Source organism: Pseudomonas sp. LBUM1670 (assembly GCF_059695695.1).
In genome coordinates, this window is the sequence record NZ_CP166783.1 from 1 (window position 1) to 114,261 (window position 114,261).

General features: G+C 57.5%; 103 protein-coding genes and 4 pseudogenes (1 of these 107 only partly in view). 54 read left to right on the forward strand and 53 right to left on the reverse strand.

Annotation, left to right across the window (positions count from 1 at the left end; genetic code table 11):
* From dnaA to ACA073_RS00060, 12 genes are all read left to right on the forward strand, one after another.
* Nucleotides 1-1,521 (forward strand): chromosomal replication initiator protein DnaA, encoded by a 1,521-nt coding sequence (gene dnaA / locus ACA073_RS00005; protein WP_497400665.1) that lies wholly within the window; start codon nt 1-3, stop codon nt 1,519-1,521.
* Nucleotides 1,522-1,560: 39 nt separating this feature from the next.
* A complete protein-coding gene (dnaN, locus tag ACA073_RS00010) occupies nt 1,561-2,664 on the forward strand; it encodes a DNA polymerase III subunit beta (RefSeq protein WP_017341709.1) in 1,104 nt (367 codons plus the stop codon).
* A gap of 20 nt (nt 2,665-2,684) precedes the next feature.
* Nucleotides 2,685-3,788 carry a DNA replication/repair protein RecF gene (recF, locus tag ACA073_RS00015; protein WP_497400666.1) on the forward strand — a complete coding sequence of 368 codons (1,104 nt, stop codon included), beginning with the start codon at nt 2,685-2,687 and terminating at the stop codon, nt 3,786-3,788.
* Nucleotides 3,789-3,793: 5 nt separating this feature from the next.
* Entirely contained in the window at nt 3,794-6,211 is a 2,418-nt protein-coding gene (gene gyrB / locus ACA073_RS00020) for a DNA topoisomerase (ATP-hydrolyzing) subunit B (RefSeq protein WP_497400668.1), read from the forward strand.
* A gap of 888 nt (nt 6,212-7,099) precedes the next feature.
* Nucleotides 7,100-7,678: a TnsA endonuclease N-terminal domain-containing protein gene (locus tag ACA073_RS00025; protein ID WP_497400670.1), complete on the forward strand. Its 579-nt coding sequence runs from the start codon at nt 7,100-7,102 to the stop codon at nt 7,676-7,678.
* Entirely contained in the window at nt 7,659-9,620 is a 1,962-nt protein-coding gene (locus ACA073_RS00030) for a TnsB C-terminal domain-containing protein (protein WP_497400672.1), read from the forward strand. Before ACA073_RS00025 ends, ACA073_RS00030 begins: the two co-directional genes overlap by 20 nt.
* On the forward strand, nt 9,617-10,558 hold the full coding sequence (locus tag ACA073_RS00035; protein ID WP_497400674.1) for a TniB family NTP-binding protein: 942 nt from the start codon (nt 9,617-9,619) through the stop codon (nt 10,556-10,558). The genes ACA073_RS00030 and ACA073_RS00035 overlap by 4 nt, the downstream gene beginning before the upstream one ends.
* A gap of 81 nt (nt 10,559-10,639) precedes the next feature.
* Nucleotides 10,640-12,472 (forward strand): TniQ family protein, encoded by a 1,833-nt coding sequence (locus ACA073_RS00040; protein WP_497400676.1) that lies wholly within the window; start codon nt 10,640-10,642, stop codon nt 12,470-12,472.
* A gap of 264 nt (nt 12,473-12,736) precedes the next feature.
* Nucleotides 12,737-15,100, forward strand: coding sequence for an EcoAI/FtnUII family type I restriction enzme subunit R (gene hsdR, locus ACA073_RS00045; RefSeq protein ID WP_497400678.1), 2,364 nt, complete (start codon nt 12,737-12,739; stop codon nt 15,098-15,100).
* 87 nt (nt 15,101-15,187) lie between these two features.
* Nucleotides 15,188-16,657 carry an N-6 DNA methylase gene (locus ACA073_RS00050; RefSeq protein WP_497400680.1) on the forward strand — a complete coding sequence of 490 codons (1,470 nt, stop codon included), beginning with the start codon at nt 15,188-15,190 and terminating at the stop codon, nt 16,655-16,657.
* Nucleotides 16,654-18,327: a restriction endonuclease subunit S gene (locus ACA073_RS00055; protein WP_497400682.1), complete on the forward strand. Its 1,674-nt coding sequence runs from the start codon at nt 16,654-16,656 to the stop codon at nt 18,325-18,327. Before ACA073_RS00050 ends, ACA073_RS00055 begins: the two co-directional genes overlap by 4 nt.
* 36 nt (nt 18,328-18,363) lie before the next feature.
* Nucleotides 18,364-19,452, forward strand: coding sequence for a DUF8606 domain-containing protein (locus ACA073_RS00060; RefSeq protein ID WP_497400683.1), 1,089 nt, complete (start codon nt 18,364-18,366; stop codon nt 19,450-19,452).
* Nucleotides 19,453-19,509: 57 nt separating this feature from the next.
* Here the strand turns inward: ACA073_RS00060 and ACA073_RS00065 are convergent, their stop codons facing one another.
* Nucleotides 19,510-20,346 (reverse strand): hypothetical protein, encoded by an 837-nt coding sequence (locus tag ACA073_RS00065; RefSeq protein ID WP_497400685.1) that lies wholly within the window; start codon nt 20,344-20,346, stop codon nt 19,510-19,512.
* On the reverse strand, nt 20,343-22,052 hold the full coding sequence (locus tag ACA073_RS00070) for a P-loop NTPase fold protein (RefSeq protein WP_497400687.1): 1,710 nt from the start codon (nt 22,050-22,052) through the stop codon (nt 20,343-20,345). The genes ACA073_RS00065 and ACA073_RS00070 overlap by 4 nt, the downstream gene beginning before the upstream one ends.
* Nucleotides 22,053-22,611: 559 nt before the next feature.
* Here ACA073_RS00070 and ACA073_RS00075 point away from each other — a divergent pair.
* Nucleotides 22,612-23,748, forward strand: coding sequence for a hypothetical protein (locus tag ACA073_RS00075; protein WP_497400689.1), 1,137 nt, complete (start codon nt 22,612-22,614; stop codon nt 23,746-23,748).
* Nucleotides 23,749-23,919: 171 nt separating this feature from the next.
* Here the strand turns inward: ACA073_RS00075 and ACA073_RS00080 are convergent, their stop codons facing one another.
* The gene (locus ACA073_RS00080; protein ID WP_442096450.1) at nt 23,920-24,318 is read right to left on the reverse strand and encodes a hypothetical protein; all 399 of its coding nucleotides are present in this window, start codon (nt 24,316-24,318) and stop codon (nt 23,920-23,922) included.
* A gap of 215 nt (nt 24,319-24,533) precedes the next feature.
* Between ACA073_RS00080 and ACA073_RS00085 the strand changes: the two genes are divergently transcribed.
* The 4 genes from ACA073_RS00085 to ACA073_RS00100 are packed head-to-tail and all read left to right on the forward strand — an operon-like array spanning nt 24,534 to nt 27,346.
* A complete protein-coding gene (locus ACA073_RS00085; protein WP_497400691.1) occupies nt 24,534-24,854 on the forward strand; it encodes a hypothetical protein in 321 nt (106 codons plus the stop codon).
* Nucleotides 24,855-24,874: 20 nt separating this feature from the next.
* Nucleotides 24,875-26,086, forward strand: coding sequence for a PfkB family carbohydrate kinase (locus tag ACA073_RS00090; protein WP_497400693.1), 1,212 nt, complete (start codon nt 24,875-24,877; stop codon nt 26,084-26,086).
* A complete protein-coding gene (locus ACA073_RS00095; protein ID WP_497400695.1) occupies nt 26,083-26,688 on the forward strand; it encodes a 7-cyano-7-deazaguanine synthase in 606 nt (201 codons plus the stop codon). The genes ACA073_RS00090 and ACA073_RS00095 overlap by 4 nt, the downstream gene beginning before the upstream one ends.
* Complete coding sequence (locus tag ACA073_RS00100) at nt 26,666-27,346, forward strand: nitroreductase family protein (protein ID WP_497400697.1); 681 nt, start codon at nt 26,666-26,668, stop codon at nt 27,344-27,346. The genes ACA073_RS00095 and ACA073_RS00100 overlap by 23 nt, the downstream gene beginning before the upstream one ends.
* Here ACA073_RS00100 and ACA073_RS00105 read toward each other — a convergent pair.
* Together ACA073_RS00105 and ACA073_RS00110 are read right to left on the reverse strand one after the other, a co-directional pair.
* Nucleotides 27,281-28,114 (reverse strand): 8-oxoguanine DNA glycosylase, encoded by an 834-nt coding sequence (locus tag ACA073_RS00105; RefSeq protein ID WP_497400699.1) that lies wholly within the window; start codon nt 28,112-28,114, stop codon nt 27,281-27,283. The genes ACA073_RS00100 and ACA073_RS00105 overlap by 66 nt on opposite strands.
* A complete protein-coding gene (locus tag ACA073_RS00110; RefSeq protein ID WP_461952536.1) occupies nt 28,114-28,791 on the reverse strand; it encodes a DNA adenine methylase in 678 nt (225 codons plus the stop codon). The genes ACA073_RS00105 and ACA073_RS00110 overlap by 1 nt, the downstream gene beginning before the upstream one ends.
* 490 nt (nt 28,792-29,281) lie before the next feature.
* On the opposite strand from ACA073_RS00110, the pseudogene ACA073_RS00115 reads away from it, so the two are divergent.
* Nucleotides 29,282-29,500: pseudogene (locus ACA073_RS00115) on the forward strand (DUF8606 domain-containing protein); the annotation flags it as partial.
* Here the strand turns inward: ACA073_RS00115 and ACA073_RS00120 are convergent.
* The 7 genes from ACA073_RS00120 to ACA073_RS00150 form a co-directional block, all read right to left on the reverse strand.
* Nucleotides 29,460-29,783: a hypothetical protein gene (locus ACA073_RS00120; protein ID WP_461952535.1), complete on the reverse strand. Its 324-nt coding sequence runs from the start codon at nt 29,781-29,783 to the stop codon at nt 29,460-29,462. The pseudogene ACA073_RS00115 and the gene ACA073_RS00120 overlap by 41 nt on opposite strands.
* A gap of 44 nt (nt 29,784-29,827) precedes the next feature.
* On the reverse strand, nt 29,828-30,163 hold the full coding sequence (locus ACA073_RS00125; protein WP_497400701.1) for a ubiquitination-like system serine protease family protein: 336 nt from the start codon (nt 30,161-30,163) through the stop codon (nt 29,828-29,830).
* A 2-nt stretch (nt 30,164-30,165) separates the two neighbouring features.
* A complete protein-coding gene (locus ACA073_RS00130; RefSeq protein WP_497400703.1) occupies nt 30,166-31,545 on the reverse strand; it encodes a ThiF family adenylyltransferase in 1,380 nt (459 codons plus the stop codon).
* Nucleotides 31,542-32,639, reverse strand: a complete 1,098-nt coding sequence (locus ACA073_RS00135) for a multiubiquitin domain-containing protein (RefSeq protein WP_497400704.1) — start codon at nt 32,637-32,639, stop codon at nt 31,542-31,544. The genes ACA073_RS00130 and ACA073_RS00135 overlap by 4 nt, the downstream gene beginning before the upstream one ends.
* Nucleotides 32,640-32,899: 260 nt before the next feature.
* The gene (locus tag ACA073_RS00140; RefSeq protein ID WP_461952532.1) at nt 32,900-33,235 is read right to left on the reverse strand and encodes a YegP family protein; all 336 of its coding nucleotides are present in this window, start codon (nt 33,233-33,235) and stop codon (nt 32,900-32,902) included.
* 118 nt (nt 33,236-33,353) lie between these two features.
* Entirely contained in the window at nt 33,354-33,914 is a 561-nt protein-coding gene (locus ACA073_RS00145; RefSeq protein WP_461952531.1) for a winged helix-turn-helix transcriptional regulator, read from the reverse strand.
* On the reverse strand, nt 33,911-35,035 hold the full coding sequence (locus tag ACA073_RS00150; RefSeq protein WP_461952530.1) for an ATPase: 1,125 nt from the start codon (nt 35,033-35,035) through the stop codon (nt 33,911-33,913). The genes ACA073_RS00145 and ACA073_RS00150 overlap by 4 nt, the downstream gene beginning before the upstream one ends.
* Before the next feature lie 496 nt (nt 35,036-35,531).
* Between ACA073_RS00150 and ACA073_RS00155 the strand changes: the two genes are divergently transcribed.
* The 3 genes and pseudogenes from ACA073_RS00155 to ACA073_RS00165 all read left to right on the forward strand — a co-directional run.
* Complete coding sequence (locus ACA073_RS00155) at nt 35,532-36,362, forward strand: hypothetical protein (RefSeq protein ID WP_461952529.1); 831 nt, start codon at nt 35,532-35,534, stop codon at nt 36,360-36,362.
* Nucleotides 36,363-36,886: 524 nt separating this feature from the next.
* The gene (gene tnpA, locus ACA073_RS00160) at nt 36,887-37,192 is read left to right on the forward strand and encodes an IS66-like element accessory protein TnpA (protein ID WP_461952528.1); all 306 of its coding nucleotides are present in this window, start codon (nt 36,887-36,889) and stop codon (nt 37,190-37,192) included.
* Nucleotides 37,083-37,343, forward strand: a pseudogene (locus ACA073_RS00165) (integrase core domain-containing protein); the annotation flags it as partial. The gene tnpA and the pseudogene ACA073_RS00165, both read left to right, overlap by 110 nt.
* A gap of 1,491 nt (nt 37,344-38,834) precedes the next feature.
* Here ACA073_RS00165 and ACA073_RS00170 read toward each other — a convergent pair.
* From ACA073_RS00170 to glyQ, 4 genes are all read right to left on the reverse strand, one after another.
* Complete coding sequence (locus tag ACA073_RS00170; RefSeq protein ID WP_497400707.1) at nt 38,835-39,614, reverse strand: lysophospholipid acyltransferase family protein; 780 nt, start codon at nt 39,612-39,614, stop codon at nt 38,835-38,837.
* A gap of 80 nt (nt 39,615-39,694) precedes the next feature.
* Nucleotides 39,695-40,234 (reverse strand): D-glycero-beta-D-manno-heptose 1,7-bisphosphate 7-phosphatase, encoded by a 540-nt coding sequence (gmhB, locus tag ACA073_RS00175; RefSeq protein WP_497404240.1) that lies wholly within the window; start codon nt 40,232-40,234, stop codon nt 39,695-39,697.
* A gap of 4 nt (nt 40,235-40,238) precedes the next feature.
* The gene (glyS, locus tag ACA073_RS00180; RefSeq protein WP_497400709.1) at nt 40,239-42,293 is read right to left on the reverse strand and encodes a glycine--tRNA ligase subunit beta; all 2,055 of its coding nucleotides are present in this window, start codon (nt 42,291-42,293) and stop codon (nt 40,239-40,241) included.
* Nucleotides 42,290-43,243, reverse strand: coding sequence for a glycine--tRNA ligase subunit alpha (gene glyQ / locus ACA073_RS00185; protein ID WP_008155694.1), 954 nt, complete (start codon nt 43,241-43,243; stop codon nt 42,290-42,292). The genes glyS and glyQ overlap by 4 nt, the downstream gene beginning before the upstream one ends.
* Nucleotides 43,244-43,324: 81 nt before the next feature.
* Here glyQ and tag point away from each other — a divergent pair, with 81 nt between their 5' ends.
* From tag to ACA073_RS00200, 3 genes are all read left to right on the forward strand, one after another.
* Nucleotides 43,325-43,882 carry a DNA-3-methyladenine glycosylase I gene (tag, locus tag ACA073_RS00190; protein ID WP_497400711.1) on the forward strand — a complete coding sequence of 186 codons (558 nt, stop codon included), beginning with the start codon at nt 43,325-43,327 and terminating at the stop codon, nt 43,880-43,882.
* Between the two features lie 40 nt (nt 43,883-43,922).
* Nucleotides 43,923-44,810 (forward strand): lysophospholipid acyltransferase, encoded by an 888-nt coding sequence (locus tag ACA073_RS00195; RefSeq protein WP_497400713.1) that lies wholly within the window; start codon nt 43,923-43,925, stop codon nt 44,808-44,810.
* A gap of 160 nt (nt 44,811-44,970) precedes the next feature.
* Entirely contained in the window at nt 44,971-45,210 is a 240-nt protein-coding gene (locus tag ACA073_RS00200; protein ID WP_497400715.1) for a PilZ domain-containing protein, read from the forward strand.
* Here ACA073_RS00200 and ACA073_RS00205 read toward each other — a convergent pair whose 3' ends face one another.
* From ACA073_RS00205 to def, 5 genes are all read right to left on the reverse strand, one after another.
* Nucleotides 45,211-45,525 carry a tetratricopeptide repeat protein gene (locus tag ACA073_RS00205; RefSeq protein WP_461952520.1) on the reverse strand — a complete coding sequence of 105 codons (315 nt, stop codon included), beginning with the start codon at nt 45,523-45,525 and terminating at the stop codon, nt 45,211-45,213.
* A 177-nt stretch (nt 45,526-45,702) separates the two neighbouring features.
* Nucleotides 45,703-47,076, reverse strand: a complete 1,374-nt coding sequence (gene trkA / locus ACA073_RS00210; protein ID WP_497400717.1) for a Trk system potassium transporter TrkA — start codon at nt 47,074-47,076, stop codon at nt 45,703-45,705.
* Nucleotides 47,077-47,099: 23 nt separating this feature from the next.
* Nucleotides 47,100-48,410 carry a 16S rRNA (cytosine(967)-C(5))-methyltransferase RsmB gene (gene rsmB, locus ACA073_RS00215; protein ID WP_497400719.1) on the reverse strand — a complete coding sequence of 437 codons (1,311 nt, stop codon included), beginning with the start codon at nt 48,408-48,410 and terminating at the stop codon, nt 47,100-47,102.
* A complete protein-coding gene (gene fmt / locus ACA073_RS00220) occupies nt 48,407-49,366 on the reverse strand; it encodes a methionyl-tRNA formyltransferase (protein WP_497400721.1) in 960 nt (319 codons plus the stop codon). The genes rsmB and fmt overlap by 4 nt, the downstream gene beginning before the upstream one ends.
* Nucleotides 49,367-49,423: 57 nt before the next feature.
* On the reverse strand, nt 49,424-49,930 hold the full coding sequence (gene def / locus ACA073_RS00225) for a peptide deformylase (protein WP_497400723.1): 507 nt from the start codon (nt 49,928-49,930) through the stop codon (nt 49,424-49,426).
* Between the two features lie 169 nt (nt 49,931-50,099).
* On the opposite strand from def, the gene ACA073_RS00230 reads away from it, so the two are divergent.
* The 3 genes from ACA073_RS00230 (at nt 50,100) to tsaC (ending at nt 52,918) form a co-directional block, all read left to right on the forward strand.
* On the forward strand, nt 50,100-51,125 hold the full coding sequence (locus ACA073_RS00230) for a LysM peptidoglycan-binding domain-containing protein (RefSeq protein WP_497400725.1): 1,026 nt from the start codon (nt 50,100-50,102) through the stop codon (nt 51,123-51,125).
* Nucleotides 51,126-51,204: 79 nt separating this feature from the next.
* Nucleotides 51,205-52,305, forward strand: coding sequence for a DNA-processing protein DprA (gene dprA / locus ACA073_RS00235; RefSeq protein WP_497400726.1), 1,101 nt, complete (start codon nt 51,205-51,207; stop codon nt 52,303-52,305).
* A gap of 55 nt (nt 52,306-52,360) precedes the next feature.
* Nucleotides 52,361-52,918, forward strand: a complete 558-nt coding sequence (gene tsaC / locus ACA073_RS00240; protein ID WP_497400728.1) for an L-threonylcarbamoyladenylate synthase type 1 TsaC — start codon at nt 52,361-52,363, stop codon at nt 52,916-52,918.
* An 88-nt stretch (nt 52,919-53,006) separates the two neighbouring features.
* Here the strand turns inward: tsaC and ACA073_RS00245 are convergent, their stop codons facing one another.
* Nucleotides 53,007-53,984: an NADPH:quinone reductase gene (locus ACA073_RS00245; protein WP_497400729.1), complete on the reverse strand. Its 978-nt coding sequence runs from the start codon at nt 53,982-53,984 to the stop codon at nt 53,007-53,009.
* 180 nt (nt 53,985-54,164) lie between these two features.
* Here ACA073_RS00245 and hemF point away from each other — a divergent pair, with 180 nt between their 5' ends.
* Together hemF and aroE are read left to right on the forward strand one after the other, a co-directional pair.
* Nucleotides 54,165-55,079 (forward strand): oxygen-dependent coproporphyrinogen oxidase, encoded by a 915-nt coding sequence (gene hemF, locus ACA073_RS00250; RefSeq protein WP_497400731.1) that lies wholly within the window; start codon nt 54,165-54,167, stop codon nt 55,077-55,079.
* A 13-nt stretch (nt 55,080-55,092) separates the two neighbouring features.
* Complete coding sequence (gene aroE, locus ACA073_RS00255) at nt 55,093-55,914, forward strand: shikimate dehydrogenase (protein WP_497400732.1); 822 nt, start codon at nt 55,093-55,095, stop codon at nt 55,912-55,914.
* A gap of 114 nt (nt 55,915-56,028) precedes the next feature.
* Here aroE and ACA073_RS00260 read toward each other — a convergent pair whose 3' ends face one another.
* The 3 genes from ACA073_RS00260 to betC form a co-directional block, all read right to left on the reverse strand.
* Nucleotides 56,029-57,597: a SulP family inorganic anion transporter gene (locus ACA073_RS00260; protein WP_497400734.1), complete on the reverse strand. Its 1,569-nt coding sequence runs from the start codon at nt 57,595-57,597 to the stop codon at nt 56,029-56,031.
* Between the two features lie 185 nt (nt 57,598-57,782).
* Nucleotides 57,783-58,703 (reverse strand): choline ABC transporter substrate-binding protein, encoded by a 921-nt coding sequence (choX, locus tag ACA073_RS00265; RefSeq protein WP_497400736.1) that lies wholly within the window; start codon nt 58,701-58,703, stop codon nt 57,783-57,785.
* Nucleotides 58,704-58,719: 16 nt separating this feature from the next.
* Nucleotides 58,720-60,234: a choline-sulfatase gene (betC, locus tag ACA073_RS00270; RefSeq protein WP_497400737.1), complete on the reverse strand. Its 1,515-nt coding sequence runs from the start codon at nt 60,232-60,234 to the stop codon at nt 58,720-58,722.
* A gap of 114 nt (nt 60,235-60,348) precedes the next feature.
* On the opposite strand from betC, the gene ACA073_RS00275 reads away from it, so the two are divergent.
* Nucleotides 60,349-61,299 (forward strand): choline sulfate utilization transcriptional regulator, encoded by a 951-nt coding sequence (locus ACA073_RS00275; RefSeq protein WP_497400739.1) that lies wholly within the window; start codon nt 60,349-60,351, stop codon nt 61,297-61,299.
* 75 nt (nt 61,300-61,374) lie between these two features.
* Here the strand turns inward: ACA073_RS00275 and ACA073_RS00280 are convergent, their stop codons facing one another.
* On the reverse strand, nt 61,375-62,040 hold the full coding sequence (locus tag ACA073_RS00280; protein ID WP_497400741.1) for an NAD(P)-dependent oxidoreductase: 666 nt from the start codon (nt 62,038-62,040) through the stop codon (nt 61,375-61,377).
* 85 nt (nt 62,041-62,125) lie between these two features.
* Between ACA073_RS00280 and ACA073_RS00285 the strand changes: the two genes are divergently transcribed.
* Nucleotides 62,126-62,452, forward strand: coding sequence for a DOPA 4,5-dioxygenase family protein (locus tag ACA073_RS00285; protein WP_497400743.1), 327 nt, complete (start codon nt 62,126-62,128; stop codon nt 62,450-62,452).
* Here ACA073_RS00285 and ACA073_RS00290 read toward each other — a convergent pair whose 3' ends face one another.
* A complete protein-coding gene (locus tag ACA073_RS00290) occupies nt 62,453-62,854 on the reverse strand; it encodes a GFA family protein (protein ID WP_497400745.1) in 402 nt (133 codons plus the stop codon).
* 407 nt (nt 62,855-63,261) lie between these two features.
* On the opposite strand from ACA073_RS00290, the gene ACA073_RS00295 reads away from it, so the two are divergent.
* From ACA073_RS00295 to ACA073_RS00335, 9 genes are all read left to right on the forward strand, one after another.
* Nucleotides 63,262-64,569, forward strand: a complete 1,308-nt coding sequence (locus tag ACA073_RS00295; RefSeq protein WP_497400747.1) for a CitMHS family transporter — start codon at nt 63,262-63,264, stop codon at nt 64,567-64,569.
* A gap of 85 nt (nt 64,570-64,654) precedes the next feature.
* Entirely contained in the window at nt 64,655-65,422 is a 768-nt protein-coding gene (locus ACA073_RS00300; RefSeq protein WP_497400749.1) for a TerC family protein, read from the forward strand.
* Between the two features lie 300 nt (nt 65,423-65,722).
* Nucleotides 65,723-67,381, forward strand: coding sequence for a Na/Pi cotransporter family protein (locus tag ACA073_RS00305; protein ID WP_497400750.1), 1,659 nt, complete (start codon nt 65,723-65,725; stop codon nt 67,379-67,381).
* Nucleotides 67,382-67,547: 166 nt separating this feature from the next.
* A complete protein-coding gene (locus tag ACA073_RS00310; protein ID WP_497400752.1) occupies nt 67,548-68,924 on the forward strand; it encodes a M16 family metallopeptidase in 1,377 nt (458 codons plus the stop codon).
* 323 nt (nt 68,925-69,247) lie between these two features.
* On the forward strand, nt 69,248-70,276 hold the full coding sequence (locus tag ACA073_RS00315) for a DUF5924 family protein (protein ID WP_497400754.1): 1,029 nt from the start codon (nt 69,248-69,250) through the stop codon (nt 70,274-70,276).
* 54 nt (nt 70,277-70,330) lie between these two features.
* Nucleotides 70,331-71,479, forward strand: coding sequence for an ABC transporter permease (locus ACA073_RS00320; RefSeq protein WP_497400755.1), 1,149 nt, complete (start codon nt 70,331-70,333; stop codon nt 71,477-71,479).
* Entirely contained in the window at nt 71,476-72,279 is an 804-nt protein-coding gene (locus ACA073_RS00325; protein ID WP_017341742.1) for an ABC transporter ATP-binding protein, read from the forward strand. The genes ACA073_RS00320 and ACA073_RS00325 overlap by 4 nt, the downstream gene beginning before the upstream one ends.
* A 1-nt stretch (nt 72,280) precedes the next feature.
* Nucleotides 72,281-73,219 (forward strand): MlaD family protein, encoded by a 939-nt coding sequence (locus ACA073_RS00330; RefSeq protein ID WP_497400756.1) that lies wholly within the window; start codon nt 72,281-72,283, stop codon nt 73,217-73,219.
* Complete coding sequence (locus ACA073_RS00335; protein ID WP_497400757.1) at nt 73,216-73,839, forward strand: ABC-type transport auxiliary lipoprotein family protein; 624 nt, start codon at nt 73,216-73,218, stop codon at nt 73,837-73,839. Before ACA073_RS00330 ends, ACA073_RS00335 begins: the two co-directional genes overlap by 4 nt.
* A gap of 10 nt (nt 73,840-73,849) precedes the next feature.
* Here ACA073_RS00335 and ACA073_RS00340 read toward each other — a convergent pair.
* The 6 genes and pseudogenes from ACA073_RS00340 to ACA073_RS00365 form a co-directional block, all read right to left on the reverse strand.
* A pseudogene (locus ACA073_RS00340) lies at nt 73,850-73,933 on the reverse strand (outer membrane lipoprotein carrier protein LolA); the annotation flags it as partial.
* Nucleotides 73,934-73,966: 33 nt separating this feature from the next.
* Nucleotides 73,967-75,196, reverse strand: coding sequence for a nucleoside recognition domain-containing protein (locus ACA073_RS00345; RefSeq protein ID WP_497400759.1), 1,230 nt, complete (start codon nt 75,194-75,196; stop codon nt 73,967-73,969).
* Nucleotides 75,197-75,396: 200 nt separating this feature from the next.
* Nucleotides 75,397-76,728 (reverse strand): glutamate/aspartate:proton symporter GltP, encoded by a 1,332-nt coding sequence (gene gltP / locus ACA073_RS00350; protein WP_497400760.1) that lies wholly within the window; start codon nt 76,726-76,728, stop codon nt 75,397-75,399.
* A gap of 717 nt (nt 76,729-77,445) precedes the next feature.
* Nucleotides 77,446-77,910, reverse strand: a complete 465-nt coding sequence (locus ACA073_RS00355; protein WP_497400762.1) for an inhibitor of vertebrate lysozyme family protein — start codon at nt 77,908-77,910, stop codon at nt 77,446-77,448.
* Between the two features lie 2 nt (nt 77,911-77,912).
* Nucleotides 77,913-78,077, reverse strand: coding sequence for a DUF1328 domain-containing protein (locus ACA073_RS00360; RefSeq protein ID WP_003177151.1), 165 nt, complete (start codon nt 78,075-78,077; stop codon nt 77,913-77,915).
* 79 nt (nt 78,078-78,156) lie between these two features.
* The gene (locus ACA073_RS00365) at nt 78,157-78,444 is read right to left on the reverse strand and encodes a hypothetical protein (RefSeq protein WP_497400764.1); all 288 of its coding nucleotides are present in this window, start codon (nt 78,442-78,444) and stop codon (nt 78,157-78,159) included.
* 437 nt (nt 78,445-78,881) lie between these two features.
* Here ACA073_RS00365 and algB point away from each other — a divergent pair, with 437 nt between their 5' ends.
* A complete protein-coding gene (gene algB / locus ACA073_RS00370) occupies nt 78,882-80,228 on the forward strand; it encodes a sigma-54-dependent response regulator transcription factor AlgB (protein WP_497400766.1) in 1,347 nt (448 codons plus the stop codon).
* 10 nt (nt 80,229-80,238) lie between these two features.
* Nucleotides 80,239-82,029, forward strand: a complete 1,791-nt coding sequence (locus ACA073_RS00375; protein WP_497400768.1) for a KinB sensor domain-containing domain — start codon at nt 80,239-80,241, stop codon at nt 82,027-82,029.
* A 7-nt stretch (nt 82,030-82,036) separates the two neighbouring features.
* Here ACA073_RS00375 and ACA073_RS00380 read toward each other — a convergent pair whose 3' ends face one another.
* The 7 genes from ACA073_RS00380 to ACA073_RS00410 all read right to left on the reverse strand — a co-directional run bounded on the left by ACA073_RS00380 (nt 82,037) and on the right by ACA073_RS00410 (nt 89,353).
* Nucleotides 82,037-83,650, reverse strand: a complete 1,614-nt coding sequence (locus ACA073_RS00380) for an EAL domain-containing protein (protein WP_497400770.1) — start codon at nt 83,648-83,650, stop codon at nt 82,037-82,039.
* A gap of 75 nt (nt 83,651-83,725) precedes the next feature.
* On the reverse strand, nt 83,726-84,505 hold the full coding sequence (locus tag ACA073_RS00385) for an N-acetylmuramoyl-L-alanine amidase (protein WP_497400772.1): 780 nt from the start codon (nt 84,503-84,505) through the stop codon (nt 83,726-83,728).
* Between the two features lie 103 nt (nt 84,506-84,608).
* The gene (locus ACA073_RS00390) at nt 84,609-86,675 is read right to left on the reverse strand and encodes a GGDEF domain-containing protein (RefSeq protein WP_497400774.1); all 2,067 of its coding nucleotides are present in this window, start codon (nt 86,673-86,675) and stop codon (nt 84,609-84,611) included.
* Entirely contained in the window at nt 86,672-87,550 is an 879-nt protein-coding gene (locus ACA073_RS00395; RefSeq protein ID WP_461952486.1) for an endonuclease/exonuclease/phosphatase family protein, read from the reverse strand. Before ACA073_RS00395 ends, ACA073_RS00390 begins: the two co-directional genes overlap by 4 nt.
* A 14-nt stretch (nt 87,551-87,564) precedes the next feature.
* Entirely contained in the window at nt 87,565-88,206 is a 642-nt protein-coding gene (locus ACA073_RS00400; protein ID WP_497400776.1) for a thiol:disulfide interchange protein DsbA/DsbL, read from the reverse strand.
* Between the two features lie 198 nt (nt 88,207-88,404).
* A complete protein-coding gene (locus ACA073_RS00405; protein ID WP_497400778.1) occupies nt 88,405-89,016 on the reverse strand; it encodes a c-type cytochrome in 612 nt (203 codons plus the stop codon).
* 46 nt (nt 89,017-89,062) lie between these two features.
* Nucleotides 89,063-89,353, reverse strand: a complete 291-nt coding sequence (locus ACA073_RS00410; protein WP_392893014.1) for a c-type cytochrome — start codon at nt 89,351-89,353, stop codon at nt 89,063-89,065.
* 191 nt (nt 89,354-89,544) lie between these two features.
* Between ACA073_RS00410 and yihA the strand changes: the two genes are divergently transcribed.
* Nucleotides 89,545-90,186 carry a ribosome biogenesis GTP-binding protein YihA/YsxC gene (gene yihA / locus ACA073_RS00415; RefSeq protein ID WP_497400780.1) on the forward strand — a complete coding sequence of 214 codons (642 nt, stop codon included), beginning with the start codon at nt 89,545-89,547 and terminating at the stop codon, nt 90,184-90,186.
* Between the two features lie 376 nt (nt 90,187-90,562).
* Here yihA and polA read toward each other — a convergent pair whose 3' ends face one another.
* Nucleotides 90,563-93,331, reverse strand: a complete 2,769-nt coding sequence (gene polA, locus ACA073_RS00420; protein ID WP_497400782.1) for a DNA polymerase I — start codon at nt 93,329-93,331, stop codon at nt 90,563-90,565.
* A 74-nt stretch (nt 93,332-93,405) separates the two neighbouring features.
* Here polA and ACA073_RS00425 point away from each other — a divergent pair, with 74 nt between their 5' ends.
* Together ACA073_RS00425 and ACA073_RS00430 are read left to right on the forward strand one after the other, a co-directional pair.
* Nucleotides 93,406-93,696, forward strand: a complete 291-nt coding sequence (locus ACA073_RS00425; RefSeq protein ID WP_034149452.1) for a DUF2782 domain-containing protein — start codon at nt 93,406-93,408, stop codon at nt 93,694-93,696.
* Nucleotides 93,697-93,754: 58 nt separating this feature from the next.
* Nucleotides 93,755-94,705 (forward strand): homoserine kinase, encoded by a 951-nt coding sequence (locus tag ACA073_RS00430; RefSeq protein WP_497400784.1) that lies wholly within the window; start codon nt 93,755-93,757, stop codon nt 94,703-94,705.
* A gap of 108 nt (nt 94,706-94,813) precedes the next feature.
* Here ACA073_RS00430 and ACA073_RS00435 read toward each other — a convergent pair whose 3' ends face one another.
* Complete coding sequence (locus tag ACA073_RS00435) at nt 94,814-95,734, reverse strand: zinc ABC transporter substrate-binding protein (protein ID WP_497400786.1); 921 nt, start codon at nt 95,732-95,734, stop codon at nt 94,814-94,816.
* 66 nt (nt 95,735-95,800) lie between these two features.
* Between ACA073_RS00435 and zur the strand changes: the two genes are divergently transcribed.
* From zur to ACA073_RS00455, 4 genes are read left to right on the forward strand one after another with little or no spacing between them, the layout of a single operon-like run.
* Entirely contained in the window at nt 95,801-96,283 is a 483-nt protein-coding gene (zur, locus tag ACA073_RS00440; protein ID WP_497400788.1) for a zinc uptake transcriptional repressor Zur, read from the forward strand.
* Nucleotides 96,283-97,068: a zinc ABC transporter ATP-binding protein ZnuC gene (gene znuC / locus ACA073_RS00445; protein WP_497400790.1), complete on the forward strand. Its 786-nt coding sequence runs from the start codon at nt 96,283-96,285 to the stop codon at nt 97,066-97,068. The genes zur and znuC overlap by 1 nt, the downstream gene beginning before the upstream one ends.
* Nucleotides 97,061-97,849, forward strand: coding sequence for a zinc ABC transporter permease subunit ZnuB (gene znuB, locus ACA073_RS00450; RefSeq protein ID WP_192417853.1), 789 nt, complete (start codon nt 97,061-97,063; stop codon nt 97,847-97,849). The genes znuC and znuB overlap by 8 nt, the downstream gene beginning before the upstream one ends.
* A 37-nt stretch (nt 97,850-97,886) precedes the next feature.
* On the forward strand, nt 97,887-98,603 hold the full coding sequence (locus ACA073_RS00455) for a PA5502 family lipoprotein (protein WP_497400792.1): 717 nt from the start codon (nt 97,887-97,889) through the stop codon (nt 98,601-98,603).
* Nucleotides 98,604-98,716: 113 nt separating this feature from the next.
* On the opposite strand, the pseudogene katE reads toward ACA073_RS00455, so the two are convergent.
* A pseudogene (gene katE / locus ACA073_RS00460) lies at nt 98,717-100,882 on the reverse strand (catalase HPII); the annotation flags it as partial.
* A gap of 235 nt (nt 100,883-101,117) precedes the next feature.
* On the opposite strand from katE, the gene ACA073_RS00465 reads away from it, so the two are divergent.
* From ACA073_RS00465 to ACA073_RS00475, 3 genes are all read left to right on the forward strand, one after another.
* Entirely contained in the window at nt 101,118-102,125 is a 1,008-nt protein-coding gene (locus tag ACA073_RS00465; RefSeq protein ID WP_497400794.1) for a methionine ABC transporter ATP-binding protein, read from the forward strand.
* Complete coding sequence (locus ACA073_RS00470) at nt 102,125-102,799, forward strand: methionine ABC transporter permease (RefSeq protein WP_497400796.1); 675 nt, start codon at nt 102,125-102,127, stop codon at nt 102,797-102,799. The genes ACA073_RS00465 and ACA073_RS00470 overlap by 1 nt, the downstream gene beginning before the upstream one ends.
* Before the next feature lie 84 nt (nt 102,800-102,883).
* Nucleotides 102,884-103,654, forward strand: a complete 771-nt coding sequence (locus ACA073_RS00475) for a MetQ/NlpA family ABC transporter substrate-binding protein (RefSeq protein WP_497400798.1) — start codon at nt 102,884-102,886, stop codon at nt 103,652-103,654.
* A gap of 179 nt (nt 103,655-103,833) precedes the next feature.
* Here ACA073_RS00475 and ACA073_RS00480 read toward each other — a convergent pair whose 3' ends face one another.
* Genes ACA073_RS00480 through ACA073_RS00500 form a run of 5 tightly spaced genes read right to left on the reverse strand, consistent with a single transcriptional unit; the run spans nt 103,834 to nt 107,736 of the window.
* Nucleotides 103,834-104,469 (reverse strand): SCO family protein, encoded by a 636-nt coding sequence (locus ACA073_RS00480; protein WP_497400800.1) that lies wholly within the window; start codon nt 104,467-104,469, stop codon nt 103,834-103,836.
* Nucleotides 104,466-105,365, reverse strand: a complete 900-nt coding sequence (cyoE, locus tag ACA073_RS00485) for a heme o synthase (protein WP_497400801.1) — start codon at nt 105,363-105,365, stop codon at nt 104,466-104,468. The genes ACA073_RS00480 and cyoE overlap by 4 nt, the downstream gene beginning before the upstream one ends.
* Nucleotides 105,353-106,426 (reverse strand): COX15/CtaA family protein, encoded by a 1,074-nt coding sequence (locus ACA073_RS00490; protein ID WP_497400803.1) that lies wholly within the window; start codon nt 106,424-106,426, stop codon nt 105,353-105,355. The genes cyoE and ACA073_RS00490 overlap by 13 nt, the downstream gene beginning before the upstream one ends.
* Nucleotides 106,427-106,436: 10 nt before the next feature.
* Nucleotides 106,437-107,030 (reverse strand): PA_0111/PP_0108 family redox-active disulfide protein, encoded by a 594-nt coding sequence (locus tag ACA073_RS00495; protein WP_497400804.1) that lies wholly within the window; start codon nt 107,028-107,030, stop codon nt 106,437-106,439.
* Nucleotides 106,996-107,736 (reverse strand): SURF1 family protein, encoded by a 741-nt coding sequence (locus ACA073_RS00500; RefSeq protein WP_497400805.1) that lies wholly within the window; start codon nt 107,734-107,736, stop codon nt 106,996-106,998. Before ACA073_RS00500 ends, ACA073_RS00495 begins: the two co-directional genes overlap by 35 nt.
* Before the next feature lie 70 nt (nt 107,737-107,806).
* Between ACA073_RS00500 and ACA073_RS00505 the strand changes: the two genes are divergently transcribed.
* Nucleotides 107,807-108,010, forward strand: a complete 204-nt coding sequence (locus ACA073_RS00505) for a twin transmembrane helix small protein (RefSeq protein WP_075947087.1) — start codon at nt 107,807-107,809, stop codon at nt 108,008-108,010.
* Nucleotides 108,011-108,014: 4 nt separating this feature from the next.
* Here the strand turns inward: ACA073_RS00505 and ACA073_RS00510 are convergent, their stop codons facing one another.
* The 4 genes from ACA073_RS00510 to coxB all read right to left on the reverse strand — a co-directional run bounded on the left by ACA073_RS00510 (nt 108,015) and on the right by coxB (nt 112,408).
* Complete coding sequence (locus ACA073_RS00510) at nt 108,015-108,902, reverse strand: cytochrome c oxidase subunit 3 (protein WP_497400807.1); 888 nt, start codon at nt 108,900-108,902, stop codon at nt 108,015-108,017.
* Nucleotides 108,903-108,927: 25 nt separating this feature from the next.
* On the reverse strand, nt 108,928-109,479 hold the full coding sequence (locus ACA073_RS00515) for a cytochrome c oxidase assembly protein (protein ID WP_497400809.1): 552 nt from the start codon (nt 109,477-109,479) through the stop codon (nt 108,928-108,930).
* 126 nt (nt 109,480-109,605) lie between these two features.
* The gene (ctaD, locus tag ACA073_RS00520; protein WP_497400810.1) at nt 109,606-111,198 is read right to left on the reverse strand and encodes a cytochrome c oxidase subunit I; all 1,593 of its coding nucleotides are present in this window, start codon (nt 111,196-111,198) and stop codon (nt 109,606-109,608) included.
* A gap of 82 nt (nt 111,199-111,280) precedes the next feature.
* Nucleotides 111,281-112,408 carry a cytochrome c oxidase subunit II gene (coxB, locus tag ACA073_RS00525; RefSeq protein WP_497400812.1) on the reverse strand — a complete coding sequence of 376 codons (1,128 nt, stop codon included), beginning with the start codon at nt 112,406-112,408 and terminating at the stop codon, nt 111,281-111,283.
* 370 nt (nt 112,409-112,778) lie between these two features.
* On the opposite strand from coxB, the gene ACA073_RS00530 reads away from it, so the two are divergent.
* Entirely contained in the window at nt 112,779-113,429 is a 651-nt protein-coding gene (locus ACA073_RS00530) for a hypothetical protein (protein ID WP_497400814.1), read from the forward strand.
* Between the two features lie 112 nt (nt 113,430-113,541).
* Here ACA073_RS00530 and ACA073_RS00535 read toward each other — a convergent pair whose 3' ends face one another.
* Nucleotides 113,542-114,261, reverse strand: the 3' portion of a protein-coding gene (locus ACA073_RS00535) for a SulP family inorganic anion transporter (RefSeq protein ID WP_497400816.1). 807 nt of this gene lie beyond the right edge of the window; 720 of the gene's 1,527 nt are visible here — the last part of the coding sequence; its start codon lies off the right edge, out of view; its stop codon occupies nt 113,542-113,544.

A 114,261-nucleotide genomic window follows, 5' to 3' on the forward strand; every position in this document is an offset into this window, starting at 1 on the left:
GTGTCAGTGGAACTTTGGCAGCAGTGCGTGGAGCTTTTGCGCGATGAGCTGCCTGCCCAACAATTCAACACTTGGATCCGTCCACTACAGGTCGAAGCCGAAGGCGACGAGTTGCGTGTCTACGCGCCGAATCGTTTTGTTCTCGACTGGGTCAATGAAAAGTACCTGGGCCGCGTCCTTGAACTGCTTGATGAGCACGGCAACGGCATGGCGCCCGCGCTCTCCTTATTAATAGGCAGCAAACGCAGTTCGGCGCCGCGTGCCGCTCCGAATGCCCCACTGGCTGCAGCCGCGTCCCAGGCACAGGCGGCTCAAGCGCCTGTCAGTGCTTCGGTGCCCGCCCCGATGGCCACGCCGACCAAGCGTTCGACACAGAAAGTTGCTGAAGTCAGTGAAGAGCCGTCGCGCGACAGTTTCGACCCGATGGCAGGTGCGAGTTCTCAACAGGCCCCGGTGCGTTCCGAGCAGCGCACGGTGCAGGTCGAAGGTGCGCTCAAGCACACCAGCTACCTGAACCGCACTTTCACCTTCGAGAACTTCGTCGAAGGTAAGTCCAACCAACTGGCCCGCGCAGCCGCCTGGCAGGTAGCGGACAATCCCAAGCACGGTTACAACCCGCTCTTCCTTTATGGCGGCGTTGGCTTGGGTAAAACCCACTTGATGCACGCTGTGGGTAACCATCTATTAAAGAAGAACCCGAATGCCAAGGTCGTGTACCTGCATTCGGAGCGTTTCGTGGCCGACATGGTCAAAGCGCTGCAACTGAATGCGATCAACGAGTTCAAGCGCTTCTACCGTTCGGTGGATGCGTTGCTGATCGATGACATTCAGTTCTTCGCCCGCAAGGAACGTTCACAGGAAGAGTTTTTCCACACTTTCAACGCCCTGCTCGAAGGTGGCCAGCAGGTCATTCTCACCAGTGACCGCTATCCGAAAGAAATCGAAGGGCTTGAAGAGCGCCTCAAATCCCGCTTCGGCTGGGGCCTGACGGTAGCCGTCGAGCCGCCGGAGCTGGAAACCCGCGTGGCGATCCTGATGAAAAAGGCCGACCAGGCCAAAGTCGATCTGCCCCACGATGCGGCATTCTTCATCGCCCAGCGTATTCGCTCCAACGTCCGTGAGCTGGAAGGCGCGCTCAAACGCGTGATCGCCCACTCACACTTCATGGGCCGCGATATCACCATCGAGCTGATCCGCGAATCCTTGAAAGACCTGCTGGCGTTGCAGGACAAACTGGTCTCTGTGGATAACATTCAGCGCACTGTCGCCGAATACTACAAGATCAAGATTTCCGACCTGCTGTCCAAGCGTCGTTCGCGCTCGGTCGCTCGTCCGCGTCAGGTTGCCATGGCGTTGTCCAAAGAGTTGACTAACCACAGCCTGCCGGAAATCGGCGATGTGTTTGGCGGCCGCGACCATACGACCGTTTTGCACGCCTGCCGCAAGATCAACGAACTTAAGGAATCCGACGCGGACATCCGCGAGGACTACAAGAACCTGCTGCGTACACTGACCACTTGATGCATACCAGCGCAGCTTATTAAGGCAAGGGACTAGACCATGCATTTCACCATTCAACGCGAAGCCCTGTTGAAACCCCTGCAACTGGTCGCAGGTGTCGTCGAGCGCCGACAGACCTTGCCGGTGCTCTCCAACGTGCTGCTGGTTGTCGAAGGCCAGCAACTGTCGCTGACCGGTACTGACCTGGAAGTCGAGCTGGTCGGTCGTGTACAACTCGAAGAGCCTGCTGATCCGGGTTCCATCACTGTGCCTGCGCGCAAACTGATGGACATCTGCAAGAGCCTGCCGAACGACGCGCTGATCGACATCAAGGTCGACGAGCAGAAGCTGGTGGTGAAGGCTGGCCGTAGCCGCTTCACCCTGTCGACCCTGCCGGCCAACGATTTCCCGACTGTTGAAGAAGGCCCAGGTTCGCTGACGTGCAGCCTGGAGCAGAGCAAACTGCGTCGTCTGATCGAACGCACCAGCTTCGCCATGGCCCAGCAGGACGTGCGTTACTACCTCAATGGCATGCTGCTGGAAGTCTCGGCCGGTATCATCCGCGCCGTGGCCACCGACGGTCACCGTCTGGCCATGTGCTCGATGCAGGCCGACATCGGTCAGCCGGATCGCCACCAGGTCATCGTGCCGCGCAAGGGTATCCTTGAGTTGGCGCGCTTGCTGACCGAGCCGGACGGCATCGTCAGCATCGTTTTGGGTCAACATCACATCCGCGCTACCACTGGCGAGTTCACCTTCACCTCGAAACTGGTCGACGGTAAATTCCCGGACTACGAGCGTGTTCTGCCCAAGGGCGGCGACAAGCTGGTACTCGGCGACCGTCAGGCGCTGCGTGAAGCGTTCAGCCGTACGGCGATTCTGTCCAACGAGAAGTACCGTGGTATTCGTCTGCAATTGGCCAATGGTCAGTTGAAAATTCAGGCCAACAACCCGGAGCAGGAAGAAGCGGAAGAAGAAGTCGGCGTTGAATACAACGGCGGTAATCTGGAAATCGGTTTCAACGTGAGCTACTTGCTCGACGTGCTGGGCGTGATGACCACTGAGCAGGTTCGCCTGATCTTGTCCGACTCCAACAGCAGTGCGCTGGTGCAAGAGTCCGACAACGACGACTCGGCCTACGTTGTCATGCCGATGCGTCTGTAATCATGCTTAGCAGAAGCTAGATGTCTTTAAGTCGCGTCTCGGTCACCGCGGTGCGCAATCTGCACCCGGTGACCTTCTCCCCCTCTCCCCGCATCAACATTCTTTACGGCGCCAACGGCAGCGGCAAAACCAGTGTTCTGGAAGCCATTCACCTGCTGGGGCTTGCCCGTTCGTTTCGTAGCGCCCGCCTGCTGCCGGTCATTCAGTACGAGCAACTGGCGTGCACGGTGTTTGGTCAAGTCGAGTTGGCTGAGGGCGGGCATAGTGCATTGGGAATATCGCGCGACCGCCAAGGTGAGTTCCAGATTCGCATCGACGGGCAAAACGCCCGTAGCGCCGCGCAACTGGCTGAAATCCTGCCGCTACAACTGATTAACCCTGACAGCTTCCGCCTGCTTGAAGGCGCCCCGAAGATTCGCCGGCAGTTTCTCGACTGGGGCGTGTTCCACGTGGAACCGCGATTCATGTCAACCTGGCAGCGCTTGCAGAAGGCCCTGCGCCAGAGAAACTCTTGGCTGCGGCATGGTACACTTGACGCCGTTTCGCAAGCGGTTTGGGACAGAGAACTGTGCCAGGCCAGCGCTGAAATTGATGAATACCGCCGTGCTTATATCAAAGCCTTGAAACCAGTCTTTGAACAAACCTTGAGCGAACTGGTTGAGCTTGAGGGTTTGACGCTCAGCTATTACCGAGGCTGGGACAAGGACCGCGAGTTGAGTGCAGTGCTCGCCGGGTCCCTTCAACGGGATCAGCAATTGGGTCATACCCAGGCCGGACCACAACGCGCTGATTTGCGTCTCAGATTGGGCGCGCATAACGCCGCAGACATCTTGTCCCGCGGACAGCAGAAGTTGGTGGTCTGTGCATTGCGGATTGCTCAAGGGCACCTGGTCAGCCAGGCCCGACGCGGCCAGTGTATTTATCTGGTGGATGACTTGCCGTCCGAACTGGACGAGCAGCACCGCCGCGCGCTTTGCCGCTTGCTGGAAGACTTACGCTGCCAGGTGTTTATCACCTGTGTAGATCACGAATTATTGAGGGAAGGCTGGCAGACGGAAACGCCAGTCGCCCTGTTCCACGTGGAACAGGGCCGTATCACCCAGACCCACGACCATCGGGAGTGAAGGCATTGAGCGAAGAAAATACGTACGACTCAACGAGCATTAAAGTGCTGAAAGGCCTGGATGCCGTACGCAAACGTCCCGGTATGTACATTGGTGACACCGACGATGGCAGCGGTCTGCACCACATGGTGTTCGAGGTGGTCGATAACTCGATCGACGAAGCTTTGGCCGGCCACTGCGACGACATCAGCATCATCATCCACCCGGACGAATCCATCACCGTTCGCGACAACGGCCGTGGCATCCCGGTAGACGTGCACAAAGAAGAAGGCGTCTCGGCAGCCGAGGTCATCATGACCGTGCTGCACGCCGGCGGTAAGTTCGACGACAACTCCTACAAAGTATCCGGCGGTCTGCACGGTGTAGGTGTGTCGGTTGTGAACGCACTGTCCAAAGAACTGATCCTGACCGTGCGCCGTAGCGGCAAGATCTGGGAACAGACTTACGTCCACGGTGTTCCGCAAGAGCCAATGAAGATCGTTGGCGAGAGCGAAACCACCGGCACCCAGATTCACTTCAAGCCTTCGGCTGAAACCTTCAAGAACATCCACTTCAGCTGGGACATCCTGGCCAAGCGGATTCGTGAACTGTCTTTCCTCAACTCCGGTGTCGGTATCGTCCTCAAGGACGAGCGCAGCGGCAAGGAAGAGCTGTTCAAGTACGAAGGTGGCCTGCGTGCGTTCGTTGAATACCTGAACACCAACAAGACCCCGGTCAACCAGGTGTTCCACTTCAACATCCAGCGTGAAGACGGCATCGGCGTTGAAATCGCCCTGCAGTGGAACGACAGCTTCAACGAGAACCTGTTGTGCTTCACCAATAACATTCCGCAGCGCGATGGTGGTACTCACCTGGTAGGTTTCCGTTCCGCACTGACGCGTAACCTGAACACCTACATCGAAGCTGAAGGCCTGGCCAAGAAGCACAAGGTCGCCACCACCGGTGATGACGCCCGTGAAGGCTTGACCGCGATTATCTCGGTGAAGGTGCCGGATCCGAAGTTCAGCTCCCAGACCAAAGACAAGCTGGTTTCTTCCGAAGTGAAGACCGCGGTCGAACAGGAAATGGGCAAGTACTTCTCCGACTTCCTGCTGGAAAACCCGAACGAAGCCAAACTGGTCGTCGGCAAGATGATCGACGCGGCACGCGCGCGTGAAGCGGCGCGTAAAGCCCGTGAGATGACCCGTCGTAAAGGCGCGCTGGACATCGCTGGCCTGCCGGGCAAACTGGCTGACTGCCAGGAAAAAGACCCTGCCCTCTCCGAACTGTACCTCGTGGAAGGTGACTCTGCTGGCGGTTCCGCCAAGCAGGGACGTAACCGTCGGACCCAAGCCATCCTGCCGCTGAAAGGCAAGATCCTGAACGTCGAGAAGGCGCGCTTCGACAAGATGATCTCTTCGCAAGAAGTGGGCACCTTGATCACCGCGCTGGGCTGCGGCATCGGCCGCGACGAGTACAACATCGACAAGCTGCGCTACCACAACATCATCATCATGACCGATGCTGACGTCGACGGTTCGCACATCCGTACCCTGCTGCTGACGTTCTTCTTCCGTCAGTTGCCAGAGCTGATCGAGCGTGGCTACATCTATATCGCTCAGCCACCGCTATACAAAGTCAAGAAAGGCAAGCAAGAGCAATACATCAAAGACGACGACGCCATGGAAGAGTACATGACGCAGTCGGCCCTGGAAGACGCGAGCCTGCACCTGAACGAGGAAGCCCCGGGTATCTCCGGCGAAGCCCTTGAGCGCCTGGTGAACGACTTCCGTCTGGTGATGAAGACCCTCAAGCGTCTGTCGCGCCTGTACCCACAGGAATTGACCGAGCACTTCATCTACCTGCCAGCGGTGAGCATGGAGCAGCTGTCCGATCACGCAGCGATGCAGGATTGGCTGGCCAAGTATGAAGTTCGCCTGCGCACCGTCGAGAAGTCGGGTCTGGTCTACAAGGCCAGCTTGCGTGAAGACCGTGAACGTAACGTCTGGCTGCCAGAGGTCGAACTGATCTCCCACGGCCTGTCGAACTACGTGACGTTCAACCGCGACTTCTTCGGCAGCAACGATTACAAGACCGTTGTCTCCCTGGGCGCTCAACTGAGCTCCTTGCTGGACGACGGCGCGTATATCCAGCGTGGCGAGCGCAAGAAGCCGGTCACCGAGTTCAAGGAAGCCCTTGAATGGCTGATGGCCGAAAGCACCAAGCGTCACACCATCCAGCGATACAAAGGTCTGGGTGAGATGAACCCGGATCAGCTGTGGGAAACCACCATGGACCCAAGCCAGCGCCGGATGCTCAAAGTGACCATCGAAGACGCCATTGGCGCGGACCAGATCTTCAACACCCTGATGGGTGATGCGGTCGAACCACGTCGTGACTTCATCGAAAGTAATGCCTTGGCGGTTTCCAACCTGGATTTCTGATCCCGTGTCGGTTCACAGAATACCTGACCGTTTTCACAAATAGATGACCGGCCGGGCCCGATGCTTGGTTTCCGCCGGTCACCGTTAAGCCCGCACTCGCGGGCTTTTTTGTGCCTGCTAGGTGCTCAGTTCCATGCCCTCCAGTTGATACGTGGGAGCAAAGAAAGGGGACGCTAACTCATAGGCATTCCAAGGAAAGCGTGCTCTAGCAAGGAATAAGGGTCTGGGCGCTATAGCGAGCAGGAGTAGAGCGAGTGGTCGGGCCGAATTATGAAGCGGAAATGGGAAAAGTTTGCGCGCAAGCTAATACTGAAAGTATCGAAATCAAATCCGATAACACGAACACATAAGGAGAAAGTCAAGTCTTATCGAGGAAATATTCGTAGAGAAAGACGAATGGTAGGAGTAAAATCTGGCACGCTCTTACGTCGTAAGAGCGCACCAACAAAATCAGCCGTTTACGTAAACTTGTTGGAGCAAGTTCCTAACGGCCACCGGTAACAGCTTCTGCTGTGGACATCTATCTGGAAAATAGAGGTTCAAGAGCATGGCTGCTTTCGTCAACGATCCCATAAGGAGGCATCGAGAAATGTAGATACTGCCAAACCAGAGGTTTTGACAGCGCCACAACCAGGTACTTCTTGCGTCAGATCTCGCGCAATTTCTGCCTTTTTTCGGCGCTTGTCAATCCTCTCCCAAAAAATCGACTTCAGCGAGGGCGCTCGACGGGGAAGTGTTGCCTGTCGAAAAACCTCTCAGAGCTCCGCTCTGCACCTGAATTTTTAGGTGTAGCGACGGCGTTCGTCTTTGGATTGTTGGAGGTGTTCGATGTCAGTGCGAAAGGTTATCACCAGGCGTTCTTGCCATTTCAGAGGCTACTTTCCTTCCTTGAAAAACGGCAAGCCTATGGCTTGGGAATCTCAGCTAGAGGGTTGTTTTTTTCGGCTTCTGGAGCTATCGCCACAGGTCCGTAGTTACGGCATACAGCCTAGCCAGGAGACCTTAACGGTTGGGCTGGTATCCATGAAATATTTTCCAGACCTTCGTGTTTTTCTCATGGATGGCAGGGAATGGTGGTTCGAAGTGAAGCCACAAAAGAAGCTTTTGATTGCCAGCATCAAGCAAAAGATGGTCGCCGCGAAGGACCATTTCGCCGCCAGTAAGCGCAATTTTTCTGTCGTTAAGAATGATCTCATTCACCGCGAACCGTTGGCTAAGAATCTTCAGCAACTGATGTATCACCGTCGGGGACCCATGCTTTCGAATTCTCAGATCGATGAAGTAGGCGAACTTCTAGATCTGCACGACCCGAAGACTTTTGGAGAACTTACTGCGATTTTTGGTGATATGGAGGCTTGGCGTCTACTGGGGTTAGGTATTGTCGGAGTTGATCTTGAAAAGACTATCAGCATCTGCTCAGAAATATTCTTAACTGGAGGTCATCGTCATGCAGATATTTTCAATTAAAGCAAAGTTAGCCATATCGATACAGGGCGTTTATATGGTTCTACAAAGGCGATTAGTTGATCGTCGACTGCTATTTTTTGATGAATTAGGTGAACCGACGAAGTTAACAGACGCCGAGTTCTACCGTGGTTACGAAAAGCGTGAAATTGAAATTTGCGCGGACCAGCCATTTCTTGGAGAGGTGCCATTCGTACGGAACGTAGCGCCTGATCTTACGTGCTTTCCACCTGCTCAAAGTCAAGAAGCCTTGCGTCGTCGCCAGTATCTTGAGGGTGTCATGGGGAAAGACAAATCGAAATTGCCGAGTGATGAAATCATGTTGGAAGAATTGAAAAAAATAGCAACAAAAATAGGCGATTCATTCGCTCCTTCAATATCTACCGTCAGGCGGTGGGCATCAAGATACATTGGAAAAAATGTTATAAAGTTGATACCCCAGCATAACAAAAAAGGCCGTTCAGCCGCCATTACAGGTGAGCTTGAAGGCATACTGGAGAGTGTCATTGATGAACATTATCTAAAAGACACTCGGCCAAAAGTTTCAAAGGTCATAGGTGAATACCATCTCAGACTTGAGGCCCTTAATCGGGAACGGTTGCCCTCTGAACAGTTCATTCTCCCCAGCGACATGACCGTCCGCAGATACATTGCCAAGCTAGATCCCTACTTGGTGGATGTTGCTCGACTCGGTAAGCATGCCGCTAATAAAAAGCACCGTGTGGCAGCGGGTGTGCTCCAGGTAAATCAGATCCTCGAGAGGTGGGAGATTGATCACACCCTATTGGATGTCCTGCTCGTGGACGAGGAGACCGGTTTGGTTATCGGACGACCGTACCTAACGATAGTGTTAGATAGGTACTCTCGAATGATCATGGGGTACCTCCTCCACCTGTCTGCGCCAAACACAGAATCTGTTCTACGAGTCATTGAGCGTTCGATCCGCCCCAAAGCAGAACTGTTGCAACGCTTTCCGAAAGTGAAGAATGAGTGGCGAGCCCATGGTATGCCGGCTCGGATCGTTCCGGACAATGCTGCCGAATTTCACGCTGATGATTTGATTTTGGGGTTCAACGATCTAGGCATCGAGATAATGTATCCCGCCTCCAGGGCTCCTGAAATGAAGGGCGCGGTCGAGCGCTTTTTTAGCACTCAGAATCTGGGACTTATCCACAACCTCCCGGGTACAACATTCTCCAATATCCAGGAGAGAGGAGATTATAAGTCCGAAAAACACGCCTGCTTCACCTTATCGCAGCTGGAAGCCGTAGTCGTTAAATGGATCGTTGATGGTTACCACCAAACGCCGCACCGAGGCCTTAAAAAGAGGACTCCCGCCCAAGTCTGGGCAACTGATGAGGCTCAGACGCTGGTCAGACTACCTGTGGATCTCGACGCCCTTGAATGCATTCTTGCTCGACGAACCCCCGTTAAGGTTCATCACTATGGAATTGAAGTTGACAGCATCGGTTACCACTCGGCTGAGCTCGCTCAGTTGAGAATGCTCTTAACGCCTGATGAGAAGGTAAATGTTCGTTATCGAGACGAAGCTGGGCATGTTTGGGTTCATGACCGGTTTAGAAACGTATTTCTCCAGGTCCCGGTGAAGGACAAGCGGTTGATTGGTAAGAGCCGAGAAATGTGGAAAGCGGCCCAGAAAGCGCTTAGAGATGCCGGAGGAGAGCAACCAAGCTTTGACGAACTTCATCGTTGCTACCAAGAGCTGCGCGAAGACATTGACGAAGCTCGCCGTTCTCAGAAACTGCGAGTGCGTCGGGAAGCAGCGCGGGTCAAGTTGGACAGAGAGGGCCGTAAGGCCGACGCGGACACCCCTCCGGTTGTCGTTGCTGAGATGGAGTGGGTTGATAGGTCATTCACGCCGCCAGAGGCACCCTCCTCCTTCAAGGTTTCCTACCGTCCACCATCAGGAGGTGATCGACCATGAACGCTATAGAACAAAGTATCCCTCCCTTCTCTCTGCGTCACCATTTCATTCACAGCCCCCAAGCCGAGCGAGCCTTGACGCGCTTGAGTGAGGTTCACGGTGATACTCGACGTACCGGGGCGAGCAAGGGCTTAGTCATCCAAGGTCCGAGCGGGGTGGGGAAAAGCACCTTGATCAAGGAGTACGTCAGGGAATTGAAAGCGGCGGAACCTCCGGAGTCCGGGAAGCGGACGGTCTTGGTGGTTGAGATTCCCTCGTCACCCACCAAGAAAAACTTGGCGACAGCGATGCTGACAGCACTAAAGGATCCGTACGCGGATGCTCGCGGTCATTCCGCGGAGGTCAAGTTCGCTCGCATTATTCTACTCATGACCAATCTTGGGGTTGAAGTCGTGGTGCTCGACGAAGCCCAACATTTGGTGGATTACCGACGCAACGATGCGCATGAAGCCGCGGATTGGATCAAGAGCCTGATGAACGAAACCAGCATCACCTTCGTACTCGTCGGGTTGAAGCGAACCGAGGGCCTGCTATGGGCGAACGAGCAACTGCGACGAAGGTTTTCTGCGACGGTTGATTACAACCGGTTCAGCTATGCCGAATGCACATCGGCGCAGTTTTCAATGCTTCTCGAGGTGATCGCTAGCCTATTGCCGGTTAAGGCCATCAGTTTTACGGAGCCTCAGTTGTTAAGGCGCTTTCACATGGCTTCATTTGGCTTGATTGACTACTTGATCAAAATTCTGGATCGAGCTGTTTGGCTCGTCCAGCATCGAGAGCTCGAAGGCATAAATCTGTATGTCCTAGCCGAAGCGTTTTTGGATGAGGTGTGGAGCAAAGCAACAGACCAGCGAAATCCATTCAGTATCAGCTTTAACTTCAAGCCTCTGATTGGATTTCATGAGCCGTTCGAAAAATTCGACTTGATCGCGGCCTAAAGAGAAGGCCGGGGAGATACCCCGGCCTCCCTCCTCTACAGAAACCCTTCGGTACCTCACTGTTCTCACGGATATACAGGAATGTTTGGTCTTTTAATCAACCCACAGCCTCAGAGCGATGAGAGCTTGTTAGGGTATTTACAGCGATTGGCGGGTGCCAATGGCTTAATGGGAAACGAGCTGATCAAAGCCTTTGAGCAGGCAAAGGAGGACGACATCGAAGACTGGTTCCGCAGCTTTGAGCTGCCGATGAGCTGGCCAGCGGTGTCCGAAGAGCTCCGGCATCCAAAAACCAAGGCGTTAAAGGTCTGGTCATTGCGTCACAAGAGGTATTGCGCCTGCTGCTTGGCTGAGAGCGCCTACTGGAAAGAAACCTGGGATTTGACGTTGGTGACGACATGTTCGTTGCATGGCGTTCAGTTACAGGACAGATGCCCTGGCTGTTCTGTGAAGATCAATCATGGCGCTATGTTGGCAAATAGCTGTAAGTCTTGTGGCTATCTCCTCTCTGAAAAGATTGTGGTGATCCCCGCTGCTGATAGCCATTCCGCTTGGATGACCTCTGCACTTGAAACAAGTTTGCACGATAACTTCAAGCTCGGAAGCTCTGGCTTGGATGCCCTTACCTATGAACAGCTACATGTTTTGTCGTCCCGCCTCGCCGTGAGAAGCGTGCGATCGGACTGCACAAAGCCACTGAAAGTGGCAGGCTCTGGGTCGCTTGAGGTTTCTCGACATTTAGCGCAGGCAGCCGGCCAAATTCTCGAGAATTGGCCGCGGGCATTTCGGGATTTGCTCAGCGATCTCAGGGATACAAGATCCAATGAAAAGGATTGGAAGCTTGCATCAGCATTTGGACCAATCTACGGAGACATTCATCATGATCTAGTGGCCCCCTGCTTCAACTTTGTTCGTACCGAATTTGAGTCTTACGTTAAGGATGAATGGCAGGCACCAATATCCAGGAGAAATCGTTACCTCAGCGAAAAAACGATCCAGGATCATCGCTGGGTTTCCATCGACGAGGCTGCAAGATTGACGGGCTTGCTAAGATCTTTTGTCAAGCGATTGCATGATCATGGAGAACTCGATTCTAGGGAGATTGTTCACTCATGCGGCCGTAAATTGAAGGTCATTGATGTAGTCCAGCTTCGAGAGCTTTCTTTACGCATGCAGGGCTCAGTCAACATGAGGCAAGCGGCAAAGCTGCTACATATCAATCTGGATAGAGTTCGACAGTTGATTCGCTCGGGGATGCTCCGGTTCTATGGCGGCAGGCCAAAGCATGGCGAAAACTGGCTGATAGATGTCGATTCTATTAACACTTTGAGACTAGAAAGTATTGAGCCTGCAACGGGAAGTGGTTTTGTTACGGTCAACTACCTCGCTAAGCACCACCTTCCAGCGGGTGGAGGCTTGGTAGAGCTGATCAAAGCGATTCAGGCCGGCCAGCTTCAAGCTTTTTCAGATGGTGATGGCAAGGTTATGTTGGGGCATTGGTTAATCAATACCCAGGCTCTGAAGAAGTGGATGTGGAATGTCTTTCAGAAACCCTCGGATTTCCCCGGGATTACCGTCTGCAAAGCGGCGATCCTTTTAGGGGTAAAGCAGGAGGTCGCCTACGCGTTGGTCCGGCAGGGGATCATTTGGAGTACCCCTATCAAAAGCGGTAGGAGTACTTTGCAAATGGTTCTCCCGAAAGCGATTGAGAGATTCAGACGCAGATACATACTTGGCCCCGAGCTGTCAGTCTTTTTGGGCCTACCGCCAAAACACGTCATGCCTCACCTTTGGGAGAATGGATTCAGGCCAGTTGCAGGGCCGTCCATTGTGAAGTCCCCCTGTCGACAATATGTGTGGCCCAGGAGCAAAAAATTAGTCGACTATTTGTCTTGGAAGGCTGCGCATTATTGAAATTCGAGGTTTGAATTTTAAACCTACGCGGCTCTCCCTTTCGGCCCCGTGGCTGGCGATTCAGACATCCGGTGATATGCAGACTACTGCTTATACATGATTGAATAGTTTTCAAGGAGATCCCCCGACGCCTTAAAGCACCATGAGAGGGGAGCAGGCTGCACTTCACCCAAGCAGTACAATTCAAGGTACATTTACGCCTATCAAATAAGGTCAGCACTGCTGGGATCGAGCGATCATGCCGGCTTGAAAGGGAATTGGGGTATGGACAAAAAGTCGCTTACCGAGCGGGACATTTGCACCAAGTTCATCGCGCCTGCGATCCAGTTAGCCGGCTGGGATATCCAGATGCAAGTACGCGAAGAAGTCAGCTTTACCAAAGGACGCATCATCGTCCGTGGCAAATTGCACAGCCGTGGCGAATCCCGCCGTGCCGACTTTATTCTCTATCACCAGGCCAACCTGCCGATCGCTGTCATAGAAGCGAAAGACAACAAACACGATATCGGCTCTGGCATGCAGCAAGCCCTCGGTTATGCCGAGTCACTGGACGTACCGTTCGTGTTCTCCAGTAACGGCGATGGCTTTCTATTCCACGACCGTACCGGCACCGGTACACAGGTCGAAACTGAGCTGAGCCTTGACCAGTTCCCCTCCCCTGACGAGCTGTGGCAGCGCTATTGCCAATGGAAAGGTTTGAACGGTGATGCCCGTAAAAAGGTCGAGTCGCCCTACTACGATGACGGCTCTGGACGCATGCCGCGTTATTACCAAACCAACGCGATCAACCGTACCGTCGAGGCCGTGGCCAAGGGGCAGTCACGCATCCTCTTGGTCATGGCCACCGGCACCGGCAAGACCTACACCGCCTTCCAGATCATCTGGCGGCTGTGGAAGTCCAAGCAGAAAAAACGAATCCTCTTCCTGGCCGACCGCAACATCCTGGTCGACCAGACCAAGAACAACGACTTCAAACCCTTCGGCCAGGCGATGACCAAGATCGTCAAACGCCAGATCGACACCTCTTACGAGATTTACCTGTCGCTCTATCAGGCCGTGACGGGCACTGAAGAAGAAATGAACGTCTACAAGCAGTTCTCGCGCGACTTCTTCGACCTGATCGTGATCGACGAATGCCACCGTGGCAGCGCCGCCGAGGATTCCGCCTGGCGCGAAATTCTCGACTACTTTTCCAGCGCCACCCATGTCGGTCTCACCGCGACGCCGAAGGAAACCAAAGAGGTGTCCAGCATCACCTACTTCGGTGAACCGGTGTACAGCTACACCCTCAAGCAGGGCATCGAAGACGGTTTCCTCGCCCCCTATAAAGTGGTGCGCATCGACTTCGACAAAGATCTACAAGGCTGGCGGCCGCCCAAGGGCATGCTCGACAAAAATGGCGAGCTGATCGAAGATCGCATCTACAACCTCAAGGACATGGACCGCACTCTGGTCATCGAGGCGCGCACCCAACTGGTAGCGCAAAAGGTTACTGAGTTTCTCAAGGCGACCGATCCATTCCAGAAAACCATCATCTTTTGCGACGACATCAACCACGCCGAGCGCATGCGCCAGGCGCTGGTCAACCTCAACCCGGAGCGCATTGCCGAGAACCGCAAGTACGTCATGCGCATTACCGGGGATGAACAGGAAGGCAAAGCCGAGCTGGACAACTTCATCAACCCAGAAGAGCGTTACCCAGTCATTGCCACCACCAGCAAGTTGATGACCACTGGCGTTGATGCCCAGACCTGCAAGCTGATCGTGCTCGACCAGCACATCAAGTCGATGACCGAGTTCAAGCAGATCATCGGGCGTGGCACCCGCATCAACGAAGACTTCGGCAAGTACTGGTTCACCATCATGGACTTCAAGAAGGCCACCGAACTGTTTGCCGATCCGGCTTTCGATGGTGACCCCGTGGTGATCTATGCCCCGGAAGGTGAAGAGTCTCCCGTGCCTCCCGATGACCTGGTGACGGATGAAGATGGCGTCACCGCTGGCACCGCGGCAGAAATCGACGACCTTGAGTTCACCGGTGATGATGACAAAAAACGCATCAAATACATCATCGACAGCGTCCCGATCTACGTCATCGCCGAACGTGTGCAGTACTACGGTCCGGATGGCCGGCTGATCACTGAATCCCTGCACGACTACACCCGTGTCTGCGTGCAAAAGCAGTTCGCCTCGCTGGACGACTTTCTGCGTCGCTGGAGCGATGCCGATCAGAAGAAGGTGATCATCGAGGAGATGGCCACCCAGGGTGTGATGTGGGAAGCCCTGGCCGAGGAAGTGGAAAAGAAACAGGGAAAGGCCCTCGACCCGTTCGACCTCGTCTGCCATGTGGCCTTCGACCAGCCGGCGCTTTCTCGCAGGGAGCGCGCCGAGCAGGTAAAAAAACGCAACTACTTCGGCAAATATTCAGGCGCAGCGCGCCAAGTGCTGGAGGCATTGCTCGATAAGTACGCCGACACCGGCATCGAGCATATCGAAGACATCAAAATCCTCCAGCTCGACCCGTTCAGCCAGATCGGTGCGCCCATCGAGTTGGTCAAGGCATTTGGCGGCAAAGCCGGTTACAACAAAGCCATCCATGAACTGGAAGATGAGCTCTACGCCAGTTAAGCTCCCGCCCCCGTATTTTCGGCGCCGGCAGAACCTAGCTGCCGGCGCCCTGAACCCTCTGTTTTGCAGTAAGCCAGCGAGATTCCCATGTCCATCAGCAGCACTATCAAATCCATCCAGGACATCATGCGCAAAGACGTGGGTGTGGATGGCGACGCCCAGCGGATCGGCCAATTGGTCTGGCTGTTGTTTTTGAAGATCTTTGATGACCGCGAGATGGAATGGGAATTGATGGATGACCACTACCGCTCGCCGATCCCCGACAGCTGCCGCTGGCGCACCTGGGCCGCCGACCCGGAAGGCATGACCGGCGACACCCTGAAGGATTTCATCGACAACAACCTGTTCCCGCAGCTGCAAAGCCTCCACGAATACAGCACCACCCCCTCCGCCTTCGTAGTGCGTAGTGTGTTCGAAGACGCCTACAACTACATGAAGTCGGGCCAGCTGCTGCGCCAGGTGATTAACAAGATTCAGGAAGGCGTCGACTTTAACAAGGCTCAGGAGCGCCACGAGTTCGGCAACCTCTACGAGCAACTGCTGCGTGACCTGCAGAACGCGGGTAACGCCGGTGAGTTCTACACCCCGCGTCCTGTAACTGAATTCATGGTGCGAATGGTCGATCCCAAGCTGGACGAAAAGGTCATGGACCCGGCCTGTGGCACCGGTGGCTTTCTCACCTGTGCCATCGAGCACAAGCGCAGCCGCTATGTAAAAACCGCTGAAGATGAGCGCACCTTGCAGGCCAGCATCTTTGGCGTAGAAAAAAAACCACTGCCGCACCTGTTGGCCACCACCAACATGATCCTCCATGGCATCGAGGTGCCCAGCCAGATCCGCCACGACAACACCCTGAGCAAGCCGTTGATCAGCTGGGGACCGAGTGAGCGCGTGCATTGCATCGTCGCCAACCCGCCGTTTGGTGGCACGGAAGAAGACGGCATCGAAACCAACTTCCCCGCTGCCTTCCGTACCCGCGAAACCGCCGACCTGTTCCTGGTGCTGATCATGCAACTGCTCAAGGACGGTGGTCGCGCCGCTGTAGTATTGCCTGATGGATTCCTGTTCGGTGAAGGCATCAAGAGTCGTATCAAGGAAAAGCTGCTGACCGAGTGCAACCTGCACACCATCGTTCGACTGCCCAATGGTGTATTTAATCCGTACACCGGCATTAAAACCAACCTGCTGTTCTTCACCAAAGGCCTACCGACTAAGCACGTGTGGTTTTACGAACACCAGTACCCGGCAGGGGTGAAGAACTACTCCAAGACACGCCCAATGCGCATCGAAGAGTTTGCCGTGGAAGAGGCTTGGTGGGGTAGCGAGGCCGATGGCTTTGCCGCGCGAGTGGAAAATGAATTCGCCTGGAAAGTCAGCGTCGAAGAGTTGCAGGCCCGCAATTGGAGTCTGGACTGCAAGAACCCGCATATCGGTGAGCTGATCAACCACGACCCGGATGAGCTGCTGCGTGAACACGCCCAGTTGCAAGGCGAAATTACAGAACTGCGTGACCAGCTCAAAGCTGTACTGGCCGAAGCCCTGGAGCGCCAGGTATGACGGCGTTGCTGACCGAAAATCTCCCGCTGCTGGCCGGCGCGCCCAATGGCATCAAAAAGCTGCGCGAGCTGATTTTGGAGTTGGCGGTGCGTGGCAAGTTGGTGCCGCAAGATCCGAGTGATGAGCCGGCCAGTGAGTTGCTAAAGCGGATTGCCGAGGAAAAGGCGCGATTGGTGGCTGAGGGGAAGCTCAAGAAGCAGAAGCCGCTGGCTAAAATTGCTGAAGGGGAAAAACCATTTGCTACGCCCGCCAATTGGGAGTGGGTACGACTTGATGCTCTGCTTAAGAAAATTGGGGCCGGAAGCACTCCATTGGGCGGGAAACAGGCTTACGTAGCAGATGGGGTCAAATTTCTTCGGTCTCAGAACGTTTGGAATGAAGGGCTTCGCCTCAATGAAGTTGCTTTCATACCTGAAGAAACCCACCAAAAAATGTCGGGAACCCATGTTGAAGCAGGTGATTTACTTTTCAACATAACCGGGGCGTCTATTGGTCGGTGCGCCGCAGTTCCAACTGACTTCGATACGGGTAACGTAAGTCAGCACGTAACTATCATTCGGCCAGTTTCAGGCGAGACCCAACCGTTCCTTCATGTGGTGCTGGTCTCGCAACTGGTTCAGCAGACAGTGATGGATGTGCAGGTAGGGGTTTCGCGTGAAGGACTCAGCATTGGGAAGCTGGCTCAATTCCTTATACCTTTCCCACCCGAGGCCGAACAACACCGTATCGTCGCCAAAGTTGATGAACTTATGGCCCTGTGTGACCGGCTGGAAGCCCAACAGGCCGGCGCCGAAAGCGCACACGTCCGACTGGTGCAGGCATTGCTCGATAGCCTGACCCAGGCCAGTGACGCCATCGACTTCGCCACCAGCTGGCAGCGCTTGGTAGAGCACTTCCACACCCTGTTCATTACCGAATCCAGCATCGACACCCTCAAACAAACTCTGCTGCAATTGGCCGTGATGGGCAAGCTTGCACCGCAAGATCTCAGTGAAGAATCACTAAACTTTCATAGCTTTGGGACTAAAACACCAAAATTAGTCGATGAAAAAATCGCGCTATATTCAGTTCCATCTCAATGGCACTGGATAAAACTCTGTGATCTTCTCGAAGAGGGACGTGATATCTCATACGGGATTATTAAGCTTGGAACTGAGCCGAAGCAAGGCGGAGTACCTACTCTTAGGTGCAGCGACGTCAAGCCTGGATATATTGATTTACGAGGTTTAAGAAGAGTGGCGCATGATATCGAGCAAGATTATGTTCGGACACGCCTCCGGGGCGGAGAAATACTTATTAATATCCGAGGAACATTGGGCGGTGTGGCGGTCGTGGACAAAAAGCTTGCGGGCTACAACGTTGCAAGAGAGGTTGCTGTTGTTCCACTTAATCCAGAATTGAATGCCCAGTACCTGTCGATAGCAATGCAGTCGAGTTATTTTTGGCGAAGAATAAATCAGCAGCTTCGAGGAATTGCCTATAAGGGCCTTAACCTAGGCGCTTTACGGCTGTTCCCCATTCCTATTCCGCCTGTGGCTGAGCAACACCGCATCGTCGCCAAAGTAGATCAGTTAATGACCCTCTGCGATCAACTGAAAACCCGTCTAACCCAAGCCCGTCAACTCAACGAACAGTTGGCCAGCACCTTGGTTGAGCAATCTGCTGCCTAAGCGTGGTCATTAAGGATTTCAGGTAAGGACACCCTCATGCCCATCAAGACGCAAATCTGGACGATTAACGGCCAACCCCACCAGCTCAAAGAGTGCATTCTGCCCAGCGAGCAGTTGCTGGAGGACATGATCGTCACTGCGCCACGTGTACTGTCGGATGAGTGGATGCTGATCGGCCGCCAGGAAAGCACCGGGCTGGGTGGACGGATCGACCTGCTGGCCATCGCGCCAGATGCCTCGCTGGTGCTGATCGAACTCAAGCGCGACCGCACACCTCGTGATGTGGTGGCGCAGGCACTGGACTATGCCTCCTGGGTAGAACGCCTAGAGGCTGAGGACATTGCTGCTATCTACCAGCGCTTCAAGATAGGAGCGGATCTGGCTACCGATTTTCGCATGCGCTTCGGCATGCCACTGGATGAGGATGCGCTCAACCAGAGCCACCAGATCATCATCGTTGCTTCTGGGCTGGACGCCAGTACCGAGCGTATCGTGGCCTATCTCAGCGAGCGGGATATCGCGATCAACGTGCTGTGCTTTCAGGTGTTTCAGCTTGGCGAGCAGCAACTGATCAGTCGTTCTTGGTTGATCGACCCGGCGGAAACTCAGGTCAACGCCAGCAGTGGAAGTGCGGGCGGGCAAAGCGAACCCTGGAATGGCGAGTACTACTGCTCTTTCGGCCACAGCGCCACGCGTGCTTGGCAGGATGCCCAGGCGTTTGGTTTTATCTGTGGCGGCGGTGGCACTTGGTACAGCAAAAGCTTGAAGATGCTCGCACCAGGCGACCGAGTATGGGTGAACATCCCGCAGCAAGGCTATGTGGGTGTTGGCCGAGTCACCGGTCTGGCCACCGCTGCGGCGGACTTCACAGTGAAACAGAACGGCATCGATATACCGGTTATGCAAGCGGCCCTGCACGGCTCCTACCATGCCGAGCACATCAATGACCCTGATCTATCAGAATACTTCGTGCCGGTAGAATGGCTGCATACAGTGCCGATCGAACAAGCCATCAAAGAGGTTGGTATGTTCGGTAACCAGAACACCGTCTGTCGTCCGACGACCCCTAAATGGCGCTGGACGATCGAGCGGTTGAAAGAGCGTTTCCAGATTTCACTAGAGTAACGATCTAAGGAAGTGATCAATAAAATATGTTTTATGTATGAGGTGGTACAAACAAAACTATAAATCAAACTCTTCTTTGACTGACGCAAGGAAAGTCGGAAAGTTTTGGGGGCTTGGTATCGTTTTGTTTTCTCTATCTCTTTTCGATAGGAATGCGAGGTAAACGCTCTTTATTAGAGCTTCACTATCCTCAGGATTCCACGAAGAAAATGCTCTCCACTCATTAACCCAGCGTCGTACGAGAGCCTGAAATAACTCGTTATTGGCAGCTTGAACTAATGCTGTGCAAACTCTACCGGCAGATTGCATTAATCCATAGTTAAGTTCGAACTTCATAACTTTGCGACTTGGCTTAAGTCTAAGTTTTACGGCGTTTTTTCCTGCGATGATGCTCCCAGAATGGACCACAGAGTGTCTAAACTCGCACAGTTTATCATATTCCTGTAGCATCGAATTCCATGAGCTGCCCTGTTTGATGACATGATTAGTGAAGTTATTAAACGTGTCTTTTATGTTTTTGCTATTAGAGAAAGCCATGAACTCAAATGCAGAGCGGTTATGCAGCTCTCTCGGTCCCCACAGCAATGAGCCGAGCTGAATTTTTTCATCTGCAGAGTGAATCTGGGAAATCGGACATACCGAAAGAATGACGCCAAGTATGTCGCGAAAATAGTTTTCTGTAGCAGAAATCAGCCCGACAAACATAAGACCTGCAAAGTTAGCTCCGTAGACTTCGAAGAAGTCCGGAGTTACCTTTGACATTATTTCCGAGGTAGATGTGTAAAATGTATCTATGGGAGAGCTTTTAGTCTTTTCGAATTGGACAATAAACTCATCAACATTTGGGCATTCATATCTTCCAATTGACATGCATGCGGCGTCCTTCCAGCTCATTCGACGAACTCCTCGGCAAGTCTCACAATCTTGGCAGCCCAAATTTTTCCGATACGGTCAACTTCTAAAAGTTGCCGATGTTCGTGATCCATTAAGATATCTTTGATCTTTCTAATAGCGGATTGCTCTTTGATCTTTGCTACTCTGCCTGGTGTTAGTGGCAGTTCATCAATGTCGCTTGTAATGAGATTTAGATAAGTTGAAGGCACAGTTAGCGGGCTACCGCACTTTGCACAAAATTGCGAATCTTCAAAAAGGCGAGGTGTCTTGCACACTGAACATGGAGGCAGCGAAAGCGAAAATGCGTCCTCGGATTTTGTGCCTTTCAAAAGAGCATTTGGTCGTGTCCTAGTGAACTCATGTGCGTCTCGCTCAATGAACGCTGTCACATATGAATGTACATTGATTGCTTTGGCTACTATCATTGCGTTTGAATCAACAATTCCCGCGTAATGAAGGGTAAATAATCTAAAGCGTCCTTTTTCTCCTCTGCTTATCAGTTGCTCTTTAGGTATACAGAGTCCGGCATATTGGAATAAGGCAAAAATTCTGCTCAGTTCGTGCGACATTTCATCATCGGGAATAGCAATGGAAACGCTCTGTTTTTCTAGAGGTTTTCCTTTGTTGTAAATTTTTAGCATGGCAAAAGAATTTGAAAGAATTACTTCGCCAGTCTCTATCAATTTTTTATATATAGGAAGTTTTTTTGTCAGTGAAGTAAATAACTTCAATGTTGCGGCGTAATGCTGCTTCACTGATCTTATGGTTGCAGTTCGGCTAAGATCTATGCTTAAAATGTTATCGTTGTTTTCACTTATTAAGCTTTGAATCATGTTAAGTAGTGCGCGAGGTACACCGAATGAGGCATAGCATAATAGGTCAATATTGTTGAGGTTTCCCGCTGAGTTTGATGCAATGTCATCAACGGACTTTTCAAAACGAGCAGCAATTATTTTTCGCATAAACGATAAATACTCATCTCGATCTGGTTTGATCCATATGTCGACCTGCTCTGCATCGTGCCCAACATGAAAAGATGACGAGTAATTTGTTACGCCTGGATATATTGCGGCCTTCGGAGATATGTACTGTGATTTTATTTGCCTGAAAAAATCAAAAAAGTCGCGTTGCTGATCTTGCGAAAATGCATGGGCGGCATCATCAAGCAGCAAAACACATCTTGAACGACCAGTTTTTTCCACTGCTCGAAGGATATCTGATTCTAGTCGCGCAACAGAAACTGATTCTGTGGTGACCATTGACGAATTGGACATTTCCAAGAGCTCTGCTGCTTCAATAGCTTGAGCTTTTGTTATTGATAGTTCTATAGTTGAATTAGGCTGTATTTTTTCAAGGGTTTCATAAACCCCTTGGTATACCTTAAGTATCAGCCATTGATAAAACCAGTAACTTCCATCTTTTCCTGATTTGTATGTTGGCTCAATTGATAATGATCTTTTATAGTTTACGTATATGGGAAGCGATGAGTCTTTCTCAGACAGCAAAAGCCGAAATGCCTTTTTTAGTAGCGTAGTTTTCCCGCTTCCTCTTGGTCCAGATATTAGCTTTGCACCTCCTCTTGTCAATTTTTTAATAATCGATGACTCATCAGGATGGGATGCGTTCCATCTTTCAAAAACATCATCTTCCAAATACTCGGCCTGCTCAACGAATAATTGTTCAAGGGAGATTTCTTCAGCGTTCATTTTTTGTCCAAAGATTGGTGTGTGGACTGATTCTTCCGTATTCCTAGATTTAGTTTTTATCAGCATTGGAATACGAGCTGGATTAATGCCATCGGGTAATATTGATGAGCGCAGGGGAGCAAAAGAAGTCCCTTGTTTGAGCTTGGCGCCTTATCAACCGAACAGACCATCAGATCATCCATCACAATTGGTAACTTTGCTCGGATTCTAGCCGATAGACGAACCCCCATGGAATGCTTTGCTACCTAGCGACGTATTTTTGATCACATGGATTTACCTAGTTTGTGGTTCGTAGTTTTGGCGTCGACGCCGAATTGATCCAGTTGCCGAGATATCACCGACCCGGCTGATTCCTCACGAACCACTACCTTTGGTGGTTTTGTGTCGATTTGAAGGTGGGTTAGTCTTGTTTCAGCACGTGGGCCAATTCGGTATGGGCGTCAACAGCCTGGGAGATGGCACGTGATTCGAGGGTAGCTGACCCCTATCCCCGGTGTGCCGCTGTGCGCGGGGGCAGGCGGATTCGAACTGCGCTGCGCATAATCGGAGGATGAGTTAAATGGTGGAACTCTATGACCGGGCAAAGCTGCTGGAGGAAGTCTGGTCGGGGCCGGTGCAGGCGGTCGCGCCGCGATACGGCCTGTCCGACGTCGGGCTGAAAAAGCTCTGCTCACGCCTGCAAATCCCCACGCCGCCACGGGGTCATTGGGCCAAGGTCAAGGCGGGTAAGCGCGTGTCCCCGCGCCCCAAGCTGCGCGAATACACTGGCCATCCCGGTTATTTGTATCGCCCCGTCGGGCAGCCCTCTCCTCAGGCTCAGGCCACTGAAGTTGTGGATAGCCGTCTTCAGCAAGTACTGACCTTTGAGCAGCAGCCCGAAAACCAGATTGTGGTACCGGAGCGCATCAAGGTGTGGCATCCCGTTGTCGCGGCTGCTCGCGAAGCTTTAGTTCGACCGATTATTGATAAGCGTGGAATGCCTCAGACGCACGGTAACGGGCTGAATATTTCGGTATCTGGCGCGCTGCAAAGTCGCGCATTGAGGGTGGCGGACACGCTCCTGAAGGCGCTGGAGAAACGTGGGTATATCGTTCAGCAAGGGAAACACCAGGTCGAGGTCGTGATGTTTGGCGACGCTCTGCGTTTACGCCTGTATGAACCGTCCTTGCGTTCAGATTACGTGCCATCAGCTGCTCAGTTAGTCGAAAAAGCCAAGGGCGGCTGGAGCTACTGGCCGAAATGGCAATTCACGCCGTCCGGTCGACTTCAGGTGATGGCCGATGATGGTTATGGCGGAAAAATCACCGACTCGGATCGTCACTCGGTTGAGCAACAGCTCAACAAACTCGTTGGCCTGATGGCTACCAGAGCGGTCGGGTTTCTGGTTCGCAATGAACGTCAGGTGATTGAAGACGCGGAGCGTCAGCGAGTTCGCGACACGGTGCTGGAGCGAAAGCGTCGACAAGACGTGGAAAATCAGCGGCTGGCGAAGCTTGAAGTCGATGCGCAGAACTGGCGGCGTGCTCAAGCCATTCGTGAGTATCTCAATGCGCTGGAGCGGACCGCCGAAGGTCATGAACTTTCCGCGGAGCAACTCGAGCTGCTCCGTTGGGGACGCGCCAAAGCGGACTGGATCGATCCCCTTAAACCGGGTGTGGCGGACGTGTTAGATGAAGAGATTGTGATTCCTCGATAGGCAAGGTGTGTTTCTGCAAGGCACGTTAGTCGCTCCGATGTGCGCCTAGCGTGCCTCGAGGAGAAAGAGTTCGCCTATAAGCTGCGCCCCTTTCTCTTTGTCGCTATTGACTAGAAAGTTACCAGACCGTCAGCGACTCTCGTCAGTGAAACTGGGGAGTTCTCAGTCGACTTAACGGATGATCCGCTGGAGTTCATAGGGAGGATTCTGGATCTCACATTCACCGGTCCCATTCTTAAAGCCCTCAAAGTAAACAGTTGTACCGACGTAGTCCGGCTGCATCAGTTTCCCTGTACCACATGGACCAAAATCAGCTGAGACCTCGTAAAGCCGCTTGGAGAAGTCAGCACCCTGTTCGGGCGAAACCGTCCCTTTAGCAATACGACGGTGGCCGTTGGCCTCGATAGTTACGAGCTCGATCCATTTGGTCCCACCGCTCTCATAGGCCTGAACGTAATTCCCTTGATTCGATGGAAACTCAACACGTGCGATTTCGCTCGCTTCACTGGTGCCAGCGAGCATAGCCAGGGGAACAGCCAACGAAAACACAGCCTGAAGCATCAAACGCATAGATCTTTCCTCACTGTGGGTGACAGCGGTGCGCTGGCCCTTCAACACAAGATGGGGGCTATCTGTATATTTAACCAGTTGTTGAGGGGTTTTTTGAAGGGGCTGGCCATGCTGGTGGATGTGCCCAGAAAAACGAGGGGCGACTCAGCATGGCCTTTTGCCTTTCGGATGTGATATTGCTTTGCTCTCAATTTGACTAGCGAAAGGAAATGCGAATGTCTGGTTCTGGCGGTAGCTATCTGGGTCCATCCACACCCACCACTTCCTGCGCGGGCCTTCAGTTTGATACCCAGCTTGCTTCACCAAAAGCGCAGGTGGTTGGACAGTTGAGCGTCAACGACATCCTCGACATTGTCTTTTCGCAGTCTGGCAATCAGCAGGTCGTCTCCGCACTGTGGAACGGCGCTGAGGCAGGAGGGATTGTCGATCCACATCTGAACCAATTGCGAAGCTGCATGAGCCAGGGCGAACAGTACCAGGCACGTGTGCTGCACGTTGGTGGCGGACAAGTACGCCTTCGGGTTTACCACATTTAATTGCGAGCAAGGAGAGCTCTATGATCACCATCGTAGGAGGCGTCTACCGAGAGCGGTGTATGCGCCCGGCGTGGGACGATATTTATGGGTCCGCAGGGAGGGCAGCAACGGCGATTGCCCGTTTCGGTGGACAGGCGGAATTACACGCCTGTGTAGATAGCAGCACCCGGATTGTCGTTGATGCTCGCGCAGCCGCGGAAGGTTTCCAGTTCAATGCTACAGCTGCGCAGGCAGGGGTGACTTTCGAGTACATCCATGGCCTCGCCAATCCAGATATTCGACGTGATACTCACGTTAAATCGGAGCTGCAGGTTAGCGCCGAGAAGGTGCTTCGATTCGGTATGATCGATGGAACGGCAGTGGTTGATGCCGAGTACGCGGTATTTGACCCACAGAATGTCGACGGTACAGAGTCCTTCAGGGCCAATGGCTCTGAAGCAAAGCACCTGGCTTTGGTCTTGAACCGCCACGAGGCCAATCTGTTGGTGCCCTCTTCCAGTGGATTGACCGCACAAGAACTCGCAGTCGTGCTTGCCGAGCAGGAGCGCGCGGAGGTGGTTGTTATCAAAATGGGGCCGCTGGGTGCCTTGGTGTATGACAACGGCGCAATCTCGACGGTACCTGCATACCGCACTGAGCGGGTATGGAAGATCGGCTCGGGAGATACCTTCGCCGCCCACTTCGCGCTGGGCTGGATGGACAAAGGTCTTTCGGCTCACGATGCAGCCTCGGTTGCCTCCATTGCGACGGCCTTTTATTGCGAAAATCAAGGCTTCCCCGACCAGGCTTTGCTTGCTGGCTTCAAGCCGTACCCACTGCAACCGTCAGCTCGGTATCGCGATGGCTACGCCCCTAAGGTGTACCTCGCAGGGCCATTCTTCACCCTCGCAGAGCTGTGGATGGTCGGGCAGGCTCGCAGAGACCTGCTGGCAATGGGGCTGGATGTATTTTCCCCATACCATGACGTCGGTCTTGGCTCTGCTGAGGACGTGGTCGAAAAGGACCTTGAAGGGGTGCGTGATTGCGACGTTCTCTTTGCGATTGGTGATGGGCTCGACTCGGGCACAATCTACGAGATTGGCTACGCTCGGGCATTGAACAAACCTGTCGTTTTCTACGCGGAAAATGAGTCCGAACAGGACAAGAAAATGATGGAAGGCTCCGACTGCCGCATCACCGATGACTACGTCAGTGCGATCTATCAGACGGTTTGGGAAGCGGTGGTGCTATGAAGACGGGATTATTGTTGTCCGGCGGGATGGATTCCTTGACGATTGCCTGGTGGAAACGGCCGGACATCGCGTTCACCCTGAACTACGGTCAGCTCGCGGCGCAGGCCGAAATCGAGGCTTCAAGGACGATCTGCCACCAGTTGGAAATCCCTCATCATGTGATTGAGATTGACTGCCGCCAGCTGGGCTCGGGAGATATGGCAGGTAGCCAAGCCGATAGCCTGGCGCCAGCTTCGGATTGGTGGCCGTACCGGAACCAGATGCTGGTTACGCTGGCGGCGATGAAGGCAATCTCGTTCGGTGTGACGCACCTGTGGTTGGGTACCGTGAAATCGGATGGCTTCCATAGGGATGGCTCCCCAGAGTTCATGTCGGCGATCAGCCAACTGCTTTCCCTGCAGGAGGGCGGCATGGTAGTGGAGGCTCCTGCAATTGAGCTTTCTACTGCTGAGCTTGTCCGCAAATCGGGCATCCCTGCGAGTCTCCTGGCCTGGGCGCACAGCTGCCACAAGTCGCATGTTGCATGTGGCAACTGCCGCGGCTGCAACAAGTACATGGAAGTGTTCCAAGAGGTGGGGTATGACTTGGATCGACTTGGGTGACCCTATTCCAAGGCAGGCTCCTGAGCGGTATGAGCCTCTAGAGTGGGAAACGGGTGATGTCTGTCCGCTCCCTGCTTCCTCGGAGGCATTAGCCCGGCCGTTCGGCGAGGTTTTGGATGTGCGTGCGTCGCATCGCGAGTTCGGCGTCGTCCATGACCAGCAGCTCGGAGCCTTCCTCTGGCACGCCTGCAGAACTCGAGGTTCCGGTCCGTCAAACCTGGGTTTTGATCTGGAGCATCGAGCTGCCCCCTCGGCCGGCGCTATCCATCCTATACACATCGTCGTTAAGCGGCTCGATGATGATCGATGGTGGATGTATGAGCCCAGGGCCCACCAACTGATGGAGCTCCGACATGCGACCGGCAAGCTTGCAGGCCTTTATGAACTCAGTCTGCAGGTTCTGGACGGTGATGAGGCAACACGCATTCTATTTCTGGCCGAGCCCGGAAAAACATTGGGCAAATACCAAGATGGTTGCAGCCTTGTTTGGCGTGACGCAGGGGCGCTGCTCGCAGTCATGGCATTGACTGCGACAGCCCAGGGACTCAACTTCTGTCCGCTGGGTATTACCGGTGAGCCGTGGGCTAGTGCCCTAGCCGATCAGGGAAAGCTGGCCGGGGTTGGCCTTGCTCTTCTTGGCTCGGCTGCGAGAGCCTGAATCAGGTGAGTGGTGCCCCATGCCCATGATGCTGTGCACGGTGGCGGGCGATGACATCATCTCCAACCACATCAGGGCATCGAGCTCCGATGCTCTGACGCCAAGACCTTTGCTGAAGCGGATGAACTGCTCTTCGAGCTCCAGGTAGTGGCGCTCAACGGTCAAGTTGCTTTCGAAGAACTTACCCAGTAGCCCCGCGCGAAGAATGTGGATGTCCAGGATGGCCACATCGTCCGCATCCAGCCAGTTACGGGCAACCCACGATGCGGTCTTGTAACCAATGCCTGGAATATCCAGCAGCCAGTCGCGCAACGCTTTGCCGGAGCCTAGCGGAGGCTTTTCAGCAGACAGCTTCTGAAGGGCCGCGCAGAGGTAGCGAGCCTTCTGTGTGACGAAGCGGTACCGCACTTGGCGACCATCGATAGTCAGGGGCTCTTTCAGCCACTCGAGCAGGCTTTCTTCTGAAGGTGGTTGATCGCCAAAGGCACCCCGCTCCTTGACGTGCTGAAAGGCGGCGAGCCCGACGCTAGCGGGGATGCCATGTCCACCCAACAAGCACGCGCCAACTTCTTCTTTCAGTGTCGCGCCGAGCTTGTAGTTGATCCGATCGCCAGTAAGACGGCGTGCGTACACTTGGTAGGCCCAGTAGGCAGGAGTCGGGAACGCCTCCATGGCTCCCCACGGGACGCCCGGAATAACTTCTGCGTCTGCTGTGGGCAGCTCGACACTGAAGACCGCTTGGTCCATGAAAATAGCGCCTAATTGCATCAGGCTACCTCCTCGGCAATGCCGTAGTGTTCCTGCATCCATTGCAGTAACTCGTGTCGCTCAATGGGATCTAGACTCTCGATACGAGTACGGAGCCTGGTTTGGCGACGCTGAATGGTTTGGCGGTCTCGGAATGTTTCGCCCATGTATCGGCTGTCGTGCAAACGGCTGGGAGGTTCGAAGTTCATCCACACCGTTTCCTCGCGCAGCTCTGCATGGGTCTTAGCCGGAAAACTCACCTTGCGCCACCCGATGAGCTCGCGGTTGTAGAGATCACAGTCATAGCCCGAAAGCATCACTTTGCAAGGTAATGCGACCAAGCACCGCAGCAAGCGGATGTGGTCTTCTTCCGAGTAATCGCAGCGATAGACCTTCGCTCGACGGCGGGTTACCGGAACGTAGGGCGGATCGACATAGACCAGCTCTTGGCCTTCGAACGAATACCCTTCAAGGAACGCAACCGCGTCGACTTGGTAGAGTTCGCAGGTATCTGGCAGCTCCGTTTGCCAAAGCTCAATGACTTTGGCGTCAAGGTCCAGGCCAATGTTGCGCTGCGCAGCCTTTTTGTTGCGCATGACGGCGCCGCCACCAAGGTGGGATTCGATGTACGTCTGATGCGGTGGCATCAGGTTGATCAAGCGCTGGTAGCACTTGCCTTTTCCGCCTGGATATTTCATGCGCCAAGCATCGTCAGAAATGACGATGACGTCAAGGCGAAGCGCCGAACGGCCAGCATGCGTGGAGTTCGGTTAAGGTGTAGTCACGAAATGTAGATGGACTCCGCAGGCCTGCCCCAGCTTTTCAACGGATCATACTCAGCTTTTGAGCGGGAGAACGTAGGCTGATCAGATACGGAGTCAGTAACTTGCCTTGGGTCGAATATCAATCGGCAGAGTGGGGGGCAATTTCCGATCAGCTCCAACAGAGGTGTCTACCTAACCCGTGGCGATTTAATTCAGTTGGGTGCCATTGTGTTGGCGCTGATACGATTTTGACCCAAGCTACCGGAATTCATTGACCCACCCGAAGGTTCAGCAACGATGACCTTGCGCGGGATTTCTGAGGCTATATATGGGTTAGTCAAAATCAGCAGCTTGGGTCAAACGTGTCAGCACCAACAGTGCTGGCGGACAAAGTGAGCCTTGGAATGGCGAGTACTACTGCTCTTTTGGCCACAGCGCCACGCGTCCCTGGCAGGATGCCCAATCACTTGGTTTTATCTGTGGCGTCGGCGGCACTTGGTACAGCAAAAGCCTGAAGATGCTCGCACCAGACGACCGAGTATGGGTGAACATCCCGCAGCAAGGCTATGTGGGTGTCGGCCGAGTCACCGGTTTGTCGCAGCCTAACTGGTCATTGCATGCGAAACCAAATTCACGCCTATAGCGGCAAAAACAAAGGGGGCTAAATATTTTGTCAAGTCGGCTATTTCACTTATCCCAATCCACAAATATGAAGCTTCCGGAAGAGATAATTGATATTCCATTATGGATGCGCCAAGAAAACCAGAAACGCCAACTATAAGAACCGAATAAATTATTAATGCGAATCCATTTTTGTAATTTTCATGTCTGTCTATTTGTTCCGATTTATATGTTCTGTGAATTCTGCCAGCACCGTAGAAAATGCAAGCTATTAGCGATGCAAGCCAAAAAAATACGATTAACATCTTACAAGTTCCTGTGAGGATTTATTAGAAATGGAAACTAAGCCCTAAACCCAATGGATTCTTCCGTGCTTTAGCCAGAAGTGGGATTCGCAGCCGCTTTTTAACCAAACCGATGGGTGCAGCGATGGATGCCCGTGTTTGTCGAGTTTGCAATCCCAGCGGGGACTTGCCTCCTCGATTAGCAAAAGTTCGATCGTGTGCCCGCAACCGCATGGACATTTGAAACCGACACACCAGTCCTCTTGGCCATCCCTGGCCAGGAGTAGTGACCGCATCGGCATCTTGGCTGGCAACGAATCCCCTTGGATGACCATCAGCTTTCGTGCTGGCAGTAGCGGGTCGAGCTTGCACAGAAGGCGCTGATACAGTTGTTTTAACATGCTTACCTCACGCCCAGATCAGGAAGGCCAAGAAGGGGTTCTTTGCAGCCTTCGGCAAGCCGTGGCTTGGGGATGGCTGGGAAGGACTTCTCGGTGTAGTAGTCTTCTTCGCAGCCCGACAATGTGAAGACTGTGCGTGCGTACCGACTGTTCTCCTCCTCGCGAAACGGGAAGGCGCGGGCGATGAACTCAGATACACAGGCTGATGCCGCGCGCATGTTGAGCGTGATTACCGAAGGTGCCTCTTCCTGCATCCCCGTGATGTAACCGCGTTCAACCTGGTCTCGGTGAGCGTGTGGATCCGCCAGGTAAAGGTATTCCGCCTGCAACGTCTCAGGTGTGTAGACGCCGCGGTCCCCCAAAGACGATCCACCTGGTTTTACGTAATCAATGCGTCCGACCACGTCCGCGATTGCCCGACCACCATGACCATCGCTACGTGTAGGAATCTTGACCCCGACATCAATGAGCGGAATCAAAAAGGTGGTTGAAATGAGATCTGCCACCATCCGTGCCTGGTGGGTGTCGACGCAGGAGAAAATAACGTCGGCACCGGCCGCTGACAGAACCGCCTCGCGAGTCAGGATCGACGCATTGATCGGCTTGGCAAACGGGGTATCGCGGATGCGGTTGATGGCGTCGGCAAACATCTCCACTTTTGGTCGTCCCATCTTCGTATCGACCAAAGTGGAGTTCAGGATCCTGTTGAGGTTTTTTAGCTCGACATGATCGTGGTCGATCAAAATTACTTCGCCGAACCCAAGCCGGGAGAGCCCTTCAGCCACGATGGAGCCGGTTCCTGAAACGCCAATCACAACTGCGCTCAACCGATTCAAGGTCGCCGTCATACCCGACGTAAATGCAATTGGAGGCCGTTCAGGTTGGGGCGCTGAGTCCCACCAGTATTTTATGTCGTCGCCCGATACCGTAACCAACGCCACAGGTGTGCAGGTCATATCATGTTCATAGAGCCGCGCTCGGATCTCCCCGCCCGGAATCATGATGGCAGACCCGTGGACTGCATCTACACCTTGAAACAACGACGGAATCGACTTGGCGTCGCTTTGGTCGTCGACCTCAGAGAAGGCAAAGTATCCGCCTGGATGCGAGTGCACCAGGATGATCGACAGCGACTCATCATCGGCTATGTCGATCCCCTGTTCCAGGTAGCTGCCGGGCCAGGTGATGTAGTTTGCATCACGGTCCGCGCACTCATCGTAAGGAACGACGATCAGATGCTTTGCGAACAGCTTTAAATGTTCGCCGGCGTAGCGCGTGCAAATGAGTATGGCGGCGGCTTCCAGGCCGTCGCCCGGGAACAGATGTTCCCGAAGCGAGGCGTGAATCTCCTCCGTCAGAACAAGACGAGAGTCGATGCTCATTCACCGATCTCCTTGTGAATGCAGCCTTCGACCAGGGCAAGTTGAGTGATCACATTGTCCGTCGCGGGATTCCACGGAGTCGTCGTACGGTGCCGCGACCAGCCCTGAAAGGAATCCCCGTCAACGACAGCAGTGATCTGCACGCAGGGAATCACAACGCGGCTGGTAAGGCTCACGGCCGGGTTAAAGTAAAACATGTCGATTTGAGAGGTGGGATAACCAGGCGGAACCTCGAGTGCGAGGCGGACAATCTGAGGGGTGTAACCTACGGGCAAGTGATAGTTGTGGATCACCAGCCACCGGCGATTTTCGCTCAGGCAGGTCTCCCAACGAAGGCCCATCTGATCAAGATGCTGCTCATCGACTGGCAACAGACTGAAAAGCCGGCGGGGCGGCAATGCCGCCTCACCGTTGGCCACGTCCTTAGGCGTGAGGCGCAGCTTCTCGATGCCCTGTGTCGTCAGATCAATGACGTCATCAAGGGTTTTTTCCTGCTTCGGCTGACCCTCGACCTTGAGGTAGATATGCCAGCTTTCGTTCGGGTTCAGCCCTGCCCGAACCACAGCGTCACGCACCTTGATCGTCGGCGTATCGATCTCGAGCACGACGCCTTGGACATTAAGCTTCCAAACCGCCTTGCGGGTGATGAAGCGTTCGATACCCGCTTCGTCCAGATTAACGATGGCGGTGTCCTGGATTTCAAGATCGGCTTCTTCCTCGCGCTCCAGCAGCAGACGCTTGTTTTCGCCAACCTCTGCAAGCGTGCGGATCTGGTGCCCGGTAATGTGCTGATAAGGCCAGTCCTTGCGAGCGCCATCAACGGTAAGGAAGTAGCTGCGGTCGGTCTCGACCACGATGAAGCGGGCCGGCTCAAATTCAAGCGTCACGAATTCATCTGGGCGGATGTCTTCCATAGCGCCGGAGGCAAGCAACTGAATGACAGTCGCCAGCTGGTCAGGCTTGAAGCCGACCGCCGCCGCGATCTGGGCGCCGGTGGGTGTTTTGTCCTCGATAGTTACCTGGCGGAAAACGAGGTTCTTGTCGGCCACTTCGATCACGAAGCCGTTGTGGTGGTTCTGATGAATAACTTCCATGGTGTATCTCCTAACGGTTGCCCTTTTTGGGCGGGTTATGGCCTCGAATGAAGCCAGTTTGTTTTCGTAGGAGAGGGAACACGATCAGCGCTTGACTGACCGGCAACGCACGAAGATACTCATCCAGCACAGACGTATTCGTGTTTGAGTTAAGGCGCAACTGCAATTGCGCTTTGACTTTCCTTCCTTCGATGTCCTCTTTCAAATTCCCTTTCGTGTCGCTTCCTAATTTTGTTGTGTGGCGCGTTTCGCCGTGCGCCTCATTTCGTGAGGTCGATTACATCTGCTTGCGGCGCGTACCGTTTGATCGCTTCAATCGCGGCATCACGGGCTTGCACCGATTCGTATAATTCGCTTTGCCCGATGACTCGGTTATTGGCCGCCCTCAAATGAAAGTGCGCCTTGCCCCCTTGTGTCACAGCCCTCGCGTAAAACCGGTCATACGGCGCGTGCTCCCGACATGAGCCAATGCCGTTTTCACACCCGGCGAGTGTCTTGTAGCCCTCGCTGGACATTATGATTTCTCCGTTTGGCGCCTTCAGGTGGAAGTACCTTTCCTCGTCCGTGCCCCTTTTGATTTCAAATCGTGCCTTCATCCTTTAGCTCCTCGGACGTTCCTTTTCAGCGTCTCGATAAATGAATCTGTTTAACTGCAAGCATAAAAAAAGGGACTGAGCGGAAGCTTAGACCCTTTTTCTGATTAATGGAAGCCATTTAAGCGGACTGTCCAATCACCTGATATACAAATTCCTTGCCCCCTGTCTCAGCGGCTTCCTCGGTCCTCATCAAAAAACCTTCTTCTGACAGTCGCTTGAGGCGGGTGCTAGCGTTCTGGACGCTGATGTTCAGCTCCTCAGCCACCTTGGAGGTAGTGGTAGCGCGATGACTCACCACCATATCCAGGAGCGCTTTGCTCGAGGCGGTAGGTTCTGGACCCACAAATTTGCATTCATGGCCAAACCAGCACGTTAAGCGCTGATCACCAGACAGCGCTGCACCATGCAAATTTGCAAAGATGTCTTCGTCATGGACGTCGAACGCAAAAAAGGTAAATTCCTTGCTGTATCGCTTGACTGTATAAATTAATGACTCACGAAGAAAGGAAACATCTGCGCCTTCTAGACCTGAAAGCGATACGCCAATTACGGTTTTGCCGCGAAGTTTATCGATGCAATCCAATAACTTGGCATGAGTTTTCCTACCCCTTGAAGTGCCATAGGGGTTACTTTCTTCCGTGAAGCCCCGCAGATTTATGATATATATTTTCTCGTTCATGGCTCGAGTTTAAGCAGAGATTGATTTTTTGTCAAGATGAATTCAAACACGATGTGTGTGCCTATTAGCTTAGGCAAGTTCAATATCCAGCTGGCACTTTCAATAACGCCAGATTGATACTCTAACGTGACAGAGAAGTTTTCCTGTCTGATTTTAATTTTTGTATTCAGTAACTTTTCTGCTTCTTCGTGACTGGTATGTAATCCGGCTCCACCACGCCCGGCACCACGCCGACTTAGCCCGCCTTTAAGTACGGTATGTATGATTAGCTTCGGATCTGAAGCCTGTAATGCTTTATCAAATTTCTTAGCAATATCTGGAAACTGCTCTTCAAGTACAGGGCGCAAAGTCTGGCAAATGCCTTTTCCAGAGTCAGATACCACAGTAGTAATCCGCGCTTTGTTGGTATCGGGGCCGCGATAACACTGTAGCCCCGCTATGCCAGGGATTTTAGTATCGGAATGTTCTTCAACATTGCCTACATACTCGGCGACTACTGTAAAAAGCTTATTTGCATGGTCACCACCGAATGCCTCGATAAAACTTTGTTTGATACGCGCCGGTACATTCTCGGAACCTTTAATTTCCAGTAGCTCAACGAGTCCGACATTGTTTGCATTGTATTGCTGAGCAGCAGAGCTCGCGGGGCGTTTTGGCAGCACTTTAACCGCCGGATCTAGTCTGTCAATGAACCCTGAACGGTTCAAATAACTAAGAGTTTTTTTGTTGTCTGTAAAATCAATTTCTACTTTTTTCTTGGCTGCTACAAGCTGGTTGGCCAGAGCGAGTATCTTCACCGCTGCGCAGAGTAAAACGCTGCGTTCCGGTGCGACCTTGATAATAATGTGACCGTGATCTGCATCCAGTGGAGACCCTGCTTTCGCCAAAGCCCTTTCGAAATGCGCTTCCGATAGCCATGCACCGGCACATGTCAACTCCAAAATGAAGCTGGCACTTTTTATGACCGACCATCCAAACGTGTCAGGATTTTGAACGAAAATATCCCGATGTTCATGAAGATGGTGGGATATCGCTTTTCGCTCAAGTTCTAGCTGGCTTGCAATTTCTCGCGCCTTCAGTCCTGAGGTTTTATTGAGAAGCTGAATAATCCTTTTCTGCATACCTTGCTCGAGATAGTGCGTGAGTGACGGTGGCAAACTTTAAGTCGCAAAAAACGATATCTTAGAATGTTCGTATCACAAGTGTTGGAAGTATTTGCTGGAATTGCTCACACGGAGAAACGTTTCAGTAGATCGGGACTCTGCGATGATACACCGGCACTCGTGCTCGATGAAGTCAAAAAGCCATACTAACACTTGCCCCAACGCTGTATGCGGCGTCTTTTCTGCTAGGCGCTCATGTACTTTGAATTTCAAGCCAACCACCTAGCGCACGATGATGAGTCAAGTGACCGCCACGAGACCCCAACGCTTCACCATCCTGGACCTGAAGAGTTTTGGGGGCCGATTAATTTATCTACAACGATTATGGATTTGAGGTCTGAGCTGCATGTTGACGCGGAGGCTGAGTTGGACCATTCACTGAGATGTCGTTGACCCAGTCTGATTTCTTGTGGACCATTGCCTGCGATTTGGAGGTAAGAGCATAGGAGAAAAAATGACTACGTTGATTTCATGGCTTGGAGTTGATCAACGAGGACCATCGTCAATTTACTTGGCAAGTGATAGTCGGATTTCATGGGGGGCAGCTGATGCTTGGAATTACGGAGGGAAACTTTTTATCGCAAAGTCTTCGCCTGAGGCTTTTGGATTTTGTGGAGATGTGCTCTTTCCGCTGTTAGTGATCGGTCCTATATGCGAAAGGATAGATGCTGGTGGGATGTTCTTTGGTTGCCGTAATTTTTACGAAAAGCTGGAGCGAGTTCGAAAAAGTGTGGAGGTAAGCTTTAGTGATTATCCTACGTCACAAAGAAGACCTTTTCAGATTTTTTATATTTCTCGGACAGGGCAAGGGATAGCATGTGAATTTCATGCTGGGCGTGTATATAGTTCTGGTTCTAGAGTCGTGAGTTCTGAGGTAATGGAGTTTCCTGGTGGTCCTGTTTCAGGTTTTCGCTCTGGACTGATAAGAGGGGCAGGATCTGGAAGCGGCTCGATCAAGAATTGGGAATACCGTTGGCAGCAAACAGATGTACAAAACACAAGTCGAAGCGTCTTCGGTGCTTTTTGTTCGTCGCTAAAAAGCGGAGATGATTCGTTGACAGGAGGTGCACCACAACTTGTTGGAATCTACCGGGCCGGCTTGGCTAAGCCACTGGGGGTAATATGGGAGGGTAAAAGATACTTATCGGGTGTAGAGCTGGAAGATATTTCAGCTTGTGAAGAGTTAGACTGGCGGAATGAAAAATTTGAAGTGTGTGACCCTCAAACGTTAGAAGTTCGAAAAGGGGCCCAAAAACAGCCGATACCGCGTAAACTAATAACTTAACTGAAATCACCTGTAAAAAGCTCTGAATCAAAGCTTTTTACCAGGTGGGATTCGCGCCCACGACCTCTTACATGTATCTGTAAGCGCTCTAACTAACTGAGCTACTGGTTCGCGCCGGAATCTAAGTTGTTTTGCCTGAATGTGTCAAGGGCTTTTTGCTTCGATGGGATTCTTGGAACTATATTTTTATGCCGATTTTTCTAACTAAACGAACTACGCACTGCGGCAGGTGGAAAAACCCTAAAACTGATCTATTCGATGTTATGGAATCCAATAACAAAGCCACCAAACCTAGACAGCGTCAAATTGATAGTCTATTGCATTAACGTCATGGGATTAAAACCGTCCGAAAAGGATGAAGGATACGGCTCGGCCTAGAGCGATTTGCATGTTGATTTCATCGTTTGGGTTAAGCGGGTTATTGGTAAGCGTCCGGCGAAGTGACCTACCCGATCCCAGCGACAAGGGCGATGTTGTCCACTTAAAAATACGTGGACACTATCGCCCCTATCATCAGGATTGCCATGCGCCAAAGAACCTCTTATCCCAAACCCTTTAAAGCCCAGATCGTCCAAGAATGCCTGCAACCTGGCGTGTCGATGGCCAGCGTGGCCCTGCGTCACGGCATTAACGCCAACCTGGTTCGAAAGTGGATACCTGCTTATCGTGATCATCAGGCGCCGGCTTTGCCTGCTTTTGTTCCGATGAAGCTTGCGCCCGCAGACACGCCTGTTTGCTCGACAGATCGGCTTGCAGCCGGTGACCACACCAGTGCGCAGCCCGCAGAGCAACGGCATGGCCGAGAGCTTCGTGAAGACGATCAAGCGTGATTACGTGGCGCACATGCCTAAGCCGGATTGCGAAACGGCACTGCGCATCTTGGCAATTGCCTTCGAGCATTACAACGAGCAGCATCCGCACAGCGCCTTGAACTATCGCTCACCGAAGGAATTCAGGCGCTTGGCAGCGGCATCAATTTAACAGAGAGGTGGTGTCCGGTTTAGTAGGGGCAAGTCCAGGGATCGCCTTGAGCGTTTACGAACGGTGAAACTTCACATGCACTGCACGGTGTGGCCGCATTTACCCAGAAAACCGGTCAAGCCGCGGGTCGTCTGTAACTGATGTAGAGCCCTCAAAGCTCCTTGAAAAACCATCTAAAAGGATGCTAGACATAACGAACACGTGCCATTGAGTTTGCGACCATGAAGTCCACGTTAGCCGAAGAACTGCTCCTGATCGTGAAGAACGCTCCGCGACTATATTTCGCTCCGTTGATCGGTGCCATAAAAGAGGTCCGCTCTGAGCTGCGTAAAATATCCGGGGGAGATTCAAAAAATGAAACGCCGCTTTGAGCGCTTTTGATCTGTTCTAGGTATTGGATAAGCGGAGCAGGTCACTGCCTGAACCGGTGATACGCTCACCGCTCACCACTCTCCACTCAGCAACAGAATGTTGATTGAACATTGAGCGCTTGGGTAGGCAGTCATTACCCTTAACTTGAGTTGCACCACTATGCCGGCGAGCTGACATTCGAGGAACCCTTTAGAGTGCCGTCACTCACTCGCCCTTTGATGAAATATGAACAAAACCAGTGTCGGTAATGAGGCTAAAAAAGAGTTCCATATGAGGCATTTCGACAACCCTCGCCCGGCCAAACCCCCTAAGCCGAAGCCCCGCGTCAGGAAAGGTAGCCGCGATACAGTCACGATAGTGGATGAAGCCGCCCGCGTTGGCGACGAGGATTTCGCTTACTTTATTGCGACCGGTACGCTCCGGTCGACTAAGTGAGGATAAGTGGCATCGACGAAGCACGTGGGCGCTTCAGCCACTAAGACGCGCAGGTTCGTTGACCTCGCCATCCTTCGCGGCAGTCAGACGGGCTGCATACTGATGAGGACAATGAGATCGTCCCCTTGCCGCTGGTGATTCAGTCAACCAACAACCAGACATCATCCGCGCTTGCGCTCATCAGTACGTATAAACCTCCATCACTGTCGCTCCCCATACAAACACCTTAGATCGCCGGTTGAGCGGCTGAAGGTTGAAGTGGGAACAGTTTTACTCGAAAGCATCTATTCTGTGACGCGGGTAGGTTTTTCTCATTTATTTTGTGAATTCCAACCGGAGGACTCACAAAAAAAATGATTTTCTGCCAGCGTTTGCTGGGGCTCCCGAATCATCTATTTTGTGAACCTACATCCCGGCAGACCCGCCAGACAAAAAAGGCCAGCGCATTGCGCTGGCCTTTTTTATAACACCAAATTCCGCATAAGCTGAGTAACGGCTAAGCATCGCTGCTCAAATTTCACGCACAAAAAACCGGCTATATCAGCCGGTTTTTTTACGCCAGAAAAAAACTTATGCACGTTTTTCGTCATTTTATGAGCTTAGGAAATATGTATATAAATCATAAGCCTACAGACAAAATCCGCCACTTTTCAGCGAAACGGTGCACAGGTTATCCACAGAATCTCAGACAGCCATCTGATCACTGGGAGTCGGCGATTGCGGAGCAGGTGGAAGCGAGCCCATTTCCCGCTGCATCTGTTCGTTCCAGGCCTGAACCCGATCATTGAGCGCGGCAATGGCTCGCGGCCCGCTGCCCTCGGCGTACATGGGTTCGCCGATAATCACGGTGATGACGCCCTGCTTCTTCGCCCAGCCGGTTTTAGGCCAGAACTTGCCGGCATTGTGCGCAATCGGCAGCACGGGAAGCGCGGCGTTGACCGCCAAAGCGGTGCCTCCGCGTGAGAATTTTCCGACAGTACCATAAGGAACTCGCGTCCCTTCAGGAAAGATCAGCACCCAGACGCCATCCTTCAGCAATTCATCGCCTTTCTTCGCCACATGCTTGAGCGCGGCCTTCGGGTTGTCGCGGTCGATGGCGATCGGTCGCAACATGGCCATGGCCCAACCGAAGAACGGCACAAACAGCAATGAGCGCTTCAATACCTGGCTCAACGGCTCGAAGTAGGCCGAGAGGAAGAACGTCTCCCACGTGCTCTGGTGGTTCGACTGAATCACGCAGGGCTGGTCAGGCACGTTCTCGGCGCCCTTCACTTCGTAGCTGATGCCCAGAAAGACTTTGCTCAGCCACAAGGCGCAGCGGCACCAGTACACGTTGATGAAGCGATAGCGTGCCTTGAATGGCAGAAATGGCGCGATAAAAAAGCTCAGGCTGCACCAAAGCAAAGAGCTGGTGCCCAGCAACAGATAAAAGAGGAACGTTCTGAAGGCCTGCAGTATCGACATGGTGACGGTTACCGTGCGGGCTCTGCCCGTCTATATAAAGCGCACTTCCGATCAGTCCTAATCGGAACAATCGAAGCACTCTAATTGTGGATAAGTTCTGCGGCAATCGCCGCGAGATCGTCAAAAATCAAGGTGCCTACCGGTAGGGTCTTGCCCAAAGTCTTTTCGCCTTTCCCGGTCTTTACCAAAACTGGCTGAGAATCGACGGCTTTGGCGGCTTCCAGGTCACCAAGACTGTCGCCGACGAACCATAGATCAGTCAGCGACACGTTGTAATGCGCGGCGATGGTTTTCAGCATCCCGGGTTTTGGCTTGCGGCAATCGCAGCCTTCGTCCGGCCCGTGCGGGCAATAGACGATCAGCCCGACTTCACCGCCCTGCTCCGCCACCAGCGAGCGCAAGCGCTCATGCATGGCGTCCAGGGTGGCGAGGTCGTAATAGCCGCGAGCGATGCCGGACTGGTTGGTAGCGACGGCTACCGTCCAGCCGGCCTTGCTCAACTGCGCGATGGCTTCGATCGAACCGGGGAGCGGAATCCACTCCTCCACTGACTTGATGTAAGCGTCGGAGTCGTAGTTGATCACCCCGTCCCGATCGAGAATCAGCAGTTTCAACAGCAGCCCCTTAGCCCAGCAGCGAAATGTCGGCGACGCCGAGGAACAGCCCGCGCAGACGCGACAGCAGCGCATACCGGTTGGCGCGCACGTTGGCGTCATCCGCGTTGACCATCACGGCTTCGAAGAACGCATCCACCGGCTCGCGCAAGGCCGCCAGGCGCGCCAGAGATTCGCTGTACTGACGCGCAGCGGCCATTGGCTGAACAGCCTGGTCTGCCTGTTGAATCGCCGAGTACAGGGAGAACTCGTTGGCATTGTCGAAATACTTGGCTTCAACGACCGACGGAACAGAGCCTTCCACCTTGCTCAGCAAGTTGGACACGCGCTTGTTCACCGCGGCGAGGGCAGCGGCTTCCGGCAGTTTTCGGAAAGCTTCTACCGCTTGTACGCGCTGATCGAAGTCCAGCGCCGAACCCGGTTTGAGGGCACGCACCGAGAGGTAAGTCCCGACATCGACGCCTTCGTCTTCGTAACGGGCACGCAGACGGTCAAATACAAACTCGAGAACCGAGTCAGCCAGGCCAGCAGCTTTGACCTTGGCACCGAACGCATTCACAGCGAACGCCACGGCATCGTTCAGATCAAGGTCGAGCTTCTTGTCGATCAGGATCCGCAACACACCCAGCGCTGCACGGCGCAGGGCATACGGGTCTTTGCTACCGGTCGGCAGCATGCCGATACCGAAAATGCCGACCAGGGTGTCGAGCTTGTCGGCGATGGCCACGGCCGCACCGGTCAGGGTGGTCGGCAGTTCAGCGCCGGCGCCGCGCGGCATGTACTGCTCGTTCAGCGCCAGAGCAACTTCTTCCGGCTCGCCGTCGTTGAGGGCGTAGTAGTAGCCAGCGACGCCTTGCATCTCCGGGAACTCACCGACCATCTCGGTCGCCAGGTCGCACTTGGACAGCAAGCCGGCACGGGAAGCCCATGCAGCGTTGCCGCCAATGCGTTGCGCGATGAACGCAGCCAGTTTGGAAACGCGCTCGGCCTTGTCGTAGACGCTGCCGAGTTTTTCCTGGAACACCACGTTTTGCAGACGCAGGTTGAAGTCTTCGAGTTTCTGCTTCTTGTCTTGCTTGAAGAAGAACTCGGCGTCGGTCAGGCGTGGGCGAACCACTTTCTCGTTACCGGCGATGATCTGCTGCGGGTCTTTGCTTTCGATGTTGGCCACGGTAATGAAACGCGGCAACAACTTGCCATCGGCATCCAGCAGGCAGAAATACTTCTGGTTGTCCTGCATGGTGGTGATCAGCGCTTCTTGCGGCACGTCGAGGAAACGCTCTTCGAACGAGCACACCAGCGGCACTGGCCATTCAACCAACGCGGTCACTTCGTCGAGCAGGGCTGGCGGAACGATCGCCGTGCCTTCCTGCATCGTCGCCAGCTCTTCGGTGCGCTTGCTGATAATTGCGCGACGCTCGTTGGCGTCGGCCAGAACGTAAGCGGCACGCAAGTCGGTCAGGTAGTTGGTCGGCGAGGTGATACGCACGTTTTCCGGGTGATGGAAACGGTGTCCACGGGAATCGCGACCGGCCTTCTGGGCGAGGATGGTGCAATCGATGACCTGGTCACCGAGCAACATCACCAGCCATTGGGTTGGACGAACGAATTCTTCCTTGCGAGCGCCCCAGCGCATGCGCTTCGGGATCGGCAGGTCGTTCAGGGAATCTTCGACGATGGTCGGCAGCAGGCTCGCCGTTGGCTTGCCGGCGATGTTTTGGCTGTAACGCAGTTTCGGCCCGCTCTGATCGATTTCGCTCAGCTCTACGCCGCACTTCTTGGCAAAACCCAGTGCCGCTTGCGTCGGGTTGCCTTCGGCATCGAAGGCGGCCTGACGTGGTGGGCCGTCGAGGTTGATGCTGCGATCCGGTTGCTGAGTCGACAGTTCGGTGATCAGCACCGCCAGGCGACGTGGCGCAGCGTAGACGGTTTTGGTCTCGTAATTCAGGCCAGCGGCTTGCAAGCCCTTGTCGATACCGGCCAGGAAGGCCTCGGCCAGGGTGTTCAGGGCTTTGGGTGGCAGTTCTTCGGTGCCCAGTTCAACCAGAAAATCTTGAGCACTCATTGTGCAGCCTCCAGCTTGGCCAGTACTTCATCACGCAGGTCCGGGGTCGCCATTGGGAAGCCCAGCTTGGCGCGAGCCAGCAGATAGGCTTGCGCAACGGAACGCGCCAGGGTGCGCACACGCAGAATGTATTGCTGACGCGCGGTCACCGAGATCGCCCGGCGCGCATCCAGCAGGTTGAAGGTGTGGGACGCCTTCAACACCATTTCGTAGCTCGGCAATGGCAGCGGCTGGTCGAGTTCGATCAGGCGCTTGGCTTCGCTTTCGTAGAAATCGAACAGTTCGAACAGCTTCTCGACGTTGGCGTGTTCGAAGTTGTAGGTCGACTGCTCTACTTCGTTCTGGTGGAACACGTCGCCGTAAGTCACTTTGCCCATCGGGCCGTCAGCCCAGACCAGGTCGTAGACCGAGTCCACGCCCTGCAGGTACATGGCCAGACGCTCGAGGCCGTAAGTGATCTCGCCGGTTACCGGGTAGCACTCGATGCCGCCCGCTTGCTGGAAGTAAGTGAACTGCGTCACTTCCATGCCGTTCAACCAGACTTCCCAGCCCAGACCCCAGGCGCCCAGCGTCGGCGACTCCCAGTTGTCTTCGACGAAGCGAATGTCGTGGACCAGCGGGTCCAGGCCGACATGCTTGAGGGAGCCCAGGTACAGTTCCTGAAAGTTGTCCGGGTTTGGCTTCAGAACCACCTGGAACTGGTAGTAGTGCTGGAGGCGATTCGGGTTTTCGCCGTAGCGGCCGTCAGTCGGGCGACGACTGGGCTGCACATAAGCGGCGTTCCAGGTTTCCGGGCCGATGGCGCGCAGAAACGTGGCAGTGTGGAAAGTCCCGGCGCCTACTTCCATATCGTAGGGCTGAAGTACCACGCAACCTTGTTCGGCCCAGTATTGCTGAAGGGCGAGGATCAAGTCTTGGAAGGTACGCACGGCTGGCGTAGGCTGGCTCACGAAATTCACCTGTTTCTTGGGCTGCGATTTAAAGAGCGGGAGTATACCCGATTCGTTGCTGCGCACGCCCCCTGGAGCCTTATGCCACGCTGCTTTTGGTGTTCCGAAGATCCGTTGTACATGGCTTATCACGACCAGGAGTGGGGCACGCCGCTACGCGATGCGCAGGGATTGTTCGAGTTGCTTTTGCTCGAAGGGTTCCAGGCCGGTCTCTCCTGGATCACGGTGTTGCGTAAACGTGAACGATATCGCGAGGTGCTGTTCGGCTTCGACGTACAGCGCGTGGCGCAGATGAGCGACGCCGAAATCGATGAATTGATGCTCGATCCCGGCATTATTCGCAATCGCCTCAAACTCAACGCGGCCAGGCGCAATGCCCAGGCCTGGCTGGCGCTGGAGGACCCGGTGGAGTTTCTCTGGTCCTTCGTGGGTGGCCAACCGGTTATCAATCATTTCAAGGATCGCACCGAAGTGCCGGCGGTCACGCCGGTCGCTGTGGAAATGAGCATAGGCCTGAAAAAGGCGGGTTTCACCTTCGTCGGTCCAACTATTTGCTACGCGTTGATGCAGGCCTCGGGGATGGTCATGGACCACACCCGCGATTGTGATCGCTACGCGGCCCTTGCAAACGGCGGTTAGAATAGCCGCCTCGCGCACAGCACAAGATCAGGAGTGACCTGTGGATAAGTTAAAAGGCGCCTTGCTGGTAGGCGCTCTGCGGCTGTTTGCCCTGCTACCGTGGCGGGCAGTGCAGGCGGTGGGCTCGGCCATCGGCTGGATGATGTGGAAAACCCCTAACCGTTCCCGCGACGTGGTGCGGATCAATCTGGCCAAGTGCTTTCCCGAGATGGACCCTGCCGAGCGCGAGCGTCTGGTGGGCCAGAGCCTGAAAGACATCGGCAAGTCCCTGACCGAAAGTGCGTGCGCGTGGATCTGGCCGGCGCAGCGTTCCATCGATTTGGTGCGCGAAGTCGAAGGGCTCGACGTATTAAAGGACGCCCTGGCCTCTGGCAAAGGTGTCGTCGGCATCACCAGCCACCTCGGTAACTGGGAGGTGTTGAACCACTTCTATTGCAGCCAGTGCAAACCGATCATTTTCTATCGCCCGCCCAAGTTGAAGGCGGTAGATGAATTGCTGCGCAAACAACGGGTGCAACTGGGTAACAAGGTCGCCGCCTCCACCAAGGAAGGCATCCTCAGTGTCATCAAGGAAGTGCGCAAAGGTGGTGCAGTGGGCATTCCCGCTGACCCGGAACCGTCCGAATCCGCCGGGATCTTCGTGCCGTTCTTCGCCACTCAGGCGCTGACGAGCAAGTTCGTACCGAATATGCTCGCCGGCGGTAAAGCGGTCGGCGTGTTCCTGCACGCCCTGCGCCTGCCGGACGGTTCGGGCTACAAAGTGATTCTCGAAGCTGCGCCAGAGGCCATGTACAGCACCGATACCGAGACGTCGTGCGCGGCCATGAGCAAGGTGGTCGAGCGCTACGTGCAGGCGTATCCGAGCCAGTACATGTGGAGCATGAAACGCTTCAAGAAGCGCCCACCGGGTGAAGAACGCTGGTATTGAGTGGATTGGCATGATCTGTGGATAACTGTAGGAGCGAGCTTGCTCGCGATGGACTCAAGAGCGCCGCGTTTAGCCAGTAAACACGCGTTTTTGTTAAAGACCATCGCGAGCAAGCTCGCTCCTACAGTTACCCACAACGGTTCAGCAAAGGGCGCAGTAGATGTCCGAACACCGCCAATCGTTTCGCATCAAGATCAGTCATGAAAGCTTTGGCGAATGCCTTGGCCAGACCCGCAATCTTTCGACCACGGGTGTCTACGTCAAGCATCCGGGCTTGTCTGCGTTGCCTGAAGGCGCGGTGGTGGTTGGTCAGGTGCAGGATTTACCCACAGGCGCGCCGCGTGTGCGCATGGAAGTGGTGCTGGTGGACGCCGAAGGCATTGGCTTGCGCTACCTTTGATCAGTGCGCCTGACGCTCAAGTTTCTTCAAAAAGACCGTCATCTCCTTTTCCGCCTGCTTGTCGCCGTGAACACGGGCGGCTTCCAGACCCTGTTCCCACGCCTGACGCGCGGCCGGATAGTCAGCCAGTGCCAGATGCGCCTTGCCCAGCAGTTTCCAGGCCGCCGAATACTTCGGATCGAACTCGACGCAACGCTGGAAATGCTCGGCGGCCTTGGTGTTATCCCCAAGATCCAGATAACCCTTGCCCAGGCCGAAGCGCAGCAATGAGTTATCCACACCCTTGGCGAGCATTTTTTCCAGGGATTCGATCATTGGTGGGATTTCCTTTTCAAAGTTATTCAGGGACAGCTCTGTTTTCTTGAGATTGCTTTCGCGGGCAAGCCCGCTCCCACAGTGATTGCAGTGAACACATATTTTGTGTCCGGCCTGGAATCCTGTGGGAGCGGGCTTGCCCGCGAAGAGGCCCGCCCAAACAACGCAAAATCCGGATCAGAAAAAGCTCAATCCCACATGAAATAGCTTTTCCACATCCCGGATATGCTTCTTATCCACAAGGAACAGAATCACATGGTCGCCCGCCTCGATCACCGTGTCGTCGTGGGCAATGATCACTTCTTCATCACGAATGATCGCGCCAATCGTGGTGCCCGGCGGCAAACCGATATTCTCGATGGCCTTGCCAATCACCTTGCTCGACTTCGCATCGCCATGGGCAATCGCCTCGATGGCCTCCGCCGCGCCACGGCGCAATGAGTGCACGCTGACGATATCGCCGCGCCGTACGTGGGCCAGCAAGGTGCCGATGGTCGCCAGTTGCGGGCTGATGGCGATGTCGATGTCGCCGCCCTGGATCAAATCGACGTACGCCGGGTTGTTGATGATGGTCATCACCTTCTTCGCACCCAGGCGCTTGGCCAGCAGCGATGACATGATGTTAGCTTCGTCGTCGTTGGTCAGGGCCAGGAAGAGATCGGCGTCGGCGATGTTCTCTTCCAGCAGCAAGTCGCGGTCCGAGGCGCTGCCCTGCAACACCACGGTGCTGTCGAGGGTGTCCGAGAGATGGCGGCAGCGGGCCGGGTTCATCTCGATGATCTTCACCTGATAACGGCTTTCGATGGCTTCGGCCAGACGCTCGCCGATCTGCCCGCCACCGGCAATGACGATGCGCTTGTAGCTCTCATCGAGGCGGCGCATTTCGCTCATCACGGCGCGAATATTCGCCTTGGCGGCGATGAAAAAGACTTCGTCGTCCGCCTCGATCACCGTGTCGCCCTGAGGCAGAATCGGCCGATCACGTCGGAAAATCGCCGCAACGCGGGTTTCGACATTCGGCATGTGTTCGCGCAACTGGCGCAGTTGCTGACCCACCAGAGGCCCGCCGTAGTACGCCTTCACCGCGACCAGTTGCGCTTTGCCTTCGGCGAAGTCGATCACCTGCAACGCGCCAGGATGCTGGATCAGGCGCTTGATGTAGTTGGTGACCACCTGTTCCGGGCTGATCAGCACGTCCACCGGAATTGCTTCGTTATCGAACAGCTCGGAGCGCGTCAGGTACGCCGCTTCGCGGACTCGGGCGATTTTAGTCGGTGTGTGGAACAGGGTGTGGGCGACCTGGCAGGCGACCATGTTGGTTTCGTCACTGTTGGTCACCGCCACCAGCATGTCGGCATCGTCCGCGCCGGCCTGACGCAGCACCGTCGGCAGCGAGCCGCGGCCCTGCACGGTGCGGATGTCCAGCCGATCGCCGAGGTCGCGCAGGCGTTCGCCGTCGGTGTCGACTATGGTGATGTCGTTGGCCTCGCTGGCCAAGTGTTCCGCCAGCGAACCGCCGACCTGCCCTGCGCCGAGGATGATGATTTTCATCCAGTCACTCCCTTGAAATCCGGTTAACCGCGCGCGGCGGCGATCTTGATCAGCTTGGCGTAGTAGAACCCGTCGTGGCCGCCTTCCTGGGCCAGCAACTGGCGACCGTGGGGCTGCTTGATGCCGGCTGCGGTGGCGAGGTCCAGTTCACGGGCGCCCGGCGTGCGGGCGAGGAAGGCTTCGATGACTTCGGTGTTCTCGGTCGGCAGTGTGGAGCAGGTGGCGTATAGCAGGATTCCGCCGACTTCCAGAGTTATCCACATGGCGTCGAGCAATTCGCCCTGAAGGACCGCCAGCGCAGCGATGTCATCCGGTTGGCGAGTCAGCTTGATGTCCGGGTGACGACGAATCACACCAGTGGCCGAGCACGGCGCGTCGAGCAAGATGCGTTGAAACGGCTTTCCATCCCACCAGGCGGCAGTGTCACGGCCGTCGGCGGCGATCAGTTCGGCGCTCAGGCCCAGGCGTGCGAGGTTTTCCCGAACGCGCACCAGACGCTTGGCTTCCAGATCCACGGCGACGACGCCGTCCAGTGCAGGTTCGGCTTCAAGGATGTGGCAAGTCTTGCCGCCCGGCGCGCAGCACGCGTCGAGCACCCGCTGGCCCGGCGCCAGATCGAGCAGATCGGCGGCCAGTTGCGCCGCTTCGTCCTGCACGCTGATCCAGCCTTCAGCGAAGCCCGGCAAGCTGCGCACGTCGGCGGCGGCGTCGAGAATGATGCCGTCCTGGCTGTAAACGCACGGCGTGGCGGCGATGCCCGCCTCGGTCAGCAGCCCCAAGTAGGCATCGCGGCTGTGATGGCGACGGTTGACCCGCAGAATCATCGGCGGATGTGCATTGTTCGCCGCGCAAATGGCTTCCCACTGCTCCGGCCAAAAGGCTTTCAGGGATTTTTGTAGCCAGCGCGGATGCGCCGTGCGCACCACCGGGTCATGTTCCAGCTCGGCCAGGAGCGCTTCGCTTTCACGCTGGGCGCGGCGCAACACGGCGTTGAGCAAGGCTTTCGCCCAAGGCTTCTTCAGTTTGTCGGCGCAACCGACGGTTTCACCGATGGCAGCGTGGGCCGGGACGCGGGTGTAAAGCAATTGGTAGAGGCCGACCAGCAACAGCGCCTCGACATCGGCGTCGGCAGCCTTAAAGGGCTTCTGCAGCAACTTGGCCGCCAGCGCCGACAAACGCGGTTGCCAGCGAGCGGTGCCGAACGCCAGGTCCTGGGTGAAGCCGCGATCGCGGTCTTCGACCTTGTCCATTTGTGTCGGCAGCGAACTGTTGAGTGAGGCTTTTCCGTTAAGAACTGCAGCAAGTGCCTTGGCGGCGGCCAGACGTGGATTCATTGAGCGTCCGCCGTTTGACCGAGGACGGTGCCGACGGCAAATTTCTCACGACGGCTGTTGTACAAATCGCTGAAGTTCAGCGCCTTGCCGCCGGGCAACTGCAGACGAGTCAGACACAGCGCTTGCTCACCGCAGGCGACCATCAAGCCGTCCTTGCTGGCGCTGAGGATTTCCCCCGGTGCGCCTTTCCCTTCAGTGAGGCTCGCGGCCAGCACTTTCAGCGCTTCGCTGTTCAGTGTGCTGTGCGTAATCGGCCATGGGTTGAAGGCGCGAACCAGACGTTCCAGCTCAATGGCCGGGCGGTTCCAGTCGATGCGCGCTTCGTCCTTGTTCAGTTTGTGTGCGTAGGTGGCGAGGCTATCGTCCTGCACTTCACCTTCCAGCGTGCCGGCGGCGAGGCCGGCGATGGCTTGAATCACGGCGGGTGGACCGATTTCCGCCAGACGGTCATGGAGACTGCCGCCGGTGTCTTCAGCGCTGATCGGTGTGGTGACTTTCAGCAGCATCGGCCCGGTGTCGAGGCCCAGTTCCATGCGCATCACGGTGACACCGCTTTCGCTGTCGCCCGCTTCGACGGCGCGCTGGATCGGCGCCGCACCGCGCCAGCGTGGCAGCAACGACGCGTGGCTGTTGATGCAACCCAGGCGCGGGATATCCAGCACCACTTGCGGCAGGATCAGGCCGTAGGCGACCACCACCAGCAAGTCCGGTTTCAGAGCGGCCAGTTCAGCCTGAGCGTCTTCGTTGCGCAGGGTTGGCGGTTGCAGTACCGGGATGTTGTTTTCCAGCGCCAACTGCTTGACCGGGCTCGGCATCAACTTTTGCCCGCGACCCGCCGGACGGTCCGGTTGGGTGTAGACCGCGACAATCTCGTAAGGGCTGTCGAGCAGGGCCTTGAGGTGTTCGGCGGCGAATTCCGGGGTGCCGGCAAAGACGATGCGCAGTGGCTCAGTCATGGGAGCAATCTCTGAAAAGAAAAAGGCTTGCCGCAGCAAGCCTTTGAAAGGAGGGCATCAAGCGTTCTGGCGATGGAGCTTTTCCAGTTTCTTCTTGATTCGGTCGCGTTTGAGACTGGACAGGTAATCGACGAACAATTTGCCGTTAAGGTGGTCGCATTCGTGCTGGATGCACACGGCGAGCAGGCCTTCGGCGATCAGTTCGTAGGGCTGGCCGTCGCGGTCCAGGGCCTTGACCTTGACCTTCTGCGGGCGATCGACGTTTTCGTAGAAGCCCGGCACCGAGAGGCAGCCTTCCTGGTATTGCTCCATCTCGTCGGTCAGGGACTCGAACTCGGGGTTGATGAACACCCGCGGTTCGCTGCGGTCTTCGGAGAGGTCCATCACGACGATACGTTTGTGCACGTTGACCTGGGTCGCGGCGAGGCCGATGCCTGGCGCTTCATACATTGTTTCAAACATATCATCGACCAACTGGCGCACTTCGTCGTCCACTACGGCCACTGGTTTGGCGATAGTGCGCAGGCGCGAGTCGGGAAATTCGAGGATGTCTAAAATGGCCATAAGCTTATTTGCTGCACGTGTGAGGTAAAGTCGGGTCGATGGCCTGGCAGGTCCGGAGATGCAGGCTACCGTTGTGAAGCGTAGCTTCCTTTTCTTTTCAAAGAATCGGGAGCGAGCCACGAGGGCTCTGGCGTTTCACGCGAACGCACATAATAAAGGGATTCACCGCATGAGGAAATCACTACTCGCCCTGCTCCTTCTGGCTTCGGCCGGTTTCGCGCATGGGCAAGTCCAACTCAGGGAAGGTTTTCCACAGCAATACACGGTTGTCGCAGGTGACACACTCTGGGACATCTCCGGAAAATTCCTCCGTGAACCGTGGAAATGGCCTGAGCTCTGGCAAGCCAATCCGCAGATCCAGAACCCCAATCTCATCTACCCCGGCGATGTGCTGTCGCTGGTCTACGTCAATGGCCAGCCGCGTCTGACCCTCAATCGCGGCGCCTCCCGGGGCACTATCAAGCTCTCGCCACGGGTGCGCAGCTCGCCGGTGGCGGATGCCATCCCGAGTATTCCGCTGCAAGCGATCAACAGCTTCCTGCTGAGCAACCGCATCGTCGACAAGGTCGAGGATTTCGACCAGGCGCCTTACATCGTCGCCGGCGATGCCGAACGGGTGCTCAGCGGCACCGGTGACCGCATCTTCGCCCGTGGCCAATTCGACGCCAACCAGCCGGTTTACGGCATCTTCCGCCAGGGCAAGGTCTACACCGACCCCTACAGCAAAGAGTTTCTGGGGATCAACGCGGACGACGTCGGCGGCGGCGAAATTGTCGCCACTGAAGGCGATGTCGCCACCCTCGCCCTGCAGCGCACGACTCAGGAAGTACGTCTTGGCGACCGTTTGTTCAGCAGTGAAGAGCGATCGATCAACTCGACCTTCATGCCCAGTGCGCCAACAACCGACATCAACGGGCTGATCATCGACGTGCCGCGCGGGGTTACCCAAATTGGCGCGATGGACGTCGTCACGCTGAACAAGGGACAACGTGATGGTCTGGCCGAAGGCAACGTGCTGGTGGTGATGAAAACCGGCGAAACCGTGCGTGACCGGATCACCGGCCAACCGCTGAAGATTCCGGATGAACGCGCTGGTTTGCTGATGGTTTTTCGCACTTACGACAAGCTCAGTTATGGACTGGTACTCAACGCGTCGCGCTCGTTGGCGGTGCTGGACAAGGTGCGAAATCCTTAGCCTGCTCCACAAGTTACCAACAGAGTTATCCACAGCTTATTCCCGTTTGAACGGGGCTTATAACGATCAAGGATGATCCATGTCGCTGTCTGCTGTTACACCCGTTTCGCCTGCGGAACTGGAAGCCCGTCTACGCCTGCATCGTTTACCGGAGCTCGGCCCTGCCCGTTTCAAAAAGTTGCTTGAGGCCTTCGGCTCGGCGTCCAAAGCCATCAGCGCGCCGGCCAGTGCCTGGCGTGCATTGGGCCTGCCGCTCACCTGCTCGGAGGCCAGGCGCTCAAGTGAAATCCGCGATGGCGCCAGCCACGCATTGGCCTGGCTAGAGCGTCCGGGCCAGCATTTACTGATGTGGGACCAGCCTGAGTATCCGGCATTGCTGGCGGAAATCAGTGATGCACCACCGCTGTTATTCGCGGCCGGCGATCCGGGCATTCTGGAAAAACCGCAGCTGGCGATGGTCGGCAGTCGTCGCGCCTCGCGACCGGGCATGGACACCGCTGCCGCGTTTTCCCGGAGTCTGGCCAGCGCCGGTTTTGTCATCACCAGCGGTCTGGCGCTGGGCATCGATGCCGCCGCGCATCAAGCCGCTTTGGACGTGGGCGGGCGAACGGTCGGTGTACTTGGCACGGGACTTGAAAAGTTTTATCCACAGCGTAACCGGAGGCTGGCGGACGCCATGATTGCGTCGGGCAGTGTGGTGCTTTCGGAGTTTCCGTTGGACGCGGGGCCCACCGCCAGCAACTTTCCCCGGCGCAACCGGATCATCAGCGGTTTGTCCCTTGGCGTGCTGGTGGTCGAGGCCAGTGTCGCCAGTGGCTCATTGATCACCGCGAGGCTGGCTGCGGAGCAAGGTCGCGAGGTGTATGCGATTCCGGGGTCGATTCATCATCCCGGCGCCAAGGGTTGTCATCAGCTGATTCGCGACGGCGCGATGCTGGTAGAAACTATTGAACATATCCTCGAAGCCTTGCGCGGTTGGCAACAGTTGCCGTTGTCGATGGAGACGCCAGCCGTGACTCATCCGCTGCTCATGCTGCTGCATGCGGCCCCGCACACCAGTGAAACGTTGTCCGTCTCCAGCGGCTGGGCTCTGCCCAAAGTGCTGGCGGCATTGACGGAGCTGGAAATGGAGGGCCGGGCGGTCTGCGAAAGCGGGCGCTGGTTTGCCCGGGTGAGCTAGGTTTTATAAGGAAGATCGGTAAACTGCGCAGAGCCTTATTCCGGAGAGTTTTTTCATGGTTAACAGTTGGCGTGTGCAACAAGCCGCGCAAGCCATTCGCGCAGGGGCGGTGATTGCCTATCCAACCGAGGCGGTCTGGGGCCTGGGTTGCGACCCATGGGACGAAGAAGCGGTAGAACGTCTGCTGATGCTCAAGGGTCGGTCGGTGGACAAGGGCCTGATTCTGGTCGCCGACAACATTCGTCAGTTCGATTTTCTCTTCGAAGACTTCCCTGAACTGTGGATGGATCGCATGGCCAGCACCTGGCCGGGGCCGAATACCTGGCTGGTGCCGCATCAGAATCTGCTGCCGCAGTGGATCACGGGTGTGCACGAGACGGTGGCGTTGCGGGTCAGCGATCACCCGTTGGTGCGGGATTTGTGCGCGGTGGTCGGGCCGCTGGTTTCGACGTCGGCCAACCCGCAGGGTCGGCCAGCGGCGCGGACGCGGATTCGCGTGGAGCAGTATTTCCGTGGGCAGGTTGATTTGATCCTGGGCGGGAATCTGGGCGGGCGCAAGAATCCGAGTGTGATTCGGGATCTGGCGACCGGTAATGTCATCCGCCCGGATTGAGACCGAGTCATCGTTCTTCGCGGGCAAGCCCGCTCCCACATTGGAATGCATTTCAAAAGTGGGAGCGGGCTTGCTCGCGAAGAGGCCCTCAAGGCAACAGAACAGTCGAGCCGGTGGTGCGCCGCGCCGACAACTCGGTCTGCGCCTTCGCCGCTTCAGCCAGTGGATACTTCTGGCTGATCTCCACCTTCAACTTACCGCTGATGATCATCTCAAACAGCTCATCCGCCATCCGCTGCAGGTTCTCGGCGTTGTTGGCGTAAGTCGCCAGCGTCGGCCGGGTCACGTACAGCGAGCCTTTCCCCGCCAAAATCCCCAGGTTCACCCCGTCCACTGCACCCGACGCATTGCCGAAACTCACCACCAGGCCACGAGGTGCCGCGCTGTCCAGCGACGTCAGCCAGGTATCCTTGCCAACGCCGTCGTACACCACCGGGACTTTCTTCCCGTCAGTCAATTCCAGTACCCGTTGTGCGACGTTTTCATGGCTGTAGTCGATGGTCGCCCACGCACCGTTGGCCTTTGCCAGCGCGGCTTTCTCCGGCGAGCTGACCGTGCCGATCAACTTCACGCCCAACGCCTTGGCCCATTGGCAGGCCAGGGAACCGACACCGCCGGCAGCGGCGTGAAACAGAATGGTTTCGCCACCCTTGAGTTCATAGGTCTGACGCAGCAGGTACTGCACGGTCAGGCCCTTGAGCATCACTCCGGCCGCTTGTTCGAAGCTGATGGCGTCCGGCAGGTGCACCAGATTGGCCTCCGGCAACACGTGAACTTCGCTGTAGGCGCCCAACGGACCGCTGCCGTAAGCCACGCGGTCGCCGACCTTGAAGCGGGTGACTTCACTGCCCACCACCTCGACGATGCCCGCACCTTCAGCGCCCAGGCCCGAGGGCAAGGCTGGCGGCGGATAGAGGCCGCTGCGGAAATAGGTGTCAATGAAGTTCAGGCCAATGGCCTTGTTGGTGACGCGGACTTGCTGCGGGCCGGGCTCGGCGGGCTGGTAATCCACATACTCGAGCACTTCGGGGCCGCCATGGGCGCGGAACTGGATACGCTTTGCCATCAGAACTCTCCTTAGGTCTTAGCTACTGGAGTTGTAGCGCCAAGCTCGCTATCGGACTCCTAAGCTTGATCTTCGTCAACTGCGGGAGGCCCACCTGCGATGTTATGCTACGCGCCCATTTGCGCCGGCCCCCTGCTCCAATGGAGCGCCGCGTAGTTTTGCCCGATTCAAGGTGATGACATGACGACCCGCACCGAGGCCGTAAAAGCCTACCTGCTCGACCTGCAAGACCGCATTTGCGCCGCCCTGGAAGCCGAAGACGGCGGCACGCAGTTCGTCGAGGACGCCTGGACCCGGCCTGCCGGCGGTGGCGGTCGCACCCGGGTAATCGAGAACGGTGCTGTCATCGAAAAGGGCGGCGTCAACTTTTCCCACGTCTTCGGCAGCGGTCTCCCACCGTCCGCCAGCGCCCATCGGCCGGAACTGGCCGGGCGTGGCTTCGAAGCCTTGGGCGTGTCGTTGGTGATTCACCCGCACAACCCGCATGTGCCGACTTCCCACGCCAACGTGCGCTTTTTCATCGCTGAGAAAGAAGGTGAGGAGCCGGTCTGGTGGTTCGGCGGCGGCTTCGACCTGACCCCGTATTACGGCAATGAAGACGACTGCGTGCACTGGCACCGCGTCGCCGAGCAGGCCTGCGCGCCGTTCGGTCCGGACGTCTACTCGCGTTACAAAGCCTGGTGCGACAGCTACTTCCACATCAAGCATCGTCACGAACCGCGCGGCATCGGCGGGCTGTTCTTCGATGATTTGAACGAGTGGGATTTCGACACCAGTTTTGCCTTCATGCGCGCCATCGGTGACGCCTACATCGACGCTTACTTGCCGATCGTGCAGCGTCGCAAGAACGATGCGTTCACCGCCAAACAGCGCGAATTCCAGGAGTTCCGCCGTGGCCGTTACGTCGAATTCAACCTGGTGTATGACCGTGGCACGCTGTTCGGCCTGCAGTCGGGCGGGCGTACCGAGTCGATCCTCATGTCGCTGCCACCGCAAGTTCGCTGGAGCTATGACTGGAAAGCCGAACCCGGCAGCGAAGAAGCGCGCCTGACCGAGTACTTCCTGCAAGATCGAGATTGGTTGGCCAAGGCCTGAACGAGGAATCCTGATGGACCGTTACGTCGTATTCGGTAATCCGATTGGCCACAGCAAGTCGCCACTGATCCATCGTCTGTTCGCCGAGCAGACCGCTCAGCAACTGGACTACAGCACTTCGCTGGCACCGCTCGATGATTTTTCCGACTTCGCTCGGGCGTTTTTCCTTGAAGGTCGCGGGGCGAATGTGACGGTGCCGTTCAAGGAAGAGGCGTTCCGTCTGGCGCACAGTTTGACGGCGCGAGCGCAGCGAGCTGGCGCGGTGAATACCCTGAGCAAACTCGCCGATGGCACGTTGCTGGGCGACAACACCGATGGCGCCGGGCTGGTGCGTGACCTGATGGTCAACGCCGGTTTCAGCCTCAAGGGCAAACGCATCCTGCTGCTGGGTGCCGGCGGTGCAGTGCGCGGAGCGCTGGAGCCACTGCTGGCCGAGCAGCCGGTCTCGGTGATCATCGCCAATCGCACGGTGGAAAAAGCCGAGTTGCTGGCGGAGTTGTTCGCTGATCTGGGGCCGGTGTCGGCCAGTGCTTTCGATTGGCTGCAGGAGCCGGTGGACCTTATCATCAACGCAACGTCCGCCAGCCTGACAGGCGATGTACCGCCGATTGCCGGCAGCCTGATCGAACCGGGCAATACCGTTTGCTACGACATGATGTACGGCAAGGAGCCGACCTCGTTCTGCCGCTGGGCTACGGAGCATGGCGCGGCAGTGTCGATGGATGGCCTGGGGATGCTCGCTGAACAAGCGGCAGAAGCCTTCTTCCTGTGGCGCGGCGTGCGCCCGGACACCGCGCCGGTGCTGGCCGAACTCCGCCGCCAACTGGCCGCGTAACCTCCTGTAGGAGCGAGCTCGCTCGCGAAAAACCCAAGAACGCCGCTGGGCATCTGGTTTTACGCAGTATCGTTCACGTCCATCGCGAGCAAGCTCGCTCCTACAGGGGTGGTGTCAATCTTCGAAATGGATCGGGCATTTCTCTGCGCCTTCGAGCTTCCTCAATTCCTCCACCACCGGCGGCCGTGCGCCGCGCAAGGTCAGGCTGCGATCCTGCTTGCGCAGCCGTCGCGCTTCCTGGTGCAGCATTTCCACACCCGAATAGTCGATGAAGTTGATGTGCTGCGCCTCGATCACCACGCGCGCGCCGTGCATGCGTTGCAGGCGCACTTGCAGGTAATGGCTGGCGCCGAAGAAGATCGAACCACCGACCCGGAGGATGTCTTCATCGCCGTCGCGCCAATGCTGCACCCGCGGTTGCGACGTGCGTTTCAAGTAGAAGAACAGTGAAGCCAGCACCCCGGCATAAATCGCCGTTTGCAGTTCCAGCAACAGCGTGGCGACGCAGGTCAGTGCCATCACCACGAACTCGGCGCGGCTGACCCGCAGCAACGCGCGAATGCCGCGATGGTCCACCAATCCCCAGGCGATCAACAGAATACTGCCGGCCATGGCAGGGATCGGAATATGCGCAATCAGATGGGCACCGAAGATCGCGAACAGTGCCACCCACAACGCCGAAAAAACGCCCGCCAGCGGCGAGCAGGCACCCGCTTCGTAGCTCAGTCCCGAGCGTGTGAAGGATCCGGCTGACAGCGAACCGGAAAAAAACGCACCGACAATGTTCGAAAAGCCCTGGGCGCGAACTTCCAGATTCGCATCGAGCAACTGCTGCGAGCGCGCCGACAAGGAACGGGCAATCGACAGACTCGTCACCAGCCCGAGCATCCCGACCGCCACGGCGCTGGGCAGCAGGCGCAAAATCATGTCCAGATCCAGCGGCAACGGACTGAAGGGCGGCAGGCGCCCGACAAATGCGCTGACCAACTGCACGTGACCAAACATCGATGGCCAAAGCCACACGAGCAATCCGCTCAGGACCAGGGTGATCAACAGCGTTGGCCAGCGCGGCAGCAGCAGTTTCAGCACGATTCCGACCGCGACAGTCGCCAGGCCCAGCGCCAGAGAGGGTTGGTCTACCTCGCCGAGATGTTGGAACAAGCTCGTAAAGCTGCCCAGCGCTGTCGCCTGATTGGGCAAGTCCAGCCCCAGCAGGTTGGGCATTTGACCGATGGCAATCACCACCGCGGCGCCAAGAGTGAACCCGAGCACCACCGAGTGAGAGACAAAATTCACCAGGGCGCCGAATCGCAGCAAACCCAGCAGCCACTGGAAAATGCCGGCGAGGAGCGTCAGAAGCAGGATCAGCGTGATGTAGTCCTTGGACGCGGGAACGGCCAGAGGGCTGACGCTGGCGTACAGGACAATCGAAATGGCCGCCGTAGGACCGCAGATCAGATGCCACGACGAACCCCAGAGGCAGGCGATCAGCACCGGGATGATCGCGGCGTACAAGCCGTATTCCGGTGGGAGACCGGCGATCAGCGCGTAGGCAATGGATTGCGGCAACGCGAGAATGGCGCCGCTGAGACCGACAATCAAATCACGACCGACGCTGGCGCGGGTCTGCCGGGGCAACCAACGCAGGAAAGGGAAGAGTGAATGGCGGCTGGGGAAGGCCATGGGTCCTCTCGGATGGGATTTTTGCGCAAGGGTATCAGTACATCGCGATCATTGTGGCGAGGGGATTTATCCCCGTTGGGCTGCGAAGCGGCCCGAAACACCAATCGATAATCGACTGCTGCGCAGCCGAACGGGGATAAATCCCCTCGCCACAAGTTGGTGAACTGTATTGAAGGTCCGGGAAATTAGAGTTTGGCTTTCACGGCCGGCAACGCATCCTTCCCGTCTGCGGTCTTCACACCCTCCAGCCATTTATCCAGCACCGCCGGATTTGCCTTGATCCACGCCTTGGCCGCATCCGCATTGCTGACCTTCTTGTTCACCACATCCGCCATGATGCTGTTCTCCATCTCCTGGGTGAAACTCAGGTTGGTAAGCAGCTTGCCAACGTTCGGGCAGGTCTCGGCATAACCCTTGCGGGTCAGGGTATGAACGCTGCCGGTGTCGCCGAAGTATTTTTCGCCACCTTTCAGGTAATGCATTTTCAGCTGCACGTTCATCGGGTGCGGCGTCCAGCCGAGGAAGGTCACGAACTTCTGCTTCTTCACGGCGCGAGACACTTCGGCCAGCATCGCTTGCTCGCTGGACTCGACCAGTTTCCACTGGCCCATGTCGAAATCGTTCTTCTTGATGATCTCTTGCAGCGAAATGTTCGCCGGCGCACCGGAGCCGATGCCGTAGATCTTCTTCTCGAACTTGTCGGCGAATTTGTTCAGGTCGGCGAAGTTATGCACACCCGCGTCCCACACGTAATCCGGAACGGCCAGGGTGAATTCGGTGCCATCGAGGTTCTTCGCCAGTTGCGTGACGTCGCCGGTGGCCACGAATTTGTCATAAAAACCCTGTTGCGCCGGCATCCAGTTACCCAGGAATACGTCGACCTGGCCATCCTTCAAACCGCCAAAGGTAATCGGCACCGCGAGGGTGTCGACCTTGGCCTTGTAGCCCATGCCGTCCAGCAGAAACCCGGTGATGGCGTTGGTCGCGGCGATGTCGCTCCAGCCAGGGTCGGCCATTTTCACCGTCTCGCAGCTCTGATCGGCATACGCCGATGCACTGCCCAGGGCCAGCAGCCCGATCGTCAGTACTGTGGATAACTTTTGCATGGGCTTCCCCTTCACATTATTGGTTTTGGCAGGGTTGTGGATAACGTGCTTTGCGCTCCAGGTCGTCGAGGTCGATGTGGTTGCGCATATATTGCTGACTGGCGTCCACCAGCGGCTGGTGATCCCAGCTCTTCAGCTTGCCGATGGTCAGCGCGTCGGCGACAAATCGCCGACGACGCTGGCTCGCGAGCACCTGGTGGTGTATCGCCGGGATGTTCCATTTGGCCCGGGCTTCAGCCAGAAATTCCTCGAACATGGCCCGATGTTGTGGTGAATGGCTGAGTTCTTCCTGCTCACGCGGGTCGTTGTGTACGTCGAAGAGTAGGCACGGGTCGTCTTCGCTGTAGATGAATTTGTACGCGCCGCGACGAATCATCATCAACGGGCCGATGGTGCCTTCGGCCATGTATTCACCGAAGACCTCGTCGTGACCGCCCTGCCCTTGCAGGTGCGAAACCAGCGAGCGGCCGTCCAGTGGCAGGCCCGGTTCCAGCGAGCCGCCGGCCAACTCGACAAACGTCGGCAGCAGGTCGGCGGTGGAAACCGCTGCGCTGACTCGTCCTGCGCCGAACTGCCCCGGAGCACTTATCAACAGGGGGACTCGCGCGGCCATTTCGAACCAGTGCATTTTGTACCAGAGCCCACGCTCGCCGAGCATGTCGCCGTGGTCGCCGGAGAAGACGATGATGGTGTCTTCGATCAGACCAGTTTCTTCGAGTGTTTGCAGGAGTTTGCCGACGTTACTATCGATATAGCTGCACGCTCCGAAATACGCACGGCGCGCGTCACGGATCTTATCCACAGGCAGTGGCTTGTCCCACAGGTCGTAAACTTTGAGCAGACGCTGTGAGTGCGGATCAAGGTCGGTTTGCGCCGGGGTATCAGGCAAAGGGATTTCCGCATCGTCGTACATATCCCAAAAAGCCTTGGGAATCGTGTACGGATCGTGTGGGTGAGTCATCGACACCGTCAGGCAGAACGGCTGGTCGCCCTCCTCACGGATGTGGTCGAACAGATATTGCTGGGCCTTGAACACCACCTCTTCGTCGAAATCCAGTTGATTGGTGCGCACGCACGGCCCGGCTTGAAGCACCGACGACATGTTGTGATACCAGGTCGGACGGACATCCGGTTCGTCCCAGTTCACCGCCCAACCATAATCGGCCGGGTAAATGTCACTGGTCAGGCGTTCTTCGTAACCGTGGAGCTGGTCCGGGCCGCAGAAGTGCATCTTGCCGGACAGTGCGGTGCGGTAGCCGAGACGACGCAGATAGTGGGCGTAGGTCGGCACATCGGCAGGGAAATCGGCCGCGTTGTCATAGGCGCCGATCTTGCTCGGCAACTGACCGCTGACCAGGGTAAAACGCGACGGCGCGCAGAGTGGGCTGTTGCAATAAGCGGCGTCGAACACCACGCCTTCGGCGGCGAGGCGGCTGAGATTTGGTAATTGGATAGGCGAAGGGCCGTAGAACGGCAACATTGGCGCGGCCATCTGATCGGCCATGATGAAAAGAATATTCTTGCGCTTCATGTGATCGCGGCATTCCATAGTGAATATTTATGCGAGAGTGCTGCGATCGAGCATGGAGTCCTTGCACTTTGTGGTAAAGCCCATGCCAGGTAATGACTAGGATAAGCACAGCTTATGTATGACGCTCTGGGTGATTTGTCCCTTGATCTGCTCCGTGCCTTCGAAGCGGCGGCGCGCCAGCGCAGCTTCACTGCGGCGGCGGTTGAGCTCGGCACTACGCAACCGGCGATCAGTCAGCAGATCAAACGGCTGGAAGATCAGCTCGCCACACGGCTGTTCGATCGCATTTATCGCGGCATTGAATTGACTGAGGCGGGGACGATTCTTTACGAGCAAGTTCAACTCGGTTTGCAGAATATCGACGCAGGATTGAGCGCGATCAGTGCACAGCATCAGCATGAAGTGTTGCAAGTTGCCACCGACTTCGCCTTCGCCGCCTATTGGCTGATGCCTCGTCTACACCGTTTTCACGCCGCCAATCCGCAAGTGGACGTCAGCCTGGTCACCAGCGAGCGCAGCCTCAACATGCTGCGTACCGACATTGATGTGGCGGTGCTGTTTGGTGATGGGCGTTTTAAACAGGGCGAAAGCCATTGGCTGTTCAGCGAAGAAGTGTTTCCGGTGTGCAGTCCGCTGCTGTTGAAGGACCGCACCCTGCCGTTGCCTGCACAGTCGCTGCTGGAATTTCCGCTGCTGCACCTGCGCGGCGAAAACAGCAGCAACTGGTTCGACTGGAGTGGCGTGTTTCGCGAGTTGGGGATCATGTCGGCGCCCGTGCCCGGGCAATTGCGTTTCGACAATTACACCTTGTTGATTCAAGCAGCGATTGGCGGTCAGGGTGTGGCGATTGGCTGGCGGCACCTTGTGGATAACTTGCTCGCGCAAGGTTTGTTGTGTCGACCGATTGCGGAGACGGTGATGTCCCGGCTGGGTTATTACGTGGTCTTGCCCCAACGCAAGCGGCGCGGGGTATTGATTCAACAGTTTGTGGACTGGTTGATGGAGGAACAGGCTAGCAGTGCGCAATCGCTGAATGGCGTGTCTTTACCTTCGATTGCGGTGTGAAAATTAAAAGATCGCAGCCTTCGGCAGCTCCTACGATGCGTTCCCATGTAGGAGCTGCCGAAGGCTGCGATCTTTTTACTGCTCTGAAGTCGCGACAAAATTCACGTGCTCGCCAACGTGAAGGTTCAGCTGCAGTTCATCGGCAATCCCCGTCGCGACGCGGCTCAACCGCTGAAGCGGTTCGGCCAGCCCCGGTTCCAGGCTGCTGCTGACCTGACTGAAATGCTCGATCGTCAGCCCCGCGACGCTGCGTGGCGCATTGACCAGCGTCCAGTGCAACGCGCTGCTTTGCAGAGCTTCGCGGATTTCTTCGGCGGCGTGGCGTTCCAGTTGATCTTCAATCTCCGGATCGTCCAACACCTCGAAATCGCCCACCAGAAACAGTCTGGCAATGCCCGCAGCCTGCATGCCATCGATCAGCGCATCGACCGCCAGTACTTGTTCGACCGGGCCCGGCACGATGGTTTTTTCCACGTGCTCGCTGTTGAACGGCAACCCCGGAGCGTCCAATAGACAGATGACGGCCGAGCAACCCGCCACGCTTTGCTTGACCCGCTCGGCGTCAAACAGATCACCGGTCTTGGCGCGCAAACCGGGGCGCGGCGCCAGCGCCGTCAGGTCGTCGAGAATCGCGATCACTTCATGTTGGCGCCGCAGCATTTCAGCCATCAGCGCACTGCCCAGGCTACTCATGGCACCATACAGCACCACTTTTACCACCGGAGTTTCGGCATTTTTCATAAGCTGAGCTCCACACTTTCCTACCTATATGGTGTGTGACCTGTGGGAAACGGTGAGGGTTCGACCGGGTTTTAGAGGGATTCAGATGCAGCAGATCAAGGGCTATCACGCCCACGTGTATTTCGACGCCGCCCGCATTGATCAGGCGCGCACGTTGTGTGAGCAAGCGGCGCACCTGTTCCCGTTAAAGATGGGTCGAGTGCACGAACGTCCGGTCGGCCCGCACCCGGACTGGAGCTGTCAGTTGGCGTTCGGCCCCGAACTCATCGGCGACGTGTTGCCGTGGCTGGCACTCAACCGCAAGGGTTTGGTGGTGTTCCTGCACCCGGATACAGGCAACGATTTGCTCGACCACACGGAACATGCGATCTGGATGGGCGCGATTCGGCCGCTGGACCTGTCTGTTTTTTGATCATAGGGTTTCTTCGGCTTCACCCGGCAGGTGCTCGTCCAGGTGCAGCCACGGCAAACGGTTGTCGGTCCAGATGTGCCGCTCGGCCGGGGCCTGCTCGGGATGATCGAGGGTGGCGATAGTCAGGTCGATGCTCTCGGGGCTGAGGCGTGTCACCAGCGCGAGTTGCGCCCCACAGTTCGAGCAGAAATATCGTACGCAACTGGATGACGACGCGTACTGCGCCGGTGTGCCTTTCAGCCATTCGAAAGTCGACGCGGGCACGGTGATCCAGGTGGTCACGATCCCGCCGCTGACTCGCCGGCAAATCGAGCAGTGACAGTGGGCGATGTCGTGTAACGGGCCACTGAATTGATAGCGAAGATGTCCGCAGTGGCAGCCGCCTGTGTGAATGTTGGTCATGCTGTTTCCTCCTGATGCGTTCTTACTGACGCCTTCGCGAGCAAGCCCGCTCCCACAGGTGAGCGCATTTCAATGTGGGAGCGGGCTTGCTCGCGAAGGCCGCAACTCGGTTTCCCCGCCCTGCCCCAGTCCGACGACCGGTCACACATCCGGTCAATGCTTTCCCCAGCGAAAGCTGGCTGAAAGCTTCCCCGATTAGGATCGCCCCACTGCCGGCAACAGACCGGTCGGCCAATGCCAGTGTTTTATCGCTCGCACAGCCCATTTAACAACAACAATGGTGACCCTGATGTCCTTTGCTACCCGCCGCTTCGCTGCAACTCCGCCCGTACGCCTCGTGCTTCCCGTTCTGCGCTGACCCACCCGGTTCGCCCATTCCCTAGCCGCGCTACGCCTGGAGTATTCCCATGCTGACTTTCCTTGGCTTTGCCATGGTCATCACGTTCATGTTCCTGATCATGACCAAGCGCCTTTCCGCGCTGATCGCCCTGATCATCATCCCGATCGTCTTCGCCCTGTTCGGCGGTTTTGCGCCGAAGATCGGCCCGATGATGCTCGAAGGCATCACCAAGCTTGCGCCGACCGGCGTGATGCTGATGTTCGCCATTCTCTATTTCGCCCTGATGATCGATTCCGGCCTGTTCGACCCGGCCGTGCGCAAGATTCTCAAACTGGTCAAGGGCGACCCGTTGAAAGTGTCGGTCGGCACCGCCGTACTGGCGCTCGTCGTTTCCCTCGATGGTGATGGTGCGACCACTTACATGATCTGTGTGGCCGCCATGCTGCCGCTCTACAGCCGCATCGGCATGAGCCCGCGGATCATGGCCGGCCTGATCATCCTTGCCGGCGGCGTGATGAACATGACTCCGTGGGGTGGTCCGACCGCTCGTGCGGCCAGTGCGCTGCACGTGGACCCTTCGGCGATCTTCGTACCGATGATTCCGGCGATGGCTGCCGGTGTCCTGGCCATCCTGGCCATCGCTTACTTCTACGGCAAACGTGAACGTGCGCGTCTGGGTGAACTGCACCTGGTGGGTGACGAAATCGACCACAGCGAAATCAGCGTTTCGCAGTTCCCGGATGCCCGTCGCCCGAATCTGATCTGGTTCAACGGCGCCCTGACGTTCGCCCTGATGTGCACCCTGATCGCCGGCCTGTTGCCGCTGCCGGTGCTGTTCATGGTGGCGTTCAGTATTGCAATGATCGTCAACTATCCTTGCCTGCAACAGCAGAAGGATCGCGTCGCGGCTCACGCCGGTAGCGTGCTGGCGGTGGTCGGTCTGATCTTTGCCGCGGGCATCTTCACCGGTATCCTGTCGGGCACTGGCATGGTCGATGCGATGTCGAAAAGCCTGTTGGCGGTCATCCCGGATTTCCTCGGCCCGTACCTGGCCGTGATCACTGCGCTGGTGAGCATGCCGTTCACGTTTTTCATGTCGAACGACGCATTTTATTACGGCGTGTTACCAGTACTTGCCGAAGCGGCCAGTCATTACGGTATAACCGCGGTTGAAATGGCACGTGCCTCGATCGTCGGTCAGCCCGTCCACTTGCTGAGCCCGCTGGTACCATCGACTTATTTGTTGGTGGCCCTGGCGGGTATCGACTTCGGTGACCATCAGCGCTTTACCCTGAAGTGGGCAGTGCTGGTGTGTATGTGCATACTGGTCGCCGCGTTGCTGATGGGGATTTTTCCGCTGTTCAGCACTCTATAAGCCCAAGACTCACCACAACGGGTCCAGGCTTTGCTGTTTGAAGCCCGGGCCCGTTCTGGTTTAACACTCGCTCAAAGGAATACACATGGAATGGCTGACCAACCCTGAAATCTGGGTTGCCTTCTTTACCCTGACCGCCCTGGAAATCGTCCTCGGTATCGATAACATCATCATGATTTCGATCCTGGTCAGCCGCATGCCCAAGCACATGCAGGCGCGCACCCGAATCTTCGGTCTGGCGTTGGCCATGATCACGCGGATCCTGTTGCTGCTGTCGATCACCTGGGTCATGCGCCTCACGGCAGACCTGTTCGAAGTGTTCGGCCAGGGTATTTCCGGGCGCGACCTGATCCTGTTCTTCGGTGGTCTGTTCCTGCTGTGGAAGAGCTCGCAAGAGATGTACCACGCGCTGGAAGGTGAAGACGAAAGCAATGAGGAGCCGGGCGGCAAGGGCGGCAACTTCATTTACACCATCATCCAGATCGCGATCATCGACATCGTGTTCTCGCTGGACTCGGTAATCACCGCAGTCGGCATGGTCTCCCACGTACCGGTCATGGTCGCGGCGATCATCGTGGCCGTACTGGTGATGATGTGGGCTTCCGGCACCATCAGCGAGTTCATCGACAAGCACCCGTCGCTGAAGATGCTGGCGCTGTCGTTCCTGCTGTTGGTCGGTACCGTGCTGATTGCTGAATCCTTCGATGCGCACATACCGAAAGGCTACGTCTACTTCGCCATGGCGTTCTCCCTGGCGGTGGAAGCGATCAACATCAAGATGCGTACCGCGATGCTGAAAAAGAAGAAGCAGCAAGATCCGGTGAAACTGCGTAAGGACATTCCGGGGCAGTAAGCCCGGTGTCTCTCAGTTAGTACGCAAAACCTGTGGGAGCGGGCTTGCTCGCGAAGACGGAGTATCAGTCGACATCAATGTTGCCTGATACGACGCTTTCGCGAGCAAGCCCGCTCCCACATTGTTTTTGCGCGACTGATAGGCCCTGTTTTCATGACAGTTTTGTTTCAATCACTTCTTTAGCTATGCGATGCTGGCGCCCGGACCGTTAGCCAACTACAGCTTAAAGTACACAACGTAGAAAGTCGCGCGGCACCGTCAACTTGCCCCTCTGGGGCGCTGCCACCCCAGGGGGCCCGTATGCTCACCCTGCTCAATTTGCTATCTGCCGTGGCCTTGTTGATCTGGGGCACGCACATCGTCCGAACCGGCATCCTGCGGGTCTACGGTTCCAACCTGCGCCATGTGATCGGCCAGAACATGTCCAAGCGCGGGCTGGCGTTTGTCGCCGGGATCGTCGTGACCGCCATGGTCCAGAGCAGCAACGCCACTGCCATGCTCGTCACGTCCTTTGTCGGTCAGGGCCTGATGGCGCTGACGCCGGCGCTGGCGACCATGCTCGGCGCCGACGTGGGTACGGCGCTGATGGCGCGGGTCCTGACGTTCGATTTGTCATGGCTGTCGCCGCTGCTGATTTTCATTGGGGTCATTTTTTTCCTGTCGCGCAAACAGACGCGGCTCGGGCAGATGGGCCGCGTCAGCATCGGCCTGGGGCTGATCATTCTGGCGCTGCAACTGATTGTCGAAGCGGCTGCGCCGATCACCCACGCCCAGGGGGTCAAAGTGATTTTCGCCTCGCTGACCGGCGACATCCTGCTTGACGCCCTGGTCGGCGCGCTGTTCGCGATGATTTCCTACTCCAGCCTGGCCGCCGTCCTGCTCACCGCGACGCTGGCCGGTGCCAGCGTGATCAGCTTGCCCGTGGCCATCGGCCTGGTGATCGGTGCCAACATCGGCAGCGGCATTCTGGCGTTCATGAGCACCAGCATGCAGAACGCCGCGGGTCGTCAGGTGGCGCTCGGGAGCCTGCTGTACAAGCTGATCGGCCTGTTGCTGATCATTCCAGTGCTCGACCCGCTCGTGCACTGGATCGACAGCCTGGATTTCAGCCCACAGGAAATGGTCATCGGCTTCCACCTGCTCTACAACACCACGCGTTGTCTGATTCTGCTGCCAAGCGTCGGGCCGATGGCCAGGCTTTGTGCGTGGCTGCTGCCGGAGCGGCCGGAAACCAACGGCACCGCCAAACCGCGGCACCTTGATCCGACGGCGCTGGTGACCCCCAGCCTGGCGCTGGCCAACGCCGTCCGGGAAACCCTGCGCATCGGCGATCTGATCGACAACATGCTCGTAGCCATGCTCGACGTGCTGCAAGGCAAGCAAACCGCCGTCACCCAGGAAATGCGCCGCCTGACCGATGATGTGGAAGCGCTCTACAGTTCGATCAAGCTCTATCTGGCGCAGATGCCCCGCGAAGACCTCAGCGAGCACGACAGTCGGCGCTGGGCGGAAATCATCGAATTGGCGATCAACCTCAAACTGGCCAGCGACCTGATTGAACGCATGCTGCGCAAGGTTCAACAGCAGAAAACCTCGCAGCGCCGGTCTTTTTCCGAGGTCGGTCTGGACGAATTGGCGGGGTTGCACAGTCAGCTGATCTCCAATTTGCGCCTGGGATTGTCGGTGTTCCTCAGCGCCGACAAGGAAAGTGCCCGCCAGTTGTTGCGTGAGAAACGTCGCTTTCGCGCGCAGGAACGCCGCTTGGCCCATGCTCATGTCAGCCGGTTGCAACGTAAGATCGTGCAAAGCATCGAGACCAGTTCGCTGCACCTGGAGCTGATCGCCGACATGAAGCGTCTGAATTCGTTGTTCTGCAGCAGTGCGTATGTGGTGCTGGAAACGTCTGACACCGGTGCATTGGCCACCGATGATTTGGCTGACATCACGCATTCGCCTTGAACGTCTGGCAGTGTGGTCAGTCAGTAACAATGGTTCAGCCTGAAGGCCTCTTCGCGAGCAAGCCCGTTCCCACAGTGGAATGCATTTCAAATGTGGGAGCGGGCTTGCTCGCGAAGAGGCCCTGACTGACGACACGGATCTCCAATTAGTCGTACGGAAACTCGTTATGCGTTGTCTGTTGTTTGCCTGCCTGTTGCTGGGATCACTTCCTTCGTTTGCCCTGGACCGTTTCCAGGTCGAGGGCTATACGCTGCCCAACGGCCTGCAAATGCTGCTCAAACCCGGCACCGAACGCGGACACGTGGCGATTCGGCTGGTGGTTGGCGTCGGTATTGATGATTTCAGCTGCGCCGACAAGGAGCTGCCGCACCTGCTCGAACACCTGCTGTTCAGCGGCATCGACGCCACCGGCGAAGGCGGCCTGGAAGAACGCATGCAGGCGCTCGGCGGTGAGTGGAACGCTTACACCAGCAACGCCGACACCACGTTCGTCATCGAAGCGCCGGCGAAAAACCAGCGCAAGGTCCTTGACCTGCTGCTGGCGCTGCTGACCCAGACCCGAATCGACGACAACGCGATCAACGCCGCCAAGCAAGTGGTCGAGCGCGAGGACGGCGGCCATTACTCACACTTGCAACGCTGGCTCGATCGTCAGGACCTGGGCCACACGGCGAGCAACCAACTGGCCGTGGAATTGGGACTCAAGTGCCCGGAGCGGGCCGAGGTCGATCACCTGACCCGCGAACAACTCGAGACGGCACGCAAGGCCTGGTACGCGCCGAACAACATGACACTGATCATGGTCGGCGACCTCGACCGTTTGCTGCCGGCCTATCTGGAACGGGCCTGGGGCGCACTCGAGGCGGTTGACCCGAGCGATCACCCACCACTGCCGCAAATCCAGGCCAGCGCAGCCCATGAGCGCACGTTGGGTCACGGCTTCGTCGGCGGTGGAGCGAAATTGCACTGGCTGGTGCCGGAGCCGGTGCTGGAAGACCAGCACGACGAAACCTTCGACTTGCTCAAGGACTATCTGGACTGGGCGCTCTATCGCCAGCTGCGCCTGGCGCACAGTCTGTCCTACGGCCCCTCGGCCGAACGCGAGGTGTTTGGTGGTGTGGGTTTCATGAGCCTCAACGCCGACCTAGAGCGCGACGATGTGGCCGAGGCCGAGCAAGTATTGGATGAGTTGAAGGCCGGGCTGCTCAAGGTCGGCCTGAATGCCGACACCTTCAACCGCCTCAAGCAGGCCGCCATTGCCCGTCAGGCCTGGGCCGTGCAAGGCAACAGCGCGCTGGCCGATTACTACTGGAGCGCGCTGGGGGACTACGAGGATGGTCGTTTCGCTGACCCGGCCAGGGAACTGCACGGCGTGACGCTGGCAGAAGCCAACAAGGCCATGCGTGAGTTGCTGTTGCAACCCGGTTATCTGCGGATCGAGAAGCCGTTGATGAGTTATGACCAGGTGATGTGGGCGATTGGCGGGGTGTTTGGGATGTTCGTGCTAATGCTGCTGGCTTGGCGAATCCATCGCAGCCGATAACCAATCCCTGTGGCTGCGTAATGCTGTTCACTCAAGAAAATCTTCAGGCAGGCAAGAAATCTGTGGCGAGGGGATTTATCCCCGTTGGGTCGCGAAGCGGCCCCGGAATTGGCCATCCGGTTCAATCAGACAAAACGCATTCACAGGTTTTTGCGACTGCTTCGCAGCCGAACGGGGCGGTGCGACGTTTCGTTAAATCCCCTCACCACAATTAGATTTCCAATCTGGGGTTTGTATTTGGCAAAGTGACTGGCACCCTCGCCACACCGCCCCCCGGGCGGTAACCTGTCGAGGATTTTTCCACGACTATTGTGAATCGCCGAATGCCTACCCTGACCTTGTTCGTACAGCGCATCCTCGAATTGATGAAGCGCTACCCAGGGGTCATTGCGCTCGGCGGTTTCATCTCCGGTGTCGCCAGCTTCATGCTGGTGGATCGTCAGCAAGGCCTGGCGACCTGGATCACCATCATCATGGTGTTGAGCTGGATCTGGCTGATGCTGGAAAACAGCCTCACCAAGCTCTTCGCCCGAATCTTCAAACGGGAAATTCCCCGGCCATTGCTGCGCTATGCCACGCAGATGATTCACCAGGAAAGTCTGTTCTTCGTCCTGCCGTTCTTTTTCATCACCACAACGTGGAACAGCATCCAGCTGTTTTTCACCGGGCTGCTGTGCATCGCCGCGCTGATTTCCATCATCGACCCGCTCTACTACAAATGGCTGGCGCCCCGGCGCTGGGCGTTCCTGGCGCTGCACACGCTGACGCTGTTTGCCGCGCTGCTGACCGCCCTGCCCGTCATCCTGCACCTGACCACGTCCCAGAGCTTCAAACTCGCCCTGGGCACGGCCGTCGTCCTGTCGTTCCCGAGCCTGGCGTCGATCTTCCCGATCCGCACGGTGCGCAACGCGCTGGCCATTCTGAGCATCACCGTCGGCATCGGCGGCGTGGGTTGGGTGTTGCGCTCGTGGGTGCCGCCGGCCACGTTGTGGATGACCGATGTGGCGATCAGCACCCAAATGCAGGACCGCACGCCAGGCAAAAGCCTGGAAGAAGTCAGCGCCGAGCAGATCCGTGGAAACGGCCTGTACGCCTACACGGCGATCAACGCCCCGCGCGGTCTCGGTGAGCGGATTTACCACGTCTGGCAGTTCAACGGTAAAGAAGTCGACCGCATCGCGCTGGACGTCCACGGCGGGCGCAAGGAAGGCTATCGCGCCTGGACACACAAACAGAACTTCCCCGGCAACCCGGCGGGTGACTGGCAGGTCCGTGTGCTGACCGAGGACGGTCAGTTGATCGGTGTGTTGCGCTTCAAGATCACGGACAGCACACCGGCCAAAGAAAAGTAATGCGGTTCGTGCTATTACGTAGCTCTGCGTAACAGCCGAACAAGCACGGAGCTTATGACCAGCAGCACAATGCCCGGCAGTGCCTTGATGGACACCTCGCACACCCCTGCGCAATTGCGGGTCATGGGTGACTGGACGCTCGCCCATTACGCCGACCTCAAGGATCTGAGCGAAAAGCTCCGCGGCCAATACGACGACACAACCCACATCGACCTCAACGGCCTCGGCGCGATCGACACCGCTGGCGCATCGCTGTTGGTGGAGTTGCTCGGTTCTGACCGCCTCGGCAAATCCGCCGAACATCCCGACTGCACGCTGTCTGTCGCCGATCGTGCGTTATTGCAGACCGTTTATTGCTCGATGACCGATTTCTGCGTGCCGATCAAGGAAGTGGAAATCGGCGTCGGCATTCAACTGCTGACCCGCATTGGTCGCGCGGTGGACGCCGTCTGGCAGGACACCCTGCAACTGCTGGGATTCGTCGGCCTGATCCTGGAAACCATCGCCCGTGGGCTGTTCCGCCCCAAACGCTGGCGCATCACGCCGATGGTCGCGCACATCGAGCAGACCGGCCTCGACGCCGCGCCCATCGTCGCCCTGCTGACCTTTCTGGTGGGCGCCGTGGTGGCGTTTCTCGGGGCAACGGTGCTGGCGAGTTTCGGTGCGAGCATTTTCACCGTGGACCTGGTGGCGTTCTCTTTCCTGCGCGAATTCGGCGTGTTGCTCACCGCAATCCTGATGGCCGGCCGCACCGCCAGTGCTTTCACTGCGCAGATCGGCTCGATGAAGGCCAACGAAGAAATTGATGCCATTCGCACCCTGGGTCTCGACCCGATGGAGTTGCTGGTGGTGCCGCGCGTGCTGGCCCTGCTGGTGGCGCTGCCGATGCTGACCTTTCTGGCGATGCTCTCGGGGATCGTCGGCGGCGGCGTGGTCTGTGCCGTGGCGCTGGATATCTCGCCAGCGATGTTCCTCTCGCTGCTGCAAACCGACATCGGCGTTCAGCACTTTCTGGTGGGGATCGTCAAAGCGCCGATCTTTGCGTTCCTCATCGCCGCCATCGGGTGCCTCGAAGGCTTCAAGGTCAGCGGCAGCGCCGAGTCTGTGGGCGCGCACACCACATCGAGTGTGGTGCAGTCGATTTTCGTGGTGATCGTGCTCGACGCCGTGGCCGCGCTGTTTTTCATGGAGATGGGCTGGTGAGTCGTCTACCCCGAGCGCCCTCCGAGGCGGTGATTGAAGTCCGTGGGCTGTGCAATCGTTTTGGCCGCCAGAGCGTGCACGAAAACCTCGACCTGGATCTGTACAAGGGCGAAATCCTTGCCGTGGTCGGCGGTTCCGGCAGCGGCAAATCGGTACTGCTGCGCAGCATTGTCGGCTTGCGCCAGCCCAGCGAAGGCGTGGTGAAGGTGTTCGGCAAGAACCTGCCGACGTTGTCCGAACACGAGCGCTCGATGGTCGAGCGGCGCTTCGGTGTGCTGTTCCAGAAAGGCGCCCTGTTCTCTTCGCTGACCGTGACTGAAAACGTCGCCCTGCCCTTGATTGAACACGCTGGCCTGAGCCGCAACGATGCCGAGCATTTGGCGGCGGTCAAACTGGCGCTCGCCGGGCTGCCACTGTCGGCGGCCGACAAGTACCCCGCTTCGCTGTCCGGCGGGATGATCAAACGCGCGGCGCTGGCCCGGGCGTTGGCACTGGACCCGGACATCCTGTTCCTCGACGAACCCACCGCCGGTCTCGATCCGATTGGCGCGGCGGCTTTCGATCAGTTGATCCTGACCTTGCGCGATGCGTTGGGTTTGAGTGTGTTTCTGGTCACCCATGACCTCGACACGCTCTACACCATCACTGATCGTGTGGCGGTCCTGGCGCAGAAGAAGGTGCTGGTGGCGGACGCCATCGACAAGGTCTCGGAGACCGACGACCCGTGGATTCACGAATACTTCCATGGCCCTCGCGGCCGCGCGGCGCTGACGGCCGCTCAACAGTTGAATGAGGTCTGACATGGAAACCCGCGCCCATCACGTATTGATCGGCCTGTTCACCGTGATTGTGGTGGCAGGCGCCCTGCTCTTCGGCTTGTGGCTGGCCAAGTCCAGCGTCGACACCGAGTTCAAGGATTATGAAATCGTCTTCAACGAGGCGGTCAGCGGTTTGTCCAAGGGCAGCGCCGTGCAATACAGCGGGATCAAGGTCGGCGACGTGGTGACCTTGCGCCTGGACCCGAAAGACCCGCGCCGCGTGCTGGCGCGGATTCGCCTGGGTGGCGACACGCCGATCAAGGAAGACACCCAGGCCAAACTGGCGCTGACCGGGATCACCGGTACGTCGATCATCCAGCTCAGCGGTGGCACCCCGCAAAGCCCGACGCTCAAGGGCAAGGACGGTGATCTACCGACCATCATCGCATCGCCCTCGCCCATCGCCCGGCTGCTCAACGACAGCAACGATTTGATGGCCGGCGTGAACGTCTTGATGCACAACGCCAATCAGATGTTTTCTGCGGAGAACGTCGAGCGCATCAGCAAGACCCTCGAACATCTGGAACAAACCACCGGCACCATCGCCGATCAGCGCGGCGACATTCGTCAGGCGATGCAGCAACTGGCGTCGGTCGGCAAGCAGGCCGGCGCGATGCTGGAGCAGACCTCGGCGCTGATGCGCAACGCCAACGGTATGCTCAACGATCAGGGCAAGCAGATGTTCGGCAGCGCCGAGCAAGCCATGAAGTCGCTGGAACAAAGCAGCGCGACGATCAACAAACTGCTCACCAACAATCAGGACTCGCTCAACAGCGGCATGCAGGGCCTCAATGGCCTGGCCCCGGCGGTGCGCGAGCTGCGCGATACCCTGACGTCGTTGCGGGCGATTTCCCAGCGCCTGGAAGCCAACCCCAGCGGTTACCTGCTGGGCAATGACAAGAACAAGGAGTTCACGCCATGAAGCTGCGCCATGCTGCCCTCCTCGGCGCTTTTGCGTTGACCAGCGCCTGTTCGATCCTGCCGAAGTCGGAGCCGTCCGATGTGTATCGGTTGCCTTCGGCCCAGAGCGTTTCTCCCGGCCACGGCACGCCGCAACGCTGGTCGCTGCGCCTGACCAAACCGCAGGCCAGCGAGGCGTTGAACAGTCCGCACATCGCCGTGATTCCGCAAGGCGATCTGATCAGCAGCTACAAGGCTTCACGCTGGAGCGACCCGGCGCCGGTGCTGCTGCGCAATCGTCTGCTCGATGGTTTCCAGCGTGACGGTCGAGTGTCGTTGTTGAGCACTGATGACAGCAATTTCCAGGCGGATCTGGAATTGGGCGGCAACCTGCAAGCGTTTCAGACCGAGTATCAGGGCACGGCCGCCAGCGTGGTCGTGCGACTGGACGCGTTGCTGGTGCGCGGTTATGACCAGCGCATTCTCGCCAGCCGCCGCTTCGAAGTGCGCCAGCCGTTGAGTGATGTGAAGGTGCCGTCGGTGGTGGCCGGGTTTGGCCAGGCGAGTGATCAGTTGACGGCGCAGGTGGTGAGTTGGGCGGTGGAGCAAGGGCAGAAAGTCGCGCCGCCAGCGCGACCATAAGTCCGCCGCCGAACACTGTAGGAGCGAGCTTGCTCGCGAAAAACTTGAACACGCCGCGGGGTGCCAGGCATCCATCGTCATCGTTGACGACCATCGCGAGCAAGCTCGCTCCTACAAGGGTTTATGGTTAGCCGAAGAACCAGTAGCAAACGCCAATGGCGCCCAGCACGCCGGCGAGTTCCGCCAACAACGCACACCCCACCGCGTGCCGTGCCCGCTGAATCCCCACCGCGCCGAAATACACCGCCAGCACATAAAACGTCGTTTCCGTACTGCCCTGAATCGTCGCCGCCACCAACGCCGGGAAGCTGTCTACGCCGGACGTCTTCATGGTTTCAATCAACATCGCCCGGGCCGCGCTGCCGGAGAACGGCTTGACCATCGCCGTCGGCAGCGCATCGACGAAGCGCGTGTCCCAACCGGCCCACTCCACCAGATGCCGAATCCCGTCGAGGCCGAAATCCAGCGCCCCGGACGCCCGCAGCACGCCCACCGCGCACAGCATCGCCACCAGGTATGGCAGCAGATTCTTGGCCACGTCGAAGCCTTCTTTCGCACCTTCGACGAACGCCTCATAAACCTTCACTTTGCGCAGCGCGCCGATCACCAGGAACAGCATGATCAGCCCGAACAGCGTCAGGTTGCCGAGGATCGATGACAGGCCCGCCAGAGCGGTCGCCGAAAGCGTCGCCAGCAACGCCATGAAGCCGCCGAGGGCGAGGGCGCCGGGGATCAGATAGGCGAGCACCACCGGGTCCCACAAGCGCAGGCGCTGCATGAACGCCACCGACAGCAACCCCACCAGTGTCGAGCAACTGGTGGCGAGCAGGATGGGCAGAAACACCAGCGTCGGATCCGGCGCGCCTTGCTGCGCGCGGTACATGAAGATCGTCACTGGCAGCAGGGTCAAGGAGGAGGCGTTGAGCACCAGGAACAGGATCTGCGCGTTACTGGCAATGGTGTCGCTGGGGTTGAGCTCTTGCAGCGCCTTCATGGCTTTGAGGCCGATCGGCGTGGCGGCGTTGTCCAGGCCCAGGCCGTTGGCGGCGAAGTTCAGGGTGATCAGGCCGATGGCGGGGTGACCGGCCGGCACTTCCGGCATCAGGCGCAGGAACAACGGGCCCAGCGCCTTGGCCAGCCATTCGACGATCCCGGCCTTTTCGGCGATCCGCAGAAAACCCAACCAGAGGGTGAGGGTGCCGAACAGCAGGACCATGACCTCGACCGACAACTTGGCCATGGCGAAAATGCTTTCCACCATCGCCGCGAAAATCCCGGCGTTGCCACCGATCAGCCACTGCGCCAGCGCCGATACGGCCGCGACGATGAAGAAGCCAAGCCACAGGCCATTGAGCATCAGTTAAATCCCCCAAAGAATGGGGCGAATGATAGCGGGGTAGCCAGAAACGACAAACCCCGGATTTCTCCGGGGTTTGTTTAGCGCGGTGTACGCGGACCTTGTGGGAGCGGGCTTGCTCGCGAAAGCGGTGTGTCATTCAGCATTGATGTCGACTGACTCCGCATTCGCGAGCAAGCCCGCTCCCACAGGGTTATGCGTTAGTTGCTGGAAATCTCGCCCACCGGCAGTTTTTCCTTGCTGCGCCAGTGCGGCAGGGAATTCCAGTAGCGCTGGCCCTTGGCATCGTCGTACATGCCTTCCCAACGGGCGATGACCAGTACGGCCAAGGCGTTGCCGATCACGTTCAGTGCGGTACGTGCCATGTCCATGATGCGGTCGACACCGGCGATGAATGCCAGGCCTTCCAGCGGAATACCCACGCTGCCCAAAGTGGCCAGCAGCACCACGAAGGACACACCCGGTACGCCGGCGATGCCTTTGGAGGTGACCATCAACGTCAGCACCAGCAACAGTTGCTGGCTGATCGACAGATCAATGCCGTACAGCTGGGCAATGAAGATCGCCGCGATGCTTTGGTAGAGGGTCGAACCGTCGAGGTTGAACGAGTAGCCGGTCGGCACCACGAAGCTGCAAATCGCTTTTGGCGCGCCGTAGGCTTCCATCTTCTCGATGACGCGTGGCAGCACGGTTTCGGAGCTGGCGGTGGAGTAGGCCAGGACCAGCTCATCCTTGAAGATGCGCATCAGCTTGATCACCGAGAAGCCGAACAGGCGAGCGATCAGGCCCAGCACCACGAAGGCGAAGAAGGCGACGGCGACGTAAACCAGGATCACCAGTTTGGCCAGCGGCAGCAGGGACGCGAAGCCGAAGTTGGCCACGGTCACCGCGATCAGTGCGAAAACGCCGATCGGGGCGTAGTTCATGATCATGTGAGTGACCTTGAACATGCTTTCCGACACGCCCTGGAACATCGTCACCAGCGGGTCGCGCAATTCGGGCTTGAGGCTCGACAGACCGAGACCGAACAACACCGAGAAGAAAATGATCGGCAGCATTTCGCCGCGGACCATGGCCGCGAAGATGTTGGAAGGGATCAGATTGAGGATGGTCTGGATGAACGCATGTTCATGCTGTACCTCGGCGGCCGTCGCCTGGTACTTGGAAATGTCCACCGTACCCAGCGTGCTCATGTCGATGCCGGCGCCCGGGTGGAACACGTTGGCCAGCACCAGGCCTACAACGATAGCGATCGTGGTAACGATCTCGAAGTAGATGATGGTCTTCAGGCCGATGCTGCCGAGTTTCTTCGCATCGCCGACGCCGGCAATACCGACGATCAACGAGGAGATCACGATCGGGATCACAATCATCTTGATCAGACGGATAAAGATATCGCCTGCTGGTTGCAGGATGTTGCTGATCCACCAGGCCTTTTCGGCACTGAAATGGTTGAGCAGCGCACCGATTGCTATCCCCAATACCAGACCGATGACGATCTGCCAGGCGAGGCTAAGCTTTGCCTTCTTCATATCTTTACCCTTACTTGCGTTTGAATCGGGCAGATGCATCAAACTGGAACGCTTTTGGCGAAAAAGTCTTGTGCATCCGCCCCCGTATAAGGTGCCCCGGAGCGAGTATTTATGGCTCTCTGGCAGGCGAAAAAAGGCGCAACTATTCCGATGCAAGGAAGCGACGTCTAATGCCGTAAACGCCTACCCTATGCCGAATCGGCATGAGGTTTTTTTACGGAAACCGACGTCGCAATCGGTTCGAATATGACATTTCGGCAGGCATACGTGCCGTGAACCGGCCATTTCCGGGCAGGGTGACTGGTTTTTGATCCTGTGTGCGGGAGGGGTATTTCAGAAAAATCCGACAATGAAAGGCGAGAAAATCGCTGAAAAATCAGGCGATTTTTCTCGATGTACGGTCACGCAGAAACACCGGGGACAGCATTTTCTGGTGATTATTCGTACGAATGGGAAAGTGATGCAGCGAATCCGAGTGGTCCGCTCTATTTCAACGCATTACGCGCATAAGCTCTTCGCAAGTCCGTCGCGCCATGATTGGACGGCGAACTTGCGTCGCAGCTTTTTACCTGACCCGGCCCTTGCGCAGGCACTCCCTGTACCCGTAGGTCACTCCGCCCCTGAAACAGGCAGAACGTCCCGACCCCTTGGTCATGCGTCTACCTTCCTCAGGTAGCGCATTGGAGAGAAGCATGCTGCTTCTTTCGTGTGACAAATTCAGTACCAGTTCGGATCTTTCTTCAGTTGTTCCATCAACAGGTCCTGCATGCCTTGGTCGGGCTTGCCGAGGAAGCGGTAGTCGGCATGCCGCGTGGGCGACTTGTCGGCCGGCAACCCTGCAGGCACTTCGACCAGCATGGCGTAGGCATCTTTCTTGTCGAAGCTGACGGCCACGATCAAGCGTTTGTTGAGGCATGTGTCATGCGATTCGCAGAGCGGCCCCACCAGATACTTGTCGCCATCTTCTTCCACCGCATTCATTTGCTCGGCATCGCCGGACAGGTTCATTACCCATTCCGGCAGACGCTCTTCCTTCTTCACAACGCCTTGCCAGGTGTCATGGAACTGCGGGTCGGTGCTCAATAACTCGTTGACCCGCGTCTGGCCATCATTGGCCGCCAGCGCGATGGCACTGCCGCCCAGGAGCAGGGCGGCTGCCAACGTTTTCAGTGAAACGTTCATCTTCAACCTCGACCACGACGGCCAAAGAAGAACGAAGCAATGAACATCACCAGGAACACGACAAAGAGAATCTTGGCGATACCCGTGGCGGTGCCCGCGATACCACCGAAGCCCAATACCGCAGCGATGATGGCAATGATCAAGAATGTGATTGCCCAGCTCAACATGGTGATTCTCCTTACTTCTATTTAGAGATGATGCTTGTGGTGCATGTCCCGGCGCATCGAGAGCGCCAAGTTCGTGTGTCTAGAACACCCAACGTTCCTGACGTGGCATCTCATCCACAGGCTGAGCCTGGTCGACGCCCATCATTCGCATCGGCGCGCTGTCGGCGGAAGTGCTGCTGACGGCGCTGAAGTGGGTTTGGGTCGGATGCTGAAACGACAGGCGTGGCGCTTCTTGCTCCTGGCCCTGCTCCCAGCGCTGAAACTGCTGGCCGCCAATCAAGGTGATCAGGAGCGCCAGGACAGCAAACAGGCCTTGCTGTAGATGCAGTGGCGAGATACGCAATTGGGCGGCACGTTGGCGACTCATCCTGAAGCTCCTCCGACACTGTGGTGATCTTGTTGAGGGCGTCTGTTCTGAGTGCCCTGGTTAATCAGGCTATTGCAGCCTGCGTGCCAGCTTTTTTAGAAGAAAAAATATAATAAAATCAACGAGTTATGTTCCAAGTAGAAAACAGGTGGGACGCATCCTGCACGATGACCCTTTTGGCGTCGTGCGTAATGCACGATAAATTTGTAGGAGCTTTCAGAATTTTTGAATTGCGAGGAGGGCGCAGGTGTCTCAAAGGAAGTCGGAGAGGTGCCTGGAAGCCGGCGATCTGATTTAAAAACAACAAAATCAGCTGATTAGCCGTAAAGGAAGCAGATAGCTACCCTGAGGCGGTCGGAATCGACCAGAATCAACCATGCAACTTGCCCGATTTTTCCGGGACTAAACCAAGATCATTCTTTAAGGAGCGTAGGAAAATGGAATCAGCCACCGAGCATCAAGGCCGCATTCTGCTGGTGGACGACGAGTCCGCCATCCTGCGAACTTTCCGTTACTGTCTTGAAGACGAGGGCTACAGCGTCGCCACTGCCAATAGCGCGGCGCAGGCTGATGCGTTGTTGCAACGCCAGGTGTTTGACCTGTGTTTCCTCGATTTGCGCCTCGGTGAGGATAACGGCCTCGATGTGCTGGCCCAGATGCGCATTCAAGCGCCGTGGATGCGCGTAGTCATCGTCACCGCTCACTCGGCCGTGGACACCGCCGTGGACGCGATTCAGGCGGGTGCCGCTGATTATCTGGTCAAACCGTGCAGCCCCGATCAATTGCGCCTGGCCACCGCCAAGCAACTGGAAGTGCGGCAGCTGTCGGCACGTCTGGAGGCGCTGGAAGGTGAAGTGCGCAAACCCAAGGACGGCCTGGACTCTCACAGTCCGGCCATGAAAGTGGTGCTCGAAACCGCCCGCCAAGTAGCCAGCACCGATGCCAACATCCTGATTCTCGGCGAATCCGGTACCGGTAAAGGTGAACTGTCCCAGGCCATTCATGGCTGGAGCAAGCGCGCGAAAAAATCCTGCGTCACCATCAACTGCCCATCGCTGACTGCCGAATTGATGGAAAGTGAACTCTTCGGCCACAGCCGTGGCGCATTCACCGGCGCGAGCGAAAGTACCCTTGGACGGGTGAATCAGGCCGACGGCGGAACGCTGTTTCTCGACGAGATCGGCGATTTTCCCCTGACGTTGCAGCCAAAGTTGCTGCGTTTCATTCAAGACAAGGAATATGAAAGGGTCGGCGACCCGGTGACCCGCCGCGCCGATGTGCGCATCCTGGCGGCCACCAATCTCAATCTTGAAGACATGGTGCGCGACGGTCGCTTCCGTGAAGACTTGCTCTATCGCTTGAACGTCATCACTTTGCATCTGCCACCGTTGCGCGAACGCCGGGAGGATATCTTGAACCTGGCTGACCGTTTCCTGGCCCGTTTCGTCAAGGAATACGCGCGCCCGGCACGCGGCTTCAGCGAGGAGGCCCGTGAAGCGCTGCTGAGCTACCGCTGGCCGGGGAACATTCGAGAGTTGCGCAACGTGGTTGAGCGGGCGAGCATCATTTGTCCACAGGAGCGCGTCGAGATCAGCCACCTGGGCATGGCCGAGTCCCCGGTCAACAATGCGCCGCGCATTGGTGCTGCGTTGAGTCTGGACGAGCTGGAGAAGGCCCACATCGGCGCGGTCCTGGCCACCGCCGACACGCTGGACCAGGCCGCGAAGACGCTCGGCATTGACGCTTCCACGCTGTACCGCAAACGCAAGCAGTACAACCTGTGAGTCCTGCCCGATGAAACTGGCGATGAAGTTGCGTACTCGGCTTTTTCTGAGTATTTCCGCACTGATCACCGTTGCGCTGCTTGGGCTGTTGCTCGGGCTGGTCAGTGTGATGCAGATGGCTGGAACCCAGGAAGCACTGGTGCGCAACAACTTCATCACCCTCGACCTGGGCCTCAAACTGCGCCAGACCCTGGGCGACCAGCTGGTTCTGATGATGAGCGACAAACCCGACCCTGGGGCGTTCGAAGCGTCCAGGCAGCAATATTTTCAGCTGCTGGATGAAGGCATCGCCCATGATCAGGGCGGCGAGGGGCGCCCGTACGGATTCTTGCAAGCCAAGGACGATTACCTGAGTTTTCTTCAGGCATTGGACCTGTCGCGCGATCCGTCCCATGTGTGGAGTGGCAACGAAGCGCTCAGCGAAAAATTCAACGTGTTGCGCAACGGTCTGGTCACCGCGCAAAAGCACGCGCTGGATAGCATCAATGAAACGCAGCACCAGGCCCGGGATCGGGCACTGCTGATTGCCGGCCTGCTCGGGTTGGTCGGGTTGGCTGTACTGATTATCGGTTTCGTGACCGCTCATGCGATCGCTCGCCGTTTCGGTGCGCCGATCGAAGCCCTGGCCCAAGCCGCCGACCACATCGGCCAAGGCAACTTCGAAGTAACCCTGCCGATTTCCTCGGCAGTGGAAATGAATCAGCTGACCAAGCGCTTCGGGATCATGGCCGAAGCACTGCGTCAGCACCAGGCTACCAATATAGACGAGTTGCTCGCGGGCCAGCAGCGTTTGCAGGCAGTACTCGACAGCATTGACGACGGCCTGTTGATGATCGATCGCGATGGCCATCTGGAACACCTCAACCCGGTGGCGCAGCGCCAGTTGGGTTGGGAAACAGACCGTCTCGGCCAAGGGTTGGGCTCGGCGCTCGAACGCCCCGAGCTGGATCAGCAGCTGAAACTGGTGTTGCGCGGAAGCTCGCTGGAGCGCGCACCGGAGGACCTGTGTGTCGAGGTTGACGGAGAGTCGCGGCTGCTCACTTACAGCCTGACGCCCGTCAGTCATACCCAGGGCCATATTCTGGGCGCCGTGATGGTGTTGCACGACGTCACCGAACAGCGAGCTTTCGAGCGGGTGCGCAGCGAGTTTGTGTTGCGCGCCTCCCACGAGCTGCGCACGCCGGTCACCGGGATGCACATGGCGTTCGGCCTGTTCCGCGAGCGCGCGCATTTTGCCGAGGACTCGCGAGAAGCCGATCTGCTGGACACCGTGAATGAAGAAATGCAGCGCTTGATGCAGTTGATCAACGACCTGTTGAACTTCTCACGCTACCAGAACGGCTTGCAGAAACTTTCGCTGGCGCCATGTTCCATCGAGGAATTGCTGGAGCAGGCCCGCTCGCGGTTTGCCGATTCGGCGCAAGAGAAGGGCATCGATTTGCTGGTGGAGGTACAGGGGCCATTGCCGTGGTTACAGGCCGATCAGCCCCAACTGGAGCGGGTGCTCGATAACCTCATCGACAACGCGTTGCGTCATACCGGCGCTGATGGCCAGATTCGCTTGCAGGCGCGACGCCACGGCGAGCGGGTGATTATCAGTGTCGAGGACAATGGCGAAGGTATCGCTTACGGCCAGCAGGGGCGGATCTTCGAGCCGTTTGTACAGGTCGGGCGCAAGAAGGGGGGCGCGGGGCTTGGTCTGGCGTTGTGCAAGGAAATCGTGCAGTTGCACGGCGGGCGGATGGGCGTCTATTCGCGGCCGGGGCAGGGTACTCAGTTCTACATGGCGCTGGCGGTTTAACGCGCGTTTACGCTTCGTCATCCATGCGTCGGCCGGCCAGTCGCCGACCACGGGTAATCAGCTCGATGAACTGAACGGCACTCAACGCATGGGCGAACAACCAACCCTGACCGAATTTCACCCCTTCACTGCTCAGAAACGCCGCTTGCGCTTCATGTTCGATGCCCTCGGCAATTACTTTGAGTTGCAGCGCCTGGGCCATGTGAATGATGTACGGTGCCACGCCGCTGCTGGCGGCGTCGTGCCCCAGCGCATCGATAAACGCCTTGTCGATCTTCAGGCAATCCACCGGCAGGGTTTGCAGGTAGGCGAGGCTGCAATAGCCAGTGCCAAAGTCATCGATCAATATCTGATGCCCGACGTCGCGCAAGGCTTGCAGGTTTTCCCGGGCCACCACCACATCGATCAGGCCGCGCTCGGTCACTTCAAAAGCGATCTGCTTGGCCGCGACCCGGTGCAAGGTCAGCAGCCGCGCCATCACTTGGCCGATACGCGGCACCATCACATCGCAGGCCGCCAGGTTGACCGAGATGTACAGCTGCGGATTGGCTCGCAGCAAATGCCCAAGCTGCTCGAGCAGGCGTTGCAGGACGAAGTCAGTCATCTGGCGGATCTGGCCGCTGTTCTCCGCCATCGGAATGAACAGGTCGGGGCTGGTCAGGGTGCCGTCGGGTCGGCGCCAGCGCAGTAAGGCTTCGGCTCCGACACAGTTGCGGCTGTCGAGGTCGAAGATCGGTTGATACAACACCTGCAACTCACCTCGCCGTATCGCGCCGGTCAATTCGGCGTCAAGCGACTGTCGCTGACGCACCAGCAGAAACACCATAAAACCCACAAGCGATCCCAGCGCCACGCTGGCCGGCAGCAACCACCACCAGGCGGCGGGTACTTGCCTGCCGGTGCGCGGGGAGATCAGCACCAATTGGTACTCAGGGCTGTTGGTCGGCATGCGATAAATCAAGTGAGTCCGAGTGACTTGCAAGGCATCGCTGTTTTTCGGTGGCCAAGGTTCGGTCGGTGGCCAGGTTTGCGCGGCGCCCAGCACCGGAATCGCGCGAGTGCCGCGGTCGAGTATCACCAAAAGACTGCTGCCCGGCGACAGGTCGACCATGTCGGTCAAATGTCCGCGAGAGGTGGCGACACGGAAATTGCCCCGCCCGAGCATGAGTGCGGCCCGGTTTTCATCAGGTTCGGTGGTGGTGTTCAGCCAATAACTGTAGGTGGGGTCTTTAATGTCCGGTGGTCGTGCCAGCGACAATCCTTCCTGGCGCGGACGGTTGGTGCAGATCCTCGAGTCATCCATATACACCGCCTCGTAAACGAAGCGGTAATTGAAGGTGACCTGCTGCAAAGTGGCGATCATTTCGTTGTCGCAGGTTCGCAGCGGTTGGGCCTCCAGATCATCCAGGCTTTCGCGCAGTTGCCCGAACAACTGCTCCAGGCGCAAAAGGAAGCGCTCACCTTGTGCGTTCATTTCCAGGCTTTCGTTTTGCTCAACCTGATGCAAGGCCCCGAACAGGCTCAGCGCCATCAGCAACGTAGTGCTCAAGGCAGCAGCCAGCATCGCCAAAAACCAAGGGCGATAGAACCAACTACGTAGCGTCTCTCGAGCAGCAGGCATATTGGAATATCCGAAGAATTACCAATGAGTTATAGCTGCTGATTGGGAAAAAGCCCGGACCGTCGGGCGGTGTCATTATTTTGTCTGGTTCAACACCTGCAGAAGCGCTGCCGTTTGTGCGTCCGGGAGGCCGTCGAATCGGGATGGCCGGAAATGCATCTGAAAGGCTGCAATCACGTGACGTGTCGCCACATCCAGCTCACCGGTTTGCGGCGTGGCGTAACCCAGGCGGGCCAACTGTGCCTGAAACCAGCTGACGCTTGGCAGTTCAGCGTTGAACTGCACTTGCTGGCGCGCCACCACCTCTTCGTTCGGCCAGATTCCAAGGCCTTCGGCCGCCAAACGTTTCCAGGGGAAAAGCGGTCCCGGATCCAGCTTGCGCAGCGGTGCGATGTCGCTATGGCCGATGATGCTGCGGGGGTTGATGGCGTAGCGTTTGCTGATGTCTTTGAGCAGGACGATCAAAGACTGGACCTGGGCTTCGCTGTAGGGATACCAGTAACGTCCTCCGGTCGGGGTTGTCTTGAATCCCGGATTGACGATTTCGATGCCGATGGAGCTGGAGTTGAGCCAGGTCCGACCCTCCCACTCACTCTCTCCGGCGTGCCATGCCCGCAGGTTTTCGTCCATCAGCTTATAGATGGTGGCGTTTTTATCGTCGCCGATCAGGTAGTGACTGCTGACTTCGCCGTGGGTCAGCAGTTGCAGCGAGCGTTCCAGCGATGCGGAGGTGTAATGCATCACCACGAATTGAATGCGGCTGTCGTGGTTGACCGAAGGATGGCTGGTGTCGAACCGGGGGCCGCTGGCACAGCCGGCCAATAGAAGCGACACGATGAGAGCAAGATATTTCATGGCAAAGGGCAGTACACGCAAGACAGTAATGCAACAGTGTAACGTACTGCCTTGCGCGACGACGGCTAACGGGGCTATTTAAACAAAATGGAACAATTGGCTTTCAGCCGGGTTCGACCCGATTACGGCCTGCATGTTTGGCGCGGTACAACGCCTGATCGGCTCTTTTCAGCACCATATCGCTGTGTTCTCCGGGTTTGAATGCAGTCATTCCCATCGAAACGGTAATGGTCACCGGCTCCCCCTTGAAGTGGAATGGGCAGGCTTCAATGGACGCGCGCAGGTGTTCCAGCAGTTTTGCCCCCGCCGCTGGCACTGTGCCGGGCATCAGCAGGACAAACTCTTCGCCGCCAAACCGGGCGATGAAATCGGTCCCGCGCAGGCGCTTGCGCAACACGCTGGCGATGATTTTCAGCACCTTGTCCCCCGCCAGGTGACCATAGTTGTCATTGATGCGTTTGAAATGATCGAGGTCGAGCATGGCCAGCAACAGGGTGTTGCCGTAATGCTGCCACTGGCTGATTTCGTGATCGAGCCGTTCGCTCCAGGCCGCCCGGTTGGGCAGTCCGGTCAGTGGGTCGATCAAGGCTTTCTGGCGCTGCTCTTCAAGATGTTCGCGGTAGCCTTGAGCTTCCTGCTCCATGTGCGCCACGCGTTCGGCCAGGCCTTTAAGGCGGGCGGCCACTTCCTGCTCGCGCTCGTCGCGCTGCTTCTGGTGCTGATCCATGGTGCCGAGCAGGCCTTCGAGGTGGTTCTCCAGGACGAGCTTGAGATCGTCGAGGTCCGCCGCCTCTTGCATGCTGCTCTGCAGGCCGTCGACCTGCTCACGGATCTGCGTGTCCATTTCGCGCGCGGCAGAACTGTTGTCCGCATGGCCATCGCTGGCGGCTTGCAGGTTGCTCTGGAATGACTCGAGGCGCTCGTTGAGTTGCTGCAGATAGGCTTCGAATTCATGCTGGCCACTGTCGTTGATCGCCAGCATCAAGGTGGCTAGATCGTCGAGGATCGGCAGCAGTTCGTACCAGTTCAAACCATTTTGCAGGCGATCGCGCATCGCTTCGGCTTGCGGGCGATGGCGCTCGGGCAGCGACAGGTCGTCCAGTAGGCCCAGCAACGTGTCTTCGATGTGCTTGGCGACCGAGCTGTAGGACGGCTCCGGCGAGTCTGGCAGGGCGTAGTGAACATCGTGTTCAGAGTGTTCCGGATCGACGGCGGCCAATGCCTCGGCCATGGCCGAGGGCAGGGGCAGGCGGTCGAGGAATATCGTCGGGGTCAACTCGTCCGGGTTGATCGCCAGTTGAGTCTCGGCAACCGCTGACATGTGGGCTGGTGCCGGTTGCTCTGGTGGTTGAATCTCCGACTGGACCGGTGTTTCCGGAGCGGGTGCTTGCTGGGGTTTATGGACTGGCGGAACAAACGCCACGACTTCATCGGGCGTCGGCGTCACTGTGAGTGCTTCGATCACCTGTGGTTCGGGCTGGGCCGGGTGTTCGGCTGGCGGCGTTACGCGTGGTTCGTCGGCAATTGGCGCGGTATCGACGGTCACTCGCGGCAATTCGGGAGGTGCCGCAGTAACCGCTCCGACAGGCAGCGGGGTGGGCACTTGCGCTTCCGGGGGAGCTACCTGCTGTATCGCATCTTCCGTTTCACGATTGCCAAACAGGCGTTGCAGCAAGCCTGGGCGATCGGGTTCTGCCGGGTTCTCCAGCTGACTCAAGGCTTTGCCTTGCAGCCCGCTCAACTCGCTGAGCAGCAACGGGATCTCGCGCGCCTGGCTGACGCGACCGTCGAGGGTTTTGGCGAAGTTCTTGAGTGGCCGGCTCACTTCCCGGGGTAGCGGCAAGGTTTGCAGTTGCGCGACCAGTGCGGTCAGTGCGGCGCTGGTCTGATTGACCCGGGTTTCGCGGCGCTGTTCAGAGTCGAGTACCGCTTTTTCCAGTCGTGGAAGCAGTGCAGCCAGGCCGGCGTCCATTTCATTGGTGCGGATGACTTCGCGCATTTCTTTCATGCACTGGTCAACGGCGCGGTCGGTGCCCTCGGCCGCCAAAGTACTGCGCACCAGTCCGCGCCGCAGCAGGTCGAGCCGGGCGTCCCAGTGTCGTTCGAGCTTTTCCTGTTGTTCGATGCTTTTGAGGTATTTCTCTTTCCAGCGCTGTGTTTCGTCGCTCATTCATGGGTTCCGCGAAGGGCAGGACTCAACGCGGGCAATGCGTCGGCCGTGAGCGAACCCGGCAGACGAATCTCTACCGCGACCGGCAGGTGATCGGAAATGGGCTGTGCCAGCACTTCGACCTTTTCAAGCGTCAGGGTCGGGCTCAGCAGAATGTGGTCCAGGCAGCGCTGCGGGCGCCAGCTCGGGAAGGTTGCTTCCAGTTGCGGCGCCAGCAGGCCGAGGTCGCGCAACGGAGAATTTTGCAGCAGGTCACTGGCGTGGGTGTTCATGTCGCCCATTAGCACCTGATGTTTATAACCGCCGATCAGCTCGCGGATGTAAGCCAGTTGCATGCTCCGGGCGCGAGCGCCCAGCGCCAGGTGCATCATGACCACCACCAGCGCTTCCGGACCTTCACCGAAACGCACCAGGATCGCCCCGCGACCCTTGGGCCCCGGTAGCGGATGATCCTCAATCGCCCACGGGCGCAGGCGGCTGAGCACGCCATTGCTGTGCTGGCCGAGGCGACCGAGATTGCGATTGAGTTGTTGATACCAGTAGGGGAAGGCGCCGAGTTGCGCCAGGTGTTCGACTTGATTGACGTAGCCTGATCGGAGGCTGCCGCCATCGGCTTCCTGCAGGGCGACCAGATCGAAGTCGCCCAGCAGATTGCCGATCTTTTGCAGATTGTCGGCGCGCCCGGTGTGCGGCAACAGGTGTTGCCAGCCCCGGGTCAGGTAGTGCCGATAACGCTCGGTACTGATGCCCACCTGGATATTGAAGCTGAGCAAGCGCAGACGGCTGTCTGCAGGCAACCCCGTCGATTCCAGGTGATGCTCGTTGACCCGCGGATCATGCAGGCCAACGATGCGTTCGGTACCCCAGCGGCGCATGGCAGGCCCCGCGCTTAGTTGGCAGCAGCCTTGGTAGCCGCCCGCTCTTTGTCGACCAGTTTGTCGGCCAGTTGCAGGGCTTGCTCGGCGCCGCCGGCAGAACCCACGTCAAAGCGATACTTGCCGTTGACGATCATGGTTGGAACGCCGGAGATTTCATATTTCTTGGCCAGTTCGCGAGCCTTGTTGATCTGGCCCTTGATGGCGAAGGAATCGAAGGTCGCCAGGAACTTGTCCTTGTCTACGCCTTGAGTCGCCAGGAAGTCGGCCATTTCGTTTTTATCGACCAGCTTTTTGTGTTCCTTCTGAATGGCGTTGAATACCGCAGCGTGAACCTTGCTCTCGACGCCCATGGCTTCCAGGGTCAGGAACATTTGGCCGTGTGCGTCCCATGGACCGCCGAACATCGCAGGAATACGAACGAAGTTCACGTCGGACGGCAGTTTCTCGACCCAAGGATTGATTACCGGTTCGAAAGCGTAGCAATGCGGGCAGCCATACCAGAACAGCTCCACCACTTCGATCTTGCCAGGCACAGCAACCGGAACCGGATTGGTCAGTTCGACATAAGGGGCGGCGGGGGCTTCGGCGGCTTGGGCAGTCATGCCGAACAGGCTGGCAGCGACGAGTGCGGCGCTGATGATCAGATTACGCATGCTTTACTCCTGGACAATTTGGTCGCCTCGCGCGACCTGTTTTCAGACAGGTCATGGCGGGCTTGAGTTCTGTAGTGTAACGGCAGCAGGCACAAAAAAGGGCGGCCTGAGCCACCCTTTTTATACTTGCTGCGACGGATTAATAGAGCGTTAACGTTGCAGGAGATGTACATCCCGCGCGGCGCCCCATTCGACGTCTTAGTGCAGGCCCTGAATGTAGCTGGACACCGCTGCGATATCTTCGTCGCTCAGGCGTTTGGCAATGGTCTGCATGGTTTTGGTGTCGCCGTCGTTGCTACGACCGCCTTCTTCCTTGCGGAAATCGGTCAGCTGCTTGGCAATGTATTGAGCGTGCTGGCCACCCAGGTGCGGGAAGCCGGCGGCCGCGTTGCCTGTGCCGTTTGGCGAGTGGCAGCCGGTGCAGGCTGGCAGGCCCTTGGCCAGGTCACCACCACGGAACAGTGCTTCACCGCGAGCCACGACTTTAGGGTCGGCGGCGCCAACGCTGCCTTTCTGGCTGGCGAAGTAGGCGGCGATATCGGCCAGGTCCTGATCGCTCAGGTTGGTCAGCAGGCCGGTCATTTCCAGTACCGTGCGTTTGCCGGACTTGATGTCGTGCAACTGCTTGTTCAGATAACGCTCGCCCTGACCTGCCAGTTTCGGAAAGTTAGGCGCCATGCTGTTGCCATCCGGGCCATGACAGGCGCCACATACTGCGGCTTTCGCCTGACCAGCAGTTGCATCACCTGCAGCATGGGCTATGCCGGAGATCCCCACGGTCAACAGCAGACTCACGATCAATTTGTTCATCAGCTAATCCAACTACGGCTAAGGGTTAAAGAGTTATGGACCGGGATCACTCGCTCATCCAGTGGATGATGGCTTGGTAATCCTCGGCACTGCAGTCCATGCACAAACCACGCGGCGGCATCGCCTTGAAACCCTGGGTCACGTGTTGCACCAGCGTCTCCATACCTTTCGCCAACCTCGGCGTCCAAGCTGCCTGATCGCCCTTTTTGGGCGCCATGGGTAGTTGGCCGGAATGACAGGCACCACAAACACGGTTGTACACAGCTTCCGGATCCTGTGTAGCCTGAGCGCTGTAAAGCGGCATCAAGACACCGGCAGCTAGCAGCCATTTCGTCATAAAACGACCTTTTCAGGGTTGAGAGCGTTCTGCGTTCTACTGCGCAATCAAGGTCTATCGCTCTCGTGAACTTCATCCTACGCTGGGACAAAGCGCACACAAAATCTGCGGCATTATATACTGGCGCTACTGAAACGGAAACGACACCGCTTGCCGCGTCCATTCCCGGCGCCGCCCACATCGGAAATCCCATGCAACTCAAGAACCCCATCCTCGGCCTGTGCCAACAGTCCACCTTTATGCTCAGCGCTGCCAAAGTCGACCAATGTCCCGACGACGAAGGCTTTGAAGTGGCCTTCGCCGGGCGTTCCAACGCCGGTAAATCCAGCGCGTTGAACACCCTGACGCATGCCAGCCTGGCGCGGACCTCGAAAACCCCGGGTCGCACGCAACTCTTGAACTTCTTCAAGCTAGACGATGATCGTCGTCTGGTCGACCTTCCGGGCTACGGTTACGCGAAAGTACCGATCCCGTTGAAGCTGCACTGGCAGCGTCACCTGGAAGCTTATCTGGGTGGTCGCGAGAGTTTGAAAGGTCTGATTCTGATGATGGACATCCGTCATCCAATGACCGACTTCGACCTGTTGATGCTCGATTGGGCCGTCGCCAGCGGCATGCCGATGCACATTCTACTGACCAAAGCGGACAAGCTGACCTACGGCGCGGCAAAGAACGTCTTGCTCAAGGTTCAGTCGGACATTCGCAAGGGCTGGGGTGATGCGATCAGCATTCAGCTGTTCTCGGCGCCAAAACGCATGGGCCTGGAAGACGCCTACACTGTATTGGCAAGCTGGATGGAACTGGCTGACAAAGGCTCGGAACTCGCGGAGTAAGCTCATTTACAAAAAACGCGGGCAAAAAAAACCCCGGACTTCTTATGGGGAGGGGGAAGTTCCGGGGTTCAAGTTCCGGACCGCTAGGGCGGGGTCCAGATTATCTGCCAACACTTAACACAACATAGGAGCATCGAAGGGCTTCACCAGCCATTCAGTTACTGTGAGTGGCAGTTCACAGGTTTAGTTCCGGCATCCCAAAAACCATTTGAAATAAGCCGGATCACTAACGGAAATAAGCGCCCTTCGCCCCTCTGCCGCGGCACATTGTAGGAGCGAGCTTGCTCGCGATGGTCGTCAACGATGACGCGTCTTCCCTGAATGAGCGCGGCGTGTTCGAGTCCATCGCGAGCAAGCTCGCTCCTACATCTATGGATCAGTGCGCCTCATCCCAGTTATTTCCCACGCCAACCTCGACCAGAAGCGGTACATCCAGCTTCGCGGCGTTGGCCATGTGGGCGCGAATCTCTTCACGAACCTGATCGACCATATCTTCACGTACCTCAAGCACCAATTCATCGTGCACCTGCAGGATGACCTTGGCGTCGAGACGCGATGAGGTCAGCCAGTTATCCACAGCCACCATGGCTTTCTTGATGATGTCCGCCGCGGTGCCTTGCATCGGGGCGTTGATCGCCGTGCGTTCGGCACCTTTGCGCAGGGCCGGGTTTTTTGCGTTGATTTCCGGCAGGTACAGGCGACGACCGAAGATAGTCTCGACGAAACCTTGCTCGGCCGCCTGGGCGCGAGTGCGTTCCATGTATGCCAGGACACCTGGATAACGGGCGAAATAGCGGTCGATGTACGCCTGGGACTGTTTCCGATCGACGCCGATCTGCTTGGCCAGGCCAAACGCGCTCATGCCGTAGATCAAACCGAAGTTGATCGCCTTGGCACTGCGACGCTGATCTGTGCTGACTTCGGCCAGTTCAACCCCAAAGACTTCCGCCGCCGTGGCTTTGTGCACATCCAGATTATTGCGGAAAGCGTGCAATAAACCTTCGTCCTTGGCCAGGTGAGCCATGATGCGCAGCTCGATTTGCGAGTAGTCCGCGGCCAGCAGCTTGTAGCCTTTTGGCGCAACGAACGCCTGACGAATCCGACGACCTTCGGCGGTGCGGATCGGAATGTTCTGCAGGTTTGGATCGATGGACGACAAGCGTCCGGTGGCAGCGACAGCTTGCTGATAGTTCGTATGGATGCGGCCGGTACGCGTGTTGATCTGCTCGGGTAGACGGTCGGTGTAAGTGCTTTTGAGTTTGCTCAGCGAGCGGTACTGCATCAACACCCTGGGCAGTGGGTAGTCCTGTTCCGCCAGTTCGGCCAACACCGCTTCGGCCGTGGAAGCCTGGCCTTTGGCGGTTTTGCTGAGTACCGGCAAACCGAGCTTTTCGTAGAGGATTACGCCCAGTTGCTTCGGAGAGCCGAGGTTGAATTCCTCGCCCGCAATGGCAAATGCCTCGCGCTCCAGGGCGACCAGTTTCTCGCCCAATTCCACGCTCTGGATGCCCAGCAAGTTCGCGTCCACGAGCGCGCCCTGCCGTTCGATCCGGGCCAGTACTGGCATCAGGGGCATTTCAATGTCGCTGAGCACTTGAGTCAAACTTGGCGTCGCCGCCAGTTTTTCCTGCAGCGCCAAATGCAGGCGGAAGGTGACATCGGCATCTTCCGCGGCATAGTCACCGGCCAGCTCCAGGGATATCTGGTCGAAGGTCAGCTGTTTGACGCCTTTGCCGGCGATCTCTTGAATGTCGGTTTTGCTTTCGCCCAGGTACTTCAGTGCCAGGCTGTCCATGTCGTGGCGGGTGGCGGTCGAGTCGAGCACGTAGGACTCGAGCATCGTGTCGTAGGCAATGCCCTGAACAGTGATCCCGTTGTTCTGATCGCCACCGATGGCGCAATTGGCGAGGATGTTGGTTTCGAACTTGGCATTCTGGCCGACTTTCAGCTTGTTCGGGTTTTCCAGTAGCGGTTTCAATGCCAGCAGTACGGTATCGCGGTCCAGCTGTTCTGGCACGCCCATGTAGGAATGCGTCAGCGGAATGTAGGCCGCTTCGTTGGCTGCAACGGAAAACGACAGCCCCACCAGTTGCGCGTGCTGAGCATCGGTGCCGTTGGTTTCCGTGACGAAGGCGATCAGCGGCGCCTTGTCGAGTTTGTCCAGCCAGGCTTCGAGGCGCTTAGCGTCAAGGATGGTTTCGTACTTCGATTCGACAGCGCCCGGCTGCTCCTGAGCGACCTCGACAATCTCCTGACCGGAACGCTTGGCGTCGCGCTGGTTCTCTTCGAACCAGCTCTTGAATTCCAGCAGCGTGTAGAGCTCGGCCAGTTTGTCGTGATCCGGCTTGCCCATTTGCAGGTCGTCGAGGCCGATATCCAGCGGCACGTCGATCTTGATCGTCGCCAACTGATAGGAGAGGAATGCCATCTCCTTGTGCTCTTCGAGTTTGGCCGGCAGGGTTTTCGCGCCGCGAATCGGCAGGGTCGGAACGATGTCGAGCTGCGCATAGAGCTCGGTCAGGCCGCCGTTTACGCCGACCAGCAGGCCGGACGCGGTCTTTGGGCCGATGCCCGGAACGCCCGGGATGTTGTCGGAAGAATCGCCCATCAACGCCAGATAATCGATGATCTGCTCGGGAGCGACGCCGAATTTCTCCTTCACGCCCTCCACGTCCATGCTGCTACCGGTCATGGTGTTGACCAAGGTAATGTGGCCGTCGACCAACTGCGCCATGTCCTTGTCGCCGGTGGAGATGATTACCGGGCGGTCGGCCGCCGCGCTGCTGCGGGCCAGGGTGCCGATCACGTCATCGGCCTCGACGCCTTCGACGCACAGGAGCGGGAAGCCCAAAGCGATTACGCTCTGGTGCAGCGGCTCGATCTGCACGCGCATGTCGTCGGGCATGCTCGGACGGTTGGCTTTGTATTCGGCGTACATGTCATCGCGAAACGTCCCACCCTTGGCGTCGAACACCACGGCGAACGGACTGTCCGGGTACTGCTTGCGCAGACTCTTGAGCATGTTCAACACGCCTTTGACCGCTCCGGTCGGCAGACCTTTGGAAGTGGTCAGCGGCGGCAGCGCGTGAAAGGCGCGATACAGGTAAGAAGAACCGTCCACCAGGACGAGGGGGGCTTGGCTCATGAGCAGGATCAACCTTTTCGGCGGGTCCGGCGCTAGAATAGCGGGACCGTTGACGACAAAGGGACAAGGTTATCATGCGCACACTAAATCGCCTGTTGCTGGCTGGCTTGTTTGCAACCGTTCCACTGGCCGTCATGGCGGCGGACGATGCGCCGACTCCGGAGCCTGAAGTCACGATCCGCACGGAAGGGGACAAAGTCATTCAGGAATACCGCCAAAACGGTTTCCTGTATGCGATCAAGGTTACGCCGAAGGGGGCACCGCCGTATTTTCTGGTGCGTGCGGACGGTACAGATGCAAACTTCATCCGCTCGGATCAGCCGGATATGCTGATTCCGTCGTGGAAGATTTTTGAATGGAAGTAGTTTCTTAATTTCAATTGGCGCTGGCTCAAGCAGCGGCGCCCGTACTGGCAGTTAAAACATGTCTGTGTTCACCCCGCTGGCTCGGCCCGAGCTGGAAACCTTTCTCGCCCCATACGGGCTCGGCCGCCTGCTTGATTTCCAGGGGATTGCCGCCGGTAGCGAAAACACCAATTTCTTTATCAGCCTGGAGCAGGGCGAATTTGTCCTGACCCTGGTCGAGCGCGGTCCGGTTCAGGAGATGCCGTTCTTCATCGAGTTGCTGGACGTGCTGCATGAAGCTGACCTGCCGGTGCCTTACGCCTTGCGCACCACCGATGGCGTCGCCTTGCGCGAACTGGCCGGCAAGCCTGCGCTGCTGCAACCGCGTCTGGCCGGCAAGCACATCAAGATCGCCAACGCGCAGCATTGCGCCCAGGTGGGCGAGTTGCTCGGCCATCTGCACCTGGCGACCCAGGCCAACATGATCAAGCGCAAAACCGATCGCGGCCTGGACTGGATGCTGGAAGAGGGCACGCAACTGTTGTCGCACCTGAATGCCGAGCAGAAAGAACTGCTGCAACGGGCGCTGGATGAAATCACTCAGCAGAAAGAGAAAATTCTGGCGTTGCCACGGGCCAACATCCACGCGGACCTGTTCCGTGATAACGCGATGTTCGAAGGCACGCACCTGACGGGATTGATCGACTTTTACAATGCTTGCTCGGGGCCAATGCTCTACGACGTGGCGATTGCCTTGAACGATTGGTGTTCGGACGACGACGGGTTGATCGAGGGGCCGCGAGCGCGGGCGTTGCTGGGGGCTTATGCGGCGTTGAGACCATTCACGGCGGCCGAGGCGGAGTTGTGGCCGACCATGCTGCGTGTGGCGTGCGTGCGGTTTTGGCTGTCGCGGTTGATTGCCGCGGAGTCTTTCGCCGGGCAGGACGTGTTGATTCACGATCCGATGGAGTTTCAGTTGCGGTTGGCGCAGCGGCAGAAGGTCAGTACGCCGCTACCGTTCGCCCTCTAAATTGTGGCGAGGGAGCTTGCTCCCGCTGGCCTGCGCAGCAGGCCCATCTTGGGGTCGCTTCGCTGCCCAGCGGGAGCAAGCTCCCTCGCCACAGGGTTATCGCAGTATTTACAACGACTCCAGACACCCCGCCAAATCATTCCCCAACTTCTCCAGTACCTGCTCATACCCCTGAGCAGTCGCCGGCGTGTACCCACCCAGCGCATCCAGCTCCGCCAACTTCACTGGCAGACCTGCCACCAACGTTTCCGCCAGGCGCGGACGCAACGGCGGTTCGCTGAACACACAGGTCTTGCCCACTTCCTGCAACCGCGTACGCATTGCCGACACATGCTGGGCCCCCGGCTGGACTTCGGCGGCGACGCTGAATACGCCAGTGTGTTTCAGACCATAAGCGTCCTCGAAATAGTCGAACGCTTCATGGAACACAAAGTACGGTTTGCCCGCGATACCCGCCAGACGAGCCTTCAAGCGCAGGTCCAGCGCGTCGAGACGGTCATCAAAGGCCTTGAGGTTGCTCTGATAGCGTGCCGCATTCGCCGGATCGGCAGCACTCAAATCCGCGGCCATTTTCGTCGCGATCACCCGGGCGTTGACCGGCGATAACCACAAATGCGCATCCAGACTGCCCGGACGGTGATCGTGATCATGCTCATCGGCTTCTTCGGCGTGGGAGTGACTGTCTTCGGCGAAACGACGTAACTTCAGCCCCGGCAGATCCTGCAGGGCGACGCTCGGTAGCGTACGACCCTTCAGTACGCGAGGCAGGAAACCTTCCAGGTCCGGCCCGATCCAGTAAACCAGATCCACGGATTGCACCTTCCGTACGTCGGAAGGGCGCAGGGCATAGTTATGCGGCGAAGCACCCGGCGGTAGCAGCACTTCCGGAATTGCCATGCCGTCCTGCACCGCAGCGGCAATCAGCTGTAGCGGCTTGATGCTGGTGAGGACTTTGACGTCGGCATGAGCAGAACCGATCAACAGAAAACTGGCGACAAATGCGACAAAGATAGAAAAAAGTCGGGACACGATGACCACTCGAAGAGGCGAGAACGGGTAACATAATAACGTCTCTCACAAAACTCGTCGCCGCTCATGCCAAAAACACCGATTGCCAGCCGTCCCCACGACCACTCTCATTGCGTTCACAGCGCACTGTCTGAGGCCGATGCCCTGTGCGCACGTCAAGGCCTGCGCCTGACCGCCTTGCGCCGGCGGGTGCTGGAACTGGTGTGGCAAAGCCATAAACCGCTGGGTGCCTACGACATTCTTGCGGTACTCAGCGAGCAGGACGGCCGCCGCGCTGCGCCGCCAACGGTATACCGCGCGCTGGATTTCCTGCTGGAAAACGGCCTGGTGCACCGCATCTCCTCGCTGAACGCCTTCGTCGGCTGCAATCACCCGGAACACGCCCACCAGGGCCAGTTCCTGATCTGCCGCGAATGCCACGCCGCGATCGAACTTGAACAGAAGTCCATCAGCGACGCGATTATCACCAGCGCCAGGGATGTCGGGTTCGTCGTCGAAAGCCAGACCGTCGAAGTGGTCGGCGTCTGTTCGGGTTGCCAGGGGGCTTGATGAGCAACGCGCTGATCCGCCTCGAGCAGGTTGCCGTCACCTTTGCCGGGCAAAACGTGCTGGATAACATCGAACTGAGCGTCGAGCCGGGGCAGATCGTCACCCTGATCGGACCCAACGGTGCCGGTAAAACCACCCTCGTGCGCGCGGTGCTCGGTCTGTTGAAGCCGGACAGCGGCAGCGTGTGGCGCAAGCCGAAACTGCGGGTCGGTTACATGCCGCAAAAACTTCACGTCGATCCGACGCTCCCACTGTCGGTGCTGCGCTTCTTGCGGCTGGTGCCGGGCGTGGACCGCGCTCGGGCTTTGGCGGCCCTCAAGGAAGTCGGCGCCGAACAGGTGATCGACAGCCCGGTGCAAAGTGTTTCCGGCGGTGAAATGCAGCGGGTGCTGCTGGCCCGGGCGCTGTTGCGCGAGCCTGAATTGCTGGTGCTTGATGAACCGGTGCAAGGCGTCGACGTAGCGGGGCAGGCCGAACTGTACAGCCTGATCACCCGTCTGCGTGACCGTCACGGCTGCGGCGTGTTGATGGTTTCCCATGATTTGCATTTGGTCATGAGCACCACCGATCAAGTGGTCTGCCTCAACCGCCACGTCTGTTGTTCCGGCCATCCCGAGCAGGTCAGCGGTGATCCGGCTTTCGTCGAGCTGTTCGGAAAGAACGCACAAAGCCTGGCGATTTATCACCACCATCATGACCACGCCCATGATCTGCATGGCTCGGTAGTGACCACGGCCCCGACGGCCCCACCCCACGTTCATGGAGATAGCTGCAAGCATGGCTGATTTTCTGCTCTACGCCCTGCTTGCAGGCCTGGCATTGGCGCTGGTCGCAGGTCCGTTGGGATCTTTCGTGGTCTGGCGGCGCATGGCCTATTTCGGCGACACCCTGTCCCACGCCGCCTTGCTCGGCGTGGCGTTGGGCTTCCTGCTGGATGTCAGTCCGACAGTGGCGGTCACCGTAGGCTGTTTGTTATTGGCGGTGTTGCTGGTGACCTTGCAACAGCGTCAACCGCTGGCATCCGACACGCTTTTGGGAATTCTCGCGCCGAGCACGCTCTCTTTGGGCCTTGTCGTACTAAGCTTCATGCACGAAGTGCGGATCGACCTGATGGCCTATCTGTTTGGCGACTTGCTGGCGATCAGTCCGACCGATCTGGCCTGGATTCTCGGTGGCAGTGCGGCTGTCATGGCCTTGCTGGTGACGTTGTGGCGGCCATTGCTGGCGATCACGGTGCATGAAGAGCTGGCCAGGGTGGAAGGTTTGCCGGTGCCGGCGCTGCGTCTGACCCTGATGTTGCTGATCGCCGTAGTGATCGCGGTGGCGATGAAAATCGTTGGTGTGTTGTTGATTACGTCGCTGCTGATCATCCCCGCGGCTGCGGCACAACGTCACGCCCGGTCACCGGAACAGATGGCACTGGGCGCGAGCCTGCTGGGCATGCTCGCGGTGTGTGGCGGTTTGGCATTGTCCTGGTTCAAGGACACCCCGGCGGGCCCGTCGATCGTGGTGACGGCCGCCGCGCTGTTTCTGCTGAGTTTTGTCCTGCCCCGTCGAGGGGTGTAGACTTGCTCGTTTTTTGCGCAAATAGAGAGTCGCAGGAATGAAGCTGTTAGCCTCCCGTTATCTGCTCCTTGTCGCATTTTCGCTGCTACTGGGCGCATGTCAAAGCACGCCACCGGCGGCCACCGAGGCCACTGATGCGCGGGCCACGGCCATCGCACAGCTCGAGCAAAGCCTCGCCAGCAGTGAGCTGGCCACTGCCGAAGATCAACTGGCTGCCTTGCAGGCTGACTCGCCAGACGATCCATCCCTTGTGCAGTACCAACGGCAACTCGCCGAAGCCTATCTGCAACGCAGCCAGATCGTGCTGCAAAAAGGCGATGTGAATGCCGCCGCCACCGCCCTGAGCCGTGCGCGGGCGTTGATGCCCAAGGCTCCGGCGCTGACGGGTGGGGTCAACAACGCCATCGTCAATGCACGCAAGGCCGAGTTGGATAAGGCAGAAGCGGCGCTGTTGGCTGCTGAGGCTAAACCGCAGGCGAAAGTGATTGATCCGACCGCTGAAAGCACTACCGTCGCGTTGAACCTCACCGATATGAGCAAACTTCGTCGGCAACTGGATGCGATCGCGGCCGATGTGGTGAATTATCAATGTGACGTGAGCATCCAGGCGCCGCGCACGCAGGATTACCCTTGGTTGGCTACGTTGTTGACCAAGCGGGTGAAGAAGCTGGATTCGGGGTTTGATCTGAAGCTGGAAAAGCAGATCCTGCGCAACGTCCCGGCGCAGATGGTCTTGAGTCCGCGTAAACCCTAAAAGCTTCGCGGGCAAGCCTCGCTCCTACAGGTCATGCGCCGATATCGAAGTCGCGCAAATCCTGTAGGAGCGAGGCTTGCCCGCGAAGGCGTCCTAGCTATCGATACAAAACCTTAAGCCGGAACCGCCTTGGCCTTAGGCTCCCGATCCCAAACGCGATGCTGCCCGATCGCAGCAAAAAACGCTTTGATCAACTTGCCATCCGTCCCCACGATCAACCCCGCATCAGCCTCCAGCTTCAACACATCCAGCAACTGCTTCGCCTCGCCTTGCAGCGCGATCGCTTTCAAGTGTTTGTACGCTTCCAGCACGTAATGCAGCGCCACGCCATCACCGCTCAATGCCTTGATCGATTCCGCGCCACCCGGCACAAAGACCGCGTCGAACGCAATGGATGGCATGCCTTCCATGGAGGCATCCACTGGCAGCGACTTGCCATCGGCCGTTGTCACCGGGGCGGACGTCGGGCCGAGCAGTTTGGCGTGCGCGCCTTCTGCCTTCAGCGCGTTCTTCATCGCATCGATTGCAGCGCCATCGACACCGTTGGCCGCCAGAATCGCGACTTTTCGGGTTTTGATATCCCCCGGCAACAAATTGGCCTGGCTCAGGGCCGGGGAGCGGTCGAGGGATATTTTCGGCACTTCGACCGTCCCGGCTTTCGGTGCTGGCAAGCCAAGGTTCTGTGCCACCCGTTTGGCCAGTTCCAGGTCGATGTTGGCGAGGATCTCATTCACTTCGCGCGCACGGATGAACTCCCGCTCAACCTTGCCCAGCTCAAAGCTGTAGGCCGCAATGATGTGTTCCTGCTCGTGTTTGCTCATGCTGTGAAAGAACAGCCGCGCTTGAGAAAAGTGATCGCTGAACGACTCGCTGCGCTGACGGATCTTGTTGGCGTCGATGCGCTCTGGATAGGTCTCGAAGCCGCCATCCTGTGCGGCGGGTGGTGTTTCTTTCGGCCAGCCACCGTCGATTGAGTTCGGCTCGTAGGAGGCGCGACCCTTGTCGATGGTGGTGCGGTGCATCGCATCCCGCTGGCCATTATGGAACGGTGCGACCGGGCGGTTGATCGGGATCTCATGAAAATTCGGCCCACCGAGTCGGCTGATTTGCGTATCGGTGTAGGAAAACAACCGACCTTGCAGCAACGGATCGTTGGAAAAATCGATCCCCGGCACGATATGCCCTGGGCAGAAAGCGACCTGCTCGGTTTCGGCGAAGAAGTTGTCCGGGTTGCGGTTGAGCACCATCTTGCCCAGTGGCGTGATGGGCACGATTTCCTCGGGAATGATTTTGGTCGGGTCGAGAATGTCGAAATCGAAGGAATGTTCGTTTTCTTCTTCGACCACCTGTACGCCCAATTCCCATTCCGGGTAATCGCCCATCTCGATGGATTCCCAGAGATCGCGACGGTGGTAGTCGGTGTCTTTACCGGCGAGTTTCTGGGCTTCATCCCAGACCAGCGAGCAAGTCCCGGCGGCAGGGCGCCAGTGGAATTTGACGAAGCGTGATTTGCCCTCAGCGTTGATCAGCCGGAAGGTATGCACGCCGAAGCCCTGCATGCTGCGCAGGCTTTTCGGAATTGCCCGGTCGGACATCGCCCACATCACCATGTGCGCCGATTCCGGCACCAGCGAGACAAAGTCCCAAAAGGTGTCGTGCGCGGAGCCGCCCGTAGGAATCTCGTTGTGTGGCTCGGGTTTTACCGCGTGCACGAAGTCAGGAAACTTGATCGCATCCTGTATGAAAAACACCGGCATGTTGTTGCCCACCAGGTCGAAGTTGCCTTCGTCGGTGAAGAACTTCACGGCGAAACCTCGTACGTCGCGCACGGTATCGCCCGACCCGCGCGGGCCTTGCACCGTGGAAAATCGAACGAAGACCGGGGTTTTCTTACCCGGGTCCTGTAAGAAACCGGCCTTGGTCAATACAGAATGGTTTTCATAGGTCTGGAAAAAACCATGAGCGCCAGTGCCCCGGGCATGGACGATGCGCTCCGGGATGCGTTCATGGTCAAAGTGCGTGATCTTTTCACGCATGATGAAGTCTTCCAGCAACGACGGCCCGCGGGCGCCGACCTTCAATGTGTTCTGGTTATCCGAAACCTTTACGCCCTGATTAGTGCGCAGGGCTTGCTCCGTGGCGTCGGAGCGGAATTTTTCCAGGCTGTCGAGTTTGGCGTTGGTGTTGCCGCGGTCCAGGGTGTCGGTCCCGGCCAGCGCGCTTTTGGGGGAGGCAGGCTTTTTGGTACTCATCAGTCGTAAACTCCTCGTTGCGTTCTCGTCCTGACCGGACTTGTGAGCAAGGTTCCAGGCACGGCACCTGGCAGTTTTCGAGTTGCTTAATTAGTGACTGGCGAGGATTTCAGCCGTTCCTTTTTTATGACCTTTGATCGCGTTATTGCCAAATGGAAGGTTGAATGCGGAATAAATGCTAATAACCTCTATACGGACAGGCTAAAATGCGCGCCCGGCTAACCGCTGATCCTTTTCTAACGCGCCCCACAAGGTTCGCTACGTGATCGAGTTTCAAAACGTCCACAAAACCTACCGCGTCGCCGGTAAGGATATCCCCGCCCTGCACCCGACCAGTCTGACGATTGAGAACGGTCAGGTCTTCGGCCTGATCGGTCATTCCGGTGCGGGAAAAAGTACCCTGCTGCGTCTGATCAATCGCCTGGAGAACTCCAGTGGCGGCAAGATCATCGTCGACGGCGAAGAAGTCACGGCGCTCGATGCCAACAGCCTGCGACGCTTCCGTCAGCAGGTCGGGATGATTTTCCAGCACTTCAACCTGCTGGCGTCCAAAACCGTTGCCGACAACGTCGCGTTGCCGTTGACCCTCGCCGGCGAGCTCTCGCGCGGCGAGATCGACCAGCGTGTCGCCGAGTTGCTGGCGCGGGTTGGCTTGTCCGACCACGCCAAAAAATACCCGGCGCAGTTGTCGGGTGGCCAGAAGCAGCGTGTAGGTATCGCCCGCGCCCTGGCGACCAAGCCAAAAATTTTGCTGTGCGATGAAGCCACCAGTGCACTGGACCCGCAGACCACGGCGTCGGTCCTGCAATTGCTGGCTGAGATCAACCGCGAGCTAAAACTGACCATCGTCCTGATCACCCACGAGATGGATGTGATCCGTCGCGTGTGCGACCAGGTTGCCGTGATGGACGCTGGCGTGATCGTCGAACAAGGCTCGGTGGCCGAGGTGTTCCTGCACCCGAAGCACCCGACCACCAAGCGTTTTGTGCAGGAAGACGAGCAGATCGACGAAAGCGAACAGCGCGACGATTTCGCTCATGTGCCGGGCCGCATCGTGCGTCTGACCTTCCAGGGCGAAGCGACCTACGCGCCATTGCTGGGAACCGTCGCTCGGGAAACGGGCGTGGACTACAGCATCTTGGCCGGTCGTATCGACCGCATCAAAGACATTCCCTACGGGCAATTGACACTGGCGGTCACCGGCGGCGACATGGAGGCGGCATTTGCCCGCTTCACCGCGGCTGATGTCCACATGGAGGTGCTGCGTTGATGGACGCTCTGACAACGTTCTTCGCCAATATCGATTGGTTTGAAATCTGGCTGGCCACTGGCGACACCCTGCTGATGCTCGGCGGTTCGCTGTTGTTCACCGTGCTGCTGGGCTTGCCGCTGGGCGTGCTGCTGTTTCTCTGCAGCCCGCGTCAGTTGCTGGAAGCCAAAGGTGTGTACGCGATGTTGTCGCTGGTGGTGAACATTCTGCGTTCGCTGCCCTTCATCATTTTGCTGATCGTGATGATTCCGTTCACCGTGTTGATCACCGGCACTTCGCTGGGTGTGGCCGGTGCAATTCCACCGCTGGTGGTGGGCGCTACGCCGTTCTTCGCGCGACTGGTTGAAACCGCCTTGCGTGAAGTGGATCGCGGCATCATCGAAGCGACCCAGTCCATGGGTGCGTCGACGCGTCAGATCATCACCAATGCCTTGCTGCCGGAAGCCCGTCCGGGCATCTTCGCGGCGATTACGGTGACAGCGATTACACTGGTGTCCTACACGGCGATGGCCGGTGTGGTGGGCGCGGGTGGTCTGGGTGACCTGGCGATCCGTTTCGGTTACCAGCGTTTCCAGACCGATGTAATGGTCGTCACGGTGGTACTGCTGCTGGTACTGGTTCAAGTGTTGCAAACGGTTGGCGATAAGTTGGTCGTACACTTCTCGCGTAAATAAGCTTATTTAATGCATGAGCCGGCCATTCGCTGGCAGGCGCCGTCAACAGGCGCCGCAAGCGAGTGCCCACAAGGAGTTAGCTGAATGAAAAAACTACTCGTCACGTTCGCTGCCGTTGCAGCCTTTTCCGCCCACGCCGACACCCTGACCGTCGCGGCCACCCCGGTCCCGCACGCAGAAATCCTCGAATTCGTGAAACCGGCGCTGGCCAAAGAAGGCGTGGACCTGAAAGTCAAAGTCTTCACCGACTACATCCAGCCGAACGTGCAAGTGGCCGAAAAACGCCTGGACGCCAACTTCTTCCAGCACCAGCCATACCTCGATGAGTTCAACAAGGCCAAGGGCACCAATCTGGTTTCCGTGGTCGGTGTGCACCTGGAACCGTTGGGCGCTTACTCCAGCAAGTACAAAGCGCTGACCGAATTGCCGGGCGGCGCCAACGTGGTGATCCCGAACGACGCCACCAACGGCGGCCGCGCGCTGTTGCTGCTGGCAAAGGCTGGCCTGATCAAGTTGAAGGATTCGAACAACATCCTTTCGACCGTCAAGGACATTACCGAGAACACCAAGGACCTGAAAATCCGCGAACTGGAAGCCGCGACCATCCCGCGCGTGCTGACCCAGGTCGACCTGGCACTGATCAACACCAACTATGCGCTGGAAGCCAAGCTTGATCCGGCCAAGGATGCTCTGGTCATCGAAGGCAGCGACTCGCCTTACGTGAACATCCTCGTTGCCCGCCCGGACGACAAGGACAGCGAAGACATGAAGAAACTGGTTGCCGCGCTGCACAGCCCGGAAGTGAAAGCCTTCATTCTTCAGAAGTACAAAGGTGCGGTGGTGCCTGCGTTCTGATTTGAAGCGGTAACGAAAAATGGGGCGCATTGAATGCGCCCCATTTTTTATGCCTGAAATACGGACCACTGTGGGAGCGGGCTTGCTCGCGAAAGCGGTGTATCAGTCACAAGATAGGCTGACTGACACACCGCTTTCGCGAGCAAGCCCGCTCCCACAGTGGTTATGTGTTGTCCAAACTATTTGCGGTTTAGCATCACCGGCAACTGCGCCACTAACTTTGCGTTGTTCAACGGTGCCCGAATGAACCCGCGCTGCGTCCCGTCCGGCCCGATCACCGCCAGGTTGCCGCTGTGATCAACCGTGTAATTCGGCTTGCTGGTGTTCGCAGGAATGAACGGAATGCTCACCGCATTCGCCAGCTTCTGAATGTCTTCCACCGACGCCGCCGTCAGCCCCTGGAACTGCGGATCGAAGTAACCCAGGTATTGCTTGAGCTGCTTGGGTGTATCGCGGTTCGGATCGACACTCACCAGGATGATCTGCAATTTATCCACAGCCTCCGGAGGCAGTTCGCTCTTGATCTGGCGCAGTTGGGCGAGGGTGGTCGGGCAGATGTCCGGGCAGAAGGTGTAGCCGAAGAACAGCAGACTCCACTTGTCTTTCAGCGCGTTGATCGCCACCGGTTTGCCGTCCTGATCGGTCATCGTCACGTCCGGCAGGTTACGGCTTTGCGGCAACAGAATGATGCCGGCGTCGATCAGTGCCGTTGGGTCCCCCTGGCCTTTGCCGGACAGCACTTTGTTGATGGTCAGGCCCAGAACCAGCGCGATCAGGGCGACGAGGATGAAGACGGTTTTCTGAGTTCGAGTCATAGGTTCAACAGTAAGTAGTGGTCTACGAGCAGCGCGATAAACAGCAGGAACAAGTAATAGATAGAGTACTTGAACGTGTTGATCGCCGCGTGCGGCCGAGTGCCACGGTACAGCACGACCGCCCATTGCAGAAACCTCGCACCCAGTCCCAGCGCACAAATCAGGTAGAGCACACCGCTCATGTGAATCACGTACGGCATCAGGCTGACGGCCAGCAGCGCGAAGGTATAAAGCAGGATATGAATTTTGGTGTAGTGCTCGCCGTGGGTCACCGGCAGCATCGGAATGTCGGCCTTGGCGTATTCCTCTTTGCGATGGATTGCCAGCGCCCAGAAATGCGGCGGGGTCCAGGCGAAGATGATCAGCACCAGCAGCAGTGGCTCGGCACTGACATGACCGGTGGCGGCGGTCCAGCCGAGTAGCGGCGGGGCGGCACCGGCCAAGCCGCCGATGACGATGTTCTGCGGTGTCGCGCGTTTCAGGAAACCGGTGTAGACCACGGCGTAACCGAGCAGGGAAGCCAGTGTCAGCCAAGCCGTCAGTGGATTGGTGAACGCCAGCAACAACGCCTGACCCAGCACCGCCAGCACCAATGCGAACGTCAGCGCAGCCGTCGGTGAAACCCGGCCTTCGGCCAAGGGACGCTTATGGGTGCGAGCCATCACCGCATCGATCCGCCGGTCCACCACATGGTTGACCGCCGCCGCCCCGCCGGCACACAAGGCGATCCCCAGATTGCCGAACACCAGCACTGTCCACGGCACCCCGGCGCGGGTCGCGAGAAACATGCCGACCAGCGAGGTGATGAGCATCAGCACCACCACTTTCGGCTTGGTCAGCTCCAGGTAGTCACGCCAGATTGCCTGACTGTGACGTGCGCCGATCAGAGTCGCCATGGCATCTCTCCTTTTATTGTTATGGGCCCGGCTGAATGTTTGCGCGGGCTGAAGCGCCAGCGTGTCTGTTGTTTGACCCGAACCAGACTGGTTCGCGCGTGGTAATTGACCAGTACCATCGTCAGCAGCAGCGCTGCACCGCCGGCGTTATGCGCGACGGCCACCGGTAGCGGCAGGTGAAACAGCACGTTGCTGATGCCGAGGGTGATTTGTGCGGCGAGGGCAATCAGCACCAGACCGGCGAGTCGCGTCATGCCGACGACTTTCAGTTGCCACGCCAGTCCGAGCAGCACCAGTGTGACCAGCAATGCGCCGATGCGATGAGTGACGTGAATGGCGGTGCGGGCATCGCTGTCGAGTTGCCCGCCCAGGTAATTGGGGCCGATGTGTTGCGTCAGGTGAAAGCCGTTGGCGAAGTCCGCCGGTGGCAGCCATTGCCCGTGACAGGTTGGAAAATCGATGCAGGCTACAGCGGCGTAGTTGGAGCTGACCCAGCCACCGAGGGCGATTTGCAGGATCACCAGCAGCAATCCGACCGTCGCCCAGTACTGCAAACGCCGGGGCACCGTCAGCGCCGGCAGCACGCCGGACAGGCGCAAGGTCAGCAGAAACAACAGGCTCAGCGTGGCAAAACCACCGAGCAAATGCCCGGTCACCACTTGCGGCCAGAGTTTGAGCGTCACCGTCCACATGCCGAACGCCGCTTGGGCAATCACCACCGCCAGCAGGAACAACGGCAACTTCACCGGTTGTCCCGGATGACGACGATGCACCCAGGCGCGTCCGGCCAGCACCGAAATCAACAACCCCAGCGTGCCGGCGAAGTAGCGGTGGACCATTTCGTTCCAGCCCTTGTGCGCTTCGACGGGCGCATCGGGAAAATGCAGTTCGGCATGGGCCAGTTGGGTTTCGCTTTTCGGCACGCTGATAAAACCGTAGCACCCCGGCCAGTCCGGGCAGCCGAGGCCGGCGTGGGTCAGGCGAGTGTAGGCGCCGAGCAACACCACAATCAGTGCCAGCAGGGTGGCAAACAGCGCGAGGCGAAATCCAGGTTTGGCCATGACGATGCCCTTATCCGATGTTCGACAGTTTCAGCAGGTGGCGTAGATCGTTGAGCAGATCCTTACCCTTCACCGTCGGGTCGTAGCGCAGCACCAGATTGCCGTGCGGGTCGATGATCCACAGCTGCGGCACAGCCTTGTCACCGGCAGTTTTATGGAAGTCGGTCAGGTTCAGTGGATAGCGCTGCAATTGAGGATACTCGCGCAGGAGCTTGGCGTCGTAATCACTGCTCAGCGGTTTTGCCGCGGCGAGGGCGTGAGTGGCGCGACCGGCATCGCGGCCGAGGCCGATCTGGACTTGCCGCGCCAAGTAGACCAATTGTTGGCAGTCGACGGAGCACTCCTTGGGCGCCGTGACCAGCAATTGCCAGCGATCCTCCTGCGCCTGCACGCCGAGGTCGGAGCGGGTCTGGCCGGTGCCGATCAACTCGCCGTGATAGCTGCGACCTTCCGGCACCCAGAACTGCAATTTGTACATGCCGGTGGCGAGGATCATCGGACCGATCACCCCAAGCAGGATCAGCAGCAACTGCAAGCGACCCTTGCGCCGGTTCGCCGACGTTTTTGCCTCAGACATGCTGGGTGGATTCATGGCCGCTCCCATGGTGTTTCTCCTTTGCGTTGTGCCAGCCGAGGTAGAGATAGAGGCCGAACAGGACGATCGACAGGGCGAACCACTGCACGGCATAAGCAATGTGTTTTTCCGGCCCCATGGCCACCACCGGCCAATCGGCCTGGTAGGAGGCGGGGCCGGTTTCTGTGCGTAATTCGTAGGCAAAACCTTCGCGGTCCAGGGTCGACCAGAGCTTCGAAGGCTCGACGGCGGTGACTAATCGAGGCCAGGACGTGGTGCTCGGATCGGCCTGTAATTGAAAGGTCGCGCCGGGCGAAACATAGACCCAGGCATCAAGGCTCAATGCCTGAGTCGGCGTGGTGAATTGCGGCGGGGTGCGCCGGTCCGGCCACGGCAGCCAGCCGCGATTGACCAGCAGCCATAGGCCGGTGGCCTGATCCTGAAACGGTTGCAGCAGCTCGACGCCAACCTTGCCGTCGCGCTGACGGTTGTCCAGCAACAGGCTGTGCGCCGCATCGAACTGACCGTGCAGGCGAACCCGGCGAAAGGCCGGATCCTCAGTGTGTTGCAGTTCGGTGCTGGCCATCGGTGCGGCGGTACGGCGCTCGGCGTAGGTGTGCAGCAGCGCGCTTTTCTCCGCCCCCCGGTTCAGTTGCCAGAACCCGAGCGACACCAGCAGCGGCAGCAGGATGGCGACCACCAGCGTCGGCACGATGCCCGGCCGAAAGCGCTTCATGGCATCGCCAGAAAGTCGGTAGTCGCGATAGCTATACTCAAGTGCATCGCCATTCCCCCGGAGTTCCACCATGCTCAAAACAGCTATCGTCCTGATGCTGATTGCCACGGTTGTCAGCCTGTTCAGCGGCCTGTTTTTTCTGGTCAAGGACGACAGCAGCTCGAACCGCCTCGTCATTGCCTTGAGTGTTCGTGTTGCCCTGGCCGCCATCACCGTCGGCTTGATCGCCTGGGGTTTTTTCAGCGGCCAGTTGGTTTCTCACGCGCCTTGGTAAGGCCTCACAGCACGTAGACGAAAACGAACAGCCCGATCCACACCACGTCCACGAAGTGCCAATACCAACTCGCCGCCTCGAAACCGAACTGATGGTCGTTGTCGAAGTGCCCGCGCATGACCCGCATCAGCATCACGAACAGAATGATGGTGCCCATGGTCACGTGGGCGCCGTGGAACCCGGTGAGCATGAAGAACGTCGCGCCGTAGATGCCCGAACCCAGGGTCAGGCCCAGTTCGTGGTAGGCGTGCAGGTACTCTTCGGCCTGGAAGCCGAGGAAGGCACAACCCAGTAACACGGTGATCGCCAGCCAGATTTTCAGCGCGCCGCGATGGCCCTTTTTCAAGGCGTGGTGGGCGATGGTGATGGTGACGCTGGAGCTCACCAGTAACACGGTGTTAAGCAACGGCAGGCCCCACGGGCTGATGACTTCCTTGGGCGGCGGAAACAGTTTCGAGTCGGGGTTGTTCAGCAAAGGCCAGGTGAACTGGAAGTTCGGCCAGAGCATATGAGCCAGGCCTTTTGCACCTTCACCGCCGAGCGCCGGACCGGAGACCTGCCGCACATAAAACAGGGCACCGAAGAAGGCGATGAAGAACATCACTTCCGAGAAAATGAACCAGCTCATGCCCCAGCGGAACGAGCGATCCATCTGTGCGCTGTACAAGCCCCCGCGACTTTCCTTGATCACCGTGCCGAACCAGCCGAACAGCATGTACGCCACCAGCAGGCCGCCGACGAAAAAGATCAGCGGGCCGTGGGATTCCGGCCGCGCTGCTTTCAGATCGTTGAACCAGGTGGCCAGGCCGAACACGGTGGTGAACATCCCGACTGTCGCGATGATCGGCCATTTGCTCTGGGCCGGAACGTAATAGTGTTCATGAGTTGCCATTTATTGTTCTCCTTATCGGGCACGCTCAGCCGCCAGTATTTACAGCCACCGGTGGATGTCGGGCGGTGATATCGAACAGCGTGTAGGACAGCGTCAGGTGCTTCACATCCTTGGGTATGTCACGGTCAACGATGAAACGTACCGGCATCTCGATCCGTTGACCGGGCTGCAGCACTTGCTGGGTAAAGCAGAAACATTCGGTCTTGTGGAAATACGCCGCCGCGTTGCTCGGCGCGATGCTCGGCACCGCTTGCGCGCTCATCGGTCGGTCGGTCGGGTTATGGGCGATGAAGATCATCTCGTTTACCGCGCCGGGATTGGCCGTCAGCTCATCGCTCTTGGGGTAAAAGTCCCAGGACATGTCGGCGGAGTTGGTCGACAGAAACTGCACCCGCACCTGCCGTGACGTGTCGACGGTTTGCTCGCCTTCATACTGTCCGGCGGTTTTGCCGTTGATACCGAACGCCTTGCACATCACGTCGTAGATCGGCACCAGGGCAAACCCGAAGACGAACATCGCCACCACCACCAGCAACAGGCGGGTGACGAGCTTCTTCGTCGAAATCGAGTCAGCCATGATTCGAACCCTCAACACCGAACCCTGTGGGAGCGGGCTTGCTCGCGAAGCAGGCGCCGTGGTCCGTCAGAAAAACCGCGTTATCGTTCTTCGCGAGCAAGCCCGCTCCCACAGGACCGAGGCGTTTCATTTCACTTCCGGCGGCGTGGTGAAGGTGTGATACGGCGCCGGTGACGGGATGCTCCACTCCAGGCCTTCCGCCCCATCCCACGGTTTGGCCGGTGCTGGCGGGCCGCCGCGGATGGTTTTGATCACGATGAACAGGAAGAAGATCTGCGTGGCGCCGAACATGAACGCGCCGATCGACGACACCATGTTGAAGTCGGCAAATTGCAGGTTGTAGTCCGGAATCCGCCGCGGCATACCCGCCAGCCCGACGAAGTGCATCGGGAAGAACGCCATGTTCATGCCGATGAACGAGAGCCAGAAGTGCAGCTTGCCGAGGGTTTCGTCGTACATGTGGCCGGTCCATTTCGGCATCCAGTAGTAGGCCGAGGCGAAGATCCCGAAGATCGCCCCCGGCACCAGCACGTAGTGGAAATGCGCGACCACGAAGTAGGTGTCCTGGTACTGGAAGTCCGCCGGGGCGATGGCCAGCATCAACCCGGAGAATCCGCCGATGGAGAACAGGATCACGAACGCCACGGCAAATAGCATCGGCGTCTCGAAGGTCAGCGAGCCTTGCCACATGGTGCTCGCCCAGTTGAACACTTTCACCCCGGTCGGCACCGCAATCAGCAACGTCGCGTACATGAAGAACAGCTCGCCCACCAGCGGAATGCCGACCACAAACATGTGGTGCGCCCAGACGATGAACGACAGGAACGCGATACTCGCCGTGGCATAAACCATCGAGGTGTAGCCGAACAGTGGTTTGCGCGAAAAGGCCGGAATGATCGAGCTGACGGCACCGAAGGCCGGCAGGATCATGATGTACACCTCGGGGTGCCCGAAGAACCAGAACACATGCTGGAACAACACCGGATCACCGCCACCGGCGGCACTGAAAAAGCTGGTGCCGAAGTGGATGTCCATCAGCATCATCGTCACGCAACCGGCCAGCACCGGCATCACTGCGATGAGCAGGAACGCGGTGATCAGCCAGGTCCAGACGAACAGCGGCATTTTCATCAACGTCATGCCGGGGGCGCGCAGATTGAGGATGGTGGCGATCACGTTGATCGCGCCCATGATCGAACTGATCCCCATCAAGTGGATGGCGAAGATGAAGAACGTCACGCTTTCCGGCGCATAGGTCGTCGACAGCGGCGCGTAGAACGTCCACCCGAAGTTCGGCCCGCCACCGGGGGTGAACAGGGTCGACACCAGCAAAATGAACGCCGCCGGCAGTAGCCAGAAGCTGAAGTTGTTCATTCGCGGCAGGGCCATGTCCGGCGCGCCGATCATCAACGGGATCATCCAGTTGGCAAGGCCGACGAACGCTGGCATCACCGCACCGAACACCATCACCAGACCGTGCATGGTGGTCATCTGGTTGAAGAATTCCGGCTGGACGATCTGCAGCCCCGGTTGGAACAGTTCGGCGCGAATCACCATCGCGAACGTACCGCCCAAGAGGAACATGGAGAACGCAAACCACAGGTACAGCGTGCCGATATCTTTGTGGTTGGTGGTCAGCACCCAGCGCATCAGGCCTTTGGCAGGGCCGTGGGCGTGTTCGGTGTGGGTATGAACAGGGTCATCGATGACAGCAGTCATGTCCTGTCTCCTGCAAACAGATGGGCTGGGCGGGCCGGGGCGCATTGCCCCGACCGGTTCCTGGTGTACGCAATAGACCGGGTCATTTGCTTTCCGCCTGTTTCAGCTCCAGCACTTCTTTAGGAGTGACCATGTCGCCCTTGTTGTTGCCCCAGGCGTTACGTTCGTAGGTCACGACCGCTGCGATATCGACTTCCGAGAGCTGCTTGCCGAACGCCGCCATCGAGGTGCCGGGCTTGCCGTGGAAGACAATGCCCAGGTGATCCTTAATTGGACCGGTGGCGATTTTCGAGCCCTTGAGCGCCGGGAACATCGGCGGCAGGCCCTGGCCTTCTGCCTGGTGACAGGCCACGCAAGTGGTGTGATAGACCTTGTCGCCGCGCTCCTTGAGCTCGTCGAGGGTCCATTCCTTGCTGGTCAGCTCTTTGAGCTGCATGGCCTCGGCCTTGCGCTCGCCCAGCCATTTTTCGTAATCGGCCTTTTCCTTGACCTCGACCACGATCGGCATGAAGCCGTGGTCCTTGCCGCACAATTCAGCGCACTGGCCACGGTAGAGGCCGGGCTTGTCGATACGGGTCCAGGCTTCATTGACGAACCCCGGAATCGCATCGCGCTTGACCGCGAAGGCCGGCACCCACCACGAGTGGATAACGTCGGCGGAGGTCACCAGGAAACGCACCTTGGCGCCGATCGGCAGCACCAAAGGCTTGTCGACCTCAAGCAAGTAGTGCTCGCCCTTGGTTTCCTTGTTGTGGATTTGATCGGCGGGGGTGGCCAGGTTGCTGAAGAACTCGACGTCCTGGCCCAGGTATTTGTAGTGCCACTTCCATTGGTAGCCGGTGACCTGGATATCGATATCCGGCTCACTGGCGTCGTACATCTTGATCAGGGTCGCCGTCGCCGGTACCGCCATCGCCACCAGAATGATGAAGGGCACGACGGTCCAGAGGATTTCGACGGTGGTGCTTTCATGAAATTTTGCCGCCACCTGCCCGGTCGAGCGGCGGTGCAGAATCATCGACCAGAACATGGCGCCAAAGACGATGATGCCGATCACTACACAGATCCAGAAAATGGTCATGTGCAGGTCAAACACAGCGTGACTGATTTCAGTCGCTCCCGGCGCCATATTCACAGTCCAGGCCGCTTGGGCCTGACTGAAAATCGACCACAACAGGAGGCCCATCCAGACATGTGGATGTCGCATCATTGCGGGTTCCCCTTATCGTTCTTTTTATCCCGCCGGCTTTCACCTGCGGCAAGGGAGCGGCTGCATCAGACTACGAACTTGAATCGCCGGGCCTTGCTGCATTTGCAGTCGGGCGTCATCAGCTAACTCCATTCCAACCCGAGTATAGACAGCGACTGCTACCTCGCAATGTGAGGGCGTAAATCATCTGCAACAGTTGGCACTTGCGTTCAAGGTCCCGAATGGAGAAGGATGCAGACGAGTGGTGGCAAATGGATATAACCCTGCCATCTCAAGGATGAAACAATTATGACAAATGCGTCTTAGCCTTTTTCATATGCCAGCTAAGTTATGTCTTCCCTATTTCACTGCCTTGTTCCCTGGAGTTTTCATGAACACCGCCGCATTGCGCGAGCAGATCCAAAAAGCCCAACAACACGAGGCCGAGACCGGCCTTTTGACGCGTCAGCTTGAAAGCAAACTGCCTCAGCTGCATCCGTCGATCCAATTGCCGGAGGCGGATGCCAACGGCGTGCTGACGCGTTTTGTCGCCGCCTACATCGAAGAAGTTCCTGATCTGCTGGATGCAGCCAATGAAGTCGCCAGGGAAGCGGGTATCGAGTCACAGATCAAACCGGTGCTGAAAATTGCCGAACAGTACTTCCTCCAGCCGCCGACGATCATGGCGGGTCACATCGGGCTCGACAGCCTATTGGACGAAGCCTATCTGGCGCATCGGTTTGTCGAAGAGGTCAACGACCTGTACATCAAGCACTTGGGCCAGCCACTGATCCCATTGGACATGACTGTCGCCAACCTGATTGCTCACCAACTGATCGGTGAGGAATTTGCCAACCAACTGGATGAGGCGGTGCATCACGCCGTGGACGAGATGCTCGACGACGAAAGCTTTGCGCTGGAGTCGGTGGAAGCCTACCGCGAGAAGCTCAGCAGCCCGGATACCGGCGCTGCGTGGAAGCGCTGGCCGTGCATGTCGCGCCGTTTGGGCGTAGGGCTGGAGCTGGATCAGCCCGCCGCATAATCCAACTGAAGAAACCGAACCCCTGTGGGAGCGGGCTTGCTCGCGAATGCGGTCCATCATCAATATTGATGTCGACTGACACACCGCTTTCGCGAGCAAGCCCGCTTCCACATTAGGCCGTAGAACCCACTCCGGACGTAGTCCGCAACCGCCCTTCAAGCCTGCGCTTCAACCCCCGTGCTTCAATCAACAGCGTCGAACCCTTGGCCGCATTGGCTCGACCCCATTCTTCAAGTAACTCCAGACACGAGTGATCGATGTAGCTCAGGTTATTGAGCGGCACGTGCACGGTCGCACCGGCGGGAATGGTCCCCAGCACCTGAGTCAACGCCGGCACCTTGAGAAAGGTCGCTGCCCCAATCAATCGCAACTCCATTTCGCCGTCCTTGGGCAGATCGATCAGGCTGATCTTCAACCGCGAGGCTTTCCACGCAAGCTTGGCCAAGGTCAGACCGAAGCCGATCAACACGCCCGTCAGCAAGTCGGTAAAGATGATCGCCAACGCCGTTGCGGCGTAGGTGAACATCGGCATCCGGCCGTATCGGCCCAGACCGCGAAAGGCTTTCAGATCCACCAATTTGAAACCGGTGTAAACCAGCACACCCGCCAGGCTCGCCACGGGAATGCTTTGCAGCACGCTCGACAACAGCAAAACGAACGCCAGCAGCCACAGGCCATGGAATATTGTCGACATTCGTGTGGTGGCGCCGGCCTGCACGTTGGCCGAGCTGCGCACGATCACGCCGGTCATCGGTAGCGCACCGAGCAGGCCGCAGAGCATGTTGCCGACACCCTGAGCCGACAGTTCCCGATCGAAGTCCGAGCGTTGACC

What these genes read in the sequence shown, in the direction of transcription:
- dnaN (WP_017341709.1), top strand. Translation starts at nt 1,561, where the DNA reads ATGCATTTCACCATTCAACGCGAAGCCCTGTTGAAACCCCTGCAACTG.
- recF (WP_497400666.1), top strand. Translation starts at nt 2,685, where the DNA reads ATGTCTTTAAGTCGCGTCTCGGTCACCGCGGTGCGCAATCTGCACCCG.
- ACA073_RS00030 (WP_497400672.1), top strand. Translation starts at nt 7,659, where the DNA reads ATGCAGATATTTTCAATTAAAGCAAAGTTAGCCATATCGATACAGGGC.
- ACA073_RS00035 (WP_497400674.1), top strand. Translation starts at nt 9,617, where the DNA reads ATGAACGCTATAGAACAAAGTATCCCTCCCTTCTCTCTGCGTCACCAT.
- ACA073_RS00040 (WP_497400676.1), top strand. Translation starts at nt 10,640, where the DNA reads ATGTTTGGTCTTTTAATCAACCCACAGCCTCAGAGCGATGAGAGCTTG.
- hsdR (WP_497400678.1), top strand. Translation starts at nt 12,737, where the DNA reads ATGGACAAAAAGTCGCTTACCGAGCGGGACATTTGCACCAAGTTCATC.
- ACA073_RS00050 (WP_497400680.1), top strand. Translation starts at nt 15,188, where the DNA reads ATGTCCATCAGCAGCACTATCAAATCCATCCAGGACATCATGCGCAAA.
- ACA073_RS00055 (WP_497400682.1), top strand. Translation starts at nt 16,654, where the DNA reads ATGACGGCGTTGCTGACCGAAAATCTCCCGCTGCTGGCCGGCGCGCCC.
- ACA073_RS00060 (WP_497400683.1), top strand. Translation starts at nt 18,364, where the DNA reads ATGCCCATCAAGACGCAAATCTGGACGATTAACGGCCAACCCCACCAG.
- ACA073_RS00065 (WP_497400685.1), bottom strand. Translation starts at nt 20,346, where the DNA reads ATGAGCTGGAAGGACGCCGCATGCATGTCAATTGGAAGATATGAATGC.
- ACA073_RS00070 (WP_497400687.1), bottom strand. Translation starts at nt 22,052, where the DNA reads ATGAACGCTGAAGAAATCTCCCTTGAACAATTATTCGTTGAGCAGGCC.
- ACA073_RS00075 (WP_497400689.1), top strand. Translation starts at nt 22,612, where the DNA reads ATGGTGGAACTCTATGACCGGGCAAAGCTGCTGGAGGAAGTCTGGTCG.
- ACA073_RS00080 (WP_442096450.1), bottom strand. Translation starts at nt 24,318, where the DNA reads ATGCGTTTGATGCTTCAGGCTGTGTTTTCGTTGGCTGTTCCCCTGGCT.
- ACA073_RS00085 (WP_497400691.1), top strand. Translation starts at nt 24,534, where the DNA reads ATGTCTGGTTCTGGCGGTAGCTATCTGGGTCCATCCACACCCACCACT.
- ACA073_RS00090 (WP_497400693.1), top strand. Translation starts at nt 24,875, where the DNA reads ATGATCACCATCGTAGGAGGCGTCTACCGAGAGCGGTGTATGCGCCCG.
- ACA073_RS00095 (WP_497400695.1), top strand. Translation starts at nt 26,083, where the DNA reads ATGAAGACGGGATTATTGTTGTCCGGCGGGATGGATTCCTTGACGATT.
- ACA073_RS00100 (WP_497400697.1), top strand. Translation starts at nt 26,666, where the DNA reads ATGACTTGGATCGACTTGGGTGACCCTATTCCAAGGCAGGCTCCTGAG.
- ACA073_RS00105 (WP_497400699.1), bottom strand. Translation starts at nt 28,114, where the DNA reads ATGCAATTAGGCGCTATTTTCATGGACCAAGCGGTCTTCAGTGTCGAG.
- ACA073_RS00110 (WP_461952536.1), bottom strand. Translation starts at nt 28,791, where the DNA reads ATGAAATATCCAGGCGGAAAAGGCAAGTGCTACCAGCGCTTGATCAAC.
- ACA073_RS00120 (WP_461952535.1), bottom strand. Translation starts at nt 29,783, where the DNA reads ATGTTAATCGTATTTTTTTGGCTTGCATCGCTAATAGCTTGCATTTTC.
- ACA073_RS00125 (WP_497400701.1), bottom strand. Translation starts at nt 30,163, where the DNA reads ATGTTAAAACAACTGTATCAGCGCCTTCTGTGCAAGCTCGACCCGCTA.
- ACA073_RS00130 (WP_497400703.1), bottom strand. Translation starts at nt 31,545, where the DNA reads ATGAGCATCGACTCTCGTCTTGTTCTGACGGAGGAGATTCACGCCTCG.
- ACA073_RS00135 (WP_497400704.1), bottom strand. Translation starts at nt 32,639, where the DNA reads ATGGAAGTTATTCATCAGAACCACCACAACGGCTTCGTGATCGAAGTG.
- ACA073_RS00140 (WP_461952532.1), bottom strand. Translation starts at nt 33,235, where the DNA reads ATGAAGGCACGATTTGAAATCAAAAGGGGCACGGACGAGGAAAGGTAC.
- ACA073_RS00145 (WP_461952531.1), bottom strand. Translation starts at nt 33,914, where the DNA reads ATGAACGAGAAAATATATATCATAAATCTGCGGGGCTTCACGGAAGAA.
- ACA073_RS00150 (WP_461952530.1), bottom strand. Translation starts at nt 35,035, where the DNA reads ATGCAGAAAAGGATTATTCAGCTTCTCAATAAAACCTCAGGACTGAAG.
- ACA073_RS00155 (WP_461952529.1), top strand. Translation starts at nt 35,532, where the DNA reads ATGACTACGTTGATTTCATGGCTTGGAGTTGATCAACGAGGACCATCG.
- tnpA (WP_461952528.1), top strand. Translation starts at nt 36,887, where the DNA reads ATGCGCCAAAGAACCTCTTATCCCAAACCCTTTAAAGCCCAGATCGTC.
- ACA073_RS00170 (WP_497400707.1), bottom strand. Translation starts at nt 39,614, where the DNA reads ATGTCGATACTGCAGGCCTTCAGAACGTTCCTCTTTTATCTGTTGCTG.
- glyS (WP_497400709.1), bottom strand. Translation starts at nt 42,293, where the DNA reads ATGAGTGCTCAAGATTTTCTGGTTGAACTGGGCACCGAAGAACTGCCA.
- tag (WP_497400711.1), top strand. Translation starts at nt 43,325, where the DNA reads ATGCCACGCTGCTTTTGGTGTTCCGAAGATCCGTTGTACATGGCTTAT.
- ACA073_RS00200 (WP_497400715.1), top strand. Translation starts at nt 44,971, where the DNA reads ATGTCCGAACACCGCCAATCGTTTCGCATCAAGATCAGTCATGAAAGC.
- ACA073_RS00205 (WP_461952520.1), bottom strand. Translation starts at nt 45,525, where the DNA reads ATGATCGAATCCCTGGAAAAAATGCTCGCCAAGGGTGTGGATAACTCA.
- trkA (WP_497400717.1), bottom strand. Translation starts at nt 47,076, where the DNA reads ATGAAAATCATCATCCTCGGCGCAGGGCAGGTCGGCGGTTCGCTGGCG.
- rsmB (WP_497400719.1), bottom strand. Translation starts at nt 48,410, where the DNA reads ATGAATCCACGTCTGGCCGCCGCCAAGGCACTTGCTGCAGTTCTTAAC.
- fmt (WP_497400721.1), bottom strand. Translation starts at nt 49,366, where the DNA reads ATGACTGAGCCACTGCGCATCGTCTTTGCCGGCACCCCGGAATTCGCC.
- def (WP_497400723.1), bottom strand. Translation starts at nt 49,930, where the DNA reads ATGGCCATTTTAGACATCCTCGAATTTCCCGACTCGCGCCTGCGCACT.
- ACA073_RS00230 (WP_497400725.1), top strand. Translation starts at nt 50,100, where the DNA reads ATGAGGAAATCACTACTCGCCCTGCTCCTTCTGGCTTCGGCCGGTTTC.
- dprA (WP_497400726.1), top strand. Translation starts at nt 51,205, where the DNA reads ATGTCGCTGTCTGCTGTTACACCCGTTTCGCCTGCGGAACTGGAAGCC.
- tsaC (WP_497400728.1), top strand. Translation starts at nt 52,361, where the DNA reads ATGGTTAACAGTTGGCGTGTGCAACAAGCCGCGCAAGCCATTCGCGCA.
- ACA073_RS00245 (WP_497400729.1), bottom strand. Translation starts at nt 53,984, where the DNA reads ATGGCAAAGCGTATCCAGTTCCGCGCCCATGGCGGCCCCGAAGTGCTC.
- hemF (WP_497400731.1), top strand. Translation starts at nt 54,165, where the DNA reads ATGACGACCCGCACCGAGGCCGTAAAAGCCTACCTGCTCGACCTGCAA.
- aroE (WP_497400732.1), top strand. Translation starts at nt 55,093, where the DNA reads ATGGACCGTTACGTCGTATTCGGTAATCCGATTGGCCACAGCAAGTCG.
- ACA073_RS00260 (WP_497400734.1), bottom strand. Translation starts at nt 57,597, where the DNA reads ATGGCCTTCCCCAGCCGCCATTCACTCTTCCCTTTCCTGCGTTGGTTG.
- choX (WP_497400736.1), bottom strand. Translation starts at nt 58,703, where the DNA reads ATGCAAAAGTTATCCACAGTACTGACGATCGGGCTGCTGGCCCTGGGC.
- betC (WP_497400737.1), bottom strand. Translation starts at nt 60,234, where the DNA reads ATGAAGCGCAAGAATATTCTTTTCATCATGGCCGATCAGATGGCCGCG.
- ACA073_RS00275 (WP_497400739.1), top strand. Translation starts at nt 60,349, where the DNA reads ATGTATGACGCTCTGGGTGATTTGTCCCTTGATCTGCTCCGTGCCTTC.
- ACA073_RS00280 (WP_497400741.1), bottom strand. Translation starts at nt 62,040, where the DNA reads ATGAAAAATGCCGAAACTCCGGTGGTAAAAGTGGTGCTGTATGGTGCC.
- ACA073_RS00285 (WP_497400743.1), top strand. Translation starts at nt 62,126, where the DNA reads ATGCAGCAGATCAAGGGCTATCACGCCCACGTGTATTTCGACGCCGCC.
- ACA073_RS00290 (WP_497400745.1), bottom strand. Translation starts at nt 62,854, where the DNA reads ATGACCAACATTCACACAGGCGGCTGCCACTGCGGACATCTTCGCTAT.
- ACA073_RS00295 (WP_497400747.1), top strand. Translation starts at nt 63,262, where the DNA reads ATGCTGACTTTCCTTGGCTTTGCCATGGTCATCACGTTCATGTTCCTG.
- ACA073_RS00300 (WP_497400749.1), top strand. Translation starts at nt 64,655, where the DNA reads ATGGAATGGCTGACCAACCCTGAAATCTGGGTTGCCTTCTTTACCCTG.
- ACA073_RS00305 (WP_497400750.1), top strand. Translation starts at nt 65,723, where the DNA reads ATGCTCACCCTGCTCAATTTGCTATCTGCCGTGGCCTTGTTGATCTGG.
- ACA073_RS00310 (WP_497400752.1), top strand. Translation starts at nt 67,548, where the DNA reads ATGCGTTGTCTGTTGTTTGCCTGCCTGTTGCTGGGATCACTTCCTTCG.
- ACA073_RS00315 (WP_497400754.1), top strand. Translation starts at nt 69,248, where the DNA reads ATGCCTACCCTGACCTTGTTCGTACAGCGCATCCTCGAATTGATGAAG.
- ACA073_RS00320 (WP_497400755.1), top strand. Translation starts at nt 70,331, where the DNA reads ATGACCAGCAGCACAATGCCCGGCAGTGCCTTGATGGACACCTCGCAC.
- ACA073_RS00330 (WP_497400756.1), top strand. Translation starts at nt 72,281, where the DNA reads ATGGAAACCCGCGCCCATCACGTATTGATCGGCCTGTTCACCGTGATT.
- ACA073_RS00335 (WP_497400757.1), top strand. Translation starts at nt 73,216, where the DNA reads ATGAAGCTGCGCCATGCTGCCCTCCTCGGCGCTTTTGCGTTGACCAGC.
- ACA073_RS00345 (WP_497400759.1), bottom strand. Translation starts at nt 75,196, where the DNA reads ATGCTCAATGGCCTGTGGCTTGGCTTCTTCATCGTCGCGGCCGTATCG.
- gltP (WP_497400760.1), bottom strand. Translation starts at nt 76,728, where the DNA reads ATGAAGAAGGCAAAGCTTAGCCTCGCCTGGCAGATCGTCATCGGTCTG.
- ACA073_RS00355 (WP_497400762.1), bottom strand. Translation starts at nt 77,910, where the DNA reads ATGAACGTTTCACTGAAAACGTTGGCAGCCGCCCTGCTCCTGGGCGGC.
- ACA073_RS00360 (WP_003177151.1), bottom strand. Translation starts at nt 78,077, where the DNA reads ATGTTGAGCTGGGCAATCACATTCTTGATCATTGCCATCATCGCTGCG.
- ACA073_RS00365 (WP_497400764.1), bottom strand. Translation starts at nt 78,444, where the DNA reads ATGAGTCGCCAACGTGCCGCCCAATTGCGTATCTCGCCACTGCATCTA.
- algB (WP_497400766.1), top strand. Translation starts at nt 78,882, where the DNA reads ATGGAATCAGCCACCGAGCATCAAGGCCGCATTCTGCTGGTGGACGAC.
- ACA073_RS00375 (WP_497400768.1), top strand. Translation starts at nt 80,239, where the DNA reads ATGAAACTGGCGATGAAGTTGCGTACTCGGCTTTTTCTGAGTATTTCC.
- ACA073_RS00380 (WP_497400770.1), bottom strand. Translation starts at nt 83,650, where the DNA reads ATGCCTGCTGCTCGAGAGACGCTACGTAGTTGGTTCTATCGCCCTTGG.
- ACA073_RS00385 (WP_497400772.1), bottom strand. Translation starts at nt 84,505, where the DNA reads ATGAAATATCTTGCTCTCATCGTGTCGCTTCTATTGGCCGGCTGTGCC.
- ACA073_RS00390 (WP_497400774.1), bottom strand. Translation starts at nt 86,675, where the DNA reads ATGAGCGACGAAACACAGCGCTGGAAAGAGAAATACCTCAAAAGCATC.
- ACA073_RS00395 (WP_461952486.1), bottom strand. Translation starts at nt 87,550, where the DNA reads ATGCGCCGCTGGGGTACCGAACGCATCGTTGGCCTGCATGATCCGCGG.
- ACA073_RS00400 (WP_497400776.1), bottom strand. Translation starts at nt 88,206, where the DNA reads ATGCGTAATCTGATCATCAGCGCCGCACTCGTCGCTGCCAGCCTGTTC.
- ACA073_RS00405 (WP_497400778.1), bottom strand. Translation starts at nt 89,016, where the DNA reads ATGAACAAATTGATCGTGAGTCTGCTGTTGACCGTGGGGATCTCCGGC.
- ACA073_RS00410 (WP_392893014.1), bottom strand. Translation starts at nt 89,353, where the DNA reads ATGACGAAATGGCTGCTAGCTGCCGGTGTCTTGATGCCGCTTTACAGC.
- yihA (WP_497400780.1), top strand. Translation starts at nt 89,545, where the DNA reads ATGCAACTCAAGAACCCCATCCTCGGCCTGTGCCAACAGTCCACCTTT.
- polA (WP_497400782.1), bottom strand. Translation starts at nt 93,331, where the DNA reads ATGAGCCAAGCCCCCCTCGTCCTGGTGGACGGTTCTTCTTACCTGTAT.
- ACA073_RS00425 (WP_034149452.1), top strand. Translation starts at nt 93,406, where the DNA reads ATGCGCACACTAAATCGCCTGTTGCTGGCTGGCTTGTTTGCAACCGTT.
- ACA073_RS00430 (WP_497400784.1), top strand. Translation starts at nt 93,755, where the DNA reads ATGTCTGTGTTCACCCCGCTGGCTCGGCCCGAGCTGGAAACCTTTCTC.
- zur (WP_497400788.1), top strand. Translation starts at nt 95,801, where the DNA reads ATGCCAAAAACACCGATTGCCAGCCGTCCCCACGACCACTCTCATTGC.
- znuC (WP_497400790.1), top strand. Translation starts at nt 96,283, where the DNA reads ATGAGCAACGCGCTGATCCGCCTCGAGCAGGTTGCCGTCACCTTTGCC.
- znuB (WP_192417853.1), top strand. Translation starts at nt 97,061, where the DNA reads ATGGCTGATTTTCTGCTCTACGCCCTGCTTGCAGGCCTGGCATTGGCG.
- ACA073_RS00455 (WP_497400792.1), top strand. Translation starts at nt 97,887, where the DNA reads ATGAAGCTGTTAGCCTCCCGTTATCTGCTCCTTGTCGCATTTTCGCTG.
- ACA073_RS00470 (WP_497400796.1), top strand. Translation starts at nt 102,125, where the DNA reads ATGGACGCTCTGACAACGTTCTTCGCCAATATCGATTGGTTTGAAATC.
- ACA073_RS00475 (WP_497400798.1), top strand. Translation starts at nt 102,884, where the DNA reads ATGAAAAAACTACTCGTCACGTTCGCTGCCGTTGCAGCCTTTTCCGCC.
- ACA073_RS00480 (WP_497400800.1), bottom strand. Translation starts at nt 104,469, where the DNA reads ATGACTCGAACTCAGAAAACCGTCTTCATCCTCGTCGCCCTGATCGCG.
- cyoE (WP_497400801.1), bottom strand. Translation starts at nt 105,365, where the DNA reads ATGGCGACTCTGATCGGCGCACGTCACAGTCAGGCAATCTGGCGTGAC.
- ACA073_RS00490 (WP_497400803.1), bottom strand. Translation starts at nt 106,426, where the DNA reads ATGGCCAAACCTGGATTTCGCCTCGCGCTGTTTGCCACCCTGCTGGCA.
- ACA073_RS00495 (WP_497400804.1), bottom strand. Translation starts at nt 107,030, where the DNA reads ATGGGAGCGGCCATGAATCCACCCAGCATGTCTGAGGCAAAAACGTCG.
- ACA073_RS00500 (WP_497400805.1), bottom strand. Translation starts at nt 107,736, where the DNA reads ATGAAGCGCTTTCGGCCGGGCATCGTGCCGACGCTGGTGGTCGCCATC.
- ACA073_RS00505 (WP_075947087.1), top strand. Translation starts at nt 107,807, where the DNA reads ATGCTCAAAACAGCTATCGTCCTGATGCTGATTGCCACGGTTGTCAGC.
- ACA073_RS00510 (WP_497400807.1), bottom strand. Translation starts at nt 108,902, where the DNA reads ATGGCAACTCATGAACACTATTACGTTCCGGCCCAGAGCAAATGGCCG.
- ACA073_RS00515 (WP_497400809.1), bottom strand. Translation starts at nt 109,479, where the DNA reads ATGGCTGACTCGATTTCGACGAAGAAGCTCGTCACCCGCCTGTTGCTG.
- ctaD (WP_497400810.1), bottom strand. Translation starts at nt 111,198, where the DNA reads ATGACTGCTGTCATCGATGACCCTGTTCATACCCACACCGAACACGCC.
- coxB (WP_497400812.1), bottom strand. Translation starts at nt 112,408, where the DNA reads ATGATGCGACATCCACATGTCTGGATGGGCCTCCTGTTGTGGTCGATT.
- ACA073_RS00530 (WP_497400814.1), top strand. Translation starts at nt 112,779, where the DNA reads ATGAACACCGCCGCATTGCGCGAGCAGATCCAAAAAGCCCAACAACAC.